General features: G+C 73.0%; 106 protein-coding genes, 1 tRNA gene, 9 pseudogenes and 2 riboswitches. Of the genes and pseudogenes, 68 read left to right on the top strand and 48 right to left on the bottom strand.

The features are described from left to right. A pseudogene (locus tag SLP03_RS08850) lies at nucleotides 1–697 on the top strand (PQQ-binding-like beta-propeller repeat protein); the annotation flags it as partial. 29 nt (nucleotides 698–726) lie between these two features. Here the strand turns inward: SLP03_RS08850 and hisC are convergent. The 4 genes from hisC to hppD are packed head-to-tail and all read right to left on the bottom strand — an operon-like array spanning nucleotide 727 to nucleotide 4,733. Further along, entirely contained in the window at nucleotides 727–1,830 is a 1,104-nt protein-coding gene (hisC, locus tag SLP03_RS08845; protein ID WP_319460032.1) for a histidinol-phosphate transaminase, read from the bottom strand. Further along, on the bottom strand, nucleotides 1,827–2,768 hold the full coding sequence (locus tag SLP03_RS08840; protein ID WP_319460031.1) for an RDD family protein: 942 nt from the start codon (nucleotides 2,766–2,768) through the stop codon (nucleotides 1,827–1,829). The genes hisC and SLP03_RS08840 overlap by 4 nt, the downstream gene beginning before the upstream one ends. After that, nucleotides 2,765–3,508 carry an RDD family protein gene (locus tag SLP03_RS08835; RefSeq protein WP_319460030.1) on the bottom strand — a complete coding sequence of 248 codons (744 nt, stop codon included), beginning with the start codon at nucleotides 3,506–3,508 and terminating at the stop codon, nucleotides 2,765–2,767. Before SLP03_RS08835 ends, SLP03_RS08840 begins: the two co-directional genes overlap by 4 nt. 10 nt (nucleotides 3,509–3,518) lie before the next feature. Then, nucleotides 3,519–4,733, bottom strand: a complete 1,215-nt coding sequence (gene hppD / locus SLP03_RS08830) for a 4-hydroxyphenylpyruvate dioxygenase (protein WP_319460029.1) — start codon at nucleotides 4,731–4,733, stop codon at nucleotides 3,519–3,521. Between the two features lie 139 nt (nucleotides 4,734–4,872). Here hppD and SLP03_RS08825 point away from each other — a divergent pair, with 139 nt between their 5' ends. The 5 genes from SLP03_RS08825 (at nucleotide 4,873) to SLP03_RS08805 (ending at nucleotide 13,317) form a co-directional block, all read left to right on the top strand. Further along, nucleotides 4,873–5,358 carry an Lrp/AsnC family transcriptional regulator gene (locus tag SLP03_RS08825; protein ID WP_319460028.1) on the top strand — a complete coding sequence of 162 codons (486 nt, stop codon included), beginning with the start codon at nucleotides 4,873–4,875 and terminating at the stop codon, nucleotides 5,356–5,358. A 99-nt stretch (nucleotides 5,359–5,457) separates the two neighbouring features. Continuing rightward, entirely contained in the window at nucleotides 5,458–6,876 is a 1,419-nt protein-coding gene (locus tag SLP03_RS08820; RefSeq protein ID WP_413644489.1) for a hypothetical protein, read from the top strand. An 85-nt stretch (nucleotides 6,877–6,961) separates the two neighbouring features. Further along, nucleotides 6,962–8,629: a fumarate hydratase gene (locus SLP03_RS08815; protein ID WP_319460027.1), complete on the top strand. Its 1,668-nt coding sequence runs from the start codon at nucleotides 6,962–6,964 to the stop codon at nucleotides 8,627–8,629. A 261-nt stretch (nucleotides 8,630–8,890) separates the two neighbouring features. Beyond that, nucleotides 8,891–11,872: an AfsR/SARP family transcriptional regulator gene (locus tag SLP03_RS08810; protein ID WP_319460026.1), complete on the top strand. Its 2,982-nt coding sequence runs from the start codon at nucleotides 8,891–8,893 to the stop codon at nucleotides 11,870–11,872. Nucleotides 11,873–11,907: 35 nt separating this feature from the next. Beyond that, nucleotides 11,908–13,317 carry a class II fumarate hydratase gene (locus SLP03_RS08805; RefSeq protein ID WP_319460025.1) on the top strand — a complete coding sequence of 470 codons (1,410 nt, stop codon included), beginning with the start codon at nucleotides 11,908–11,910 and terminating at the stop codon, nucleotides 13,315–13,317. 149 nt (nucleotides 13,318–13,466) lie between these two features. On the opposite strand, the gene SLP03_RS08800 is transcribed toward SLP03_RS08805, so the two are convergent. Beyond that, nucleotides 13,467–13,772, bottom strand: a complete 306-nt coding sequence (locus SLP03_RS08800) for a hypothetical protein (RefSeq protein ID WP_319460024.1) — start codon at nucleotides 13,770–13,772, stop codon at nucleotides 13,467–13,469. Between the two features lie 262 nt (nucleotides 13,773–14,034). Between SLP03_RS08800 and SLP03_RS08795 the strand changes: the two genes are divergently transcribed. The 3 genes from SLP03_RS08795 to SLP03_RS08785 are packed head-to-tail and all read left to right on the top strand — an operon-like array spanning nucleotide 14,035 to nucleotide 15,417. Beyond that, a complete protein-coding gene (locus SLP03_RS08795) occupies nucleotides 14,035–14,847 on the top strand; it encodes a helix-turn-helix transcriptional regulator (RefSeq protein ID WP_319460023.1) in 813 nt (270 codons plus the stop codon). Continuing rightward, nucleotides 14,838–15,020 carry a DUF397 domain-containing protein gene (locus SLP03_RS08790; RefSeq protein WP_319460022.1) on the top strand — a complete coding sequence of 61 codons (183 nt, stop codon included), beginning with the start codon at nucleotides 14,838–14,840 and terminating at the stop codon, nucleotides 15,018–15,020. The genes SLP03_RS08795 and SLP03_RS08790 overlap by 10 nt, the downstream gene beginning before the upstream one ends. A 1-nt stretch (nucleotide 15,021) precedes the next feature. Next, complete coding sequence (locus SLP03_RS08785; protein WP_319460021.1) at nucleotides 15,022–15,417, top strand: pyridoxamine 5'-phosphate oxidase family protein; 396 nt, start codon at nucleotides 15,022–15,024, stop codon at nucleotides 15,415–15,417. 32 nt (nucleotides 15,418–15,449) lie between these two features. Here SLP03_RS08785 and SLP03_RS08780 read toward each other — a convergent pair whose 3' ends face one another. After that, nucleotides 15,450–15,995 (bottom strand): CGNR zinc finger domain-containing protein, encoded by a 546-nt coding sequence (locus SLP03_RS08780; RefSeq protein ID WP_319460020.1) that lies wholly within the window; start codon nucleotides 15,993–15,995, stop codon nucleotides 15,450–15,452. An 86-nt stretch (nucleotides 15,996–16,081) separates the two neighbouring features. Between SLP03_RS08780 and SLP03_RS08775 the strand changes: the two genes are divergently transcribed. Continuing rightward, the gene (locus tag SLP03_RS08775) at nucleotides 16,082–17,047 is read left to right on the top strand and encodes an EamA family transporter (RefSeq protein ID WP_319460019.1); all 966 of its coding nucleotides are present in this window, start codon (nucleotides 16,082–16,084) and stop codon (nucleotides 17,045–17,047) included. A 59-nt stretch (nucleotides 17,048–17,106) separates the two neighbouring features. Then, nucleotides 17,107–17,783, top strand: a pseudogene (locus tag SLP03_RS08770) (HAD family hydrolase). A gap of 52 nt (nucleotides 17,784–17,835) precedes the next feature. Here the strand turns inward: SLP03_RS08770 and SLP03_RS08765 are convergent. Beyond that, complete coding sequence (locus SLP03_RS08765) at nucleotides 17,836–18,483, bottom strand: IclR family transcriptional regulator (protein WP_319460018.1); 648 nt, start codon at nucleotides 18,481–18,483, stop codon at nucleotides 17,836–17,838. Nucleotides 18,484–18,546: 63 nt separating this feature from the next. Here SLP03_RS08765 and cysS point away from each other — a divergent pair, with 63 nt between their 5' ends. Together cysS and rlmB are read left to right on the top strand one after the other, a co-directional pair. Then, nucleotides 18,547–19,962 carry a cysteine--tRNA ligase gene (gene cysS, locus SLP03_RS08760; RefSeq protein WP_319460017.1) on the top strand — a complete coding sequence of 472 codons (1,416 nt, stop codon included), beginning with the start codon at nucleotides 18,547–18,549 and terminating at the stop codon, nucleotides 19,960–19,962. Beyond that, entirely contained in the window at nucleotides 19,962–21,089 is a 1,128-nt protein-coding gene (rlmB, locus tag SLP03_RS08755) for a 23S rRNA (guanosine(2251)-2'-O)-methyltransferase RlmB (protein WP_319460016.1), read from the top strand. Before cysS ends, rlmB begins: the two co-directional genes overlap by 1 nt. A gap of 63 nt (nucleotides 21,090–21,152) precedes the next feature. Here the strand turns inward: rlmB and SLP03_RS08750 are convergent, their stop codons facing one another. Then, nucleotides 21,153–22,244 carry a sn-glycerol-3-phosphate ABC transporter ATP-binding protein UgpC gene (locus tag SLP03_RS08750; RefSeq protein WP_319460015.1) on the bottom strand — a complete coding sequence of 364 codons (1,092 nt, stop codon included), beginning with the start codon at nucleotides 22,242–22,244 and terminating at the stop codon, nucleotides 21,153–21,155. Nucleotides 22,245–22,609: 365 nt separating this feature from the next. On the opposite strand from SLP03_RS08750, the gene SLP03_RS08745 reads away from it, so the two are divergent. Further along, nucleotides 22,610–22,686, top strand: a tRNA-Thr gene (locus SLP03_RS08745). Nucleotides 22,687–22,747: 61 nt separating this feature from the next. On the opposite strand, the gene SLP03_RS08740 is transcribed toward SLP03_RS08745, so the two are convergent. Continuing rightward, the gene (locus SLP03_RS08740) at nucleotides 22,748–23,017 is read right to left on the bottom strand and encodes a hypothetical protein (RefSeq protein WP_319460014.1); all 270 of its coding nucleotides are present in this window, start codon (nucleotides 23,015–23,017) and stop codon (nucleotides 22,748–22,750) included. A 172-nt stretch (nucleotides 23,018–23,189) separates the two neighbouring features. Between SLP03_RS08740 and SLP03_RS08735 the strand changes: the two genes are divergently transcribed. After that, a complete protein-coding gene (locus SLP03_RS08735; RefSeq protein WP_319460013.1) occupies nucleotides 23,190–23,465 on the top strand; it encodes a PadR family transcriptional regulator in 276 nt (91 codons plus the stop codon). Continuing rightward, nucleotides 23,465–24,595 carry a hypothetical protein gene (locus SLP03_RS08730; protein ID WP_319460012.1) on the top strand — a complete coding sequence of 377 codons (1,131 nt, stop codon included), beginning with the start codon at nucleotides 23,465–23,467 and terminating at the stop codon, nucleotides 24,593–24,595. Before SLP03_RS08735 ends, SLP03_RS08730 begins: the two co-directional genes overlap by 1 nt. Nucleotides 24,596–24,967: 372 nt before the next feature. On the opposite strand, the gene SLP03_RS08725 is transcribed toward SLP03_RS08730, so the two are convergent. Together SLP03_RS08725 and SLP03_RS08720 are read right to left on the bottom strand one after the other, a co-directional pair. After that, nucleotides 24,968–25,765, bottom strand: a complete 798-nt coding sequence (locus SLP03_RS08725; RefSeq protein WP_319460011.1) for a DUF4259 domain-containing protein — start codon at nucleotides 25,763–25,765, stop codon at nucleotides 24,968–24,970. Nucleotides 25,766–26,625: 860 nt separating this feature from the next. After that, the gene (locus SLP03_RS08720) at nucleotides 26,626–27,549 is read right to left on the bottom strand and encodes a transposase family protein (protein ID WP_319460010.1); all 924 of its coding nucleotides are present in this window, start codon (nucleotides 27,547–27,549) and stop codon (nucleotides 26,626–26,628) included. 165 nt (nucleotides 27,550–27,714) lie between these two features. Between SLP03_RS08720 and SLP03_RS08715 the strand changes: the two genes are divergently transcribed. Then, nucleotides 27,715–27,885, top strand: coding sequence for a hypothetical protein (locus SLP03_RS08715; protein WP_319460009.1), 171 nt, complete (start codon nucleotides 27,715–27,717; stop codon nucleotides 27,883–27,885). 14 nt (nucleotides 27,886–27,899) lie between these two features. Further along, the gene (locus tag SLP03_RS08710; protein WP_250794102.1) at nucleotides 27,900–27,995 is read left to right on the top strand and encodes a DUF3418 domain-containing protein; all 96 of its coding nucleotides are present in this window, start codon (nucleotides 27,900–27,902) and stop codon (nucleotides 27,993–27,995) included. A 6-nt stretch (nucleotides 27,996–28,001) separates the two neighbouring features. Here the strand turns inward: SLP03_RS08710 and SLP03_RS08705 are convergent, their stop codons facing one another. Further along, complete coding sequence (locus SLP03_RS08705; protein ID WP_319460008.1) at nucleotides 28,002–28,721, bottom strand: DinB family protein; 720 nt, start codon at nucleotides 28,719–28,721, stop codon at nucleotides 28,002–28,004. A 55-nt stretch (nucleotides 28,722–28,776) separates the two neighbouring features. Between SLP03_RS08705 and SLP03_RS31565 the strand changes: the two are divergent. Further along, nucleotides 28,777–28,963, top strand: a pseudogene (locus tag SLP03_RS31565) (ATP-binding protein); the annotation flags it as partial. Between the two features lie 786 nt (nucleotides 28,964–29,749). Here the strand turns inward: SLP03_RS31565 and SLP03_RS08700 are convergent. Next, entirely contained in the window at nucleotides 29,750–30,019 is a 270-nt protein-coding gene (locus tag SLP03_RS08700; protein WP_319460007.1) for a DinB family protein, read from the bottom strand. 64 nt (nucleotides 30,020–30,083) lie between these two features. Between SLP03_RS08700 and SLP03_RS08695 the strand changes: the two genes are divergently transcribed. The 4 genes from SLP03_RS08695 (at nucleotide 30,084) to SLP03_RS08680 (ending at nucleotide 32,294) form a co-directional block, all read left to right on the top strand. After that, nucleotides 30,084–30,485, top strand: a complete 402-nt coding sequence (locus SLP03_RS08695; RefSeq protein WP_319460006.1) for an AraC family transcriptional regulator — start codon at nucleotides 30,084–30,086, stop codon at nucleotides 30,483–30,485. Between the two features lie 35 nt (nucleotides 30,486–30,520). Further along, a complete protein-coding gene (locus SLP03_RS08690) occupies nucleotides 30,521–30,940 on the top strand; it encodes a VOC family protein (protein WP_319460005.1) in 420 nt (139 codons plus the stop codon). 13 nt (nucleotides 30,941–30,953) lie between these two features. Then, nucleotides 30,954–31,616: a DUF998 domain-containing protein gene (locus SLP03_RS08685; protein ID WP_319460004.1), complete on the top strand. Its 663-nt coding sequence runs from the start codon at nucleotides 30,954–30,956 to the stop codon at nucleotides 31,614–31,616. A 63-nt stretch (nucleotides 31,617–31,679) separates the two neighbouring features. Further along, nucleotides 31,680–32,294, top strand: a complete 615-nt coding sequence (locus tag SLP03_RS08680; RefSeq protein WP_319460003.1) for a histidine phosphatase family protein — start codon at nucleotides 31,680–31,682, stop codon at nucleotides 32,292–32,294. Nucleotides 32,295–32,398: 104 nt separating this feature from the next. On the opposite strand, the gene SLP03_RS08675 is transcribed toward SLP03_RS08680, so the two are convergent. Then, nucleotides 32,399–32,731 (bottom strand): hypothetical protein, encoded by a 333-nt coding sequence (locus SLP03_RS08675; RefSeq protein WP_319460002.1) that lies wholly within the window; start codon nucleotides 32,729–32,731, stop codon nucleotides 32,399–32,401. A 383-nt stretch (nucleotides 32,732–33,114) separates the two neighbouring features. Here SLP03_RS08675 and SLP03_RS08670 point away from each other — a divergent pair, with 383 nt between their 5' ends. Then, nucleotides 33,115–35,514 carry a M4 family metallopeptidase gene (locus SLP03_RS08670; RefSeq protein ID WP_319460001.1) on the top strand — a complete coding sequence of 800 codons (2,400 nt, stop codon included), beginning with the start codon at nucleotides 33,115–33,117 and terminating at the stop codon, nucleotides 35,512–35,514. Between the two features lie 119 nt (nucleotides 35,515–35,633). Beyond that, on the top strand, nucleotides 35,634–36,401 hold the full coding sequence (locus SLP03_RS08665) for an enoyl-CoA hydratase/isomerase family protein (protein WP_319460000.1): 768 nt from the start codon (nucleotides 35,634–35,636) through the stop codon (nucleotides 36,399–36,401). A 195-nt stretch (nucleotides 36,402–36,596) separates the two neighbouring features. Here the strand turns inward: SLP03_RS08665 and SLP03_RS08660 are convergent, their stop codons facing one another. Further along, nucleotides 36,597–37,040, bottom strand: a complete 444-nt coding sequence (locus SLP03_RS08660; protein ID WP_319459999.1) for an HNH endonuclease — start codon at nucleotides 37,038–37,040, stop codon at nucleotides 36,597–36,599. Between the two features lie 299 nt (nucleotides 37,041–37,339). Further along, nucleotides 37,340–38,869 carry an FAD-dependent oxidoreductase gene (locus SLP03_RS08655; protein ID WP_319459998.1) on the bottom strand — a complete coding sequence of 510 codons (1,530 nt, stop codon included), beginning with the start codon at nucleotides 38,867–38,869 and terminating at the stop codon, nucleotides 37,340–37,342. 152 nt (nucleotides 38,870–39,021) lie between these two features. On the opposite strand from SLP03_RS08655, the gene SLP03_RS08650 reads away from it, so the two are divergent. Continuing rightward, nucleotides 39,022–40,806, top strand: a complete 1,785-nt coding sequence (locus SLP03_RS08650; RefSeq protein WP_413644488.1) for an NAD-binding protein — start codon at nucleotides 39,022–39,024, stop codon at nucleotides 40,804–40,806. Between the two features lie 7 nt (nucleotides 40,807–40,813). Here the strand turns inward: SLP03_RS08650 and SLP03_RS08645 are convergent, their stop codons facing one another. Next, nucleotides 40,814–42,064, bottom strand: coding sequence for an APC family permease (locus SLP03_RS08645; RefSeq protein ID WP_319459997.1), 1,251 nt, complete (start codon nucleotides 42,062–42,064; stop codon nucleotides 40,814–40,816). A gap of 9 nt (nucleotides 42,065–42,073) precedes the next feature. Continuing rightward, nucleotides 42,074–42,811, bottom strand: coding sequence for a phosphatase PAP2 family protein (locus SLP03_RS08640; protein ID WP_319460037.1), 738 nt, complete (start codon nucleotides 42,809–42,811; stop codon nucleotides 42,074–42,076). 141 nt (nucleotides 42,812–42,952) lie between these two features. Here SLP03_RS08640 and SLP03_RS08635 point away from each other — a divergent pair, with 141 nt between their 5' ends. Beyond that, complete coding sequence (locus SLP03_RS08635) at nucleotides 42,953–44,164, top strand: DUF4032 domain-containing protein (protein WP_319459996.1); 1,212 nt, start codon at nucleotides 42,953–42,955, stop codon at nucleotides 44,162–44,164. Nucleotides 44,165–44,192: 28 nt separating this feature from the next. Here SLP03_RS08635 and nagA read toward each other — a convergent pair whose 3' ends face one another. From nagA to SLP03_RS08620, 3 genes are read right to left on the bottom strand one after another with little or no spacing between them, the layout of a single operon-like run. Beyond that, nucleotides 44,193–45,302, bottom strand: coding sequence for an N-acetylglucosamine-6-phosphate deacetylase (gene nagA, locus SLP03_RS08630; protein ID WP_319459995.1), 1,110 nt, complete (start codon nucleotides 45,300–45,302; stop codon nucleotides 44,193–44,195). 32 nt (nucleotides 45,303–45,334) lie between these two features. After that, entirely contained in the window at nucleotides 45,335–46,255 is a 921-nt protein-coding gene (locus tag SLP03_RS08625; protein ID WP_319459994.1) for an ROK family protein, read from the bottom strand. Then, a complete protein-coding gene (locus SLP03_RS08620; protein WP_319459993.1) occupies nucleotides 46,252–47,181 on the bottom strand; it encodes an SIS domain-containing protein in 930 nt (309 codons plus the stop codon). Before SLP03_RS08620 ends, SLP03_RS08625 begins: the two co-directional genes overlap by 4 nt. A gap of 199 nt (nucleotides 47,182–47,380) precedes the next feature. On the opposite strand from SLP03_RS08620, the gene SLP03_RS08615 reads away from it, so the two are divergent. From SLP03_RS08615 to SLP03_RS08540, 16 genes and pseudogenes are all read left to right on the top strand, one after another. After that, a complete protein-coding gene (locus SLP03_RS08615) occupies nucleotides 47,381–48,166 on the top strand; it encodes a DeoR/GlpR family DNA-binding transcription regulator (RefSeq protein ID WP_319459992.1) in 786 nt (261 codons plus the stop codon). Nucleotides 48,167–48,267: 101 nt separating this feature from the next. Then, a complete protein-coding gene (locus tag SLP03_RS08610) occupies nucleotides 48,268–49,275 on the top strand; it encodes an ABC transporter ATP-binding protein (RefSeq protein WP_319459991.1) in 1,008 nt (335 codons plus the stop codon). Further along, a complete protein-coding gene (locus tag SLP03_RS08605; RefSeq protein WP_319459990.1) occupies nucleotides 49,272–50,285 on the top strand; it encodes an ABC transporter permease subunit in 1,014 nt (337 codons plus the stop codon). Before SLP03_RS08610 ends, SLP03_RS08605 begins: the two co-directional genes overlap by 4 nt. Before the next feature lie 110 nt (nucleotides 50,286–50,395). Continuing rightward, complete coding sequence (locus tag SLP03_RS08600; RefSeq protein ID WP_319459989.1) at nucleotides 50,396–50,869, top strand: DUF3263 domain-containing protein; 474 nt, start codon at nucleotides 50,396–50,398, stop codon at nucleotides 50,867–50,869. A 99-nt stretch (nucleotides 50,870–50,968) separates the two neighbouring features. After that, the gene (locus SLP03_RS08595) at nucleotides 50,969–51,871 is read left to right on the top strand and encodes a hypothetical protein (RefSeq protein ID WP_319459988.1); all 903 of its coding nucleotides are present in this window, start codon (nucleotides 50,969–50,971) and stop codon (nucleotides 51,869–51,871) included. 150 nt (nucleotides 51,872–52,021) lie between these two features. Continuing rightward, nucleotides 52,022–52,534: a GNAT family N-acetyltransferase gene (locus SLP03_RS08590; protein WP_319459987.1), complete on the top strand. Its 513-nt coding sequence runs from the start codon at nucleotides 52,022–52,024 to the stop codon at nucleotides 52,532–52,534. Nucleotides 52,535–52,823: 289 nt separating this feature from the next. Beyond that, on the top strand, nucleotides 52,824–53,288 hold the full coding sequence (locus SLP03_RS08585; RefSeq protein WP_319459986.1) for a hypothetical protein: 465 nt from the start codon (nucleotides 52,824–52,826) through the stop codon (nucleotides 53,286–53,288). A gap of 2 nt (nucleotides 53,289–53,290) precedes the next feature. Then, complete coding sequence (locus SLP03_RS08580; protein WP_319459985.1) at nucleotides 53,291–54,502, top strand: SRPBCC family protein; 1,212 nt, start codon at nucleotides 53,291–53,293, stop codon at nucleotides 54,500–54,502. A 38-nt stretch (nucleotides 54,503–54,540) separates the two neighbouring features. Further along, nucleotides 54,541–54,735: pseudogene (gene gvpJ, locus SLP03_RS31560) on the top strand (gas vesicle protein GvpJ); the annotation flags it as partial. A 208-nt stretch (nucleotides 54,736–54,943) separates the two neighbouring features. Then, on the top strand, nucleotides 54,944–55,720 hold the full coding sequence (locus SLP03_RS08570; protein WP_319459983.1) for a GvpL/GvpF family gas vesicle protein: 777 nt from the start codon (nucleotides 54,944–54,946) through the stop codon (nucleotides 55,718–55,720). A gap of 4 nt (nucleotides 55,721–55,724) precedes the next feature. Next, the gene (locus SLP03_RS08565; protein ID WP_319459982.1) at nucleotides 55,725–56,072 is read left to right on the top strand and encodes a gas vesicle protein GvpG; all 348 of its coding nucleotides are present in this window, start codon (nucleotides 55,725–55,727) and stop codon (nucleotides 56,070–56,072) included. 1 nt (nucleotide 56,073) lies between these two features. Then, nucleotides 56,074–56,430, top strand: coding sequence for a gas vesicle protein (locus SLP03_RS08560; RefSeq protein ID WP_319459981.1), 357 nt, complete (start codon nucleotides 56,074–56,076; stop codon nucleotides 56,428–56,430). A gap of 49 nt (nucleotides 56,431–56,479) precedes the next feature. Further along, nucleotides 56,480–56,632 (top strand): annotated as a pseudogene (gvpJ, locus tag SLP03_RS31555) (gas vesicle protein GvpJ); the annotation flags it as partial. Between the two features lie 160 nt (nucleotides 56,633–56,792). Next, nucleotides 56,793–57,632 (top strand): GvpL/GvpF family gas vesicle protein, encoded by an 840-nt coding sequence (locus SLP03_RS08550; protein WP_319459980.1) that lies wholly within the window; start codon nucleotides 56,793–56,795, stop codon nucleotides 57,630–57,632. Between the two features lie 31 nt (nucleotides 57,633–57,663). Next, entirely contained in the window at nucleotides 57,664–57,912 is a 249-nt protein-coding gene (locus SLP03_RS08545; protein WP_319459979.1) for a gas vesicle protein, read from the top strand. Continuing rightward, nucleotides 57,909–58,274: a gas vesicle protein K gene (locus SLP03_RS08540; RefSeq protein WP_319459978.1), complete on the top strand. Its 366-nt coding sequence runs from the start codon at nucleotides 57,909–57,911 to the stop codon at nucleotides 58,272–58,274. Before SLP03_RS08545 ends, SLP03_RS08540 begins: the two co-directional genes overlap by 4 nt. Before the next feature lie 88 nt (nucleotides 58,275–58,362). Here SLP03_RS08540 and SLP03_RS08535 read toward each other — a convergent pair whose 3' ends face one another. From SLP03_RS08535 to SLP03_RS08510, 6 genes and pseudogenes are all read right to left on the bottom strand, one after another. Continuing rightward, nucleotides 58,363–58,836 (bottom strand): hypothetical protein, encoded by a 474-nt coding sequence (locus SLP03_RS08535; protein ID WP_319459977.1) that lies wholly within the window; start codon nucleotides 58,834–58,836, stop codon nucleotides 58,363–58,365. A 44-nt stretch (nucleotides 58,837–58,880) separates the two neighbouring features. After that, a pseudogene (locus SLP03_RS08530) lies at nucleotides 58,881–59,560 on the bottom strand (GTP-binding protein). Next, the gene (locus SLP03_RS08525) at nucleotides 59,538–59,828 is read right to left on the bottom strand and encodes a hypothetical protein (protein ID WP_319459976.1); all 291 of its coding nucleotides are present in this window, start codon (nucleotides 59,826–59,828) and stop codon (nucleotides 59,538–59,540) included. Before SLP03_RS08525 ends, SLP03_RS08530 begins: the two are co-directional and overlap by 23 nt. Beyond that, complete coding sequence (locus tag SLP03_RS08520) at nucleotides 59,825–60,289, bottom strand: roadblock/LC7 domain-containing protein (protein ID WP_319459975.1); 465 nt, start codon at nucleotides 60,287–60,289, stop codon at nucleotides 59,825–59,827. Before SLP03_RS08520 ends, SLP03_RS08525 begins: the two co-directional genes overlap by 4 nt. Then, entirely contained in the window at nucleotides 60,286–60,603 is a 318-nt protein-coding gene (locus SLP03_RS08515; RefSeq protein WP_319459974.1) for a hypothetical protein, read from the bottom strand. The genes SLP03_RS08520 and SLP03_RS08515 overlap by 4 nt, the downstream gene beginning before the upstream one ends. Beyond that, nucleotides 60,587–60,751: a hypothetical protein gene (locus tag SLP03_RS08510; protein ID WP_319459973.1), complete on the bottom strand. Its 165-nt coding sequence runs from the start codon at nucleotides 60,749–60,751 to the stop codon at nucleotides 60,587–60,589. The genes SLP03_RS08515 and SLP03_RS08510 overlap by 17 nt, the downstream gene beginning before the upstream one ends. A gap of 463 nt (nucleotides 60,752–61,214) precedes the next feature. On the opposite strand from SLP03_RS08510, the gene SLP03_RS08505 reads away from it, so the two are divergent. Next, nucleotides 61,215–64,082 (top strand): alpha/beta fold hydrolase, encoded by a 2,868-nt coding sequence (locus SLP03_RS08505; protein ID WP_319459972.1) that lies wholly within the window; start codon nucleotides 61,215–61,217, stop codon nucleotides 64,080–64,082. Continuing rightward, nucleotides 64,082–64,999, top strand: coding sequence for an ABC transporter permease (locus tag SLP03_RS08500; RefSeq protein ID WP_319459971.1), 918 nt, complete (start codon nucleotides 64,082–64,084; stop codon nucleotides 64,997–64,999). The genes SLP03_RS08505 and SLP03_RS08500 overlap by 1 nt, the downstream gene beginning before the upstream one ends. 48 nt (nucleotides 65,000–65,047) lie before the next feature. Here SLP03_RS08500 and SLP03_RS08495 read toward each other — a convergent pair whose 3' ends face one another. Beyond that, a complete protein-coding gene (locus SLP03_RS08495; RefSeq protein WP_319459970.1) occupies nucleotides 65,048–65,353 on the bottom strand; it encodes a metalloregulator ArsR/SmtB family transcription factor in 306 nt (101 codons plus the stop codon). Nucleotides 65,354–65,443: 90 nt separating this feature from the next. Here SLP03_RS08495 and SLP03_RS08490 point away from each other — a divergent pair, with 90 nt between their 5' ends. From SLP03_RS08490 to paaN, 4 genes and pseudogenes are all read left to right on the top strand, one after another. Then, entirely contained in the window at nucleotides 65,444–66,418 is a 975-nt protein-coding gene (locus SLP03_RS08490) for a DMT family transporter (protein WP_319459969.1), read from the top strand. A 167-nt stretch (nucleotides 66,419–66,585) separates the two neighbouring features. After that, nucleotides 66,586–66,719, top strand: a riboswitch (SAM riboswitch). Between the two features lie 12 nt (nucleotides 66,720–66,731). Then, the gene (gene thrC, locus SLP03_RS08485; protein WP_319459968.1) at nucleotides 66,732–68,021 is read left to right on the top strand and encodes a threonine synthase; all 1,290 of its coding nucleotides are present in this window, start codon (nucleotides 66,732–66,734) and stop codon (nucleotides 68,019–68,021) included. Nucleotides 68,022–68,341: 320 nt separating this feature from the next. Then, nucleotides 68,342–68,969: pseudogene (locus tag SLP03_RS08480) on the top strand (N-acetyltransferase family protein). 51 nt (nucleotides 68,970–69,020) lie between these two features. Continuing rightward, nucleotides 69,021–70,694: a phenylacetic acid degradation protein PaaN gene (paaN, locus tag SLP03_RS08475; RefSeq protein WP_319459967.1), complete on the top strand. Its 1,674-nt coding sequence runs from the start codon at nucleotides 69,021–69,023 to the stop codon at nucleotides 70,692–70,694. A 43-nt stretch (nucleotides 70,695–70,737) separates the two neighbouring features. Here the strand turns inward: paaN and SLP03_RS08470 are convergent, their stop codons facing one another. Beyond that, nucleotides 70,738–71,268: a GNAT family N-acetyltransferase gene (locus SLP03_RS08470; RefSeq protein ID WP_319459966.1), complete on the bottom strand. Its 531-nt coding sequence runs from the start codon at nucleotides 71,266–71,268 to the stop codon at nucleotides 70,738–70,740. A gap of 220 nt (nucleotides 71,269–71,488) precedes the next feature. Here SLP03_RS08470 and SLP03_RS08465 point away from each other — a divergent pair, with 220 nt between their 5' ends. The 3 genes from SLP03_RS08465 (at nucleotide 71,489) to groL (ending at nucleotide 74,883) form a co-directional block, all read left to right on the top strand. Then, nucleotides 71,489–71,692: a cold-shock protein gene (locus SLP03_RS08465; RefSeq protein WP_319459965.1), complete on the top strand. Its 204-nt coding sequence runs from the start codon at nucleotides 71,489–71,491 to the stop codon at nucleotides 71,690–71,692. 143 nt (nucleotides 71,693–71,835) lie between these two features. Further along, nucleotides 71,836–72,984 (top strand): hypothetical protein, encoded by a 1,149-nt coding sequence (locus tag SLP03_RS08460; protein WP_319459964.1) that lies wholly within the window; start codon nucleotides 71,836–71,838, stop codon nucleotides 72,982–72,984. 276 nt (nucleotides 72,985–73,260) lie between these two features. Then, nucleotides 73,261–74,883, top strand: a complete 1,623-nt coding sequence (gene groL, locus SLP03_RS08455; protein WP_319459963.1) for a chaperonin GroEL — start codon at nucleotides 73,261–73,263, stop codon at nucleotides 74,881–74,883. A 64-nt stretch (nucleotides 74,884–74,947) separates the two neighbouring features. On the opposite strand, the gene SLP03_RS08450 is transcribed toward groL, so the two are convergent. The 3 genes from SLP03_RS08450 to SLP03_RS08440 all read right to left on the bottom strand — a co-directional run bounded on the left by SLP03_RS08450 (nucleotide 74,948) and on the right by SLP03_RS08440 (nucleotide 78,748). Beyond that, on the bottom strand, nucleotides 74,948–75,190 hold the full coding sequence (locus tag SLP03_RS08450) for a hypothetical protein (RefSeq protein WP_319459962.1): 243 nt from the start codon (nucleotides 75,188–75,190) through the stop codon (nucleotides 74,948–74,950). 93 nt (nucleotides 75,191–75,283) lie between these two features. Next, nucleotides 75,284–76,219: a GNAT family N-acetyltransferase gene (locus SLP03_RS08445; RefSeq protein WP_319459961.1), complete on the bottom strand. Its 936-nt coding sequence runs from the start codon at nucleotides 76,217–76,219 to the stop codon at nucleotides 75,284–75,286. Nucleotides 76,220–76,291: 72 nt separating this feature from the next. Then, nucleotides 76,292–78,748, bottom strand: a complete 2,457-nt coding sequence (locus SLP03_RS08440) for a S8 family serine peptidase (protein ID WP_319459960.1) — start codon at nucleotides 78,746–78,748, stop codon at nucleotides 76,292–76,294. A gap of 78 nt (nucleotides 78,749–78,826) precedes the next feature. Here SLP03_RS08440 and SLP03_RS08435 point away from each other — a divergent pair, with 78 nt between their 5' ends. Continuing rightward, the gene (locus SLP03_RS08435; protein WP_319460035.1) at nucleotides 78,827–80,644 is read left to right on the top strand and encodes a glycerol-3-phosphate dehydrogenase/oxidase; all 1,818 of its coding nucleotides are present in this window, start codon (nucleotides 78,827–78,829) and stop codon (nucleotides 80,642–80,644) included. A gap of 86 nt (nucleotides 80,645–80,730) precedes the next feature. Next, nucleotides 80,731–81,255, top strand: coding sequence for a hypothetical protein (locus SLP03_RS08430; RefSeq protein ID WP_319459959.1), 525 nt, complete (start codon nucleotides 80,731–80,733; stop codon nucleotides 81,253–81,255). 21 nt (nucleotides 81,256–81,276) lie between these two features. Here SLP03_RS08430 and SLP03_RS08425 read toward each other — a convergent pair whose 3' ends face one another. Next, nucleotides 81,277–82,677, bottom strand: a complete 1,401-nt coding sequence (locus SLP03_RS08425; RefSeq protein ID WP_319459958.1) for an FAD-binding oxidoreductase — start codon at nucleotides 82,675–82,677, stop codon at nucleotides 81,277–81,279. Between the two features lie 66 nt (nucleotides 82,678–82,743). On the opposite strand from SLP03_RS08425, the gene SLP03_RS08420 reads away from it, so the two are divergent. After that, nucleotides 82,744–83,061 (top strand): DUF4031 domain-containing protein, encoded by a 318-nt coding sequence (locus tag SLP03_RS08420; RefSeq protein ID WP_319459957.1) that lies wholly within the window; start codon nucleotides 82,744–82,746, stop codon nucleotides 83,059–83,061. 48 nt (nucleotides 83,062–83,109) lie between these two features. Here the strand turns inward: SLP03_RS08420 and SLP03_RS08415 are convergent, their stop codons facing one another. Next, nucleotides 83,110–83,748, bottom strand: coding sequence for a metal-dependent phosphohydrolase (locus tag SLP03_RS08415; RefSeq protein WP_319459956.1), 639 nt, complete (start codon nucleotides 83,746–83,748; stop codon nucleotides 83,110–83,112). A 128-nt stretch (nucleotides 83,749–83,876) separates the two neighbouring features. Between SLP03_RS08415 and SLP03_RS08410 the strand changes: the two genes are divergently transcribed. Beyond that, entirely contained in the window at nucleotides 83,877–85,085 is a 1,209-nt protein-coding gene (locus tag SLP03_RS08410) for an FUSC family protein (RefSeq protein ID WP_319459955.1), read from the top strand. Nucleotides 85,086–85,094: 9 nt separating this feature from the next. Here SLP03_RS08410 and SLP03_RS08405 read toward each other — a convergent pair whose 3' ends face one another. After that, a complete protein-coding gene (locus tag SLP03_RS08405; RefSeq protein ID WP_319459954.1) occupies nucleotides 85,095–86,411 on the bottom strand; it encodes an aminotransferase class V-fold PLP-dependent enzyme in 1,317 nt (438 codons plus the stop codon). Between the two features lie 51 nt (nucleotides 86,412–86,462). Beyond that, nucleotides 86,463–86,583, bottom strand: a riboswitch (SAM riboswitch). Between the two features lie 23 nt (nucleotides 86,584–86,606). On the opposite strand from SLP03_RS08405, the gene SLP03_RS08400 reads away from it, so the two are divergent. After that, a complete protein-coding gene (locus SLP03_RS08400) occupies nucleotides 86,607–88,094 on the top strand; it encodes a PrsW family intramembrane metalloprotease (protein WP_319459953.1) in 1,488 nt (495 codons plus the stop codon). A 32-nt stretch (nucleotides 88,095–88,126) separates the two neighbouring features. Here SLP03_RS08400 and SLP03_RS08395 read toward each other — a convergent pair whose 3' ends face one another. Both SLP03_RS08395 and SLP03_RS08390 read right to left on the bottom strand, forming a co-directional pair. Continuing rightward, nucleotides 88,127–88,294, bottom strand: coding sequence for a hypothetical protein (locus SLP03_RS08395; RefSeq protein ID WP_319459952.1), 168 nt, complete (start codon nucleotides 88,292–88,294; stop codon nucleotides 88,127–88,129). A 77-nt stretch (nucleotides 88,295–88,371) separates the two neighbouring features. After that, a complete protein-coding gene (locus SLP03_RS08390) occupies nucleotides 88,372–88,719 on the bottom strand; it encodes a co-chaperone GroES (RefSeq protein ID WP_319459951.1) in 348 nt (115 codons plus the stop codon). Between the two features lie 138 nt (nucleotides 88,720–88,857). Here SLP03_RS08390 and SLP03_RS08385 point away from each other — a divergent pair, with 138 nt between their 5' ends. Then, nucleotides 88,858–90,189, top strand: a complete 1,332-nt coding sequence (locus tag SLP03_RS08385; RefSeq protein ID WP_319459950.1) for an AI-2E family transporter — start codon at nucleotides 88,858–88,860, stop codon at nucleotides 90,187–90,189. A gap of 30 nt (nucleotides 90,190–90,219) precedes the next feature. Here the strand turns inward: SLP03_RS08385 and SLP03_RS31550 are convergent. Both SLP03_RS31550 and SLP03_RS31545 read right to left on the bottom strand, forming a co-directional pair. Next, nucleotides 90,220–90,906, bottom strand: a pseudogene (locus tag SLP03_RS31550) (ATP-dependent DNA helicase); the annotation flags it as partial. Between the two features lie 111 nt (nucleotides 90,907–91,017). Then, a pseudogene (locus SLP03_RS31545) lies at nucleotides 91,018–92,364 on the bottom strand (ATP-dependent DNA helicase); the annotation flags it as partial. A 138-nt stretch (nucleotides 92,365–92,502) separates the two neighbouring features. Between SLP03_RS31545 and SLP03_RS08375 the strand changes: the two are divergent. Further along, on the top strand, nucleotides 92,503–93,009 hold the full coding sequence (locus tag SLP03_RS08375) for a DUF402 domain-containing protein (protein ID WP_319459948.1): 507 nt from the start codon (nucleotides 92,503–92,505) through the stop codon (nucleotides 93,007–93,009). A gap of 7 nt (nucleotides 93,010–93,016) precedes the next feature. Here SLP03_RS08375 and sigJ read toward each other — a convergent pair whose 3' ends face one another. Then, nucleotides 93,017–93,973 (bottom strand): RNA polymerase sigma factor SigJ, encoded by a 957-nt coding sequence (gene sigJ / locus SLP03_RS08370; RefSeq protein WP_319460034.1) that lies wholly within the window; start codon nucleotides 93,971–93,973, stop codon nucleotides 93,017–93,019. Nucleotides 93,974–94,098: 125 nt separating this feature from the next. On the opposite strand from sigJ, the gene SLP03_RS08365 reads away from it, so the two are divergent. The 3 genes from SLP03_RS08365 (at nucleotide 94,099) to SLP03_RS08355 (ending at nucleotide 96,855) form a co-directional block, all read left to right on the top strand. Then, entirely contained in the window at nucleotides 94,099–95,088 is a 990-nt protein-coding gene (locus SLP03_RS08365; RefSeq protein ID WP_319459947.1) for a PPK2 family polyphosphate kinase, read from the top strand. 131 nt (nucleotides 95,089–95,219) lie between these two features. Beyond that, nucleotides 95,220–95,846, top strand: coding sequence for a DUF47 domain-containing protein (locus tag SLP03_RS08360; protein WP_319459946.1), 627 nt, complete (start codon nucleotides 95,220–95,222; stop codon nucleotides 95,844–95,846). A gap of 4 nt (nucleotides 95,847–95,850) precedes the next feature. Beyond that, nucleotides 95,851–96,855 (top strand): inorganic phosphate transporter, encoded by a 1,005-nt coding sequence (locus tag SLP03_RS08355; protein WP_319459945.1) that lies wholly within the window; start codon nucleotides 95,851–95,853, stop codon nucleotides 96,853–96,855. 65 nt (nucleotides 96,856–96,920) lie between these two features. On the opposite strand, the gene SLP03_RS08350 is transcribed toward SLP03_RS08355, so the two are convergent. Continuing rightward, the gene (locus tag SLP03_RS08350; RefSeq protein WP_319459944.1) at nucleotides 96,921–97,889 is read right to left on the bottom strand and encodes a Gfo/Idh/MocA family oxidoreductase; all 969 of its coding nucleotides are present in this window, start codon (nucleotides 97,887–97,889) and stop codon (nucleotides 96,921–96,923) included. 70 nt (nucleotides 97,890–97,959) lie between these two features. On the opposite strand from SLP03_RS08350, the gene SLP03_RS08345 reads away from it, so the two are divergent. Then, nucleotides 97,960–98,787, top strand: coding sequence for an NUDIX domain-containing protein (locus SLP03_RS08345; RefSeq protein WP_319459943.1), 828 nt, complete (start codon nucleotides 97,960–97,962; stop codon nucleotides 98,785–98,787). A gap of 89 nt (nucleotides 98,788–98,876) precedes the next feature. On the opposite strand, the gene pstB is transcribed toward SLP03_RS08345, so the two are convergent. From pstB to SLP03_RS08310, 7 genes are all read right to left on the bottom strand, one after another. Further along, nucleotides 98,877–99,653 carry a phosphate ABC transporter ATP-binding protein PstB gene (pstB, locus tag SLP03_RS08340; RefSeq protein ID WP_319459942.1) on the bottom strand — a complete coding sequence of 259 codons (777 nt, stop codon included), beginning with the start codon at nucleotides 99,651–99,653 and terminating at the stop codon, nucleotides 98,877–98,879. Between the two features lie 20 nt (nucleotides 99,654–99,673). Beyond that, complete coding sequence (gene pstA / locus SLP03_RS08335; RefSeq protein WP_319459941.1) at nucleotides 99,674–100,759, bottom strand: phosphate ABC transporter permease PstA; 1,086 nt, start codon at nucleotides 100,757–100,759, stop codon at nucleotides 99,674–99,676. After that, on the bottom strand, nucleotides 100,756–101,844 hold the full coding sequence (gene pstC, locus SLP03_RS08330) for a phosphate ABC transporter permease subunit PstC (RefSeq protein ID WP_319459940.1): 1,089 nt from the start codon (nucleotides 101,842–101,844) through the stop codon (nucleotides 100,756–100,758). Before pstC ends, pstA begins: the two co-directional genes overlap by 4 nt. 45 nt (nucleotides 101,845–101,889) lie before the next feature. Next, a complete protein-coding gene (gene pstS / locus SLP03_RS08325) occupies nucleotides 101,890–102,993 on the bottom strand; it encodes a phosphate ABC transporter substrate-binding protein PstS (RefSeq protein WP_319459939.1) in 1,104 nt (367 codons plus the stop codon). Nucleotides 102,994–103,304: 311 nt separating this feature from the next. Beyond that, the gene (gene mshD, locus SLP03_RS08320) at nucleotides 103,305–104,231 is read right to left on the bottom strand and encodes a mycothiol synthase (protein ID WP_319459938.1); all 927 of its coding nucleotides are present in this window, start codon (nucleotides 104,229–104,231) and stop codon (nucleotides 103,305–103,307) included. A 67-nt stretch (nucleotides 104,232–104,298) separates the two neighbouring features. After that, entirely contained in the window at nucleotides 104,299–105,144 is an 846-nt protein-coding gene (locus SLP03_RS08315; RefSeq protein ID WP_319459937.1) for a polysaccharide deacetylase family protein, read from the bottom strand. Between the two features lie 175 nt (nucleotides 105,145–105,319). Next, nucleotides 105,320–106,033, bottom strand: coding sequence for a response regulator transcription factor (locus tag SLP03_RS08310; RefSeq protein ID WP_319459936.1), 714 nt, complete (start codon nucleotides 106,031–106,033; stop codon nucleotides 105,320–105,322). A gap of 252 nt (nucleotides 106,034–106,285) precedes the next feature. On the opposite strand from SLP03_RS08310, the gene SLP03_RS08305 reads away from it, so the two are divergent. The 5 genes from SLP03_RS08305 to SLP03_RS08285 all read left to right on the top strand — a co-directional run. Next, nucleotides 106,286–107,341 (top strand): hypothetical protein, encoded by a 1,056-nt coding sequence (locus tag SLP03_RS08305; RefSeq protein WP_319459935.1) that lies wholly within the window; start codon nucleotides 106,286–106,288, stop codon nucleotides 107,339–107,341. Between the two features lie 81 nt (nucleotides 107,342–107,422). After that, on the top strand, nucleotides 107,423–108,208 hold the full coding sequence (locus SLP03_RS08300) for a DUF2993 domain-containing protein (protein ID WP_319459934.1): 786 nt from the start codon (nucleotides 107,423–107,425) through the stop codon (nucleotides 108,206–108,208). 133 nt (nucleotides 108,209–108,341) lie between these two features. Continuing rightward, nucleotides 108,342–108,419 carry an Ms5788A family Cys-rich leader peptide gene (locus SLP03_RS08295; RefSeq protein ID WP_311202345.1) on the top strand — a complete coding sequence of 26 codons (78 nt, stop codon included), beginning with the start codon at nucleotides 108,342–108,344 and terminating at the stop codon, nucleotides 108,417–108,419. A gap of 204 nt (nucleotides 108,420–108,623) precedes the next feature. Continuing rightward, nucleotides 108,624–109,472 (top strand): sulfurtransferase, encoded by an 849-nt coding sequence (locus tag SLP03_RS08290; RefSeq protein WP_319459933.1) that lies wholly within the window; start codon nucleotides 108,624–108,626, stop codon nucleotides 109,470–109,472. 3 nt (nucleotides 109,473–109,475) lie between these two features. After that, on the top strand, nucleotides 109,476–109,750 hold a 275-nt coding region (locus SLP03_RS08285), incomplete at its 3' end, for a DUF1416 domain-containing protein (RefSeq protein ID WP_319459932.1).

Here is a 109,750-nt window from a genome sequence, read left to right as displayed (position 1 = left end):
GGCCGACGGCCGGCAGCTCTGGCGGGTCGACGTGCCGGGCGGCTGCCGTACCGACGTGGGAACCACGGCGACCGGCGAGCTGGTCGCGGTCGACGGCTGCGCCAGCCCGACGACGGTCGAGTTCCGGGACGCGGCGACCGGGGCGGTACGCACCCGCTGGCACCCCCCGGGCGGCGGTAGGGGACTGGTGGTGACCCCGGTGGGCTGCGGCGGCGGGCACTCGGAGTGCCGGGGGATGCGCACCACGGGGTCGGGTGACGACGCCGGCCGGGGTTGGCTGATCGGGGCCGGCGAGCCGGTCGCCGCGCCCGCCCTGGACGGGCCGGACGCCGAACTCGCCGGCGAACGGGCGGTCGGCAGCACCGGTGGGGTGCTGACCGGCCGGTCGGCGCGGACCGGCGCGGAGCTGTGGCGGCGGGCCGACCTCGGGCCGGTGCGGATCATCGCCGTGCAGCCCGGGCGGGTGCACCTGCTGACCGAGCGGAACGACCTGGTCACCCTCGATCCAAGTACCGGCGCCGAGCGGTCCCGCTTCGCGATGGACATCGGCCACGACGGCGTCGACTGGGTGCCCGGGCGGGCCTACGCGGCGGACGGCTACCTCGCCGTGGAACGGCTCCGGGAGAACGCCACCGCGGACTCCGACGACCAGGCGTACTTCCTGATGTCGGAGGCGGTGCTGCTCGCCGCGACCTGACCGGGGTCGGGTCGCGGCGAGCGGCCCGGTCAGGCCAGCGCCGACTCGGCGGCGGCGAGGAAGGCGTCGTTCTCCGCGGGGGTGCCGATGGTGACCCGGACCCCGTTGCCGGCGAACGGCCGGACGATCACGCCGCGGGCCTCGCACGCCTTGCCGAACTCCACCGCCCGCTCGCCGAGCGGCAGCCAGACGAAGTTGGCCTGGCTGGACGGCACGTCGGGGACGAACTTGCGCAGCGCCTCGGTGGCCCGGTCCCGTTCGGCGACGACCAGCGCGCACCGGCGCTCCACCTCGTCGGCCTGGGCCAGCGCGGCCAGCGCGCCCGCCTGGGCGGCCGTGCTGGTGGAGAAGGGCGTGACCACCTTGCGGACGGCGGCGGCCACCTCCGGGGCGGCGACGAGGAAACCGATCCGCAGCCCCGCCAGGCCCCACGCCTTGGAGAGGGTGCGCAGCACGACGACGTTCGGCCGGTCCAGGTAGGTCAGGCCGTCCGGCACCTCGGGGTCGGTGACGAACTCCCGGTACGCCTCGTCGATCACCACCAGCACGTCGTCCGGCACCGCGTCGAGGAAGCGGTCCAGCTCCGCCTTGCGGACGGCCGTGCCGGTCGGGTTGTTGGGGTTGCAGACCAGGATCATCCGGGTCCGGTCGGTCACCGCCGCGGCCATCGAGGCCAGGTCGTGGCCGTGCCCGGCGTCGTTGGGCACCCGCACGCTGGTCGCGCCGCTGGTCGCCGCGATGATCGGGTACGCCTCGAACGACCGCCACGAGTAGACGAGCTCGTCGCCGGGGAGGCAGGTGGCCCGGACCAGGTGCTCGGCCAGCGCCACCGAGCCGCAGCCGGTGGCGATCCGGTCGGCGTCCACGCCGTACCGCTCGGCCAGGGCCTGGCGCAGCGCGACCACCCCCATGTCCGGGTAGCGGTGCGAGCTGGCGACCGCCTCGGCGACCGCCTCCACCACGCCGGGCAGCGGGCCGTACGGGACCTCGTTGCTGGCCAGCTTGATCGCCTCGGGCAGGCCAAGCTCGCGGGCCAGGTCGACCGGGCTCCGGCCGGGCACGTAGTTGGGGAGCGCGTCGAGGTCGGCGCGGGTCAGCCGCAGCGGCGGCTGGTGACGTCCGGTGTCGGTCATGGGGTGTCTCCCGGGGGGTTGGCGCGGTCGCGCGGGGCGGTACGGGTGTCGGGCGTGGCGGCGCGGGGCACCTGGACCACCACGGTCCGCGCGCGCTTGTCGTGCAGCGCCTGGCGCAGCGGATGGTCGAAGAGCGGGGAGACCGCGTCGACGAACTGGAGCAGCAGGCCGAAACCGGCGCAGTACCAGAGCAGGGTGGGCAGGCCGAGGGTGCTCCACCGCCGAGTCGCCCGGCCGAAGCCGAGCGGCGCGTCGGCCTCGATCGGCAGCGCCCGGACCCGCATCACCCGCTTGCCGAAGGTCTGCCCGCGGGCCGCCATCGACGGCACCTCGTAGGCGAACCACAGCGCGGCGGCGATCAGCAGGATGACGAACCACAGCGCGTCGGTCTGCGCGCCGGCGGGCGCTGGCGGCGCGGTGGTGGTGTCACCCGTCTCGGCCCGCCGCCAGAGCTCCTGCCAGAAGGGAGCGACCTCAGCGATGAGGCGCCAGACGAACCAGCCGTTCACTGCGACGTTGAGCAGGAACAGGATGCCGAAGTCGATCAGGCGGGCGACCAGGCGGACGCCGAAGGAGGCGAGCGGCAGCCCGTGCGGTCGCGGCTCCGGCGGCCGTCCCGGCCAGGTCGGGTACGGCCAGCCGGGCGGCGGCCCCTGCGGGTGCCCCGGTCCGGGGGCGTACCCCGGTCCCGGCCAGCGCCCCGGGCCGGGCTGCGCCGCGCCCGGGTGACCGGGCTGCGGGCCGGGGCCGGGGCCGGCGGAGACGGGGGCCGGGGACGGCGGGGCGGCCGGGGGTGCCGGGGTCGGTTCGGCCGGCGGCGGGCCCTCGGGTGGGGTGGCGTCGACCGGGATCGGCGCGCCGATCCACCCCTCGCCGTCCCAGTACCGTCTGGTCTCGGGCTCGGCGGGGTCGACGTACCAACCAGGTTGCACTGTCACGGAGCAACCTTAACTACGACGGTGCCGGCAAACTTGTCGTGCAGGCATTGCTGCCAGGGCTTGTCCCAGAGCTGCCAGAACCCGTCGACGTAGTTGATGAAGGGAACCAGCGAACCGGCCACGAACTCGATCAGGTACCGCCGGCCGGCCATGCCGCGGGTCAGGGTGCGGGTCGGGTCGAGCGGGACGACCCGGATCTTCATCGCCTTCTTGCCGAGCGTCTGCCCGGTCCGGTGGGCGTACTCGACGTGGTAGAGCCAGTAGAAGACGAAGAGCACCAGGATCAGTCCGGCCTCGGCGAGCAGCAGCGGGACGACGAAGTCGCTCATCATCCGCGCCGGGTCGGGCTCGGTCATCGTCCCGTCCGGGTTGACCTTCAGCATCTCGGTGAACATGCGGTACCAGATCCAGCCGAAGAACGGCAAGAAGAGCACCATGGCCAGCAGGCTCGCCACGGCGGTGTCGATCAGCCAGGCGAGCAGCCGGTCGGTGAAACTGGCCAGCGGCTGGCCGTTCGGGGCCAGCGGCGGGGGCGGGTAGCCCGGGTGCTGGTAGCCCGGGTGCGGCGCCCAGCCGGGCCCGGGGCCGGGGTAGGCCGGCAGTCCGGCGTACGTGGGCGGGGTGTGCTGCCCGGGCACGGCGTACCGCAGGGGGGCGGCGCCGGTGGGCGGCGCGAAGCCGCCGCCCACCGGCGGGGGCCCGGCGGGCGGCGGCGTGCTGTTCGGGGGAGGCTGCGTCACGGCGACAGTGTTACAGGTTGCCGCGCTTCTCCTGCTCCCGCTCGATGGCCTCGAACAGGGCCTTGAAGTTGCCCTTGCCGAAGCCGAGCGAGCCGTGCCGCTCGATCAGCTCGAAGAAGACGGTCGGCCGGTCCTGCACCGGCTTGGTGAAGATCTGCAGCAGGTAGCCGTCCTCGTCCCGGTCGACCAGGATCTTGCGGGCCTTCAGCTCCTCGATCGGCACCCGAACCTGGCCGATCCGGGCCCGGAGCTCCGGGTCCTCGTAGTACGAGTCCGGGGTGTCCAGGAAGTCGACGCCGGCGGCGCGCATGGCGTCGACGCTGGCCAGGATGTCGTTGGTCGCCACCGCGATGTGCTGGGCGCCCGGGCCCTGGTAGAACTCCAGGTACTCGTCGATCTGCGACTTCTTGCGGGCCACGGCCGGCTCGTTCAGCGGGAACTTCACCTTGCGGGTGCCGCTGGCGACGACCTTGCTCATCAGCGCCGAGTAGTCGGTGGCGATGTCGTCGCCGATGAACTCCGCCATGTTGCTGAAGCCCATCACGCGCTTGTAGAACTCGACCCACTCGTCCATCCGGCCGAGCTCGACGTTGCCGACCACGTGGTCGACCGCCTGGAAGAAGCGCTTCGGCTGGATGCCGGCGTCGATCATCGGCTGCCGGTCCACGATCGGGCGGCGGGCCACGAAGCCGGGCAGGAACGGGCCGGTGTAGCGGGACCGGTCGACCAGGGTGTGCCGGGTGTCGCCGTACGCGGCGATGGCCGCCATCCGGACGGTGCCGTGCTCGTCGCTCACCTCGTGCGGCTCGACCAGGCCGGTCGCGCCATGAGCCGTGGCGTGCGCGTACGCGGCGTCCACGTCGGGGACCTCCAGCGCGATGTCGGAGACCCCGTCGCTGTGCTTGGCGACGTGCTCGGCGCCCTCGGCGTCGGGGCGGACCGCCCCGGTCAGCACGAAGCGGGCCGAGCCGCTGGTCAGCACGTACTGGGCGTGGTCCCGGTAACCCTGCTCCGGCCCCCGGTACGCCACGCAGGTCATGCCGAACGCGGTGGAGTAGTAGTGCGCGGCCTGCTTGGCGTTGCCGACCAGGAAGTGCACGTGGTCGAGGCCCTTGACCGGGAACGGGTCGCGGCTGATGTCGTGGTCGACGGCGCCGACGAGTTCGTCGACATCGACCTCGTCGACATCGACCTCGTCGGTCGGTCGGTCGATCGCCTGGGTCATGGTGGCCTCCCTTGCGTACCGGCCGGCCTCGTGGGCCGCCGTTGGTTGCTTGTGTGGTGAGGATCGCTGCGCCCCAGCCGGTTGGGCAACAGTACGCCGAAATGCTGGTCAGGTTGCGCATTCGGTAGGGTGTTACCCCATGAACGCTGGTCAGGATGTACAGCTGGATGAGCTGGACGTGCGGTTGATCGATCTGCTCGCGGCGGAGCAGCGGATCGGGGTGCTGGAGTGCTCCCGGCGGCTCGGGGTGGCCCGGGGCACCGTGCAGGCCCGGCTGGACAAGCTGGTCGACCGGGGGGTGATCGGCGGCTTCGGGCCGGACATCTCCCCGGCCGCGATCGGCTTCGGGGTGACCAGCTTCGTCACCCTGGAGATCAGCCAGCGGCACGGGCACGACCCGGTCACCGCGCACCTGGCGGCCATCCCCGAGGTGTTGGAGGCGCACACCATCACCGGCTCCAGCGACCTGCTCTGCCGCATCGTGGCCCGCTCGAACACGGACCTCCAGCGGGTGATCGACCAGATCGTCTCCTCCGCGGGCATCACCCGCGCCTCCACGATCATCGCCCTTGCCGAGCAGATCCCCTACCGCACCCTCCCTCTGGTCCGCTCGGCCGTGCGCTGAGGTCCGTTCGGCGCATAACGCCCAGATCGGCGAAGAAAGCGCGGCGACACGGCCACTCGGGGGCTCGGAGAGACGGTGATCGTCGCTACCGTGTCCGATGTGGCGAAGGGGAACGGCCCATGCGTGAGGTGCTATCTGTTCCTCGCGCTGATCGCGGTCGTCCTTCTCGCCGCGACCGGGGTGTGGAACCCGTTCCCGACCGTGTGGGACTGGGTCGACCGGAGCCAGCCGATCTCCGAGCCGGACGTGGTCTGGCAGCAGCGGGTCGGCGGCACCCCGAAGAGCGTCACCATCGCCGGCGACACCGTCATCGTCGAGCAGCGCACCCGGGTGGAGGCGCGCAGCCTGGCCACCGGCACCCAGCTCTGGGAGCGCAAGGCGGACTGGTCGGCGGTGGCCGGCGGCGACCGGGACCCGGTCGTCGCCGTGGGCAAGCTGCTGGTCAAGGGGTACGAGCTGCTCGACCCCACCACCGGCGCGGTACGTCGACGCGACACCGACGCCGTGGCGGTCTGGACGTACCGCAACGCGCTCCTCGACGTGCACTGCGCCGCGGCCACGGACTGCACGCTGAGCGCCTGGGACCCGCGCGGCACGAGACCACTGTGGACCGCCTTCCTGCCCGGCGTGCACAGCGGCCTGCTCGCCGACAACCCGGACCTGCTCGGCACCCGCCGGCTCGCCGCGCCGCGCATCGACGGCGGGGTGGCCGGACCGGAGTCCGTCCCGCCGCTGCTCGGCTTCCCGGTCGACGGGCGGGTGCACGTGGTGGACACCGCCACCGGCCGGGTGCTGCAGAACGTCCAGCCCGGCCGGGAGGAGCGGCTGGCGGTGATCGGCGGCCGGCTGCTCCGGATCACCGCCACCTCCCGCGACGGCACCTGCTACTTCGCCGTGTCCGCCCGGGACCCGGCCAACGGGCAGGAGGTGTGGCGGCGCACCGGGCTGAACCTGCGAACCGCCGACTACGCCGGGTGCGTGCAGCGGGAGGACCCGCAGGGCGCCCGCAACGTGCTGATCGGGGTCGGCCCGGACGGCCGCGAGGCGGTGGTCGACGGGTACGACGGCCGGCTGCTCCAGGTCGGCGCGGACGGGGAGAAGCTGCTCGCCGTCGACGACCGGTACGCGCTGGTGCGCGGCGCCGACAAGCGGTCCATCCTCGGCCGGGAGCTGTCGGTCGACCGGACCCGTTGGACCCGGGCCGTCGGTGGGAAGAGCGGCGCCGCGCTCACCCCGTACGCGGCGGTGATCGCCGAGGACAAGCCGTCCCGGCTGATCGCGGTGGACCCGCGTACCGGCGGCGAGCTGGCGGTCCTGCGGACGTCGGCGAACGTCCTGGCGGTCGGCCGCAAGGGCATGATCATCGGGGAGGGGCGGGAGATCGGGTACGTCCGCTGGGGCGCCGGCACCTCCGGGCCGCCCCCGCCGGAGGAGGGCGGCGGCCCGAACCCCGGCAGCACCTGGCAACCCCCCTCCGACGAGGGCAGTTGCGGCCCGAAGCGGGAGCTCTGCAACTGAGACGACGGCACCGGGTGAGAGCGGCGTCCCAGGACCCACCCGGCGGGTGTCACCGATCGACCGGCCTGCCCTAGGCTTTTCGTCCATGAGCAGTGCCGCCGCGTTCTCGTACGCCCCCTTGCTGCCGACCGGTCCCGACCAGACGGAGTACCGCCTGGTCACCGACGAGGGCGTCGATGTCGTCAACGGCCCGGGTGGCCGTCGCTTCCTCACCGTGGAGCCGTCCGCGCTGACCGCGCTGACCGCCGAGGCGATGCACGACATCGCCCACTTCCTCCGCCCGGCGCACCTGGCCCAGCTCCGGTCGATCATCGACGACCCGGCGGCCTCGCCGAACGACCGGTTCGTCGCGCTGGACCTGCTGCGCAACGCCAACATCGCCGCCGGCGGGGTGCTGCCGATGTGCCAGGACACCGGCACCGCGATCGTGATGGGCAAGCGGGGCCGGCACGTGCTGACCGACGGCGCCGACGCGGAGGCCATCTCCCGCGGCGTCTACCAGGCGTACACGAAGCTGAATCTGCGCTACTCCCAGCTCGCCCCGCTGACCATGTGGGACGAGCGGAACACCGGCAGCAACCTGCCCGCCCAGGTGGATCTCTATGCGGAGGACCCGGACGGGCACCCGGACGCGTACAAGTTCCTCTTCATGGCCAAGGGCGGCGGCTCGGCCAACAAGTCGTACCTCTACCAGGAGACCAAGGCGCTGTTGAATCCGACGCGGATGATGCAGTTCCTGGAGGAGAAGCTGCGGCTGATCGGCACCGCGGCCTGCCCGCCGTACCACCTGGCCGTCGTCATCGGCGGCACCTCCGCCGAGTACGCGCTGAAGACCGCCAAGTACGCCTCCGCGAAGTACCTCGACGCGCTGCCCACCGCCGGCTCGATGAGCGCGCACGGCTTCCGGGACCTGGAGCTGGAGGCGGAGGTGCTGGAGTTGACCCGCAACTTCGGTATCGGCGCGCAGTTCGGTGGGCGTTACTTCTGCCATGACGTGCGGGTGGTCCGGCTGCCCCGGCACGGCGCCTCCTGCCCGGTGGCGATCGCCGTCTCCTGCTCGGCGGACCGGCAGGCGGTCGCCAAGATCACCCCGTCGGGTGTCTGGCTGGAACGGCTCGAAACCGACCCGGCGCGCTTCCTGCCCGACGTCACCGACGAGACGCTGGACGCCGAGGAGGTCGTCCGGGTCGACCTGAACCGGCCGATGGACGAGATCCGCGCCGAGCTGTCGAAGTACCCGGTGAAGACCCGGCTCTCGCTGACCGGCCCCCTGGTGGTGGCCCGGGACATCGCGCACGCCAAGATCGCCGAGCGGCTGGACGCGGGCGAGCCGATGCCGCAGTACCTGCGCGACCACGCGGTCTACTACGCCGGCCCGGCCAAGACCCCTGAGGGGTACGCCTCCGGCTCGTTCGGCCCGACCACCGCCGGTCGGATGGACGCGTACGTGGAGAAGTTCCAGGCCGCCGGCGGCTCCCAGGTGATGCTGGCCAAGGGCAACCGGTCCGCCCAGGTGACCCGCGCCTGCCAGCAGCACGGCGGCTTCTACCTCGGGTCGATCGGCGGCCCGGCCGCCCGGCTGGCGCAGGACTGCATCAAGCACGTCGAGGTCCTGGAGTACCCGGAGCTGGGCATGGAGGCGGTCTGGAAGATCGAGGTGGAGGACTTCCCCGCGTTCATCGTCGTCGACGACAAGGGCAACGACTTCTTCGCCGAGGTGACCAAGCCGGTGCTGACGGTCGGCCGCCGCTGATCGTCGGACAGCTGAAAGGGGCGCCGGGCAGCAGGCCCGGCGCCCCTTCGTCGTCTGGTGCCCATTCGACATCGGTGCGCCCTACCGGGTGATGGCGGCCGGGCGCACCGCCCCCGTCGGATGTCGTCACCGACAACCCGGCATGAGTGTGGACCCCACCGCTGTCGATCCGCTATCACCTCGCTATCGCCTGGATGGGCGCGACTGGTTACCGGCGGGTTACTCTGCTGGAGTTTCCACCAACGGGGTTCGGGGGCGCAGATGCGGTTCGGGATCCTGGGACCCTTGCGGGTCGGCGGTGGTGAAGCCACCGTCACCGCAGGTCGGGACCGGGTCGTGCTCGCCATGCTGCTGCTGCGCGCAGGTCGGGTGGTCTCCTCCGAGGAGCTGGTCGACGCGGTCTGGGAGGAGCGCCCCCCGGCCACCGCCCGGGCCCAGCTCCAGATCTGCGTGTCGCGACTGCGGCAGCGCCTCGCCGCACTCGGACTGCCACCGGAGACCATCGTCACCGACCCGGTCGGGTACGGCATCCGGATCGAGCCGGCCGACCTGGACGCCGAGGTCTTCGCCCGGGGCGTCGAGGGCGCACGAGCCGCCGCCGCCGCCGGCCGACCCACCGAGGCCCGCCGGCACTACCGGTCCGCGTTGGCGCTGTGGAGCGGCCCGGCGTTGGGCGGGATCGCCAGCCGCAGCGTGCGCCGCCGGGCGCAGGCCCTCGACGAGCAGCGCCTCGCGGCGTTGGAGGAGTGCGTCGACGTCGAGCTGCGGCTGCGGCAGGCCGGCGACCTGATCGACGAGCTGACGGAGAGCGTCGAGGCGAACCCGTTGCGGGAACGGCTGCGTGGCCAACTGATGCTCGCCCTCTCCGCGGTCGGTCGGCAGGCCGACGCGCTCGCCGTCTACCGGGAAGGCCGCCGGCTCTACGTCGAGGAGCTGGGCATCGAACCCGGTGCGGCGTTGCAGGAGCTGCACCAGCGGGTGCTCGCCGGCGACCTGGCGCTGACCGACGCGGAGAGTCCACCGGTCGCCCCGGTACGCGCCCTGCCACGGGCGATCAGCGACTTCACCGGTCGGCAGCAGACGACGGCCCGGCTGGTCAAGGAGATCGAGGAGGACAACGCCCGGATCCAGCTGATCGACGGGATGGCCGGCAGCGGCAAAACCACCCTCGCGGTGCACGTCGCCACCGCCCTGGCGGACCGCTACCCCGACGCCCACCTCTTCATCGACCTGCACGGGCACAGCGAACGCACCCCGTTGACGCCTGCGGCGGCGGTGGCCACGCTGCTGCGCCAGCTCGGTGTGCCGCCCGAGCGGGTCCCGCTGGACCTGGACGACCGGGTCGCCCTCTGGCGCAGCGAGCTGGCCGCCCGTCGGGCCCTGGTGGTGCTGGACAACGCTGCCAGCGCCGACCAGGTGGCGCCGTTGATGCCCACCGGCCCGGACTGCCTGACCATCATCACCAGTCGCCGTCGGCTCGTCGGGCTGGATGAGGGCCGACCCTCCTCGTTGTCGGTCCTCGACGAGGACGAGGCGGTCGAGCTACTGGGCCGGGTGGCCGGCGTGGACCGGGTGGTTGCCGAGCCTGAGGCAGCCGAGGAAGTGGTCCGCCGCTGCGGCTATCTGCCGCTGGCGATCCGGCTGGCCGGTGCCCGGCTGGCGCACCGGCAGCACTGGCGGATCGCCGACCTGGCCGAGCGGCTGGCCGTCGGGCGGGATTTGTTGGCTGAGTTCGCGGCCGGGGAACGCTCAGTGGGGCAGGCGTTCGGCCTGTCGTACGCCCAGGTGACGGCGCCCGCGCAGCGGCTGTTCCGGCTCCTCGGCCTGCACCCGGGCGTACGGTTCGACAACCGAGTGGCCGCCGCCCTCGCGGAGCTGCCGCTGCCCGAAACGCAGGACGTGCTGGACGAGCTGGTCGACGCGCACCTGGCGGAGGAGGTGGAGCCGGGCGGGTACCGGCTGCACGACCTGATCCGGGGGTACGCCCGGATGCTGGTCGCCGAGCCGGATCGAGCGGACGAGCGGCGGGCCGGCCTGGAGCGCCTCCTCGACTACCACCTGGGCGTGGCCGGGGCGATCGCCTGGACGATCGAGTCGGCGGGTAGCCGCAGGTCGCTCCGGGTCGGCGAGCCGGAGCGGACCGACCTGGTCGCCGCCACCGTGGCACAGGGTCGTACCTGGTTCGACGACAACCTCGCCACGCTCACCGCCCTGGTCCGGCTGGCCGAGACCGAGGATTTCCCGCGCCACTGTTGGCAGTTGGCCCGGGCCTGCTGGCGGGCCAACTTCGACGGCGGCCATCTGGACGAGCTGGTCGAGACGCACACGATCGGGCTTCGCGTTGGGGAGGCGTCCAGCGACGACGTGGCGAGAGCCGTCATGCTGAACTACCTCTCCTCGGCGTACTACCGGCTGGCCCGCTTCCCCGAGGCGATCCGGCTAATGGAGGTGGCGCTCGACCTGCGCCGCAGGCTTGGCCTGCGTTCCGAGGTCCGCAGCACGCTCTGGAATCTCGGTTCCTCGTACGCCGCCAACGGCGACTACCGGCAGGGCATGGAGTCCTTCGACGCCGCGCTGGCCATGACCCGGGGTTCGGGGGAGCTGGGCGAGCTGGCGAACCTGCTCAACAACATGTCCTTTGCATTGCTGGGCTGGGGCCGGTACCAGGAGGCACTGCGCCTCAGCCGGCACCACCTGCTGGTGGCCCGCCAGGTCGACGACGTCCCGCAGACGGCGAAGGCCATCGGTCATCTGGGAATGATCCGGCATCGGATGGGAGACGTGGCGCCCGCCCGCCGACTGCTGCGAGCGGCGCTCGATCTGAAGCGGAAGCTCGCCAGCAGGTACGGCGAGGGTGAGGCGCTCAACGAGCTGGGCATGATCGAACGTGAGGCCGGCCGCCCCGAACAGGCCGCTGCCCTGCACCGGGAGGCGCTGGTCGCGATCAGCGTGGCCGGGGACCGGATCGGGCAGTGCGCGTCGCGCAACCTGCTGGCCCGGGCGATCCTGGACCAGGGTGACGCGGCGAGTGCACTGGACCTGCACCGCCGGGTGCTTCAGGACGCTACCCGGCTGGGTGCCCGCTACGAGCAGGCCCGGGCGTTGGACGGCATCGCCCGGTGCCTGCGGGACACCGACCCGGCGGCGGCCCGGTCGCACTGGACCCGGGCCCTGGCCCTGTTCCGGCAGGTCGAGTCGCCGGACCGGCACGAGGTGGAGCGGCTGCTCGCCGAGCTGGACTGAGCGATCATCTGCGGGTCGGCGACGGGCGCGGCAGGATGGTACGCGTGACGACTCCAGAGGCAGCGGGCTACCGGATCGAACGCGACTCGATGGGCGAGGTGGAGGTGCCCGCCGAGGCGCTGTGGCGGGCGCAGACCCAGCGCGCGGTGCAGAACTTCCCGATCTCCGGGCGGGGCCTCGAACCGGCCCAGATCAAGGCGCTGGCCCAGATCAAGGGCGCCGCCGCCCAGGTGAACGGCGAGCTGGGCGTGATCGGCGCGGACGTGGCCGAGGCGATCGCCACCGCCGCCGCGCACGTGGCCGACGGCGGGTACGACGACCAGTTCCCGGTGGACGTCTTCCAGACCGGCTCCGGCACCTCGTCCAACATGAACACCAATGAGGTGATCGCCACCCTGGCCGGTCGGGAGCTGGGCCGCGACGTGCACCCGAACGACGACGTGAACGCCTCGCAGTCCAGCAACGACGTCTTCCCGTCCTCGATCCACCTGGCCGCCACCCAGTTCGTGGTGGAGGACCTGCTCCCGTCGCTGAAGCACCTGGCCGGGGCGTTGGAGGGCAAGGCGGCCGAGTTCGAGACCGTGGTGAAGGCCGGCCGTACCCACCTGATGGACGCCACGCCGGTCACCCTGGGCCAGGAGTTCGGCGGCTACGCCGCCCAGGTGCGGTACGGCGTCGAGCGGCTGGAGTCGGCGCTGCCCCGGCTGGCCGAGCTGCCGCTCGGCGGCACCGCCGTGGGCACCGGCATCAACACCCCGCTCGGCTTCGCGGCGAGGGTGATCGAGAAGCTGCGTGACTCGACCGGCCTGCCGTTGACCGAGGCGCGCAACCACTTCGAGGCGCAGGGCGCCCGGGACGCGCTGGTGGAGACCTCCGGCCAACTGCGCACCGTCGCGGTCGGGCTGTACAAGATGGCCAACGACATCCGCTGGATGGGCTCCGGCCCACGCGCCGGCCTGCGCGAGCTACGCATCCCCGACCTCCAGCCCGGCTCGTCGATCATGCCCGGCAAGGTGAACCCGGTGGTCGCCGAGGCGATGCGCCAGGTCTGCGCGCAGGTGATCGGCAACGACGCCACGGTGGCGTTCGCCGGCTCGCAGGGCGACTTCGAGCTGAACGTGATGCTTCCGGTGATGGGTCGCAACCTGTTGGAGTCCATTAAACTGCTGGCCGCGTCGAGCCGGCTCTTCGCGGACCGCCTGGTGGTCGGCCTGGTCGCGGACGCTGAGGTCTGTCTCGCGTACGCGGAGGGCTCGCCGTCGATCGTCACCCCGCTCAACCGCCACCTCGGGTACGACGAGGCCGCCTCGATCGCCAAGGAGGCGCTGGCCAAGCAGATCTCCATCCGCGAGGTGGTCATCGCCCGCGGCCACGTCGACTCCGGCACGCTCTCCGAGACCCAGCTCGACGAGGCCCTCGACCTGCTCCGGATGACCCACCCCTGACGCCTGCTTGATCAGGGCCGGTTGCGTGGTGCCCAGGCGAGGAAGCGGGCGAAGAGCGCCTTCGGGTCCGGTCCGTCGTGCGGGTGCAGCCGGCACAGGTCGGCGGCGGCGTCGCGGCAGGTGCGCCGAGGCTGGCCGCGTCGGGCCGGTCACCACCGGCCGCCGTTGGCCCGCCAGGACTGCGCGAGGGTGAGCCGGCCGGCCCGGCCGACCTGCGGGTTGGCCATGGTGACGTCGGCCCACGGCGGGCGGTTCGGCGTCGGCGGCGGCGCGACGGGCTCGGTGGGCACCCCCGCGTGCCGGTCGGGGCAGCCGCGCCAGCGCAGCCCGCACGAGCACCAGCGGCCCAGGTTGCGCCAGACCCGCCGGTGGCGGGGCGCGAGGGGTACGGGACGTCGGTTGCCGAGCGATCGGGGTGACCGGATGAACCAGGTGTTCCACGCGGACCGGGGCATGGTGATTCCTCCCTACGAAGCTGAGTCGTCTGCGTCATCACCCCGGCGGGTGGGACCGTCCGGCCGGGGGAGCGGGCGGTCCCACCGCGGTGCCGCCGACGCTCGGGGGATGAGCCGGTCAGCTCCGCTCTTCACAGTCTGCTGAGGACGCGACTACGGTCGGAAGGGTTTGCGTCCGTTGTGGGAGACCGCCTGCGTTCCCGGTCTCTCCGGCTGGCGCGGCGCTGGAGTCGATCATCGGGGCGCTGGAGGGCGGCTGAGGATGGCGGACGGGCGGATGACCGCGGCGGCGTTCCTGGTCGCCGAGCTGCGCCGGGCACGGACGCGTCGCGGATGGAGCCAGGACGAGCTGGCCAAGACGGTGAACTACTCGGCGTCGATGGTCAGCGCGGTCGAGCTGGGGCAGCAGCCACCCACCGCCAAGTACCTGGAGCTGGTCGACCGAGCCCTCGACACCGGCGGCCTCTTCGGCCGGATGCTCACCGAACTGGTCAGCCTCGACAAGGCGCAGGTCTGGCTCCGTGGCTGGCGGACGATCCTGTCCGAGGCGCGGGCGATCCGATGGTACGAGTGCCGCTACGTTCCCGGGCTGTTCCAGACCGAGGCTTACGCGCGGGCCGTCTTCGAAGCCGGAGACCTGCTCGACCAGGATGAGGTGGAGCGTCGGCTCGCCGAACGCATGGACACCCAGGTATGCCTCCATGGCGACCGGGTGCTCAAGGTTGTCGTGGTGTTGGACGAGGTGGTGCTCCGCCGCTGCGTGGGAAGCCGGAAGACCATGTCTGAGCAGGCACTTCACCTGGCTCGGATCGCTACCGAGCATCCTCACGTCCGGCTTCACCTGGTGCCCGCCTCGGCCGGGGAGTATCCCGGCCTTGGCGGGCCGTTCATTCTGGTCTCGGAGCCGGAGGAGACGGAGTTGGCCGTGGTGAGCGGGCAGGGGCGCGGGGAACAGTTGCAACAGCCGGCCGAGCTGCGCCGACTCCAGCAGGTGTGGGAGGTCAGCCTGGCGGCGGCTCTGCCGTCACAGGAATCGATCGAGCTGTTGAGGGAGATTGCCGAGTCATGGAATTGAACGGAGCCCAGTGGCGGAAGAGCAGCCGTAGCGACCAGGTGAACCAGTGCGTCGAGGTGGCGACGAACCTGTCCGGCGTGGTCGGGGTGCGGGACAGCAAGGAACCGGCCGGTCCGGTGCTCACCTTCGACCCGTACGCCTGGCGGGTCTTCGTCGCGTCGCCGCCGCACTGACGTGACCGCCCTGCCCGGCGCGGACGTCCTCGACCGGCTCGACCGGGAGCGGGCCGTCTGGATCTGCACGCTGCGGCGGGACGGGTCGCCGCACCTGACCCCGGTCTGGTTCCTCGTCGTCGACGGCGAATGGTGGATCTGCACCGCCGAGCGGAACATCAAGGTACGCAACGTCCTCGCCGATTCCCGGGTCTCGCTGGCGCTGCCGGACCCTGACGCGCCGGTGGTCGCAGAGGGCGTGGCGACCGTGGTCCGCCCGCCCTTCCGGTCGGACATCGTTGCCGGGTTCCGGGACAGGTACGCCGGCTGGGACATCACGAAGGACTGGCCGGACGGGTCTTACGTCCTGCTGAGGGTGAGCGTCACACATTGGCTGCTGACCGGTCGGATGCGGTGAACGGATAGGTCCCTCGCCAGGCGTCCGGACGGTCAGGAGCGGGTTGCGGCCTTGCGGGCCCGGTAGGCGCTGACGGCGGCGCGGTTGCCGCAGCCGGCGTCGCAGAACCGGCGGGACCGGTTCTTCGACAGGTCGACCAGGACGTTGTCGCAGTCCGGGTGGTCGCAGTTGCGCAGCCGGCTCAGCTCGCCGGCGCGGACCAGGTCGGCCAGCGCCATCGCCGCCTCGACCGCCATCCGGGTAGCCAGCGGCGCGTCGCGCGGCACGGCGTGCAGGTGGTACGGCTGGTCGTCGTGCCGGATGAGCTGCGGCCGGGCGTTCGACTCGCGGAGCAGCCCGTTCACGATCGCCACCACCTCATCGGTGTCGGCGTGCCAGATCCGGCGCAGCCGGGGGCGGAGGTCGCGGACCGAGCGCAGCTCCGCCTCGGTGTGTTCGTGCCGCCCGGTCCAGGAGTGCGCGGTGAAGAACCCGTCCAGGGCGGCCACGTCGGGCAGCTCCTCCCGGTCGGGGCCGGCGGTGTTGACCAGCGCAGCCACGGCGGTCAGGCCACACTCGGTGTCATGGGCGAAAAGCAACTTGACTCCTGTCAGGGTGCCGGCCTAGCGTCATGAGCGTAACCCAATATGACCCATGACCGGCCAGTGGGCCAAGGAGCGTACCGATGCGTGAACGGCCCGGATTCGGCCTCGGCCTGGCCCTGCTCTCCGCTCTCACCTTCGCCACCTCGGGCACCTTCGCCCGCCCACTGATCACCGGCGACTGGTCGGCCGAGGCGGTGGTGTTGGCCCGGGTCGGCATCGCCGCGCTGGTACTCGCCGTGCCGGCCCTCCTCGCCCTGCGCGGCCGGTGGGACGTGCTGCGCCGCAACGCCGGCACCGTCGTCGTGTTCGGACTGCTCGGCGTGGCCCTCGCCCAGGCGTGCTTCTTCAACGCGGTCCGCTACCTGCCGGTCGGCGTCGCGCTGCTGCTGGAATACCTGGGCATCATCCTGGTGGTCGGCTGGATGTGGCTGATCCACGGCCAGCGACCCCGGGCGCTGACCGTGGCGGGATCGGTGACCGCCCTGTGCGGGCTGGTGTTCGTGCTGGACCTGACCGGTGCCAGCCGGCTCGACCCGGTCGGCGTGCTCTGGGGGCTGGGCGCCGGGGTGGGGCTGGCCGGGTACTACGTGATCGCCGGCCGGGTCGACGACCGCCTGCCGTCGGTGGTGATGGCGAGTGGCGGCATGTTCGTCGGCGCCCTGGTTCTGCTCCTGCTCGGCGCGGTCCGGGTGCTGCCGCTGCGGGCCGGCCTCGCCGACGTCAGCTTCGCCGGGCACCGGATGAGCTGGCTGGTGCCGATCGCCGGCCTGTCGTTGATCGCCGCGGTGGTCGCGTACCTCACCGGGATCGCCGGGGCCCGGCTGCTCGGGGCGCGGCTGTCGTCGTTCGTCGGGCTGACCGAGGTGATGTTCGCGGTGCTCATCGCCTGGCTGGTGCTGAATGAACTGCCGACCGTCGTCCAACTCGTCGGTGGCGCGCTGATCGTCGCCGGCGTCGCCCTGGTCCGCGTCGACGAGCTGCGCGCGACGCCCGAGCCGGAGCGGCCCGGGCACCCGGCCGAGCCGGCCCTGGCCGCCGAGCGGTGAGCACGCCCGCACCCCGTCCGGCGGAAGCCGGCGAGCGGCTCGTCGGCCCGCCGACCGCCGTGGTCTTCGACGCCGACGAGACCCTGCTCGACCTGCGCCCGGCGGTCACCGGCGCGCTGGTGGCCGTACTGGCGGAGATGCGGCGCCGGACCCCGGCGGCGGCTGCGGTCCGTCTCGCGGACCTGGAGGCGGACTGGGGTGCGGTGTTCGGCGCGCTCAGCGCCGCGCCGGTGCAGCAGATCCGGCGGGCCGCGCTGGCCCGGTCGTTGGACCGAGCCGAACTCGCCGACCAGCTGGACGAGTTCGCGGCGCTCTTCTTCGCCCGGCGCTTCGCGCTGACCAGGCCCTTCCCCGACGCGCTGCCGGCGCTCGCCGTGCTGCGGAGACGCCACCTGCTCGGCTTCGCCACCAACGGCAACAGCCGCGCCGAACGCTGCGGGCTCGCCGGCGAGTTCGCCTTCGAGCTGTACGCGCACGAGAACGGCCTGCCGAAGAAGCCCGCGCCCGAGTTCTACGCCGCCGTGGTGGCCGCGGCCGGGCTGCCCGCCGACCGGATCGTGTACGTGGGGGACTCGCCCGAACACGACGTGGTCGCGCCGCGGCGGGCCGGGCTGCGAGCCATCTGGCTCAACCGGCTCGGTGCGCCCGTCCCGCCGGCCTCGCGCCGGACGCCGAGGTGTCCACGCTGGCCGCGCTGCCCGACGTGCTGGGCCGGTTGACGTGGACGAAAGTCTGATAATCGTCTATTCCGGACCGCCAGCTGGCGTAACCGCGCTGGCTCTCGACGCCTAGGACAGGGCCGTGGCGATGGCGGTGGCGGTGGCGGCTACCTGGGCGCCCACCACGTCGACCTCGATCGGCACCAGCGACACCACCCCGACGCTCGCCTCCAGCCCGGGCACGCCGAGCACCGGCGCGGCCACCCCGAACGCCCCGGACTGCAGCTCCCCGCTGGTGCTCACCGGGCCGGCGGCGCCCGTCCGCCCGGCCAGGATGGCCCGCCCCGCCGCCCCGCGTTCCAGCGGATGGCGGGACCCCGCCCGGTACGCCACGTGGAACGACGTCCAGCTCGGCTCCACCACCGCCAGGGCGACCCCCTCGCCGCCCTCGACCACGGTGAGGTGGGCGGTCGCGCCGGCCTGCTCGGCCAGCCGACGCAACGCCGGCAACGCCCCCTCGGCGAGCAGCGGCTGCGCCCGCCGGGCCAGGTGCAGCACGCCCAGGCCGAGGCGCAGCCGGCCGTCGCCGCCCCGGCGGATCATGCCGTGCGCGGTCAACGCGCCGACCAGCCGGTAGACGGCCGCCCGGCCGATGCCCAACCGGTTCGCCGCCTCGGTGACGGTCAGGCCGCCGGCCGCCTCGGCGACCAGATGCAGCAGTCGCAGGCCCCGGTCCAGGGTCTGCGCGGTCTCTCCCGCCCGTGCCGCCGTGTCCACAGCACGCAGCGTACGACCAGGCTCCGGCCGACCCCGAAAAGCATGGACGGCTACCCTTGTACGGTGACGCTACGCCTGTATGACACCGCCACCCGATCGGTGCGGGACTTCGTCCCGCGGGAAGCCGGCAAGGTGGGGGTCTACCTGTGTGGTCTCACCCTCCAGGCCCCGCCGCACATCGGTCACCTTCGCTCCGGCGTCAACTACGACGTGCTGCGGCGCTGGCTGCTGACCGCCGGCTTCGAGGTCACCTTCATCCGCAACGTGACCGACATCGACGACAAGATCCTGGTCAAGGCGATCGAGCAGGGCCGCCCGTTCTGGTCGATCGCGTACGCCAACGAGCTGATCCTCGCCGAGTCGTACCGGGCGCTCAACGTGCTGCCGCCGACCTACGAGCCGCGCGCCACCGGGCACATCCCCGAGATGCACGAGCTGATCACCCGGCTGATCGACACCGGGCACGCCTACCCGGCCACCGACGGCTCCGGCGACGTCTACTTCGACGTGGCCTCCTGGCCGGCGTACGGGTCGCTCTCCGGGCAGTCGCCGGACGACATGCAGTCCGCCGGGGACGCCCCCGAGCGGGGCAAGCGCGACCCGCGCGACTTCGCCCTCTGGAAGGGCGCCAAGCCGGACGAGCCGGCCGATGCCTACTGGCCGTCGCCGTGGGGCCGGGGCCGCCCCGGCTGGCACATCGAGTGCTCGGCGATGTGCTGGCGTTACCTGGGCCCGGAGTTCGACATCCACGGCGGCGGGCTGGACCTGACCTTCCCGCACCACGAGAACGAGATCGCCCAGTCGCAGGCGGCCGACCTGCCCTTCGCCCGGTACTGGGTGCACCACGGGCTGCTCAGCATCGGCGGCGCCAAGATGGGCAAGTCGGCAGGAAACGCCCTCGACCTGACGTACGTCGCGTCGCTCGGGGTGCGCCCGGTCGAGCTGCGCTACTACTACGCCGCCGCGCACTACCGGTCCCGCATCGACTACTCCGAGGACGCGCTGCGCGAGGCCGCCGTGGCGTACCGGCGGATCGAGGGTTTCGTGCAGCGGGCCACCGAGCGGGTGGGCGGCGGCCAGCTCGGCGAGCTGCCGGCCGCGTTCGTCGCGGCGATGGACGACGATCTCAACACCTCGGCCGCCCTGGCCGTGCTCCAGGGGACACTGCGGGACGGCAACAGCGCGCTGACCATCGGCGACGATGTGACCGTCCGCACGACCCTGGCCGCCATCCGGGCGATGCTGGATATCCTCGGTGTTGACCCCCTGGACCCGGCCTGGGCCGGCGGCAGCCGTACCGACGACCTGCGCGGTGTGGTGGACTCCCTGATCGCGCTCGCCCTTGAGCAGCGCGCCCAGGCCCGCAGCCGCAAGGACTGGGCCGCCGCGGACGCCGTACGTGACCAGCTCAAGCAGGCCGGCGTGGTGGTCGAGGACACCCCACAGGGCCCCCGTTGGACTATTGGAGAGCAGGACTGATGGCCGGCAACTCGCAGCGCCGTGGCCGGCGACTGACCCCGAAGGCGGGCGCCCCGAAGGGCACCGGCGGCAAGAACAAGGACTCCCTCACCGGACGGGGCAGGACCCTGCCCGCCGACGAGCGGCCCTGGCACAAGGGGTACTCGGGCACCGAGAAGCTGCCCCAGCGCACCGCCTGGAAGCAGGACAAGGAGCGCCGCGCGGCGGCCGAGGAGGGGCGCGCCCCCAAGATCGGCCAGCCGGGCAGCAAGGACACCACCTGGGGCAAGGGTGGCGGTCGGGGCGTCCCGCCGGCGCGGGGCGCCGGCGGCCGGGGCGGCAAGCCCACCGGCCGCTCCGGCCCGCGGGTCGCGCCGGGTCGCAAGTCCAACCCCGCCAAGGACACCCCGGAACTGCTGGTAGGCCGCAACCCGGTGCTGGAGGCGCTGCGCGCCCACGTGCCGGCGACCGCCCTCTACACCGCTCTGGGCATCGACAGCGACGACCGGATCAACGAGATCGTCCGGACCGCCGCCGACCGCGGCATCGCGCTCCTGGAGATCAGCCGCGCCGAGCTGGACCGGATGACCGGGGGCGTGCTGCACCAGGGCGTCGGCCTGCAGGTGCCGCCGTTCGCGTACGAGCCGTTCGAGGACATGTTGGCGGCCGCGCTGGAGCAGCCCGCCCCGCTGCTCGTCGCGCTGGACGGGGTCACCGACCCGCGCAACCTGGGCGCGGTGATCCGGTCCGCCGCCGCGTTCGGCGCGCAGGGTGTCTTCGTACCCGAGCGGCGGGCCGCCGGGATCACCGCGACCGCCTGGCGGACCAGCGCCGGCGCGGCCGCGCGGGTGCCGGTCGGCCAGGTCACCAACCTGACCCGGACGCTCAAGGCCTGCAAGGAGGCCGGCTTCATGGTGGTCGGCCTGGACGCCGACGGCGACACCGACCTCTACAACCTCGAGGCCGCCGTGGGGCCGCTGGTGGTCGTGGTCGGCTCCGAGGGGCGCGGGTTGTCCCGGCTGGTCGGGGAGACCTGCGACCTGACCGTCGGCATCCCGATGGTCTCCGAGGTCGAGTCGCTCAACGCCAGTGTCGCCGCCGCGGTCGCCCTCGCCGAGGTCGCCCGCCGCCGCGCCGTCGAGGCGTAGCCACCCAGACACGCGAAAAGGGGCGGTCCGCCGTGGCGGACCGCCCCCTTTTTGTCGCGTACGTCAGATCCGGGCGCCGGTGGCGGCGTGGAAGACGTGGCTCTGGCCGGTACGCGGCTTGACGAAGATGGTGTCACCCATGTTCGGCATGCTGCGACGGTCGGTGCGAACGACGAAGCGCTCGTTGTGGCCCTCGAGCGCGGCGTGGCCGTAGACGTTGGCGTCGGAGCCGAGGTCCTCGACCAGCTCCACCACGACCGGCATGCCGCCCTCGGTCGGGCTGACCATGTCGCAGTCCTCCGGACGGAAGCCGACGGTCACCTTGCCGTCGCCGCCCTCGGCCCGCGCCGCGGCGATCTGCTCCCGGGTCAGCGGGATGTTCATCTCGGCGAAGGCGCCGCCCTGCTCGGTCAGCGGCACGGTCTTGATGTTCATCGCGGGGGAGCCGATGAAGCCGGCGACGAAGACGTTGGCCGGGGTGTCGTAGAGCGCCCGCGGGGTGTCCACCTGCTGCAGCACGCCGTCGAGCATGACCGCGACCCGGTGACCCATGGTCATGGCCTCGACCTGGTCGTGGGTGACGTAGACCGTGGTGATGCCGAGATTGGCCTGCAGCGAGGCGATCTGGGTACGGGTCTGGACGCGGAGCTTGGCGTCGAGGTTCGACAGCGGCTCGTCCATGAGGAAGACCTGCGGCTCGCGGACGATCGCGCGACCCATGGCGACCCGCTGACGCTGACCACCGGAGAGCGCCTTCGGCTTGCGGTTGAGGTACTCCTCCAGCTGGAGCAGCCCGGCCGCCTCCTTGACCCGCCGGTCGATCTCCGACTTCGACGTCTTGCGCAGCTTGAGCGCGAACGCCATGTTCTCGTACACCGTCATGTGCGGGTAGAGGGCGTAGTTCTGGAAGACCATCGCGATGTCGCGGGCCTTCGGCGGCAGGTGGGTGACGTCGCGGTCGTCGATGTAGATGGCGCCGTCGTCGACGTCCTCCAGGCCGGCGAGCATCCGCAGGCTGGTGGACTTGCCGCAACCCGACGGGCCGACCAGGACGAGGAACTCCCCGTCGCCGATCTGGAGGTCGAGCTGGTTGACGGCGGGGCGTTCGGTGCCCGGGTAGATCCGGGACGCCTTCGAGTAAGTGACCGTAGCCATGGTGAAGCGCTTCCTTTCACCGGCAGGAACGTGCCGGACGATCCGAGTGAAGGAGCGACCGGCGCCGTGCGGTGCCGGCCAGCGGGCGCCGCCCGGGTAGCCGAGGCCAGCCGGAGTGTCGTCCGTGCCACTGCACGGTAAACGGGTTTTCCGACCCTGCCAAGACGAGGGACACCGGGTGGGACGGACGGCATGCGACATCTCGGTCACACGGCCACTCCCGGGCATCAATCTCCCCGGCCCTGGGCGGCGTTCGGTGTCGATCCGTCGGCGTCGGGGTCGGGAAATTGACGTTTCCCGTGCTCGGGAGGCCTGCCGGGCGGGAAATTCGGACGCCAGTCGCTATGCTGACGACGGCACCGCTCGCCCCTGTAGCTCAGCTGGCCAGAGCACTCGCCTTGTAAGCGAGATGTCGCCGGTTCGATCCCGGCCGGGGGCTCCAAATCCACCAGGCACTTCTCGTCGGTCGCTGCCGCGCGTTGACCGGTCGACAGCAACCGGGCTCACGGCAGGGACACGACGGTGTGCCGTAGGTCGTGCAGGCGGACACCGGGCAGACCGGCGGTCTGCCGGAGCCGGGCGAACGATCGGCTGAGGTTGGTGGGCTCTATCGGGGTGCCCCGCTCCGAGGGAAAGACAAGGTCATGGTCTTCCCACACGTCGGCGAGGGCTGTCCGCTCGACTTGCTGCCGCTCCTGATGTTCGAGGAGGGTGAGCCAGGTGACCTCGGGCAGCGGCAACACCGCCTCTGAGTCCTCGGTCTTGGCGTCCAAGAGGTGAAGCTGCCGGAGGACGCCGCGAGCTCTGTCTCGCTCGGCATCGGCTTCCCGGTGGGCATCTCCCCACTCAGGATCTTGCTCTTGACGCCAACCGCTACTTAGGTAGAGTTATAGTGTGCAACGTAACCGACCCTTGTCTGCCCAGGCGGTCCGTGTCCTGCGGGCATTGGCCGCCGACCCGTCGCGGTGGCGTTACGGCTACGACCTGGCCAGCGAGGTCCATCTGAAATCGGGCTCGTTGTACCCGATCCTGGTCCGCCTCGCCGACCGCGGGCTGCTGGAGGCGACCTGGGAGGTCGGCCCGGAGGGCCGGCCGCCTCGTCACATGTACCGCCTGAGCGGACCCGGGCGCGAGTACGTGGCGGCACTGCCCCCGGTTGCGGCTGTCCGGATCAAGCCACGCCCGAACCTACGTCTGAGTGAGGCGTCATGTTTCCACTGATGGGCATTTTCGTGGTGGGCGTCGCGGTGGCCCTGCTCCGGCGCCGGCTCCTGGCCATTCCGCAAGACCAGGCGCGACGTGGAGACGCGCCGGCCCGGCTGCTGGGCTGGGCGGTCGGCCTGCTGGCCGCACAGCGGCACGCGTGGGGCCAGGCAATGATCGGTGAACTGGACCGCCTCGACGGCCGGGCCCGGCGATGGCGTTTCGCCCTCGGCTGTGTCGGCGCTGCAGTGGTCCTGCCGCCGTGGGGACGGGCCGTCACCGCTCTCGGGGCGTTGCTGGCGATGGCTGCCTGCGCGGGCGGATTGGCCGTCTACACCCACGTGCACTACCGGCTGGGAACCGACGGCTGGACCTGGGTGTTGGCGACGGTGCTGGTGCTGTTCCTGGTCGGCTACCTCCTGGCCGGCAGCGTGCTGCTGCGCCGCCCCGGGGTGGCCGGTCCCGGGCTGATCGGCGGCCTGTTCGTCGCGGCGGCCTGGCTGGTAGCCGGAGGGTTCACCTTCAATCGCTGGCTCAACTCGCACGGGCTTGGGTCCCATCAGTGGTTGCTGCTCCTGGCGCCGATCGTGGTCGGGGTGGGCGCCACGCTGTGGGGCGGCAGTGCCGCTGTCGGCCGGCGCGCCGTACGGCTAGCCACCGCGACCGCCGCCCTGGGTGTCTACTTGTACGGCGTCCTCGCAGTCGCGGTCACCGGCGCTGCCGGACATGATCCGAGCGATGGTTGGACGACCGCCCAGGTGGTCGACGACAACCTCGGCAACCAGGCCGCGTTCTACCTGGTGGCATTGCCCCTGATGACCGCGACCATCGGATGGGCCGCCGCGGCGGCCACCGCCCGCCTCCGCTACGCCCAGCCAGCAATCGCACCGGCGACCCCACTCCTCGTCCCACCAGGCGGTGACTCGGCGTTGACTGGGGCGTCCCGCACCACCAAGCCGGAATCGCACCCCATGCGAGAAGATCACCCGGCACACACTCGTACGCATCTCGATGACGGCACGCCCAGCCTGAGCGTCGCCACGGCACCCCGCCGGCGTCGAATGTGGTACGTCCTGCTGCTGTGCGCCGCGCTGGCAGCATCGGCGTTCCTAGTGTTCCTAACTTTCCTGGGCCCACACTCACGATGAGAAGGGGCTCGTTGGCCGCCAGCGCACGCCCGATCCTCAGCGCTGGACGGGCGGCTGAAGTGCTGGGCCGGCGGCTGACCGGATTCGTGTCGCCGCACCCTGTTGCAGGATCGTAGGGCTGCGAGTCGATGATTTGGGTCGATCCGTGGAGGCGATGTGAGGCGGAGTGTCATGCATCAAGTGAAGCCACGACGTAACGCATCAAGCGGAGTACGACAGCCAGCTGTTAGCTGCCAGCTGCCAGCTGCCAGCTGCCAGCTGCCGGCTGCCGGCAATGCCTGGTCTCGCATGATGGTTGACGAAACGGCGTCGCAGGACGCTTGACGCCAGGTCGTGATCGAATAGGTCCAGTGGTTGGATCGATGGTAGGCGTTATGGCTGGGGCGTGGCGGGCGCGTCCGTGAGGTTGCGCTCCAGTTCGCGTGGCAGTAGCTGCCAGGAGGTGTAGGTCCTGGTGTGGAACGCCGGGTCGCCTGGGCGTGCGATGGTGTGTCCAGCGCGCTGGAATCCGGCAGTGTCATAGTCGGTCCGCTTGAAAGCGGCGACGCGCCAGCTGGCGCTGGCCCAGGGCGGCAGGGGACTTCCGTCCAGCCGGAATGGCGTTTCGGGTTTGTCGCCGAGGCTGTCGAGTTCCGGTTGGGGCGGCGTGCGGGTGCCGGTGAAGTCGAGGGCGATGAGGATGGGCGCGACCGAGTGCCGTTCGTCGTCGATCCGGGCTACCCGCAACAGAGCCAGGTTGCCGTTGGCGGCACGGTAGCTGAGAACGTCGCCTGGTTGCAGGTCAGTGACGTGGCGCCTGGGCCGGCGCACCTTCTTCCGCTGAGGCTGTGGGCCGGCCAGTTGTGCACGGGCCTTGTCCAGGGCGTCGCGGCGCTTGGCGGCAAGGCGAGGGTTGTCCGACCACCTCGCGAGGTCGGCTCCGCTGTCGATGGCGGCGATGGCGTGGTCGCGAACCCTAGGGTCGAGGCGGCCGAGCTTGGATTGGGTGACGGCTAGGGCCAGCCAGACTGATGTCGCCTCGTCCGGGTCGTCGAGGGCCTCGGCGTAGGAGGTGAGCATGCGTTGTGTGGCCTCGTCGTCGGTCAGGCCATCTTCGAGCTTTTCGCGGTACTCGTCGCGCACGTCGCATGCCGTGTCGTCGGAGAAGAGGCCAGGCCCCCAGGCGCCCATGTCACCTTTCCTGCGTTCATGTTTCCGAGCCTGGTCAACCTGCCACAGATTTTGCTGGCCGTCACGTGGGACTGCGAGACCCGATGCCCGAAACCGCGCCCGTGGTGATCTGGTGCTTCGCCTTCGTGCGGTTCAGGTCAGTCTTGCTCCGGCGAGGGACGGCTTTGATCGGGCTGTCGGGTCGGTGACAGCGACCGCCGACCGCCGCCGGGTCAGCGAGCCGAAGAGCGAGGCCGGCTGGTGCTGGACCCCTGTCCTCGGCTCGTGGTGATGCCTGCTCTGTAGAGAGCCCTGCAAGGGTCGGCCGAGCAGCCAACGGAGCAGCCAAGCCAGCGAGCATGAGCGGACTATCACGGATACAGACGGTCAGCCGGCCAGCAAGAGCACCTAGCGGAGCAGGTCTCCGGTACCGACTCGTAATGCCCAGGTCGTTGGGTCAGTGTGGGGCACACAGGGGGCACAAGACACTGTCAAACGTCGTCAACCAGCCATCAACGATGGCAGCGCGAGACGCCGTGCGAGCAGGTGTCGCGGACCGTTCACGCTGGTGGCGGGACGGCGGCTCCATGTTCCGCTTCAGCTCAACCACGCCACGTGAGCTAGAGAGAGGCGGCGAGGGTGGCGGTCGACGCCGGACACGTCCGTACGGATGTCGCGGTTGGCCCGCGCACGGCGGCCGTCAGCGGACAGTACGAGCCTTGCCGGAAGCGCCTTACAAACGAGTGCTCACTGAGGTGATCTCAGCAAGATCGGCTTGATGTAAGCGGTTCTGCCTGTGTCTGTGGGGATGGCTGGGTTTTACGAGTTGGTGCACGATTAGGGCCTGACCGTGCTCGTCTGGGTGTTTGATGGTGTTGTATTTACCGCTCGGCGCAGCGGTCGGATACCAGGCCCGCGATGGCGAGCATGGTGTCTTCGAAGTGTTCGCGGCGTCCGATGTAGCGTTGCATCGGCCGCCACTGCTTGGGTTCGGCGATGGCATGCTCGACGCAGATGCGTTGCGATGACTGGGTATGACGTGCAGTGTTGTATTCCGCGCGCTGGGCCTCGGTGGCGTCTTTCGGTGGTTTCTTCGGGGGTGCGCTGACCTGATCGGGGAAGTCGCGGGCCAGGCCCTGGTAGCCAGAGTCGACCCTGGCTTTCACGTTCGGGTACCGGCGTAGCAGGTCCTCGATGCCCTCGGTTCGCAGCACCGTGACATCGTGCATGCGCCCTGGCCGGGTAGCCCCGCACCACAGCAGCCGGCCTTTGCCGTCGCTGATCACCGTGGGTTTGATCGTGTTCTGTTTCTTCTTGCCCGATACGAACGCCCGCCTACCTGGCCGGTTGGCCTTCGGCCGGCGGACCTGGACCTCGGTGCCGTCGATACGCAGTTCGACACCCTGGCTGTTGGCGTAGGCGAACACGTCGGCGAGGGTGCGCAGCCGCAGCCCCGGTTTGCCGGGTATGGCGAAGCCTCGGGCAGCCAGCAGCGGCCGGATCTCACCCACCGCGCGGGTGACGGTGGCGCGGTCCACCTTGTACAGCAGGGCTACCGCAGCGTGGGGAAGTTGCAGACGCAGGCAGACCAGGGTGGCGAGGACCCGGTCGGTGAAGGTCAGCTCATGATCTGGTCCGGCTCCGACGGCGCGTAACCGGTCGCCACCGCGACGTTCGCGCAGCCTGGACTCCTGCTGCGCGGACCACGGATCGGCCAGTTCGGCGATGAGCTTGGCCAGCCGGCGGCGAGGGATGCCGGTGAAGATACGATGAGACAAGGCCGTGCGGGCCAGTCTTGACGTCACAATCATGATCGTCCCGCACGGCCGCTTCCATGATCGAGGCGGGTCGGTCAGCTATCGCGCACCAACTCGTTAGCGGCTTGATTTGGCCCCACCTGACGGTTTGATTCGGCCCCATCGGTCGGGGTGCCGAATGTTGTGTCGGTTTGATTGGCCCCACCTGGAGGCTTGACAGGAGCGCTACCCGGTCTACCTCAGGGCGTCGTCGAGCGGCGCCGCGAGCTGGACACGACCATCGCCGCCGATCGCGCACTGATGGACCGCATCGCCGACCTCCAGGCGGCGCACCTCCACCAGCTCGCCGCGCTCCCGACGGCCGCCCGCCCGGCCAGCATCTAGGTCAGGCACGCCGGATGCTCGAGAAGTACCGCGTCCAGCTCTGGGCCCAGCAGCTCGGCACCGCGCAGACGGTCAGCGATGCCCGCATCCGCAAGATGCTGAGTCCGTAGCCGGCCCTACTCAGCGTCCTGTGCCTCGATCAGGTCGAGGTCGCGGACGCAGAAGCGGTGGTGCTCGAAGGTCTCGTTGAGCACCGTGCCGAGGCACTGCCGCACCAAGCGGCCCCGGGCGTACGGCGGCCAGACATCGTCGTCGGGCACCGGCGCTCGCGCTGCGAGCTGCACAGCGGTGACCTCGTCGAGCCAGGCCTCGAGCTCGGCGGCCTGTGCGTCACGCACGCTCACGATCTCGTCGAGGGCCGGATCGAGCGAGAGGTCAAGCCCGTGCGCTCCACGGTAGGGCTCGACGGTCGTCCCGATGCCCATCGGCGTGAACAGCTCCGTCGAGCCCAGGCAGCAGCGGCGGAACCACGAGTCGTGGACGAAGACCAGGTGGCGCATCGTCTGCACCGCCGACCACTCGTCGTTCACGCTGCGGCGCTCGATGCCGGGCGTACGGCGGATTCGCTCGATCGTGGCGGCCCAGCCGGCATGGAGCTGACGCGATGCCTCGCGCAGATCGGCAGGGTCCTCGGAGCGGATCAGCACCCGCACCGGATGACGCCGGTCGAGCTCTGCCTCGACGTACTCGGTGACCTCGACACCGTTCACCACGAGATTGGTGATGAGCCCGTCGATCACGGCATCCTGCATGACGACGCCGATCAGGCGTGCCCCGGTCAGATCGCACTCGCGGAACTCCGCACCGTGCAGATCCTCGTCGACATACCGCGTCATGCTCCGCATACTAGGTCCGAGCACCGACAAGCCAGCCTCCCCGGCTTGATTTGGCCTCTTCCAGGTCCTGACCGAGCGCGAAGAACGCAACAGCGTCGCGATCGCCTCCAACGAATCCTTCTCCGGATGGACCAAGACCTTCACCGACCCGCGCTTGTGCGCGGGCCATCGTCGACCGGCTCACCTACGGCGGCAACATCATCGAGATCGGCACACACTCCTACCGCCTCGCCCAGACCCGCTCCCGCCACGAGGCCCAGCAAGCCCAGGGTGGGGCCAAATCAGACCGTCACGGAAACCAGAAATCGGTCGACAGTGGGGCCAAATCAAGCCGTCAAGCCGAGGCCAAATGAGATCGTCATAGCCAGGATGGCCGTGGGGTGGGCCTGAAGGTGGGCGTGGAGTCCTCGTCGGTCGCTGCCGCGCGTTGACCGGTCGACAGCAACCGGGCTCACGACAGCCGCCCGTCGAGCTTGCGAAGCGCCTGACGCATCGCGTCGAGGTTGGCGTGAGCGTAGACCTTGAGCGTGATCTTGACGTCGGCGTGCCGGGCGATGGCCTGGACGACGTGCGGCGGGACACCGGCTCCATCAGCAGGGAGACGACGGTGTGCCGCAGGTCGTGCAGGCGGACATCGGGTAGGCCGGCGGTCTCCCAAAGCCGGGCGGACGAGCGGCTGAGGTGCAGGATCACCGTGCCCAGCACGGCGGACAGTGCGCTGACCACCACGTGCCGACCGTGGGGTCGCCACCAACCCGAAGATTGCCTCGGCGGGGACAATGGAACCCACGAGGGAGGTCGGCGATGGGTGAGGATCGAGGGCACACCGAGCGGTCAACGGACGAGGAGTCCGAAGTCCTGCGGCACGTCAGGTTCGGCAAGCTGCCTGCCCGAGTCGCGCCGGCGGACCTGGTCGAGACGACAGAAACAGATCCTCCGCACGAGGAGCCGCAGCAGCCTCCGGTGCGCCGGGAGTGGGGGTAGGAGCTGCGGCCGGGAATCCGGCTACCCGAACGGGTCGAGGACGTTCATTCCTCTCCAGCGTCTCGCTCGCCGTCGATGCCCAGCTCCGTCGTGCCCGCGGTGGGATAGTCCGTGGGCGGCAGGCCGAGCCGGTGATACGGCATCGGCTCGCCGAGGACCATGCGACCCACCGACGTGTCGACGGCGAAGACGAGATGGCGCAGCGTCTCGACGACGGACCACTCGTCGTCGACCCGTTCGTGGCGCGCAGCCTCGGGTAGCCGCTCCGCGCGCGCGACAATGCCCGACCAGAGTCGTTCGACGGTGTCCCACATCGACGGGCCGACGTCGTTGCGCCCGATACCCTGGGGCGGGAGCGGGCGGCCGAGGAGAGGTCCATTGAGTCGCGCAGTGGAGGAGTCCAACCGGGCGATGCTGCGCGCCCGCGACGCCATGGACCGGGCGTACGCCGAGCCGCTCGACATCCCCGCGCTGGCCCGGATCGCGCACGTCTCCGAGGCGCACTTCATCCGGACCTTCCGCGCCACCTTCGGTGAGACACCGCACCGCTACCTGCAACGTCGCCGGGTCGAGCGGGCCATGTACCTGCTGCTCCAGACCGGGCAGAACGTCACCGAGACCTGCTTCTCGGTCGGCTTCAGCAGTCTCGGCACCTTCAGCCGGACGTTCCGCGAGATCGTCGGCGAGTCACCCTCGGACTACCGGCGGCGCAAGGCACCCGCCGCAGCCGTGCCGAGCTGCTTCACGAAAGCCTGGACGCGACCCAGCAGTTTTGGATAAGCGGCAGGTCAGGAGCGCCGTCTAGCGTCATTCCCATGACGATGAACGCGATTTCCCGTTCCCAGATCTACGTCCTCGACCAGGACGAGGCCCTCGACTTCTACGTCGGCAAGCTCGGCCTGGAGGTGCACACCGACAGCGACCTCGGCTTCATGCGCTGGCTGACCGTCAACGTCCCCGGCGACCCGGGCCACGAGATCCTGCTGGAGAAGCCCGGCCCGCCGGCGCTGGACCCGGCGACCGCCGAGCAGGTCCGGGAACTGCTCACCAAGGGCGCGATGGGTGGCTGGCTCTGCCTGACCACCGACGACGCCCGAAAGACGTACGAGACGTTGGTGGCCAAGGGTGTGGACATCACCGACGAGCCGACCGAGCGCCCGTACGGCATCGACTTCGGGATTCGCGACCCGTTCGGCAACCGCATCCGCATCGGCCAGATGCACCCGCAGGGCTGAGAGGAGCGGACCGGTGACCGAGGCGATCACGATCCACGATGTACGACCGACGACTGTCGGCCGGGACCGGGCCCTGCTGGCCGGCGGTGTCCTCGCCGGTCCGCTCTTCATCGGGTCCGCGCTGGTGCAGGGGCTGACCCGGGACGGCTTCGACTTCCGACGGCACCCGGTCAGCGTCCTCAGCACCGGGGACCTGGGCTGGGTCCAGATCGCCACCTTCCTGGCCACCGGTCTGCTTGTCGTCGGCGCCGCCGTCGCGCTGCGCCGGGCGGGGACCGGCTCGGCCTGGCTGCCGCGGCTGCTCACCCTCTACGGGCTCGGGCTGGTGGGCGCCGGATTCTTCAGCGCCGACCCGGCTGACGGCTTTCCGGCCGGCACGCCGCGCGGACCCGGGCAGATCAGCTGGCACGGCGGGCTGCACTTCCTCGTGGCGGCGGTCGCCTTCGTCTCGCTGATCGTGGCCACGGTCATCGTCGGCCGCCGGGCCGTACGCCGGGGTGAGCGCGGTTGGGGCGCGATCAGCCTGATGGTCGGGGCGTTCTTCGCGGTGGCCTGGATCGCGATGATCGCCGGGCCGGGGCCGGTGACCATGGTGGGATTCGGACTCGCCGTGACGGCCGGCTGGGTCTGGATCTCGGCGCTCCTCACCAGGCGGGCGAGCGGTCGGGTCGACTGAGGGAGAGCGGGGTCGGGAGGCGCGGGCTACGATCGCGCCTCCCGATCCTGTATGAGGTGACAGATGGCGAGCCGCCTGCTCTACCTGGTCCGGCACGGCGAGCAGGACCGACCGGAGGTCGAGTCGCCGGAGATCGGGCTCTCCGAACGTGGCCACCGGCAGGCGGCGCTGCTCGGCGAGCGGCTGCGCGGCGTACCGTTCGCCGCCGTCCACCACGGCCCGCTGCGTCGTGCCACCGAGACCGCCGAGCTGGTCGCCGCGGCACTGCCCGGCGTTCCGGTGTACGCCTCCGAGTTGGCCGGCGACTACCTGCCGGACGACACCGACCCGGCCGGCCTGCCACCCGCGTACGGGCGGTTCCTGGAGGGGTTCTCGGAGCGTGAGCGGGTCGACGGGCCGCGACTGGCGGCGGCGGCCGTCGAGCGGTTCGCCACTGCGCCGGCCGAGGGTGACGTCCGCGAGCTGGTCATCACGCACAACTTCCTGATCGCCTGGTTCGTCCGGCACGCGCTGGACGCGCCGAAGCGGCGCTGGCTGGGCCTGAACCATCACAATGCCGGCCTGACCGTGATCCGTTACGGCACCGGCGGCCCACCCAACCTGATCGCCTTCAACGACGTGGCCCATCTGCCGTCGGAGCTGCGCGGCGCCGGCCTCCCGCCCAACTACCGGGTGTGACCGCTGCGCGGCGTCGACACGTGTCCGACGCGCCGGGAACCTGTGGCGTCGTCGGCGAGCAGAGGGGCTGCCACCGCTTCCCGCCCGGCGGCGGGCGGAGCACCTCAGCGGGCGGTGACCCGGTTCAGCAGCTCGACCACGGATGCCGTCACCGGCGGGCGGGCCCCGTCGCTCGGGCAGTCGACGTAGCCGGTCACGGTCCGGCCGACGGTGAGCTGGTAGGTGAAGGCGTCCCGGCAGTCGGTCGGGGACGGCGTGCGGGTGGCCTCGGCGGCGAGCCGAGGGTCGGCGGCGAGCTGCCGCAACCGGTCGAGATCCGTCCCGGCGAGCCGGCCGGTACGCGTCGCCCCACCGCGCTCGGCGACCGTCCACCGGCCGTCGGGCTCGACGGTCACCGTGCCGGCCAGCCCGGCGAGGCCGCCCGACCGGGCCAGCACGATCCGGACGGCCTGGGCCGACGGCGAGCTGCCACCCGCCGTCGCCGGGACGCTCGGCGGGGTAGATGTGGGGGCCGTCGAGGCGGCGCCCGAAGCGGTCGTGGCGGCCGATGCGGAGGCCTCAGGCGCAGGTCGTGACGGGTCGGTCGCTGAGCACCCGCTCAGGACGGTGAGCAGTGCGGCGATCTTGACGATTGTCACGGTTGATCTCATGTCGGTCGGACGCGCGCGGGTGCCGCCCGGTTCCCATCACCTGGGCCGCCTCATCCGAACGGCCAGTGTCGCCGGCTGGAAGCGTTTCCCCCCTTCTCTTTTCCCCGGTGTATCAGTATATCTACATGCGTGACTACCCCCTGTCACACACTCCCCCGTCAGGAGGGCCCGTGAGAAGAACCCTCGCCGCCGTCAGCGCAGCGCTGCTCACCAGCGGCGTACTGACCTGCGTCGTCACCGCGGCGCACGCGGCAACCCCCAGCGCCCCCGCCCCGGAATCCTCCGCCGCAGCTCGTGCCGACAGCCTGCTCCGCAGCAACCCCGGCGCCGTCCAGGGCGCCAGCGGTGAGTCCTACCAGGCCTACAGCACGAAGGTGGATTCCAACGGTGCGTCGCACACCCGCTACACGCGGACCTACCACGGCCTGCGCGTCTACGGCGGTGACTTCGTCGTCCACACCGCCCCCAACGGCAGCTACGCCGGCACGTCGGTCGGCCTGGCCGCACCGCTCACCCTGGGCACCACCGCCAAGGTCGGCGCGGCCACCGCCAAGGCGAGCGCCCGCAAGGCCTTCTCCGGCTCGCTCACCTCCGTCGGCGCGCCGGAGCTCTTCGTCGACGCCAGCTCCGGCCGCGGCCGGCTGGCCTGGGAGACCGTCGCCTCCGGCATGAAGGCCGACAAGCAGACCCCGTCGAAGCTGCACGTCATCATCGACGCCACCACCGGCAAGGTGGTCGGGTCGTACGACGAGATCGAGAACGTCGCGGGCACCGGCAACAGCATCTACGCCGGCACGGTCAGCATCGACACCACGCTCTCCGGCAGCACGTACCAGATGATCGACCCGTCGCACGGCAACGGCAGCACCTGCGACATGAACAACGGCACGTCGACCTGCACCACCTTCACCGACGCGGACAACACCTGGGGTACGGGCGCGAACTCCAACCGGCAGTCGGCCGCGGTGGACGCCCACTTCGGTGCCGCCAAGACGTTCGACTACTACAAGAACGTGCACGCCCGGAACGGCATCTTCGGCAACGGCACCGGCGTGCCCAGCCGGGTGCACTACGGCAGCAACTACGTCAACGCCTTCTGGGACGGCTCCCAGATGACCTACGGCGACGGCTCCGGCAACGCCAAGCCGCTGGTGTCGCTCGACGTGGCCGGCCACGAGATGAGTCACGGCGTCACCGAGAACGTGGTCCCCGGCGGCCTGACCTACTCCGGTGAGTCCGGCGGCCTCAACGAGGCCAACAGCGACATCTTCGGCACCATGGTCGAGTTCTACGCCGCCGCCCCGAACGACCCGGGCGACTACCAGATCGGCGAGAAGATCGACATCAACGGCAACGGCACGCCGCTGCGCTACATGTACAACCCGTCGCTGGACGGCTCGTCCGACAGCTGCTGGACCACCAGCACCAAGAACAAGGACGTGCACTACTCGTCCGGCCCGGCCAACCACTTCTACTTCAACCTGGCCGAGGGCACCGGCGCCACCGCGTACGGCACCTCGCCGGTCTGCGGCTCGGCCCCGGCGGTGACCGGCATCGGCCGCGCCAAGGCGGAGAAGATCTGGTTCCGGGCGCTCGACGTCTACTTCACGTCGAACACGTCGTACGTCAACACCACCACCCCGTCGAACACCGCCCGGGCGTACAGCCTCCGCGCGGCGACCGACCTGTACGGCAGCTGCTCGACCGAGTACAAGGCCGTCCAGGCCGCGTGGACCGCGGTGGCCGTCTCCGGCAGCGACGCGCCCTGCTCGACCGGTAACGACTTCTCGGTCTCGCTCTCGCCGACCTCCGGCTCGGTCAACCCGGGCAGCGCCGTCTCCACCACCGTGTCCACCGCGACCACCAGCGGGACCGCGCAGACCGTGACGTTCTCCGCGTCCGGCCTGCCGAGCGGCGCGACCGCGTCGTTCAGCCCGTCCTCGGTGACCTCGGGCGGCTCGTCCACCCTCACCATCAGCACCACGTCCAGCGCCGCAGCCGGGACCTACTCGGTCACGGTCACCGGCACCGGCACCTCGGTGAACCACACGGCGACCTACACGCTGACCGTCAACGGCACCGGCGGCTGCACCGGCGCGGGCCAGAAGCTGGGCAATCCCGGCTTCGAGTCCGGCAACACCGTCTGGGCCTCCACCGCCGGCGTCATCGGCCAGTACGGCTCCAGCGGCCAGCCGACCCACGGCGGGACCTGGAACGCCTGGCTGGACGGGTACGGCATCAGCCACACCGACACGCTCTCCCAGGCGGTGAGCCTGCCGGCCGGCTGCGGGTCGTACAACTTCAGCTTCTGGCTGCACATCGACACGTCCGAGACCACCACCAGCATCGCGTACGACACGCTCCGGGTGCAGGTACTCAACTCGTCCGGGACGGTGCTGGCGACCCTGGCCACGTACTCGAACCTGAACAAGGCCGCCGGGTACAGCCAGAAGTCCTTCTCACTGGCCTCGTACGCCGGCCAGACCGTCACCCTGAAGTTCACCGGCGTGGAGGACATCTCGCTGCAGACCTCCTTCGTGGTGGACGACACCGCGGTCAACGTCTCCTGACGTAGCCGTCCCCCCGGCGGGCCCGGCGGCCACCCCACGCGGGTGGTCGTCGGGCCCGCGCCGTTATGGTCGGCCGGACGGTCGGCCGGGTCCCGGTCGCCGGGCCGGAGGGGGAGGACATGTCGGACGCGGAGCTGACCGTCGAGGTGACCGGCCCGGTGGCGACGGTGGTGATCCGGAACCCGGCCCGCCGCAACGCGATGACCGCGGCGATGTGGCGGCAGCTCCCGGTGCTGCTCGACGGGCTGGAGGCCGACCCGGCGGTGCACGCGCTGGTCCTCACCGGCGCCGACGGCACGTTCTGCGCCGGGGCCGACCTCGGCGACCTGGACGAGCTGCTGGACGCCGGGGACGCCAGCATCGCGGTCACCGCCGAGGAGCGGCTGGCCACCTTCGCCAAGCCGACGGTGGCCGAGATCCAGGGCGCCTGCGTCGGCGGTGGCTGCCAGCTCGCCGTCGCCTGTGACCTGCGGATCGCCGCCGCGGACGCCCGCTTCGGCGTGCCGCCGGCGCGGTTGGGGCTGGTCTATCCCGCGCCGACCACCCGGCGGCTGGCCCGGCTGGTCGGGCCGTCCGCCGCCAAGCACCTGCTCTTCACCGGCGAGCTGATCGACGCCGACCGGGCCCTGCGGGTCGGCCTGGTCGACGAGGTGCTGCCGCCCGACGGGCTGGCCGCCCGGGTCGTGGCGCTCACCGCCGCCATCGCGCAGCGCTCCCGGCTGACCGTCGCGGCGGCCAAGGAGATCGTCGACGACCGGGCCGACGAGGAGCGGATCGCCTGGTGGCACGGGCAGGTCCGGGCCAGCGGCGAGGCCCGGGAGGGGGTGGCGGCGGCGAACGAGCGCCGGCCGCCGCGCTTCGGCTGGGCGCCGCCCGGCCGTCCCTGACCGTCGTGTGACCGGCTGCCGTCGACGGGTACGTCAAGGCCCGTTCTGGGGCGGTGACCCGCCGGGGTGGGCGCCGCGCCGGCGGTCAGCCGTCAGCCGTCAGGTCGTCGCCCTGCGCGGCCCGCGGCGGGACCGGCGGGCGCCGCGGCGGAGGCGTACCCCCGACACGGCCCCCTGTGCCCGCCGGCCGGTCCGTCACCGCCCGGCGAGCGCCGCCCAGCTCGGCGTCGCCGGCTCCCGCCGCAGCGGCATGCCCGCCTCGGCCGGGGTCCGGTCGCCCTTGCGCTGGTTGCACCCGTAGCAGGCGGCGGTGGTGTTCCGCCAGGTGTTCCGGCCACCGCGCGAGCGGGGCAGGATGTGGTCGATGGTGCCGGCCGGGGCGTCGCAGTAGGCGCAGCGCCGGCCGTCGCGGCGCAGCACGCCGGCCCGGGACCAGGCCGGTCCGGCGCTGAACCGCCAGCGGGTGACCACGTACCGGACCAGGCGGACCACCCGGGGGACCGGGAAGACCCCGATCAGCTGGTCCGGCTCGGCCTCGTGGATCTCGGCGACCCGTCGGCAGAGCATCCGGATCGCGTGCTGGACGGTGACCCGGTGCAGCGGGCCGAGGTCGGCGTTGATGACGAGGACGGCGTCCACCGGGGCTCCCTTCGACAGACGGTGGCGGATTCCGGCCCGGACAGCGAAAAGCCGCCCGGTCCGGTGCGCGGACGGGCGGCTGGACACGTGCGGGCACGCGTCAGTCGGGCCATCCGGCGAACGGACCTTCCGCTCGGCAACCGTCGCTGCGCAGCCACGACGGCACGGTGGTGACGTGCGGCATCGACATCGACGGCTCCCGGAGCGGTGGTTGACCTTGCGGGGTCACGGTAGTTCCGTGCCGGAAAGGCGGGCAACGTATTTCGATCCGCCGCCGGACGGGCGGCGGCGGATCGTGATCATCGTCGGCCGGCGAGCAGGCCACGCGGTCGGATCGACCGGAGCGGTTCGGCCGCCCCGCCCTCGGTGCGCAGGATGTGGTTCGCGGCGATGATGCCGGTCGCCGCCGACCGCTCCATCAGCGCGCTCGGGAAGTCCGTGCGGATGCCGTCCCCTGCCAGGTAGAGGCCGTCGGCGTCGGTGCGTACCCCCGGCCGCCAGGTGTCGCTGCCCGGGCTGAACGCCGGCGCCCGCGCCTCCACCCGGGCCCGCAGCTCACGGACCCGCAGGGAGGCCGCCTCCGGCCAGAGCCCGGTCAGCTCGACCCGCATCCGCTCGGCCAGCTCCTCGGCCGGCACGTCCGACTCGCAGGCGTACGCGTGCAACTCCACCACCGAGCCGCCGGTGCGCTCCGCCCAGCGGCGCGGCTCGTTCTCCAGCCGGTGGTACAGGGTGACCGAATCCAGCGTGGGCTGCCGGGACACCCCGCTGAACACCGCCCGGTCGGCGCGCACGTCCGCGTCCATCCAGTACCGCGCCACCGCGTACGGCGGACCGGGCCTGCCGAACGCGGGCATCCGCTCCACCAGCCGGGGCGCCGCCGCAGCCAGGCCGGGGGAGGCCGCGACGAGCGCGGCGAGCGCGGGCGGGTCGACGGCGAGCACGACGTGCCCGGCCCGGTACGACGAGCCGTCCGCGGCGGTCACCCGCCAGCCCGCCGGCTCCCGGTCCAGCCGCGCGGCGGCGACGCCGGTGACCACCCGCCCGCCGTGCTTCTCGACATGCCGGGTCAGCGGCTCCCAGATCGCCGTGGCGTAGTCCTCGTCCGGGCAGTCGAAGGCCAGCCCCTCCGGGTTGCCGAGCAGGTAGAAGTGGAACTGGGCGATCATCTCGGCGGCCGACATCTCCGCCTCGTGATTGAAGAACGAGTGCGAGAAGACCTCGAAGAGCATCGCCCGGGCCCGGTCCGGCAGCCGCAGCGAGCTGAGCAGCTCGTCCGCCGTCATCCGGTCGAACTCGGCGCAGGTGCGCACCGGGTCGTAGGTGAGCAGCGACAGCGCCGCGTCCCGGTCCATCCCGCGCAGGTCGGCCAGGCGCAGGCTCGGGCTGCGCAGCAGCAGCGCGAGCAGGTTCGCCGGCGGCGCGGGCGGGAGCTTTCCGAACTCCTCGGTGGGCCACTCGGCGCTCAGAATCGGGTAGCCGGGGATCGGCCGGAGGAAGCCCAGGCCCGGGTCGGCCCGGCGGAGGATCGACCGCCAGTTGTAGTACTGCCGGAAGAACGCGTGGAAGCCGTGCTCGTTGCGCTGCGTTCCGTCCGCCAGGTTCTCCGGCCAGGCGCCCAGCCGGCCGCCCAGGGTGGGCGCGGCTTCCAGCACCGTCACGTCCACCCCACGCTCGGCGAGCACCACCGCCGCCGACATGCCGGCGATCCCGCCGCCGACCACCACCGCCGCGGCCGGGCGCGGCACGCGGGACGCGCCGCCGCCGCCCGGATCCACCACGTGCTCGCGTACGCCGATGAGCCGACCAACCACTTGCGACAGTGCCATGCCGCACCTCTCCCCGGCGATGGAGCCTCCAGTCTCCCGGTTCAGCCGTCGGACGGCAGCAGGCAGCGCCGCTCGCGGTCCGAGGCGGGCCACGCCATGCGTTCATGATCGCGGGGCTGCGCGCGCTGCGAGCGGCTGACTACGATCCGGGCATGGCCGAGCCACTGCGCGACCGCGCCCGCCGCGCGACCGGCTGGCGGCTCCGGATGAACGGTGACACCCGCCCGCACTACGTGGTCTGCGGCTCCGACCCGCTCGCCTACTGGGTGGTCAGGTGGCTGCTCGCCACCGAGTCGCCCGCCGGCCGGGTCCGGGTCACCCTGGTCGTGCCCGGGCGCCGCCGCTCCGACGGGCCGGACGGCCGGGACATCGAGGGCGTCCAGGTGATCCGGGCCGACCGGCTGGACGAGACGGCCTTCCGCCGGGCCGGCCTGGCCGGCGCGGACGGGCTGGCCCTGCTGCATCAGGACGACGTCGGCAACATGCACGCCGCGCTCTGCGCCCAGGAGGTCGAGCCGCGGCTGCGCCTGGTGGTACGGATGTTCAACACCAGCCTCGCCAACGGCGTACGGCAGCTCTTCCCCGACTCGGCGGTGCTCTCCGACGCCTCCATGGCCGCCCCGGCCTTCGTGGCCGCCGCGCTCGGCGAACTCGCCCCCACCCACTTCCGGCACGCCGGACGCACCCTCTACGTGGCCCGACGCGCCGACGTACGCCCCGGGGACGTGGTCTGCGGACTGGCCGTCACCACCGACCCCGACCTGGTCCGGGTGCTCCCGGCGGACGAGCCCGCCGCCGACGTGGTGCTCGCCGAGGCGACCGGCCAGCCGCCCGGCACGGAACTCGCCGCCCGCCGGCTGGTCCGGGCCCGGCGCCGGCGGCAGCCGGTCGCGGTGCTGCTCCGCGCGGTCCGCAGCTTCGCCACCCGCAAGATCGGCATTGCGGTGATGCTGCTGCTGGCGGTGATCGCCCTGCTCGGCTGGCTCAACGGTCGCGCGGTGGATCTGAGCTGGACCGAGGCGATCTACCTGACGCTGGTCACCACCCTCAGCGGGCAGGACCCGGACGTCACCAAGCCGGCCGCCGCGCAGGTCATGCAGGTGGTGCTCAACCTTGCCGGGCTGGCGCTGATCCCGTTGATCACCGCGGCGGTGGTGGACGGCATCGTCAACGCCCGGCTGGCCCTGCACGCGGGCCGGATCCAGCCGGACCGCTCCGGGCACGTGGTCGTGGTCGGGCTCGGCAACATCGGCACCCGGGTGATGGCCCAGCTGCACGACTTCGGGGTCGAGGTGGTGGCCATCGACAAGGTCCCGGACGCACGCGGCGCGGCCCTCGCGCACCGGCTCGGCGTGTCGATGATCGTCGGCGACGCCGGGCTGGAGGAGACGCTCCGGGCCGCCTCGGTCGACACCTGCCAGGCGCTGGTGGTGGTCTCCACCGACGACGGCACCAACCTGCGCGCCGCGCTGAACGCCCGGGCGCTCAACGCCGAGCTGCGCGTGGTGCTCCGGCTCTTCGACGGCGACTTCGCCGAACGGATCCAGCGGGCGTTCGGCATCGGCATCTCGCGCAGCGTGTCGTACCTGGCCGCGCCCTCGTTCGGGGTGGCCCTGCTGGACCGGGCGGTGATCGCCACCATCCCCATCGGCCGGCACGCGCTGCTGGTCACCGAGGTGCCGGTGGTCGCCGGGTCCCCGTTGGACGGCCGCCCGCTCGCCGCGGTGGCCCGCCCCGGCGAGGTACGCCTGCTCGCGCACACCCGGTCCGGGCAGAGGACCGACTGGACCGCCGATCCCCGGATGGTGATCTCGGCGGGGGACCGGTTGACCGTGGTGGCCCGGCGGGCCGGGCTGGGCGCCCTGCTCCGCGAGACCACCCCGCCGCCGGAGCCGGCCCCCGCCGGCGCCCCGGTCCCGCGCCAGCCGGAGGAGTGAGCCTGGTTCAGGTGCGGCTGGTGCGGGTGCGGCGGAGGGCGTACCAGGCGGCGCCGAGGGCGAGGACGCCGAAGCCGGCGAGCACGCTGGTCAGCGGGAGGCTGACCGCCAGCACCAGGCAGCCGAGCAGCCCCAGGGCGGCGAGGAGCTGCACCGGGAGCTTCCGCGCCGGATCCCGACCCAGGGTGAGCGCCGAGGCGTTGGCGATCGCGTAGTAGACGAGCGCCGTGCAGCTGGAGAAGCCGATCGCGCCCCGCACGTCGCCGAGCGCGACCACCACGACCACCACGGCGGCGACGGCCAGTTCGGCCCGGTGCGGCACCCGGTACCGGGGGTGCACGGCGGCCAGCGCGCCGGGCAGGTCGCGGCGGCGGGCCATCGCCAGCGTCGTCCGGCCCACCCCGGCGAGCAGGGAGAGCAGCACCCCGGTCACTGCCACGGTGGCGCCGCCCCGGACCAGCCAGGCCAGGCCGGGCAGCCCCGCGGCGCTCACCACGTCGACCAGCGGCGCGGCGGACGCGGCCAGCCGCCCCTCGCCCAGCACGCCGAGCGCGACCACGGCCAGCACCAGGTAGATCGCCAGCACGATGCCGAGCGCCACGGGCACCGCGCGCGGGATGGTCCGCTCCGGGTCGCGTACCTCCTCGCCGAGGGTGGCGATCCGGGCGTACCCGGCGAAGGCGAAGAAGAGCAGGCCGGCGGCGGTCAGCACGCCCCGGATCCCGACGCCGGCCAGGCCGTCCAGCCGGCCGGCGGAGAGGTCCCCGGAGGTCAGGCCGGCCACGGCCACGGTGGCCAGCACGGCCAGGGTCACCGCGACCAGCGCCCGGGTCGCCGCCGCGGTCTTGCCGATGCCGCGAACGTTCACCGCGGTCACCGCCACCACCGCGGCGACCGCGACGAGCCGCGCCCGCCCCGGCCACAGGTACGCCCCGATCGTCAGTGCCATCGCCGCGCAGCTCGCCGTCTTGCCGACCACGAACCCCCAGCCGGCGACGAAGCCGGCGAACGGACTGATCCGTTCCCGGCCGTAGACGTACGTCCCACCGGACTCCGGGTAGCGGGCGGCCAGCCGGGCCGCGCTGGTCGCGTTGCAGAAGGCGATGAAGCCGGCCAGCGCCAGCGCGGCCAGCAGCCCGGCGCCGCCGGCCGCCGCGGCGGCCGGGGCGAAGACCACGAAGACGCCCGCGCCGAGCATCGACCCCAGACCGATGACCACCGCATCGGGTACGCCCAGTCGCCGCGTCAGTTGATCCACCAGCGCAGGTTAGGGGACCGAGGTGAACGGGCGGTCCCAGTTCCGCAACCGGCCGGGCAGCGGCACGTCGTCCCAGGGCACCCGGCGCAGCAGCCGGTCCAGCAGCAGCCCGAGCAGCAGCCCGGCGACCGAGTCGGTCAGCCAGTGCCAGCCCAGGTAGGTCGTGGTGGAGAGCACGATCAGCGGTGGCAGCACCCGGACCACGGTGACCAGCCGCCCCGGAACGGCACGGCCGAAGCTGCCCAGCAGCGGAACGAGAAGCAACGCGAGCACGCCGTACCAGACGATGGCGTTGGCGACGTGTCCCGACGGGTACGACTGCGCGTAACCCACCGGCAGGTCGTGCTGGAAGAGCGGCAGCGTCCGCTCCGGCGGGAGGAACGGCTCCTTGATGCTGGCGCTGGGGGCGGGACGCGCCGTCCAGACCTTCAGCGGGCCGATGGTCAGGTAGGTGAGCACGAACGCGGTCACCGGCGGCAGCACCGGGCGGACCGAGCGGAGCCGGACCGCCACCAGCACGCCGAGCCCGGCGGCGAGCAGCGTCAGCGGGGTGCCCTGGCCCAGGTAGTTGAGGATCATCGCGGTCCACCGGGCGCCGGTGGGCCGGTGGGCCGCCGCCCAGTCGGCGACCGCGGGGTCGACGCCGAAGAGATGGCCGGTGCTCAGCGCGACGGTCAGCGCGACCAGAGCGGCGAGCAGCAGGGCGTCACACCACCAGCCGGCCGGTCGGACCGGTCGGAGCCGCACCCGGCCGCGTACCCCCATGGTCTCCCGCACGCGACCACGCTACCGGCCGCGGCCGGCGCCGGGCCGGCGCGGGCATCGGTGGCTGTGTGCCCAACCACGAAGGGAAGCGCTCCGGCGGGGTGAGCCGGCACACTTGTCCCCGTGCGGATCACCTCGGCCCTCGTCGACCCGGCGCTGCTCGACCTCCCTTGGTCGACCCCGCTGGAGGAGTGGCCTGCCCAGCACCTGGTCGCGCTGCCGCAGGGCATCTCGCGGCACATCGTGCGCTTCGTCCGACTCGGCGAGTACGTCTACGCGGTGAAGGAGACCGGCGAGCGGGTCGCCGAGCGGGAGTACGACCTGCTCCGGGCTCTGGAGCGGATCGACTTCCCGTCGGTCGAGGCGATCGCGATCGTGGCCGACCGGCAGGCCGACGACGGCGAGCCGCTGGACCCGGTGCTGATCACCCGGCACCTGCAGTTCTCGCTGCCCTACCGGGCGCTCTTCTCCCGCACGCTCCGGCCGGAGACGATGAACCGGCTGCTCGACGCGCTGGCGGTGCTGCTGGTCCGGATGCACCTGACCGGCTTCTTCTGGGGCGACTGCTCGCTGTCGAACACGCTGTTCCGCCGGGACGCCGGCGCGTTCGCCGCCTACCTGGTGGACGCCGAGACCGGCGCCCTGCACCGCTCCCTCTCCAACGGCCAGCGCGGCGAGGACCTGGAGATCGCCCGGGTGAACATCTTCGGCGAGGCGCTGGACCTCCAGGCCGCCGGGCTGCTGCACGAGTCCATCGACCCCGAGGTGGTCTGCGAGCAGGTCGTCCAGCGTTACGAGCGGCTCTGGCACGAGGTCACCTACGAGCAGCAGGTCGAGCGGGGGGCCCGGCACGACATCGAGGGGCGGATCCGCCGCCTCAACGAGCTGGGCTTCGACGTCGCCGAGGTGGCCCTGTCGACCGTCGGCAACGGGCGCTATCTGGTCCGTCCCAAGGTGGTCGACGCCGGGTACCACACCCGGCGGCTGATTCGCCTGACCGGTCTGGACGCCGAGGAGAACCAGGCCCGCAAGCTCCTCAACGACCTGGACGCGTACCGGGTGGAGAGCGACCTGACCGACGAGCAGCAGGCCGCGCACCGCTGGCTGACCGAGGTCTTCGAGCCGGTGGTCCGGGCGGTGCCGGCGCACCTGCGTCGCAAGCTGGAGCCGCAGGAGCTCTTCGCGCAGATCATCGAGCACAAGTGGCTGCTCTCCGAGCGCGCCGGCCGGGACGTCGGCATGGGCCCGGCGATGCAGTCCTTCCTGGCCGACGTGCTGGTGCACCGCCCCGACGAGCAGGCCGTCCTCGGCGTCGAGGTCCCCGCCGCCGGCTGACCCGGGGCCCGGCTCCGGCCGCCTGCGGTCACTCCACCCAGGAACCCGCCCGCATCACCCGCACGACGTTGAGGTCGTCGTCGAGGACCACCAGATCGGCGCGGAGGCCGGTCTGGAGCGCGCCGACCGTGTCGCCGAGGCCGATGGCCCGGGCCGGGGTGGTGGCCACCATCCGGCAGGCGTCCGGCAGGGCGATGCCGGCCGCCACGGCGTGCCGCAGGGCGGCGTCCATGGTGAGCGTGCTGCCCGCGATCGCGCCGCCCCCGGTCAGCCGGGCCACCCCGTCGGCCACGGTGACCGCCTGACCGCCCAGCTCGTACTCGCCGTCGGGCATGCCGGCGGCGGCCATCGCGTCGGTGATCAGGGCGGCCCGCTCCGGGCCGGCGACCGAGGCGGCGAAGCCGAGCATGCCGTCGTGCAGGTGGACGCCGTCGGCGACCAGCTCGCAGACCACGTTCGGGGCGTCGAGCAGGGCCACCACCGGTCCGGGCTCCCGGTGGTGCACCGGGCGCATGCCGTTGAACAGGTGGGTGCCGACGCTCGCGCCGGCCGCCACGGCGGCCCGGGTCTGCTCCCAGGTGGCGTCCGTGTGTCCGACGGCGGCGACCACGCCCTGCGCGGCGAGCAGCTTGATCGCGTCCAGCGCGCCGTCCCGCTCCGGGGCCAGGGTGACCATCCGGACCGCGCCCGCGCCGACCTCGATCAGCTCGGCCAGCTCGTCGGTGGACGGGTCGCGGAGGAACTCCGGGTTCTGCGCGCCGCAGCGGTCCGCCGACAGGTACGGGCCCTCGAAGTGGATGCCGGCCAGCACGCCGGCGTCGACCAGCGGTCGGTAGGCGGCGGTGGCGTCCCGCATCAGCGCGAAGGGGGCGCTGACCAGGCTGGCCAGCAGCGTCGTGGTGCCGTGCCGCAGGTGGAACGTGGCAGCCTCGCGAGCCTGCTCGGCGTCTCCGGTGGTGAAGGTGTGCCCGCCGCCGCCGTGGGTGTGCATGTCCACGAAGCCCGGCACGATCCAGTGCCCGTCGCGGAAGGACGGGTACTCGGCGACCGCCCGGATCCGGTCACCGGTGATCTCCACGCAGCCCTGCCGGATCACGCCGGTCGGGGTCACCACCTTCCCGGTCACCCGCACGGTCATCAGGTCTCCTCCACAGCTCTGGGATGGGCAGGTCAGGGTAGGGCGTCGAGCGCCAGCAGGGCGGCGCCGAGGCAGCCGGCCTCGTCGCCGAGGGCCGCCGCGACCAGGCGCGGCTCCCGGTGGAAGGTCAGCCGCTCGCGCAGCGCCGTGCGCAGCGGATCGAGCAGCCGGGGACCGGCCTGGGCCAGCCCGCCGCCGATCACGATGGTCGCCACGTCGTAGAGGGCCTGGCCGGTGGCGAGCCCGTCGGCGAGCGCCTGGACGGCCTCCCGCCAGACCCGGCCGGCCAGCGGCTCACCGGCCGCCGCCCGGTCCGCCACCTCGGCGGCGGTCGCCGGGGTGCCGGCCAGCTCCGCGTACCGGCGGCCGATCGCGGCGGCCGACGCCACCGCTTCCAGACAGCCGGGGCGGCCGCAGCCGCAGCGCGGGCCGTCGGGGCGTACCAGGATGTGGCCGATCTCCCCGGCGGCGCCGTGCGCGCCGACGGCGGCGGAACCGTCGACCACGTGGGCGGCGGCGATGCCGGTGCCGATGGCGACGAAGAGCACGTGGCCGGCGCCGCGCCCGGCGCCGAGCCGGGCCTCCGCCAGGCCGCCGACGCGCACGTCGGGGCCGAGCGCCGTCGGCAGGCCGAGCCGAGCCTCCGCCAGCTCCCGCAGCGGTACGTCCCGGAAGCCCACGTTCGCCGACCAGACCGCCACCCCGCGGGCCTCGTCCACCACCCCCGGTACGGCGATCCCGCAGGCCACCGGCGTCAGCCCGTCGGCGCGGGCCTTGCCGGCCAGCCCCTCGGCGACCTCCAGGATCGTGTCGACCACGGCGTCCGGGCCGCGCCCGGCGTCGGTGAGGTGCCGTTCGGCGTGCACCACCACGCCGTCGGGGCGGACCAGGGCGCACTTCATCCCGGTGCCGCCCACGTCCAGCGCGACGACGACCGGGGTGGCTCCGGTCACGCGAGGACCACGGAGCGGGTCAGGTGGCGGGGCGCGTCGGGGTCGAGGCCGCGGCTGGTGGCGAGCGCGACGGCGAACCGCTGGGCGAGGATCAGGTCGGCCATCGGGTCGACCGGGGTACGTCCGGCCGCCCAGCTGGTCAGCACGGTGTGGCAGCCGTGGGTGCGGCTGTGCACGAACGCGGCGCCGGTGGCGGCGACGTCCTCGGGGAGCCCGTCGGGGATCCCGCCGAATGCCCAGACCAGCCGGCCCGGGGCGGCCACCGAGATCGGGCCGTGGCGGTAGTCCATCGCCGGGTACGCCTCGGCCCAGAACGTGGCCGCCTCGCGGCACTTCAGCGCGGCCTCCTGGGCCAGCCCGACAGTCCAGCCGCGGCCGAGGAAGGTGACCTGCTCGATCCGGGCCGGGTCGATCGGCAGCGGGGCCCGGACGGTCACCTCGGCGTCGGCGGCCAGCGCGCCCACGTTGTCGCCGAGGTGGGCGCGGAGCAGGGCCAGGGCGGTGGTGGCGAAACGGGTCTGCACCACGGACCGCTCGTCGGCGAAGGGCATGGTCACCGCCGCGTCGGCCAGCTCGACCGCCGGGGAGCCGGGGTCGCCGACCAGGACGGTGGTGGGCACCCGCCCGCGCAGCGCGGCGAGCAGCTCCAGCACCTCGGTGGTGGTGCCGGAGCGGGTGATCGCGATGAGCCGGTCGTAGCGGCGGCCGGTGGGGAACTCGGAGGCCTGGAAGGCGTCCGTCTCGCCCTGGCCGGCGTGCTCGCGCAGCCCGGCGTACGCCATCGCCATGAACCACGACGTGCCGCAGCCGACCACGGCGACCCGCTCGCCGCGGCGCGGCAGGTGGTCGGCGACGGTCGGGGCGAGCCGCGCCGCCTCCCGCCAGCAGTCGGGCTGGCTCGCGATCTCCGCGTGCACGTACGCCATGACAACTCCTCGCAGGGGAGACCGTTGCGCAATACGGCTCATTATGGCCGTCTTTCGCGCGTCATTCTGCGCGAGTCCGGGTGGCCGTGGCAACCAGCTCCCAGATCGCGCAGACCAAGGTTTTGCGCACTGGCAGTTTCGCGCACTACTGTGCACGCAATCAATCACCGTCCGTGCAGATTCTCTGGAGGCCCCCGCGGTGGACCGCTACGCCCGATGGAACGCGCTGCTCGAGATGCTGACCGACAGCGGTCGGGTCAGCGTCGAAGAGGCAGCCGCCCGCCTGGAGGTCTCCCAGGCGACCATCCGGCGTGACTTCGACCAGCTCGGCCAGCAGCAGATGATCACGCGGACCCGGGGCGGCGCGGTGGCCAACGGCGTCTCGTACGACCTGCCGTTGCGCTACAAGACCGCCAAGCACTCGGCCGAGAAGCAGCGGATCGGGGCGGCCGCCGCGGCGCTGGTGACTCCCGGCACCGTGGTCGGCCTCAACGGCGGCACCACCAGCACCGAGGTGGCCCGGGCCCTCGCCGTCCGGCCGGACCTCAACACCAGCGCCGAGGGCGCCCAGCTCACCGTGGTCACCAACGCCCTGAACATCGCCAACGAGCTGCTGGTCCGCTCGCGGATGAAGGTGGTGGTGGCCGGCGGCGTGGTGCGGCCCAAGTCGTTCGAACTGGTCGGCCCGCTGGGCGGGGCGCTGCTGCGCGAGGTGACCCTGGACGTCGCCCTGCTCGGCGTGGACGCGATCGACCCGCAGCTCGGCGCGGCCGCCCACCACGAGGGCGAGGCGGCGATGAACAACCTGATGGTGGCCCGGGCCAAGCGGGTGGTGATCATCGCGGACTCGTCCAAACTGGGCGGTCACGCGTTCGCGCGGATCTGCTCGGTGGACCGGGTGGAGACCCTGGTCACCGACTCCGGCGCCGACCCCGCCGTGGTGCAGGCGTTCCGCGACGCGGGTGTGCACGTCATCTGCGCCTGAGGCGAAATCCGGGAAACCCCGATGCATACCGGATATTGTCTTCCACTGCATACCGCGTATGGTGTCCGCTGTCACCAATTGCCTCATCGGGGGAGGTCAGCTTGTCGGCTGTCCTGGAGATCGAAGGTCTCCGCAAGACGTACCGGAGTCGTCGACGCGGGGTACGGCACGCGCTCGACGGCTTCGACATGCGGGTCGAGGCGGGCCAGGTGCACGGCTTCCTCGGCCCCAACGGCTCGGGCAAGACCACGACCCTACGGACCCTGCTCGGCCTGATCCGGCCGAACGGCGGCCGGATGGCGATCCTCGGCCACGAGGTGCCGCAGGCGCTGCCGGTGGTCGCCGCACAGGTCGGGGCGATCGTGGAGAGCCCCCAGTTCTTCCCGCACTTCTCCGCGCGGGACACCCTCGACCTGCTCGCCGGTGCGGGGCAGCTGCCCCGGCAGCGGGTGGACGAGGTGCTGGAGCTGGTCGGGCTCCGCGACCGGGCCGGCGAGCGGGTGAAGACCTACTCGCTCGGCATGAAGCAGCGGCTGGCGGTCGCCTCCGCGCTGCTCAAGAACCCGAAGCTGCTGATCCTCGACGAGCCCGCCAACGGCCTCGACCCGGGCGGCATCCGGGAGATGCGCACGCTGATGCGGGACCTCGCCGCCGCCGACATGACCGTGGTGCTCTCCAGCCACATCCTCGGCGAGATCCAGCTCATCTGCGACTCGGTCACCATCATCTCGCTGGGCCGCCGGGTCGCCTTCGGCCCGGTCGAGCAGGTGCTCGCGGCGCACTCGCAGGGTGCGGTCCGGGTCTGCCTGGAGGCGGTCACCGACCTCCCGCAGGCAGCCGACGTGCTCACCCGGGCCGGGATTCGGGTCGCCGCCGAGCCGGACCACCTGATGCTCGCCGGCGTCGACAAGCCGGCCACGGTCAGCCGCCTCCTCGCCGAGCAGGGCCTGTACGTCAGCGAGCTGGCCCCGGTCGCCGTCGACCTGGAGAGCGTCTTCCTCGAACTGACCGCCACCGCGCCGGTACCCGGCCAGCACCGGCAGGTCGATCAGTCCACGAAGGTCGGTGAGCCGGGCATCGGCGGCACCGGGGGAGGTTGGGGCGCATGAGCCTGTACGTCACCGAGCTGCGTCGGCTGGCCAAGCGCCGAATCACCCGGCTGCTGCTGGTGCTGCTCGTCCTCGGGCTGGCCGGCATCGCCACCGCCTTCGCCTTCTCCAGCCACACGCTCTCCCCGGCGGTGGTCGCCGAGGCACAGGCGAAGTCGGACGCCGACTACCAGCGGGAGCTCAAGAACTGGGAGCGGTCGGTCGCCGAGTGCGACACCGCGACCGCGCGCGGCGAGAAGACCGAGGACCGGTACGGCCCCGACTGCGGCCGGCAGTGGCAGCCGCAGCCCGAGATGTTCGACCCGAAGTGGAACCTGCCGTACCAGTTCGACTTCCGCGGTGAGTTCGGCAACTTCATGGCCGTGTTCGCGGGCGCGGTCGCGCTCTTCGCGTTCCTCGTCGGGGCGTCGTTCGTCGGGGCCGAGTGGAGTACCGGCGGGATGATGAACCTGCTGCTCTGGCGTCCGAAACGACTGGCCGTGCTCGGCACCAAGCTGGCCGCCGTGCTCACCGCGCTGCTCGGGGTGAGCGTCGTGCTCGGGGCGCTCTGGACGCTGGCCTTCTGGCTGATCGGCACGTACCGGGGCAGCACCGCGAAGGTGACCTCGGGGGTCTGGCAGTCCACGGCGATCAGCGGCGTCCGGGCGTTGGCCCTGGTGCTGGCGGTGGGGGCGGTGGCGTTCGCGCTCGCCTCGCTCGGCCGGCACACCGCGATGGCGCTCGGCGCCGCGGTCGGGGTCGGTGTCATCAGCGAGATCGGCATCCGGATGGCGGTCCAGATGGCGGGCGTCCGGTTCGGTGAGCGCTGGATGCTCTCCACCTACGCGCTGGCCTGGTTCCAGAAGCAGTGGAAGCTGTTGGACTACAAGTCCTGCGAGGTCAGCCAGGGGCAGTGCAGTCCGAAGGAGATGCTGATCACCTGGCAGGACTCCGCGCTGGTGCTCGGGTTGGGCAGCGCGCTCGTGCTGGTCGCCGCCTTCTGGACGATGCGGCGCCGGGACATCTCCTGACGGTGACCGCCGCGGACTCCGGGTCCGATGCGACCGGGGCGGACCCTGGTTAGGCTGGGGTCCCCCCGGTCGGTGCCACCGCGCCGGCCCCCGCCCTCCCGAGGAGCGCCATGTCCGCCGACGCCTCCGCGGCCGCCACCGACCGGCCCGAGCCGTCCGGACGCGTCGACGTCGAGCGTCGGCAGGGCGGTGTGGCGGTCCCGCCACCGCGTTCCGCCCCGGCCGTCGAGGCGGATCCGGCGCCGGCCGCCGCGATCGGGAACGAAGCGCCCCCGCAGCCCGACGAGCGGGTCGAGGCGGCCGAGGGTGGGCCGCCCGACGTCGAGGGCGGGCCGGCGGCCCTCGACCCGGCGGACGGGCTGACCGAACGGGACCGGCGGATCCTCGCGTTCGAGCAGCAGTGGTGGAAGCACGCCGGGGCCAAGGAGCAGGCGATCCGGGACACCTTCGGGCTATCCGCGACCCGCTACTACCAACTGCTCAACGTGTTGCTCGACCACCCGGCCGCGCTGGCCGCCGAGCCGCTGCTGATCGGCCGGCTGCGCCGGCTGCGTTCCTCGCGGGCGCGCAACCGGCGGCGCTGACCAGGGCGTACCGGTGAGTTGGCGGAGACCGGTGACGGTCCCCGCCCGCATGTCGCCGCCCGGTCCGGGTAGGCGGGCGGCGACGGAGGGAGCGAACGGATGGGGGCACCAGACCGCCGGTACCCGACCGGGAGTCGGCCGGCACGGCCGGTCGGGGCGGCGCCGATGATGCGGGTCCGCTCCGCCTCCGCCGCCGCGCCGGGCCGGCCGGAGAACGAGGATGTGGTCTTCCGCCTCGGCCCGCTGGTCGGGGTGCTCGACGGGGCGACCGTGCCGGAGGGCTTCGACACCGGGTGCGTGCACGGCCCCGCGTGGTACGTCCGGCACCTGGCCGCCCGGATCGGCCTGGCGCAGGCGGCCCGCCCGGCGGCGACCCTGATGAGCAGCCTCGCGGCGGCCATCCTGGCGGTCCGCGCCGACCACGGCGGCGACTGCGACCTCGACCACACCGGGACGCCGTCCTCCACCGTCTGCCTGCTCCGCGAGGGCGGGGACCAGGTGGACTACCTGGTGCTCTGCGACAGCCCGCTGGTGCTGGACGCCGGCGGCCGGGTGAGCGTGGTCTCCGACGAGCGGCTGGACACCGCGACGGCGGAGCTGCGCCGTACCGCCGCGGACCTGCCGGGCGGCGAGGTCGATCCGGTGACCCGGTTCCGCCACGCGGTCATGGTGCAGCGGGAGCGGATGAATCGGACGCACGGCTACTGGGCGGCCGCCGCCGACCCGGACGCCGCGTACCACGCGGTGACCGGGACGCTGCCGCTGCGCGGACCGGGGGCGCTGCGCCGGGCGGCGCTGCTCAGCGACGGCGCGTCCTGCGCGGTCGAGCAGTTCGGCCTCTTCGACTGGGCGGGGTTGCTGGACGTGACCGCCGTCGAGGGACCGGAGGGGTTGATCGCGCGGGTCCGGGCCGCCGAGCGCGACCACGCGGACCGGCTGCGCCGGCACAAGCGGACCGACGACGCCTCGGTGGTGTTCTGCGAGTTCGACCCGGCGGACTGAGCCGGGCGTCCGCCGTCGGGAGACCGGTCCGACAGCGGAGCGTGAGGCGAAACACAGCGGGAGGTCCGACCGGCCGGTACGTTCCGCCGGACCGGCAGTCCCCGCCCGAAGGGCTGGACGCCGGCCGGTAGGGGCGGCAGACTGCGGCACGTGGCGGGTGCGGTACGGCTTGAGCCGGTGGACGAGCGGAACCTGGAGCCGTTGCTCTCCGTAGCGGCCGCCGAGGCGGAGCCCGACGACGTGATGCCCCCGGTGGTGGACGCCCCGGCCGGCTGGTCGCTGGCCCGCCGGGAGGCCTTCCGCGACTTCCATCGGGCCAGCTTCGCCGGCCTGGGCGGCCCCACCCACACCCGGATGTACGCCATCCTGGCTGGCGGTGAGGTGGTCGGCATGGTCCGGATGACCCGCTGTGACCAGCCCGGCATCGTGGAGACGGGGATGTGGCTGGGGCGCTCGGCCCGGGGGCAGGGTCTCGGCGCGGCGGCGCTGCGGGAGCTGCTGAACGCGGCGGCCGCGGCCGGTATGCGCACCGTCGTGGCCGAGACGACGCCGGACAACGTCGGCGCGATTTCGGTATTGCGGAAATGCGGCGCGCGATTGCGGGAGGACGGCGGCAAGGTGCGCGCGGAGATGTGTCTGGATTCGGCCCTGCCGGCCCTTTGAGTCCTTTGCTTTCCATGCGTGCACTAGCGGCTTCTACCTGCTAAAAACAATTCTTCTGGCCGGTTTGCGAGGCTTCCTCACCGCCGTGGCGGCCTATCCGAATGCCCTGTGACGAACCCCGCGGGAACTGCGGGTAAATGTTTCGTGGGTGGGCCCCCGGGTACTGCCGGCCGGGTCCGCTAATACGGGATACCCGGTCGCAGGCCTATTTCGCGCTACTCCCCGGAGCTGGTTTCCGGCCTGCCCGACGAAGCGGTGTCCGCGTCCCCCGGGGAGCGAAGGAGAACTGATGAAGAGCGGAGCAAAGGTCGCGTTGGCGGTGGGCTTCGGCTACGTCCTCGGCCGCCGTAAGAAGTTGCGTACCGCCCTCACGTTGGCCGCCGCGGTGGCCGCCGGCCGGGCCAGCCAGAATCCAGGCGGCCTGCTGAAGTACGGCACCAACCTGCTGAACGCCTCCCCCCAGCTGGGCAACCTCTCCAGGCTCGGCAGCCCCCTGGCCACGGCCGGCAAGGCGGCGGCGAGCGCCGCCGCCGGCAGCGGCATCGACGCCCTCAGCGGAAAGCTGCGCGGCAGCGCCGACTCGCTCCGCCGGAGGTCCGGCGGCGGCCAGCCGGAAGAGGAGGCCGCCGGCGAGCGCTCGGCGCCCGACGAGGAGCAGGAGCTCGACGACCAGCCCGAGGCCCGGGACGACGACCGCGACGACTACGACCGCGACGAGCGGCCCGTCCCGGCGCGCCGGCAGCGGGGGCGGTGATCATGGCGACCAACCCGAACCTCGCGGACCGGGCACGCGAGCAGCTCGGCGGCGAGCTGCGCAACCTGGCGACCGCGGTCGGTGAGCGGGCGGTCCAGGTGGTGACCGAGCGGCTCACCGGCGCCAGCGGCCGGCTCAGCGACTACGCGAAGTCCGGCGGCGGCCCCGGCCTGATCGCCGCCGCCACCGGCGCGCAGAAGCTCGCCGAGGGTCACTCCCCGATGAAGGCCATGTTCCATGCCGGCCTGGCCGGCGGTAAGGAGAAGTTGATGTCGGCGTTCGGTGGTGGCGGCGGCAAGGGCGGCAAGGGCAAGAAGAAGCTCAAGGTCACCAACATCGTCGAGACCATCGAGGTCGGCGTGCCGGTCCGGGTCGCGTTCAACCAGTGGACGACGTTCGGCGACTTCCCGAGCTTCATGAAGAAGGTCGAGCAGGCCGACAAGGAGTCCGACGAGAAGATGACCTGGAAGGCGCAGGTCTTCTGGTCGCACCGGAGCTGGGAGTCGACCATCGTCCGGCAGCTCCCGGACCGCCTCATCCACTGGCGCTCGAAGGGCAAGAAGGGCTCGGTGGACGGCACGGTCAGCTTCCACGAGGTCGGCCCGAACCTGACCCGCATCCTGGTCGTGCTGGAGTACCACCCGCAGGGCCTCTTCGAGCACACCGGCAACATGTGGCGGGCCCAGGGCCGACGGGTGCGGCTGGAGCTGAAGCACTTCGTCCGGCAGGTGATGACCCAGACCGTCCTGGACCCGGACTCGGTCGAGGGCTGGCGCGGTGAGATCGAGGACTCCCAGGTGGTCAAGGACCACGAGACCGCGCTGCGCGAGGAGCAGGAGCAGCGCGAGCAGGAGGAGCAGGGCCGGGCGGAGGAGCCCGAGGAGGAGCCGGAGGAGGAGCGCGCGGAGCGCCGACCGGCCGAGCGCGCCCGCCAGCGTCCGCCGCAGCGCCGTCGTCCGCCGGAGGAGCAGGAAGAGGAGTACGAGGCCTACGAGGAGGGCGAGGACTTCGACGAGGGGTACGAGGAGGAGGAGCCCGAGGAGGAGCAGGCGCCGCCGCGTCGCCGGCAGCCCGAGCGGGCCCGCCGCCAGCAGCCGCGGGAGGAGCGGGAGCCGCGCCAGGAGCCGGAGCGCCCCCGCCCGGCGGCCCGTCGGGCCCCGGAGGCACCACGACGGCCGGTGGTCCGCCGCCGGCGTGAGGAGCGTGACCAGTGAGCATCGCGACTACGAGCGGCGGCCAGGGCGGTAGCGCCCTGGAACGCGGCGGAGCCGGCGGCGGTGGTGGTGGCGGCGGCACCCTCGCCGACGTGGTGGAGACGGTGTTGGACAAGGGCGTGGTGATCGACGCCCAGGTGTCGATCGCTGTGGTCGGCATCCAGCTGCTGGAGATCAACGCTCGGATCGTGATCGCCAGCGTCGACACGTACCTGCGGTTCGCCGAGGCGGTCGACCGGCTGAGCATCGTGCCCAAGGGCACGAAGGGGCTGCCCGACCTGGTGGGGGACGCGGCCGGGGCGGCGACCAAGGGCAAGGCGATCTCCGGCCTCGGCAAGGCCGCCCAGGAGATCAGCGGCGCGGTGGCGGACTCGCTGAGCGACCGCGGCTCCGACCGGGAGCGGGAGCGGCCACGCCGACGCCGGGACGAGGAGCGTTGAGATGACCGACGAGCAGGCGCAGCCGGCCGGCGAGGCCGGGTTGTTCATCTACGGCATCGTGCCGTCCGACGTGGAGCCGACCCCGGACGCGGAAGGGGTCGGCGACCCGCCGGGCGCGGTGACCGTGGTCCGGCACGGGGACCTGGCGGCGCTGGTCAGCGAGGTTGGGTTGACGGAGCCGATGGGCCGCCCGGCCGACCTGACCGCGTACCAGACGCTGCTGGACGGGACGGCGGCGGTCGCACCGGTGCTGCCGGTCCGGTTCGGCACGGTGGTGACCGGGCCGGACGCGGTCGAGGACCTGCTGGAGGCGCACCACGACCGGTTCGCCGCCGCTCTCGACGAGTTTGAGGACCGGGTGCAATACACCGTGCACGGCCGCTTCGACGAGGAGGAGATGATCAGCGACTTCCTCGCCGCGAACAGCTCCGCCGCCGCGCTCGCCGACCAGGTGCGCGGCCGCCCCGAGGTGCAGAGCCGGGAACAGCGGATCCGGCTCGGCGAGATGATCAGCCAGGGGGTGGAGCTGCGCCGGGAGGCGGAGAACCGGGCGCTGATCGACGCGCTCACCCCGTACGCGGTGGCGCACGCGCCGCGCCCGCCGAGCAGCGAACTCGACGCGATGAACGTCGCCTTCCTGGTCGCCACCGACTACGAGGAGGACTTCGTCCGGGCGGTCGAGGACTTCGCCGAGCAGCGGCGGGACCTGATCCGGATGCGGCTGCTCGGTCCGCTCGCCCCGTACGACTTCGTCAGCGCGCACCAGCTGGCGGGGTGAGCAGATGGACATCCTCTGGGGGCTGCTGACCCTGCCGTACGCCCCGGTGCGGGGCCTGACCTCGATCGTCAAGGTGATCGCCCGGGAGGCGGAGTCGCGGCAGCACAACCCGGTCAACATCCGGCGCGAGCTGGAGGAGCTGGACCGGGCGGCGGCGGCCGGCGACATCACGCCGGAGGAGCGGGACCGGGGACAACAGCAGGTCCTGGACCGGCTGACGACACCGGCCGGCGGCGCGGGACTTACCCGTCCCGGCGCCGCCGGTCGCCGGCCGCCGCCGGCCGGGCGGGAAACCGGGCGGCGGCGGACCGCCGGTCGACGGGGTGACCAGGACCGCGGGCGAGGGGACTGAGATGACGGCAGCAAGGATCCGCGGCGACGGCGACCGGGAGCACTGGCGCGACCGGGGCGCCCGCGACGACGACCGGCCCGCCGACGAGGAGGAGTACGAGGAGATCTCGGCCGCCGAGGCGGCCCGGGAGGGGCTGCGCCAGATCGTCGGGCTGACCGGCAAGGACCCGCTCGGCATCACCTCGATCCAGCCCACCGACAACGGCTGGCTGGTCGGGGTGGAGGTGGTCGAGGACCACCGGATCCCCGCCTCCACCGACCTGCTCGGCCTCTACGAGGTGGAGCTGGACATGACGGGCAGCCTGCTCGGCTACCGGCGGGCCCGCCGGTACCAGCGGGGCAAGGGCGACGGGGGCTGAGATGACGATGGCGGGGCCACCCTCGGTGGTGCAGAACTCCGGCCAGGTCATGCCGGCCGGGAACGAGCCGGCGAACCTCGGCGACATCCTCGAACGGGTGCTCGACCGGGGCATCGTGATCGCCGGCGACATCCGGGTCAGCCTGCTCGACATCGAGCTGCTGACCCTCAAGCTGCGGCTGGTCATCGCCTCGGTGGACACCGCGCGGCAGATCGGCATCGACTGGTGGGAACACGACCCGTGGCTCAGCTCGCGGGCCCGCCCGCCGGTCGAGCCGGGGCCGCGTGCCCCGGAGGAGGTGGAGGCGTCCCGGCGGCCCCGGGTGGCCGCGCGGGCCGAGCGGGAGGAGCGGGAGGAGCGGAATGAGTACGACCGCTGAGACCACGCCGGCGGACGGCGCCCCGGAGACCGGGACGGGCGTCTGGCTGCACGGCGTGACCGTCGATGTCGACCCGGCCACGCTCGCCGGGGTCGCCGGGATGGACGGCGCCCCGGTCCGTGCGGTCCGGGCCGCCGGCCTGACCGCGGTGGTCAGCGCCGCCCCGCTGGCCGAGTACGGCGAGGCGGCGCTGCGCCGCAACCTGGAGGACCTGGCCTGGTTGGAGCGGGCCGCGCGGACCCACCACACGGTGGTGGACGCCCTGTCGCGGGCCGGCGCGGTGGTGCCGGCCCGGCTCGCCACCGTGCACCGCGACGACGACCGGGTGGCCGGGGTGCTCGCCGAGCGCCGCGACGAGCTGGCCGCCACGCTGGCCCGGCTCACCGGCCGCGAGGAGTGGGGCGTCAAGGGGTACGTCGCCCCCGGCGCGCTGCCCGGGACGGCGGAGCCCGCGGGCGGCGGCGGGGCCGGCGCGGCGTACCTGCGGCGGCGACGGGCGCAGCTCACCGCCCGGGAGGAGGGGCAGCGGATCGCCGCGGACGCCGCCGCCACCGTCCACGCCGCACTCGCCGGGTACGCGGTCGCCGCCCGTCGGCACGCCCCGCAGGACCGGCGCCTCTCCGGCGCGGCCACCGCGATGGTGCTCAACGGCGCGTACCTGATCGACCGGAGCCGCCTGGCGGGCTTCTCGGAGCTGGTCGGGGCGCTGGCCGACGGGCACCCGGAGCTGCGGCTGGAGCTGACCGGCCCGTGGCCGCCGTACTCCTTCGTGGCCGAGCCGTCGGCCGAGCCGGCACATCCGGTGCGCCGGGAGCCGGCGTGACCGCCGCGGTGGCCGCCGCGCGGGGGCCCGCATGGCGTTGACCTCGCTCTCCCCGAGCAGCGCCGACGACCCGTCGGCCTACCGGCCGGTGGCGCTGGTCGACCTGCTCGACCGGGTGCTGGCCACCGGTGTGGTGATCAGCGGCGACATCACCATCGCCATCGCCGACATCGACCTGGTCCGGATCTCGCTCCGCGCCCTGATCGCCTCGGTCGGCGCGCTCGCCCCGCCCGAGCTGCCCGCCGCCGACGCCGGCACATCCGTGTTGGAGATGCGATGACCGGGCCGGATCGGGGCCGGGACGAGGCGGCGGACCTGGCGGCGGAGCTGGGGGAGCAGCGGTGGGAGGCGCCCCGGGTCCGGCCACTGGACCGCCGGCTCGCCGTGGATTCCGACTCGGTCGAGCGCGGCCTGGCCAGCCTGGTGCTCACCGTCATCGAGCTGCTGCGGCAGCTCATGGAACGGCAGGCGCTGCGCCGGGTCGACCTCGGCGACCTCACCGAGGAGGAGGTCGAGCGGGTGGGGGCCACGTTGATGGCCCTCGAGGAGCAGATGACCCAGCTCCGCGAGTACTTCGGGCTGTCGCCCGAGGACCTCAACCTCGACCTCGGCCCGCTGGGCCCGCTGCTGCCGACGGACTGACGGCGGGGCAGCCGGAGCGGGTTCCGGGCCGGTGGATCTCCGTTCGGGCCGGTCGCGGCACGTGCGCGTGCACGTGCGGCGGTGGGTGTCAGAGCGGCCCGGTGTCCTCCAGCAGCGACGGTTCGCGCCGGATCATCTCGGCCAGCCGGGCCGCCGGGTCCGCGCTCAGCCCGTCCTGGCCGGGGGCCGGCACGGTCTTCACCGACATCGGCCAGGCCGGCGGCGGCGCGACCGCCGCCTCCGCGCCGACCGTCACGTCCGGCCCGGCCGAGGAGACCCGCAGCGGGTACGCCTGCCCGTCGTGCTCCACGCGCAGGGTGACGACCAGCCCGGGGTGCTCGGCGACCACCCGGCGTACCGCCTCGGCCACCTCCTCCACCGGGTCCCGGTCGACCGGGCGGCTTCCGCCCCGCAACCGGTACGCGCCGTGCCCGTCCCGGGGTGACTCGGCCGGTACGGGCTCCTCCTCGGCGACCTCCTCGCCCGGACCGCCCGCGCGACGCCGCAGCGCCTCCTCCCGGCGGGCCAGCCGGGCCAGGGTCTCGTCCAGATCACCTCTCATCACGTCCACCCCTTTCCATGAAACGGGTCGAACCGACGGTCGGTTCAGGCACCATTCTCCCGGGTCGCCCGGTCCAAGGCGCGATCCAGGACGACCAGCAGGGCGTCCCGTACCGAGAGCCGGTCCCGGGCGTCGAACTGCACCAGCGGAACGTGGTCGCCGATCGCCAGCGCCCACCGGATCGAGGCCAGGTCGTGCGCGAGCCGCCCGTCGAAGGCGTTCACCCCGACCACGAAGGGCAGCCCGGAGCGCTCGAAGAAGTCGACCGCGGGGTAGCAGTCGTCCATCCGGGCGCTGTCGACCACCACCAGCGCACCGAGCGCGCCCCGGGCCAGGTCGTCCCACATGAAGCCGAACCGCGCCTGCCCCGGCGTGCCGAAGAGGTAGAGCTTGAGGCTGCGGTCGATGGTCACCCGGCCGAAGTCCATCGCCACCGTGGTGGTGGTCTTGGTGAAGCGTACGCCGGGGTCGTCGACGCCGATCCCGGCGCTGGTCATCCCCGCCTCGGTGGTGAGCGGGGCGATCTCGGAGATCGCACCCACCGTGGTGGTCTTGCCGACACCGAACCCACCGGCGATCAGGATCTTCACCGGGATCGGGCGGCGCGGTCCGGCCGGCGGCCGCCCCGGGCCCGGGGCGGCACGCCGTACCAGGTGGCGGCGCTGTTGGCGGCGAGCCCGCCGGTCGCGGCGGCGGGCCATTCAGGAGATCGCACGGAGTCCATCAATCACTCGCAGGATGACGTCGGGGTCAAGCCGGGCGGTCACCTGGGTCTCCAGCCCGATCGCCGGGTCGGCCCCGTCCACCCGCCCGGCGGTCAGCACGAACGGACGCGGGCCCCCCGGCTGTCCGGCGTCTCCCTCGGCCTCGTCGGCGGGGTACGGCGGGGCCGAGGGCGCCGGCTCGCCGGCCGGGGACGGCGACCGCAGGTAGGGACGGATCCGGACGTCGGGTTCCGGGTCGGGTTCCTCGCCGGCCACCTCCTGGGTCATTGCTGTACGGCGTTCTTCAGCTCGGCGATGAGTCGCGGGCTCAGGGCGCCGCCGGCCCGGCCGGCGAAGAGGGTCATCTCGTACGCCACCGTGCCGAGGTTGGCCGACCGGTCGGCGACCACGCCGAGGACCGAGCCGCTGCTGATCGCGGTGATCAGCAGGTAACCCTCTGCCATGTCCACGATCACCCGGTTCAAGCCGCCGAGCGCGTACCAGCTGGCCGCGCCGCCGGCGAGGCTGGTCATCCCGGAGACCACCGCGGCGAGCCGCTCGGCGTTGGACCGGTCCTTGATCGCGGACATCGCCATCAGCAGCCCGTCCGAGGAGACCGCGATCGCCTCCATCACCCCGGCTGTGCTGGAGGTGAACGAATCGAGCAGCCAGTTGAAGGTGCGGGCCTCCGGGCTGAGTTCCCCGGTGTGCTGGTGGTCGACGTTGTCGTGCAGGAAGGGGTTGGTCACCGTGATGATTCCTCTTCGTGGCGATGGTGGTCTGGACCGACTTCGCGCAATGCGCGGGCGACGCCCGCCTCGAACTCGGTGATGAGGTGGCGGACCTCGGCCGGGTCTCCGGGGTGCTGGCTGGCGACCGGCGCGTGGGGCGGGGCGACGGCCAGGTTCGCCCCGGGCACCCGCTGGCTCAGCCGGGGCCGGTCGGGGGTCGGCTCGACCGGGGTGGCGCTCCGCTCGGCGCGGCGTAACCCGGCCTGGAACTCCTCGACGAGGGCGCGGACGGCGGACGGGTCGGCGGGGGTGGCGTCAACGGGACCGACCACCGGGGCGGTCCGCGGCGGCCTGGGCGTCCACCAGCGCTTCGGTGACCGGGCCGAGGGCGCGCAGGTACTGCACGCCGAGCCGTTCCCGGGTCGCCAGGTCACGGTCGTCCCCGGTCAGCCGGTGCGTCTGGGCGAAGAGCAGCCCCACCGGGGCCAGCAGGGCCGCGACGAGCAGCAGGGCAGGACACGGCCCGGTAGGGAGGGCCGTCGACGGACCCGCGGCGCGGGGACTGTCATGGTCTGTCTCCTCCGGCGACGGCGGGGGACTCCTCCGGTGGCGGGGGTCGCCGATGCAGTCCCATACACCGGACCGGAAAACTAGTCGACCCGCGCGGGGGTGTGACCGCCGTCGCTGAGTCAGCTTCACGTCACTTCGAGCGATGTCACGTCTCGTTGACCTCGTCGACACACAGCGTCTCGCGAGCCATGCGTCATGGATGCATCGGAACCGGTTTATAGGGCTACATGTGAATTCACGTGATCCGAATCAACTCGCTGGGATGTTCTGGACGTTGCGCGGTCGATCGGACCCGCCCGCCGATCGGAGCAACCGGATGGACGTACGGCGGATCTCAGGGAACGCTCAGGGTCCGCGCCGTACCGTGTGCCGCATGAGATCACCGCTGTCGGCCGCGCGGATCCGGCGTGCCCTGGCCACCCGCCGACGCCGCGTCGTCGCCGCGTCGGTGGTGGTCGTCCTGGCGGCCGCCGTCGTCTGGGTGGCCCGGCCGGAGCGGGCCGCCTTCCGGACCGAGTCGGCGACGGTGACCGTCCGATCCGGAGCGACCGGCGACCAGCCGGTCGACCTGGACACCACGCTCTACCTGCCGCAGGACGCCTCCGCCGACCGGAAGGTCCCGGCGGTGCTGCTCGCGCACGGCTTCGGCGGCACCAAGGAGTCCGTCCGCTCCGACGCCGAGGACCTGGTCGGGCGCGGCTACGCGGTGCTCGCCTGGACCGCGCGGGGCTTCGGCCGCAGCGGCGGCGAAATCCACCTGGACAGCCCCGACTACGAGGTGCGGGACGCCCAGCGCCTGCTCGACCGGCTCGCCGCCCGCCCCGACATCCGGACCGACGCCGCCGGGGATCCCCGGGTCGGCGTGGTCGGCGGGTCGTACGGCGGCGGCCTGGCGCTGCTGCTGGCCGCCCAGGACCCCCGGGTCGACGCGATCGTCCCGATGATCACCTGGAACGACCTCTCCCGCGCCTTCCTGCCGGAGAACACCGGGAAGGCGCCCACCGAGGGCGTGTTCAAGAAGGGCTGGGCCGGCATCTTCTTCGGTGGCGGCGGCTCCACGGGCTCGGGGCCGGCCGGCATCTCCGGCACCACCGCCGCCCAGCCGGAAGGAGCGCCGGCGTCGGCCGGCGCGCCCAGCCCGCAGCCCGGCGGGGGCCCCGGCACCGGTTCCGGTCGCGCCCCGGCCGGCGCCGCCGACCCGTCCTGCGGCCGGTTCGCCGCCGACGTCTGCGCCGCGTACCTGCGGATCGCCACCACCGGCCGGGCCGACGCCGAAGCGGTGGACCTGCTGCGCCGCTCCTCCCCGGCCGGCGTGCTCGACCGGATCAAGGCGCCCACCCTGCTGGTGCAGGGGGAGGCGGACACCCTCTTCCCGTTGACCGAGGCGGACGCGAACGCCCGGGGGATCGCCGCCGCCGGCACCCCCGTGCGGGTCGCCTGGTTCACCGGCGGCCACGACGGCGGCGCGGGGCCGACCAGCGACTCCGACCGGGTGAAGTTCCTGACCGCGCAGTGGCTCGACCACTACGTCAAGGGGGAGGGCGCGGCGCCGGGCGACGGCTTCACCTTCTCCCGGATCGCCGGCTTCGACGCGCTCGACCGGGGTCTGGTGGCCACCGGCTACCGCACCGCCGACTATCCGGGCGTCACCGGCGATGCCCGCCGCGAGGTCCAGGTCGCCGGCCCGGCCCAGCAGATCGCCAACCCGCCCAACGGCAACCCGGCGGCCATCTCCGCGGTGCCGTTCGCCGGGGCGCTGGGCTCGCTGCTGGACGGGGTGGCCGGCGACATACCCGGCCAGCACGCCCGGTTCGAGTCCGCGCCGCTCGACGCGGCGGTGGACGTGGTCGGCGCGCCGACCTTCGCCGTCCGGGCGGCGTCGCCGACCGGCGAGGCGGTGCTCTTCGTCAAGCTCTACGACGTCGACCCGAACGGCGCTGCCACGCTGCCCGACGGCCTGGTCGCCCCGGTCCGCCTCACCGGCCTGCCGAAGACGATCGACGCGGCGCAGCCCGTCCCGGTCACGCTGCCGGCGATCGTCCGCCGGATCGAGGCCGGGCACCGGCTGCGGGTCGTCGTGGCGACCTCCGACCAGGCGTACGCCACGCCACCCGAGCCGACCGTCTACACGGTCGCCCCCGGTGGCGGCGCGCTGACCCTGCCGACCGTCGACGGCGAGCCGATCCCCACCACGGCCACGATCTGGCGCTGGGTGCTGGCCGGCCTGCTCGCCGCCGTCGCGGTCGGGCTCGTCGTGGTCGTTCTGGTCGCCCGCCGCCGGCACCGCCGCCAGGACAGCTCCGTCCACCCGGAGTACGCGGGCATCCCGCTCGCCGTCCGCCAGCTCCGCAAGGAGTACGCGGACGGCTTCGTCGCCGTCTCCCACGTGGACTTCGAGGTGCATCCCGGCCAGGTGGTCGGCCTGCTCGGCCCGAACGGCGCCGGCAAGACCACCACCCTGCGGGTGCTGATGGGGCTCACCCAGCCGACGGCCGGGGAGATCTACGTCTTCGGGCACCGGCTGGTGCCCGGCTCGCCGGTGCTCTCCCGGATCGGCGCGCTGGTGGAGGGGCCGGGCTTCCTGCCGCACCTGTCCGGCCTGGACAACCTGAAGGCGTACTGGCGGGCGACCGGGCGGCCGTGGGAGGACGCGCACTTCGACCAGGCGTTGGAGATCGCCGGCCTGGGCTCCTCGGTGCACCGGCGGACCAAGAACTACAGCCACGGCATGCGGCAGCGGCTGGCCATCGCCCAGGCCATGCTCGGCCTGCCGGAGCTGCTGGTGCTCGACGAGCCGACCGACGGCCTCGATCCGCCACAGATCGCCGAGATGCGCCGGGTGCTCCAGCGGTACGCCACCGACGGCCGGGCGGTGCTGGTCTCCAGCCACCTGCTCGCCGAGGTGGAGCAGACCTGCACCCACGCCGTGGTGGTGAACAAGGGCCGGATCGTGGCGTCCGGCCCGGTCGAGGAGATCGTCGGCGACTCGCCGAGCGTGCTCTTCGACGTGACCGACCCGGACGCCGCGCGGACGGTGCTGGGCCGGCTGCACGGGGTCCGGGTGCTGCCCGACGGCGACGGCGGCCTGGTGGTGGACACCAACGGCACCGCGCGCAGCGAGGTGGTGGCCGAGCTGGTCCGGGCCGGCATCGGGGTGGACCGGGTGGTGCCCCGGCGCCGCCTGGAGGACGCGTTCCTCGCCCTGGTGGGCGAGAACTCTCGGGGAAGCGGGGACCGGTGATGGCTCAGTCGTCTTCCGTCGGCGCCGGTGGCGGCGGCCGGTCGGATCTGGCGGGCGCGGTCGGCCCGGGCGGGGCGGCGGGTTACCGGCCGTCGGCCACCCTGCCGTTCGGGGCGGAGTTCCGCCGGCAGGCGTCGCGCCGGCGTACCCAGCTGGCGCTCGGGTTCATGGTGCTGCTGCCGCTGATCATCCTGGTCGCGTTCCAGTTCAACTCCGGCGGCAACGAGGACAACGGGCGTAACGAGTTCGGCAGCCTGGTCGACCTGGCCACCTCGGGCGGCCTCAACTTCACCCTCTTCTCGATCTTCGTGTCGGCGTCGTTCCTGCTGGTCGTGGTGGTGGCGCTGTTCTGCGGGGACACGGTGGCCAGCGAGGCGAGCTGGGGCAGCCTGCGCTACCTGCTGGCCATCCCGGTGCCCCGGGCCCGGCTGCTCGCGGTGAAGCTGCTGGTCGCGCTCGCGTACTCGGCGCTGGCCCTGCTGCTGCTCGCGGGCACGGCGCTGCTCGCCGGCACCCTCCGGTACGGCTGGTCGCCGCTGCGCAGCCAGGTCTCCGCCGAGCTGGCGCCCGGCGAGGGGCTGCTGCGGTTGCTGGCGGTCCTCGGGTACCTGGCGGTCGTCCTGCTGGTGGTGGCGGGGCTGGCGTTCCTGCTCTCGGTGACCACGGACGCGGCGCTCGGCGCGGTCGGCGGCGCGGTGCTGCTCTGGATCCTCTCCAGCATCCTGGACCAGATCACCGCGCTCGGCGGCCTGCGCGCCTTCCTGCCGACCCACTACAGCAGCGCCTGGCTGGGGCTGCTGTCCACGCCGGTGCAGACCGACGACGTGGTCCGGGGCGCCATCTCGGCGATCAGCTACGCGACGCTCTTCTGGGGGCTGGCCTTCTGGCGCTTCACCCGCAAGGACATCACCAGCTGACGCCGGTCACCGTTTGATCGACCTGCCGCCTCCCGCGTGCCGCGCGAGTCAGGAGCGGGTGGGGACGGTGAGGACCGCGTCGAGCAGGCCGGGGTAGAGGCGGTCCAGTTCGTCGCGGCGCAGCCGGACGTACCGGCTGGTGCCGGCGACCCGGGTCCGGGTCAGGCCGGCCTCGCGCAGCACCTTCAGGTGGTGGCTGCGGGTCGCCTTCGACACGCCGAACTCGAAGGTGCCGCAGGCGTACTCGCCGCCCTCGGCGAGGGCGCGCACGATCTGCAGCCGTACGTCGTCGGCCAGCGCCGCGAGTAAGGCGGTGACCGGTACGTCGCGCAGTTCGGGTTCGTGCAGCTCCATGTGACCAGCGTAACCGTTGTTCGACTTTCGTCGAACCAGCTCCTACAGTCGGTGCCGTTGGTTCGACGATACTCGAACATTGGAGCTGTGATGCGCTCTCGTCACGCCGTCTTCCCGCTCTTCGCGGTGCTCAGCTGGGGAGTCATGTTCCCGGTCCTGGCAAGCGCCCTCACCCGGGTCGACGCGCTGAACCTCACCACCGCCCGGTACGCCCTCGCCACCGCCGTCCTGCTCGCCCTGCTGCTGGCCCGGGAGGGCCTGACCGCGCTGCGCGCCGACGGTCGGGCGGTCGAGCTGGTGGCGCTCGGCGTGCTCGGCTTCGCCGGGTTCAACGTGCTGACCAACCTGGCGCTCGGGCACGCCGCCCCGCAGCAGATCGCCCTCTTCGCCGCCACCACCCCGCTGGTCACCCAGCTCGTCCGCTGGGTCCGGGACGGCGTGCGCCCCCGCCCGGTGCTGCTCGGGTTCTCGCTGCTCGCCCTCGTCGGCGTCGGCCTGGTGATCACCCAGGGTCGGCTCGACGGGCTGGGCCAGTTCGGCGTCGGCGGGCTGCTGATGGTCGGCGCGGTGCTGGGCTGGGCGGTCTACACCCACGGCGCGAGCCGGTTCACCGGCTGGTCCCCGCTGCGCTACACCACGCTGACCGCGGTCGCCGGCACGGCGGCGATGCTCGCCGTCAGCCTCACCGCCGATCTCGCCGGCTGGCAGCACGTGCCGGCCACCGCCGACCTCGTCGCGGTCGCCCCGCAGCTGGCGTACGCCGTGCTCGTGGCCGCCGTCCTCGCGGTGCTCGCCTGGAACACCGGGGTGCAGCGGCTGGGCGCGGCCGACGCCGCCCTCTTCATGAACCTGGTCCCGGTGACCACCTTCGTGGTGCAGACCGCCCGGGGCTACCGGCCGGGCGGTGTGGAGCTGGTCGGCGCGGCCCTGACCATCGCCGCCCTGATCGCCGCCAACCTGGCCACCCGCGCCCGCGCCGCCACCGCCCCCGCCGCCGGGCCCGTCCCCGTGGCGGTCACCGACCGGCCGGCCGTCGTCGACCCGATCGCCGTGGTGGCGCGCTGAGGCGAGCAGGGCTGCAACTTCCGGGAAGTGGGGGCATCCGCCGGCGGAGGAGGCCCCCACTGCCCGTCGTGCGGATCTTGGCGCTGGTGAGCGGGGGTGGCTCACACCGTGGGAAGCCGGCTCGGCAGGCGCGGCGCAAGTGCATAGACTCGGCGGCACAACTGCATACCTCATCCAGAGGGGCTGAGGGATACGGCCCGACGACGCCCCGGCAACCACCCGCACGCTCGACGACGAGCGAGGAGCGGGCAGGTGCCAATTCCGTCCCCGCCGCAGGGTGCGATGCGGGGAAAGATGAGAGGAATTCCTCGACATGACGTCGACGCTTCCCGCCGCCCCCGGCATCGACACCACCCTCAGCCCGGCCCGCGCCCTGGTCTGTCGCGCCTGCTCGGCGCGTTACCCGCTGGCCGCCCAGCACGCCTGCTACGAGTGTTTCGGCCCGCTCGAGGTCGACTACGACGCCGCCGCGCTCGCCACCGTCACCCGGGAGCAGATCGAGGCCGGCCCGAAGAACCTTTGGCGGTACGCGGCCCTGCTCCCCGCCGGCCAGGACCCGGCCACCCGGGTGACCGTGGACCCGGGGCTCACCCCGCTGGTCGCCGCGCCGCACCTCGCCGCCGAGCTGGGCATCAGCGCCCCGCTCTGGGTGAAGGACGACAGCGCGAACCCCACCCACTCGTTCAAGGACCGGGTGGTGTCGGTGGCGCTGACCGCCGCCCGCGCGCTCGGCTTCACCCGGTACGCCTGCGCCTCCACCGGCAACCTGGCCAACTCGGTGGCCGCGCACGCCGCCCGCGCCGGGGCGCCCTCGGTGGTCTTCATCCCCAGTGACCTGGAGCAGGGCAAGGTGGTCACCACCGCGGTGTACGGCGGCGAGCTGGTCGCCGTCGACGGCTCGTACGACGACGTGAACCGGCTCTGCGGGGAGCTGGTGGAGACCGACGAGTTCGAGGACACCGCCTTCGTCAACGTCAACGTCCGGCCGTACTACGCGGAGGGGTCGAAGACCCTCGGGTACGAGGTGGCCGAGCAGCTCGGCTGGCGGATCCCGGCGCAGGTGGTGATCCCGATGGCCAGCGGGGAGCTGCTCACCAAGATCGACAAGGCGTTCTCCGAGCTGGTCGAGATCGGCCTGGTCGAGGCGCCCGCCGGCGGCTGGAAGGTGTTCGGTGCCCAGTCGGCCGGCTGCAACCCGATCGCCACCGCGCTGCACGCCGACACTGACACCATCACCCCGGTCAAGCCGACCGGCATCGCCAAGTCGCTGAACATCGGCGACCCGGCCGCGGGCCTCTACGCCCTGGAGGCCGTCCGCCGGACCGGCGGCTGGATGGAGTACGCCGACGACGACGAGATCCGCGCCGGCATCCGGCTGCTCGCCCGGACCACCGGCGTCTTCGCCGAGACCGCCGGCGGGGTGACCGTGGCGGTGCTGCGCAAGCTCGTGGAGTCCGGCCGGCTCGACCCTGTGGCGGAGACGGTCGTCTTCAACACCGGCGAGGGCCTGAAGACCATCGACGCGGTCGCCGCCGAGGTCGGCCCCACCCACCGCATCAAGCCCTCGCTGCGCGCCGCCCGCGACGCCGGCCTCCTCTCCTGAGCTCCGCCCGTCCGTGCCGCCCGCCGTCCCGCGGGCGGGCCGGGTGGGGGACGGGGGATCGCCCGGACGGGGGATCGGGCGGATCCGCCGGGTAACTGGCTTTTCGCTGTGAGTGTGGAAAACCCGCCGCTAAGGACTTGACGGCAGGATTCGGACGGCGCAAGATGCTCCGTGCGGGAGGGCGTTTCGCCGGAGACTTTTCAAGTTCTTACGACCCAACGCCGGAGGCGTTGTGCGATCGTCCCTCCCGACCAACGTCGCGATCGGGGCCAGCGTAAATCGCTGGCCCCGATCGCCGTTCGAGGCGCACCCTCGCTGACATGAGCATCACGATCGCGCCGTTCGACGCCGCCGACCGGGCCGCGATCGACGAGGCGTACCGGATCGGCGCGGCGGCCAACGAGGCCGACCTGCCGGACTTCCCGCCCCTCTGCCGGCGGCGCTTCGACGCCGTCGTCCGCCACCCGATGCCGGGGAACGCGCCGCGCTGGGCGCTGGCCCGGCTCGACGGGACGCCGGCCGGCTACCTGGGGCTGCGCCTCCCGCAGCTGGACAACACCGACAACTCGACCGTCGACCTGGTCGTGCATCCGGCGTACCGGCGGCGGGGCATCGGCCGGGCCCTGCACGAGCACTGCCTGCGGCTGCTGGGTGACCGCGGTGCATGAGCCGAGCGGCCAGGTGGTCGCCTGGACCCTGATCGACCTGGGTCCGAGCGCCGACTGGCACGCGTTCCAGCAGATCACCATCGTCGACCCGGCGCACCGGGGGCACCGGCTGGGCCTGCTCACCAAGGTCGAGAACCTGCGCTGGGTGCTCCACCACGAGCCGGCGCTGCGGGTGATCGACACCTGGAACGCCGCCGAGAACCGGCACATGATCACGATCAACGAGCAGCTCGGCTTCCGTCCGGTCGACGCCTGGACGGACTGGCAGCTGACGATCTGACTTGTGACACGGCCCTACTGATCGCGGGGCTTTCTGTTGCATGATGGCGGCATGACGGAGACCCCGCACCCCCTGTACGACAGGCACGCCGACACCCTCAACCGCGCGCTGACCGCCATCACGGAGCGCGGGTACTGGTCCGCCTACCCCGAGTCGCCGAGCCCCCGGGTGTACGGCGAGACCGCCGCCGCCGACGGCCACGCCGCCTTCGAGGCGTACCTGAACGGTGACTTCCCCCTCGCCCAGCCGGGCGACGGCGGGACCGTCGCCACCGAGGCCAGCCCGTTCGGGCTGGAGCTGAACGTGCGCTACCCGCACGCCGCCGCCGACCAGCTGGTGGGTGCCGCGACGGTCGCGCTGCCGGCCTGGCGGGACGCCGGCCCGCAGGCCCGGGCGGGCGTCTGCCTGGAGATCCTGGACCGGCTGCACAAGCACATCTTCGAGCTGGCCAACGCGGTGCAGTTCACCACCGGCCAGGCCTTCGTGATGGCCTTCCAGGCCGGTGGCGCGCACGCGCTGGACCGGGCGCTGGAGGCGGTCGCCTACGCCTACGCGGAGATGACCCGGCACCCGGGAACGGCCGGCTGGGAGAAGGCCGCCGGGAAGGGCGACCCGCTGCGGATGACCAAGACGTTCCACGTGGTGCCGCGCGGCGTCGCCCTGGTGATCGGCTGCAACACCTTCCCGACCTGGAACTCGTACCCGGGGCTCTTCGCCTCGCTGGTCACCGGCAACCCGGTGATCGTGAAGCCGCACCCGCGCGCGGTGCTGCCGCTCGCCGTCACCGTGAAGTACGCCCGCGAGGTGCTCGCCGAGGCCGGCTTCGACCCGAACCTGGTGCTGCTGGCCCCCGAAGGACCGGGCGAGAAGCTCGCGTCCACCCTCGCTCTGCACCCGGCCGTGAAGATCGTCGACTTCACCGGCTCCACCGAGTACGGCGACTGGCTGGAGGCCAACGCCCGGCAGGCCGCGGTCTACACCGAGAAGGCCGGCCTGAACACGGTGGTGATCGACTCCACCGACGACTTCGCCGGGCTGTGCCGCAACCTGGGTTTCACGCTGACCCTCTACAGCGGCCAGATGTGCACCACCTCGCAGAACCTGCTGATCCCCCGGGACGGCATCGCCACCGACCAGGGGCACAAGAGCTTCGACGAGGTGGCGGCGGGTATCGCCGCGGTGGTCGGCAAGCTCACCGCCGACCCGGCCCGCGGGGTCGAGCTGACCGGCGCGATCGTCAACGACGGGGTGCTGGAGCGCCTCGACGAGGTCACCAAGGTCGGTGAGTCGGTGCTGGAGTCGCGTACGGTCGAGCACCCGGCCCACCCGGACGCGGTGGTCCGTACGCCGACCATCGTCAAGCTGGCGGCGGACGACACCGCGACCTACGGCCGGGAGTGGTTCGGGCCGATCTCGTTCGCCATCGCGACCGACTCGACCGCGCACAGCCTGGAGATCCTGCGGTCCACCGTCGGCGAGAAGGGCGCGCTGACCGCGGCCGTCTACTCGACCGACGAGGCGGTGCTGGACGCAACTGAGGCGGCGGCGGTCGAGGTCGGGGTGCACCTGTCCTGCAACCTGACCGGCGGGGTCTTCGTCAACCAGTCGGCGGCCTTCTCCGACTTCCACGGCAGCGGCGCCAACCCGGCCGCCAACGCGGCGCTGACCGACGGCGCGTACGTGGCGAACCGGTTCCGCATCGTGCAGAGCCGCCGGCACGCCTGACCGCGCGGCACGGGCTCCTTCCGGCCGGGAGGGGCCCGTCCGCTCAGGCGGGGCGGCGCATCTGGAGTTCGCGCAGCGTCGGGATCTTCGGGTGCGGGACGCGTACGCCGGTGTCGACGAAGCCCAGCCGCTGGTACGCGCGGTAGGCGCGGTCGTTGCCGACCACCACCTCCAGCATCAGCTCCGGCCGGCCGCACGCGCGGGACCAGGCGGCCACCTCGTCGACCAGTTCGGCGAGCAGTCCGCTGCCCCGCCGGGCCGGGGTGAGATAGATGGCGTAGATCACGGTGAGGCCGGGCTCGTCCGGGGTGACGGTGCCGCCGGCGTGGCCGACGAACCGGCCGCCGGGGTCGGCGACGAACTGGGCGGTCGCGGCGCCGTGCGACACGGCGGCGATCCTGGTGGCGTAGTCGGCGTGCGGGCGGGCGGCGGCCTCCGCCACGGTCTCCAGGAAGGCGAGCGGCGCGTCGGCGAGCATCTCGAGCCGGAGCGCCCGCATCCGGGCGGCATCCTCCGGGCGGACCCGGCGCACGGTGGCCGTCCGGGTGGCTGTCGTGGTCGGCGCGCTCGTCATGCCGCATGCATACCGGAGTGACGGACGTCCATGTCGTACCGGGTCCGATCCTGCCCCGAATATGCCCGATTTGTGGTCGTGCGCCGCCGTCACGCCTCGTGTAGCGTGCGATTTCGGTCACCGATTCAGCGGCCGTCGCCGATCGCCGAAACGGTGGTCCGGGCGCGGGCTCGGCCGGCGTCCGGGGGTTGAGGAACGCCGCAGAGTGAGGAAGTGCACCGTGGCACAGGGCAGCGTGAAATGGTTCAACGCCGAGAAGGGCTACGGCTTCATCGCCGTCGACGGCGGGCAGGACGTTTTCGTCCACTTCTCCGCGATCGAGATGGACGGCTACAAGGCGTTGGACGACGGCCAGCGGGTCGAGTTCGACATCGCCCAGGGGCAGAAGGGCCCGCAGGCCGAGCGCGTCCGCGTCATCGCCTGATCCCGCCGCCGCCCGGCTGGTACGCCCCGACCGGCCGCGCCGTCGCACCAGCGGCCGTCGCCGCCGGTGATCAGGGGCTGCGGTGCGGGCGCGCACCGTGGAAGATCATGAGCCGTTCCAGCCATCGCTGCTGAGGAGGGTTCATGTCCGACCAGCCCCCGTGGGGTCCCGTCGAGCCGCTTTCCCCGACGTCACCCGGTGACCCGGGGTTCGCCGCGCCGGGCGGCCCCGGGCAGCCCGGGCCCGCGGTGCCGGACCCGGCCGGGCAGCCGCAGGGGTGGGCCTGGCCGACCCCGGGCGGCCCCGCGCCCGCCGGCCCGTACTACCCGGGCTCGTACGTCCCCGGCCCGTACCCGGGCTCGTACGTCCCCGGCCCGTACCCGGGCTCGTACGTCCCCGGCCCGTACCCGGGCGGCCAGCCGTCCGGCTGGTATCCGGTGGACCCGGGCTGGGATCCGAACGATCCGCTGGTCACCCCGCCGCACGCGGGCATCGGCGGCTGGTTCGCCCGCTGCGCCGGCGCGGTGCGTCGCGGCTGGCGCCTGCTGGTGCCGATCATGCTGCTCACCCAGGCGGTGCCGGCCGCGGTGACCTCGGTGCTCTCCCTCGCCCTCGCTCCCTCGGGTGAGATGGCCACCGCGGCCGACGGCGCCCCGGTGCTGCCCGACGGCTACGGCCAGGACATGCTGATCTTCTACGGCGCGGTGCTCGCCGCCAGCCTGATCCTCGGCCCGTTGCAGAGCCTGGGTTGGGCGGCGGGGACCTGGGTGGTCACCCGGCAGGCGGCCGGCGAGCCGGTCGGCCTCGGCCCGGCGTTCCGCTACGGGCTGCGCCGGATGCTCGGCCTCTGGGGCTGGACGCTGCTGGCCTCGCTGCTCATCGGGGTCGGCGCCTGCTTCTGTCTGCTGCCGGGGCTCTATGTGGCCTTCGCGCTCGCCCTGATCGGCCCGGTCTACCTCTTCGAGCGGCACAACCCGATCGGTCGGTCCTTCCGGATCTTCCACCAGCGGTTCGGCATGGTGCTGGGCCGCGTCGCGCTGGTCGCCGTGGCGCTGCTCGTCGGCGGCCTGGTCGGCGTCGTGCTGGAGACGGTCGGCCACTTGCCGTTCGGCGCGCACCCGATGGACTCTCCGGGCACGGCGGCGGGCGCGGTGGCGGTGGCCGTGCTGGCCGCCGTGCTGCTCGTCCCGGTTTACCTGGCGCAGCTCGTCGGGCTGCTCGCCACGTACGCGGAGCAGCGAGCCCACGAGGGCCCGGTGAATGCCGCCCGACTGGCGGCGGAACTCGGCTGAGCGGCGGCATCGTGCTTGCACTCGGCAGGTGAGAGTGCTAAACAGGTTATTGGCACTCGCATACCGTGAGTGCCAGTGGTCGGGGCGGTAGGGCCAGGGCCGCGTCGGCGTCTCGATGGCGCCGGGGTGGCACATGGCCGGTCGTCGCGGGCTGTCCGGCCCGACCGAGGAGACGTCGTCGTCGCCAGGTGGCGACGTCCCCAGGTGCGTACACCAGGCGGCCCGTCCGGGGCACACACCCGGGTGGCCCGTGAGTGTCCAGGAGGACAACGCCGTATGGCCAAGATGATCGCGTTCGACGAAGAGGCGCGCCGCGGCCTCGAGCGGGGCATGAACCAGCTCGCCGACGCCGTGAAGGTGACGCTCGGCCCCAGGGGCCGCAACGTCGTGCTCGAGAAGAAGTGGGGTGCCCCCACCATCACCAACGATGGTGTGAGCATCGCCAAGGAGATCGAGCTCGAGGACCCGTACGAGAAGATCGGCGCTGAGCTGGTCAAGGAGGTCGCCAAGAAGACCGACGACGTGGCCGGCGACGGCACGACGACGGCGACCGTCCTGGCCCAGGCCCTGGTCCGTGAGGGCCTGCGCAACGTGGCCGCCGGCGCCAACCCGATGGCCCTGAAGCGGGGCATCGAGGCCGCCGTGGCCAGCGTCTCGGAGGAGCTGTCCAAGCTCGCCAAGGACGTCGAGACCAAGGAGCAGATCGCCTCCACCGCCTCCATCTCCGCCGGTGACAGCACCGTCGGCGAGATCATCGCCGAGGCGATGGACAAGGTCGGCAAGGAAGGCGTCATCACCGTCGAGGAGAGCAACACCTTCGGCCTGGAGCTTGAGCTCACCGAGGGTATGCGCTTCGACAAGGGCTACATCTCCGCGTATTTCATGACCGACCCGGAGCGTATGGAGGCCGTCTTCGACGACCCGTACCTCCTGATCGTCAACGGCAAGATCTCGTCGGTCAAGGACCTGCTCCCGATCCTGGAGAAGGTCATGCAGTCGGGCAAGTCGCTGCTGATCATCGCCGAGGACATCGAGGGCGAGGCCCTGGCCACCCTGGTCGTCAACAAGGTCCGGGGCACCTTCAAGTCCGTCGCCGTCAAGGCGCCGGGCTTCGGTGACCGCCGCAAGGCCATGCTGGCCGACATCGCCATCCTCACCGGTGGCCAGGTCATCAGCGAGGAGGTCGGCCTCAAGCTGGACGCGGTCGGCGTCGACATGCTGGGCCGCGCCCGCAAGGTCGTGGTGACCAAGGACGAGACCACCATCGTCGACGGTGCCGGCGACGCGGAGCAGATCCAGGGTCGGGTCAACCAGATCCGCGCCGAGATCGAGAAGAGCGACTCCGACTACGACCGCGAGAAGCTGCAGGAGCGCCTGGCCAAGCTGGCCGGCGGTGTTGCGGTGATCAAGGTCGGCGCGGCCACCGAGGTCGAGCTCAAGGAGCGCAAGCACCGCATCGAGGACGCCGTCCGCAACGCGAAGGCCGCCGTCGAGGAGGGCATCGTCCCGGGTGGTGGCGTCGCGCTGGTGCAGGCCGGCAAGACCGCCTTCGACAAGCTGGACCTGACCGGCGACGAGGCGACCGGCGCGCAGATCGTCAAGATCGCGCTGGACGCCCCGCTGCGGCAGATCGCCGTCAACGCCGGCCTCGAGGGTGGCGTGGTCGTCGAGCGCGTCCGCAACCTGGACGCCGGTCACGGCCTCAACGCCGCCACCGGCGAGTACGTCGACCTGCTGGCCGCGGGCATCATCGACCCGGCCAAGGTCACCCGCTCGGCGCTGCAGAACGCCGCGTCGATCGCGGCGCTCTTCCTCACCACCGAGGCCGTCGTGGCGGACAAGCCGGAGCGGAACCCGGCCGCCCCGGCTGGTCCGGGTGGCGGGGAGATGGACTTCTGAGTCCAGTTCCACCGAACGCCGAAAGGGGGCGGGCCGCGTCAGCGGTCCGCCCCCTTTCCGTCCGTCACGTCGGCAGTGGTCGCTGGTTGCGTCGTTTGTGCGTCCGGTCGTACGGCGGCGGGATCGTTATCGGCTCGTCGACCGGTTGCCGGGCCTCCTCGGCGGCGGGTGCGTCGGCGCCGGCCATTTCCGCCAGCTGCTCGGCGTCGCCGTAGTCGAGCCGGTCGAACGGCAGTTGCCCGGGGAGTTCGCCGACCGGTGGCCAGCCGACGGGCTGGTCGTCGGTCCGTTCGTCATCCGTGGTCATGGCTGCCTCCTCTACGGGCAACCGTAGGGGGCGGTCGATGACCGACGCGGGCAAACCGGATTATTGACGTCTATATCCTTTTCGCCCCGATAATTACCCGGCCGGGTGCCGGTCGATCGCCTTGCGGTACAGAAAGAAGACCCGCTCGATCCGCGCGCCCGCGCTGCCCGAATAGAACGGCACCGGCCCCACCCAGCCGATCTGCGCCGCGCCGATCCCCGCCGCCGCCTGGTCCCGCAGGCAGCGGCGCAGCAGCACCCCGCCGATGCCGGAGCCCTCCGCCGCCGGGGCCGTCCCCATCGGCCCGAACCAGCTCGGCCGCGACGAGCCGTACGCGGCGAAGCCGAGGATCTCGCCGTCCCGCTCTGCCAGGTGCGCCCCGGCGCCCCACCGCCCCACCGAGCCGGCCAGCTCGCCGTCCCAGGTTCCGCCGAAGGCGGCGCGGGCGAAGGCGACCAGCGCGGCCAGGTCCGCCGGTCCGGCCCGGCGTACCGTGACGCCCCGACCGGCCAGCCGGCGCTCGGCGGCCTCCGTCGAGCGCAGCGCCGGTGAGCCGTCCGACAGGTCCGCGGTCATGTTCCACGCCGTACGGTCCTGGCGGTAGCCGAGCCGCAGCGCGGCGCAGACCGCCGGCGTGTAGCGCACGTCGATGCCCGGCCAGGCGTAGTACGGCGGGTTCCCGGCCAGCAGCAGCTCGCCCGCGCCCAGCCCGGCGAGCCGCCGTTCCGCCTCGGCCAGCAGGGCCCGACCGACCCCCCGGCGGCGCTCCCGGGGCGCCACCGCCACCAGGTCGACGTGCCCGAGCCGCGGGTCCCGCTGCGAGAGGGACCCGACCAGCACCCCGACCAGCTCCGCCCCACGGACCGCGCCGATGATCAGCACCGGGCGGTCGGCCGCGGCCCGGGTGGTCAGGGCGTCCAGGATCGCCGGCGCCTCGGTGGCGTCCTCCGGCAGGTCGAGCGCCCGCCGGCAGAGGTCGACGACGGCGGGCAGGCGGTCCGGGTCCAGCTCGATGATCTCCGCGTCCATGGTCGCCGACCCTAGGTCATCCGGCGGCCCGGCGGCATCGCCGAATCGGCGCGGGCCCGCCCGGCGACCCGCTCACCCGGCGCGGGCCGCCCGGACGGCGGCGTACGCGTCGACCAGGCCGGCGCCGACCAGGTCCGCGTCAGTGCCGCAGCGGCGCGCCTGCGCGTCGTCGGGGCGGACGCCGGCCGGGGTGGCGGTCTCCCGGAGGATCTGCCGGGTCCGCGCCAGGTCGCCGACCAGCGCGGGGTTCGCCGACCACATCAACGCGACCACCCCCGCCACCTGAGGGGTCGCCATCGAGGTTCCGGCCAGGGTGGCGTAACCCCCGCCGGGGTACGCGGACAGCACGTCCGCCCCGGGAGCGACCAGGTCCGGTTTGGCCGCCCCGCCGGGTGCCGGCCCCCGGCTGGAGAAGCGGGTGAGCTGCCGGGCGCGGTCCACCGCGCCCACGGTCAGCACGTCCGGGTACGGCGCCGGCGGGTCGGCCACCGAACCGCAGTGCGGGCCGGTGTTGCCGGCCGCCGCGACCACCAGGATGCCGGCCGCGGCCAGCGCGGCGGTGGCCGGCCGGAGCGCCCCGGCGTCGCAGCCCTCGATCGGCGGGCAGCCCCACGAGTTGGTCAGCACGTCCGGCGCCCGGGCCGGCCGCCCGTCGGTGAACGGGTCCCCGTCGAACGGGAAGGGCGCCAGCATGAACTGCAGGCAGTCCAGGTAACGCGCCGGGCTGCCCAGGTTGCGGTCCAGGTTGACGCAGCCCACCCAGCGGGCGCCGGGGGCCACGCCGATCCCGTCCCGGCCCACCGCGCTGCCCGCCGTGTGGGTGCCGTGCCCGGCCTGGTCGTGCGGGGTGCGGGTGTGGTCCCACGGGTCGTACCAGGAGTCGTCGCCGCCCCGGAAGCCGGCGGCCAGCGCCGGATGCCGGCCGTCCACGCCCGAGTCGGAGGCGCCGACCACCACGCCTGAGCCGGTCACGCCCAGCTCGGACCAGACCCGGTCGGCGCCGATCAGCGAGACGTTCCAGGCCGGTCCGGTCGGCGCCGGCACCGTGCCACGAGCCGGCGGGCCCGCCGCCGGCAGCGGGCGCAGCCGCTGACTGACCAGCACCCGGGCCACCTCGGGCCGACCGGAGAGCCAGGCCCGCACCTCCGGCCCGCCGTCCGTCTCGATGGCGTTGACCAGGTAGAACGGCGTCGGGTGCAGGCGCAGCCGGGTCAGCTCCCGGCGCAGCTCCGGCTGAGTCCGGTCGGCCGTGGCCACCAACCGCCGGTAGACCTCTGCGGCCCGGGCGTCCCGGCCGGCCCGACCGGGCGCCCCGGCCGGAATGCCGCCCAGATCGGCCTGCTCGCGGAGCACCACCAGCAGCCGGTCGCCGTACAGGCCGGGCTGCCCGGGGACCACGTACACCACCGCGACCGCGGCGAGCAGGGCCGCGGCGGCCACCCCGGCCACCCGGCGGCGCGGCGTACCGGCGCGCGGCCGGGCCAGCAGGAGGGCGTACCCGACGGCGAGCAGCACCGCGACGGTGAACGCGACGCCGGTCGCGACCGCGACCCAGAACGGCACGTCGCGGGTGGTCGCGAGGAGCACCGTGAGCTCCTCCGGGTCGGCGAACGCCAGCGGGCCAAGCACGCCGAGCCCGACCAGCCAGCGCACCGGGGCTCGGCCGAGCGGCCGGCCCGCGCGGGCGGCCGCCGCGTGCAGCGCGGCCAGCACGAAGCCGAGCGGGGGCAGCAGGAACAGGGCGGGCAGTTGCGCGCCGGACTGCCCGGCCCCGGCCGCGAGCAGCGCCAGGACGACCCCGGCGACCAGGCCGCCGACCAGCACCAGCCGGGCCGGCCGGGGCGGCGCGCCCACGGTGAAGGACGCCCAGAAGGACGCGTCGAGCAGCACCCCGGCGAGCCCGCCGAGCGCGGCGGCGGCGAGCCCGGCGAGCAGCGTCTCCAGCGGTCCGCCGAGCGCGCCCAGCCACGCCCAGGGCAGCAGCAGCGCCGATCCGGCCGCCACCGCGAGCAGGGTGACCCCGCCCGGGGCCGGGCCCGCGCCGCCCGGGGCCCTTTCGGCGCAAGCCGGCGTCCTACCCCGGCGGCGGCGGTTGTGCAGCCGGCCGAGGACGACCGCCAGCAGGGCGGCGGTGGCGGCCAGGGGGGCCAGGTACGCCTCGTGGTGCACCGGCGGCACGGCCCGCAGCAGGGTCAGCGCGCCCAGCGCCAGCGCCCCGGCCAGCCAGACGCGGCCGACCGTCCGGACCGCCGGGGAGCGGGGGAGCAGGGCCAGCGCCAGCGTGGGCGCGCCCACCAGCAGCACGGTGCCCAGGGCCACCAGCGGCCAGGTCGCCACCGTCCGGTCCAGGCCGGCGACCAGCACCGCCTGGTCGACGGCCCAGCCGATCACCTGCCCGAGGACCGTGACCAGCACGGTCCAGCCGCCGACCAGCACCGCCGCCACCACCGGCCACGGACCCGTCCGGTCCGGCGCGGGGGTCGGTGGCGGGACGGGTGGACCGGCGGGTGGTCGGGGACCGATCTCCATGCCGATCACGGTACGGCCGGACCGCACTCGTCGCCGGAACGCCCGGACGGTTACCGTGGACGGGTGCGCGACCCCAACGTGTCCCGATCCGCGGCCGGTCAGCTCTCCGTCGCCCGCCGCGCCGACGACCTGCGCCGGCTCCGCGCCGAGCGGTTCGACGTGCTGGTCATCGGCGGCGGGGTGACCGGGGCGGGCGCGGCGCTCGACGCCGCGTCCCGCGGCCTCAAGGTGGCCCTGGTGGAGGCGCGGGACTACGCCGCCGGCACCTCCAGCCGGTCCAGCAAGCTCATCCACGGTGGCCTGCGCTACCTGGAGCAGCTGGAGTTCCACCTGGTCCACGAGGCGCTGACCGAGCGCGGGCTGCTCGCCAGCCGACTCGCGCCGCACCTGGTGCGCCCGGTCCCGATCCTGGTCCCGCTCCCCGCCGGGCACGGGCTGCGTGACCTGCCCGGGCGAATCTTCCGCCGCGCCTACTACGGGGCCGGCGTGGCCGCGTACGACGCGTTCGCCGGCGTCTTCGGCGGCGGGCGCGGCATGCCGCTGCACCGGCACCTGACCCGCGAGGGCGCCCGGCGGGTCTTCCCCAGCCTGCGGCCGGACACCCTGGCCGGGGCGATCCGCTACTACGACGGGCAGGTCGACGACGCCCGGCTGGTGGTGACGCTGGCCAGGACCGCGGCCAGCCTTGGCGCGACCGTGGTGACCAGCGCGCGGGCGGTCGGCCTGATCCGGCAGGCCCGCGAGGTCACCGGGGTCCGGGTCCGCGACCTGGAAGCGCCCGCCGGCTCCCCGGACGCCGAGTTCGAGGTACGCGCCCGCACGGTCATCGCCGCCACCGGCGTGTGGAGCGACGACATGTCCCGGATGCTCAACGACGTCGGGCTGCGCCCCGGCGTGCGGGTCCGGGCCTCCAAGGGGGTGCACCTGGTGGTGCCCCGCTCGGCGATCACCGGCGAGACCGGGCTGATCCTGCGCACCGCCACCAGCGTGCTCTTCGTCATCCCGTGGGGCGGCCACTGGATCATCGGCACCACCGACACCGACTGGCGGCTGGACCGGTCCCACCCCTCGGCCACCGCAAAGGACATCGACTACCTGCTGGAACAGGTCAACGCGGTGCTCGACCGGCCGCTGACCACCGCCGACATCGAGGGCGTCTACGCCGGGCTGCGCCCGCTGCTGGCCGGCGAGGCCGACTCCACCTCCAAGCTCTCCCGGGAGCACGCGGTGGTCGAGCCGATGCTGGGGCTGCTGCTGGTCGCCGGCGGCAAGTACACGACGTACCGGGTGATGGCCTCGGACGTGGTCGACCGGGCGGTCCACCGGCTGGGCTGGACCCGCCCGTCGCGAACCGCCGACCTGCCGCTGCTCGGCGCCGACGGGTACGCGGCGACGTGGCGGGACCGGGCCGACCTGGCCCGCCGGCACGGGGTCCCGGTCGGGGTGGTCGAACACCTGCTGGAGCGGTACGGCACCCTCACCCGCGACCTGCTCGCCCTGATCGACGCGGACCCGTTGCAGGGCTCCCCGCTCGCCGGCGCCCCGGAGTACCTGGCCGCCGAGGTGACGTACGCGGCCCGGGCCGAGGGGGCGCTGCACCTGGAGGACGTGCTGACCCGGCGTACCCGGATCTCCTTCGAGACCAGCCACCGCGGCCTGGACTCGGCCGAGCACACCGCGGAACTGATGGGCGCGGTGCTGGGCTGGGACGAGGCGACCCGGTCCCGCGAGGTGGCGCACTACCGGGCCCGGGTGGAGGCCGAGCGCCAGTCGCAGCTGATGTCGGACGACGTTGCGGCGGACGCGGCCCGGCTCGGCGCTCCAGACGTCCGGGGATTCGCGGCGGACCGGGGTGTCGACGGCGATGTCGTCGAACTTCCCTCGTCCCCCCGGTAGCCGATCCCCCCGGGCGCCGGACGGCGATCACCGCACGGCCGCCCGGCCGGTACCGGCGCAACCTACGGTGGGGTAAGTTGCCGTGCGTGGTTCGCCCTGCATGGTCGCGCGTCATCCTCTTTCCGTCCGGTGTCCTGCTGGCGATCGCCCTGACCGGATGCTCGGTGTTCGATCGGGCCGAGGAGCCCACGGCGCAGCAGTCCGGGGGCACACCGTCGAGTGCGGGCGCGTCCGCCCCCACCGGGTCACGCCGGGTCTCCCTGATGCAGAAGCTCGGCGCGGACGGCCCGGTCCGATCCCTCGAGGTGGAGCCGAACGGCAGGTGGGCCTGTGCGGACTGCGCCGGCGACGGGGTGAACTCGACCGGCGAACTCGCCCCGGACCAGGTGCAACGGTTGCAGCAGATGCTCACCGACCCCGGGCTGGCGAAGGAGACCGACCAGGCCCGCCAGTACAAGCTGGCCTGCATCGACGCGTTGACCTCCACCCTGCTCATCCCGCCGAGCCTGACCATCACCTCGCAGGACTGCCCGGGTGAGGAACGGCCGCCGGTCGGCGGCGAGATCCTGCTGTTGCTCACCCAGGCGACGCCGGCCGAGGTCCGCGGCTGACCGCACTCCCGACCGGTCGGGTCAGAGCACCTTGCCGGGGTTGAGGAGGCCCTGCGGGTCCAGCGCGGCCTTGATCGCCCGGTGCACCCGGACCCCGACCGGTCCGATCTCCCGGGCCAGCCAGTCCCGCTTGAGCAGCCCCACGCCGTGCTCCCCGGTGCAGGTGCCGCCCAGCTCCAGGCCCAGCCGCATGATCTCGTCGAAGGCCCGCCGGCCCCGCTCCAGGCTGGCCGGGTCGGCCCGGTCGACCACGATGTTCGGGTGCATGTTGCCGTCGCCCGCGTGCCCGACCACGCCGATCGGCACGGCGCACTCCTCGGCGATCCGGGCCACCCCGTCGAGCAGCGCCGCGAGCGAGCCGCGCGGCACCGCCACATCGTCGATCACCAGCCCGCCGTTGCCGCCGGGGAACGCGTCGGCGGCGAACTTCTCCATCGCCGGGTGGGCCAGCCGGCGCGCCTGCAGCAGGGCCGCCGCCTCCACCGCGTCGGTGGCCGTCCACACCTCGTCGGCGCCGGCCGCCGCGCACACCTCGGCGATCCGGGCCAGGTCCGCGGCAGCCTGGCCGCCGGTGTCCACGGCGGCCAGCAGCAGCGCCTGCGCGTCGGTGCGCAACCCCATCGGCCGGTACGCCTCGATGGCCGCCAGGTGCGTCCGGTCCAGCAGTTCCAGCAGGCTGGGGCTCAGCCCCCGCTCGGCGATCCCGGCCACCGCCGTCCCGGCGGCAGCGGTCGATCCGAAGACCGCGACCAGGGTCAGCGACTCCTGCGGGGCGGGCCGCAGCGAGACGGTGATCTCAGTGATCACCCCGAGGGTGCCCTCGGAGCCGACGAAGAGTCGGGTCAGGTCGTACCCGGCGACCCCCTTGGCGGTACGCCGGCCGGTGCGCAGCACCTCGCCGGAGGCGAGCACCACCGTCAGGCCGAGCACGTACTCGGTGGTCACCCCGTACTTGACGCAGCACATGCCGCCCGCGTTGGTGGCGACGTTGCCGCCGATGGTGGAGGACTCCCAGGAACCCGGGTCGGGCGGGTACCAGAGGCCGCGCTCGCGTACCGCGCCGGCCAGCGCGGCGTTGACCACGCCGGGCTGCAGCACGGCGATCCGGCCGACCGGGTCGATCTCCAGGATCCGGTCCATCGCGACGGTGCTCAGCACCACCGCGCCGTCGACCGCGTTCGCCGCGCCGGCCAGCCCGGTCCGGGCCCCCTGCGGCACCACCGGTACGCCGTGCCGAGCGGCCGCCCGGACGACCGCCACGACCTCCTCCGTGTCGCGCGGGCGGGTGACCACCAGCGGCGTGCCGGCCGCGCAGAGGTCCGCCTCGTCCCGCTCGTGCATCCGGAGCAGGTCCGGGTCGGTCAGGACGGCGGCGTCGCCGAGCGCGGCCCGCAGGTCGTCGAGGAGGGGGGAACCGGCCATGCGGGGAAGGCTAGGTCGTCCTCAGGTGATCATCAACCGGGCGTCCCGCGCGCTACATTGGCCGCCATGCTGTATCTGGACCGGCCGGCCGTGCCCTGGCGGGGACGGCTCTGGTCGCACCTGATCAGCGACGTCTCCTACGCCGAGTTGCACGCCTTCGCCGAGGCGCTGGGCGCGCCCCGCCGCGGCTTCGACCGGGACCACTACGACATCCCGGCCGAGCGCTTCCCGATGGCCGTCTGGCTCGGTGCCCGCGTCGTCCCCAGCCGCGACCTGGTCCGCCTCCTCCGTGACTCCGGCCTCCGCCGCCCCAAACACCTCACCCACCCGCGCCCACCCCACCCCGCCCGCGATCTTGCACTTCGGGCCCCCGGTCTGGGCTGATCAGCCCCTCTCGCCCGGGCACCAACTGCAAGATCGCCGGGGCGGGGGTCAGGGGTGGAGGGTGGCTAGTTCCTGGGTGAGGTTGGCGCGGGCGGGGGTTTCCCAGCGGGCGTGCAGGGCGGGGAGGCGGTAGAGGGCGGGGAGGGCCAGGAGGGACCCCAGCACCCTTGCGCGGCCGGCGCGGAAGTCCGGGTCGGGGACGTGGGCGTACTCCCGGCGGACGGCGGCGGCGTAACGGTCGTACTCCGGGGGTGGGCTGGCCAGGACCGCCAGGTCGGCGTCGCAGAGCAGGGCGCCGTCCGGGTCGCCGGCGGCCACCGCGTGCCCGGCGGTGAGCAGCACCAGCCGGCGTACCTCCGCCACCGCCCCGGTCGGCAGCCCGGCGTCGGCGAGGAGGGCGCCCGCGAGGGCCGCGCTGGCCCGCTCGTTCGCGTCCCCGCCGGCCCGTGGGTCGTAGACCGCGTCGTGGCACCAGGCGGCCAGCCGGACCAGGTCGGGGTGGCCGGCGAGCGCCGCGTGACCGTCGACCACGTCGAGCACCGCGGTCAGGTGGTCCGGTGTGTGGTAGTGCCGGTGCGGCTCCCGCCAGCCGGCCAGCAGCCGCTCCCCGGCCCGGTCCACCCCGGCGGGGTCGGTCGCCCCGGCACCCCGGGCGGCGGCGCGCCACCGCTCCATCAGCTCTTCCACCCGGTGCAGTCTGCCCCACCGCCGCCGAGGGCGAGGATTCACCGGGTGTGACGCGGGTAGTCCCGGCCATGGCCGTGGCCCGGGACCGACGACCTCCACTCCTGCGTCGTGCCGCGTGGAAGGACGGGATGGTGGACGTCGACGCGGCGCGGATTACCGAGGCGGTGGACCAGCTCCGGAACCGGAGCAAGGCCACCGTGCAGGACCGGCTGCACCGGGTCCGGATGGCGATGGGCCTGGCCGTCCAGGCGGGGCTGGCCGCCGCCCTGGCCTGGATCGTCTCCCACCAGCTCCTGGGCAATCCGCAGCCGGTCTTCGCGCCGATCTCGGCGGTCGGCACGCTGGCCGCGTCGGTCGGTCAGCGGCTGCGCCGCACCGTCGAGCTGATCATCGGGGTGGCCGTCGGCGTGGCCCTCGGCGACTTCCTGATCTATCTGCTCGGCGCCGGTGGTTGGCAGTTGGGGCTGGTGGTGACGGCCGCGATCCTGCTGACCACCTTCTTCGGCGCGAGCGTGGCCATCGTGATCCAGGCCGCGGCCACCGCGGTGCTGATCGTGACGCTCAGCCCGTCCACCAAGAACCTGGAGATACCCCGCTTCGTCGACGCGTTCATCGGCGGTGGCATCGCGTTGCTGGTGACCGCGATCCTGCTGCCGCTCAACCCGCTCCGGGTGATCAACCGGGCCGCCCGGCCGGCGCTGGACCTGCTCGCCGCGCAGCTGGACATCACCGCCGAGGCGCTGCGCAAACGGGACCGGCAGACCGCCCAACGCGCGCTGGAACGGCTCCGGGAGAACAAGGACGAGCTGGCCGCGTTCTCCGAGGCGATCGAGGGAGCCAAGGAGACCAGCACGCTCTCCCCGGCCCGCTGGCACCGGCGGAGCGAGCTGACCCACTACGCCGAGGCGGCGGACCCGATCGACCGGGCGATGCGTAACAGCGGCACCCTGATCCGCCGCTCGGTCACCATGATCGAGGACGAGGAACCGGTCCCGGAGTCGATGCCGGACGCGCTCGCCCACCTGGCCGAGTCGGTCCGCCTGCTCCGGCACGAGTTCGCCGGCGGCCAGGAGCCGGAGAAGGCCCGCGAGTGCTCGCTGCGCGCGGTGAGCGAGGCCGGCCGGGCGTACGCGCAGGGGGTGGGCTTCTCCGGCAGCGTGGTGATCGCCCAGGTGCGTACCACCGCCAGCGACCTGATGGTCGCCTCCGGCATCGAGCAGGACGAGGCGAACCGGCTCGTCCGGCAGGCGTTCGGCGGCGAGAAGGAACAGCCGCCGGGCGTCCAGCCCGAGGAGGACACCGCGCCGAAACCGCCGACGGCGCCCCCGCTCGGGTGACCCGCCCGGTCAGCGCAGTGCGGTCAGGGCGGCGAGCAGCCGGTCCACCTCCGCAGCCGTGCTGCCGAGGCCGATGCTGGCCCGCAGCGCGGTGGGCGGCAGGTCCCGCCGGCCGCTGCGCGCCGCCGCCTCGGTGAGCAGTCGTCGGGCCAGCGGGTGGGCGCAGAAGAGCCCGTCCCGGAGGCCGATCTGGTGTGCGCCGGCCAGGTGGGCGGCGACCTCGGCGGAGTCCCGTCCGGCCACCACGAATGAGACGATGCCCACCCGTGGCGCTTCGGGTGCGAACGTCCGCAGCTCCACGACGTGCGGCAGGGCGGCGAGCCCGGCCCGCAGCCGGGCCAGCAGCCGCTGCTCCCGGGCGTGCAGCGCGTCCCGGTCGGCCCCGGCGAGCGCGGCGCACACCGCCGCGAGGGCGACCGCGCCGAGCAGGTTGGGGGTGCCGGCCTCGTGCCGGGCCGGGCCGGTGGTCCACCGCACGTCGTGGGTGGCCGCGCCGACGTGACCGGTGGCGCCGCCCCCGGCCAGGTACGGCGGGGCGGCGTCCAGCCAGTCCGACCGGCCGACGAGCACCCCGGCGCCGAAGGGCGCGTACAGCTTGTGGCCGGAGAGCGCCAGGTAGTCCACGTCCAGCGCGGCCAGGTCGACCGGCGCGTGCGGGGCGAGCTGGGCGGCGTCCACCAGGATCCGGGCGCAGTGCCGGTGGGCGACCCGGGCCAGCTCGGCCACCGGCCAACGCTCGCCGGTCACGTTGCTCGCCCCGGTCACCGCGACCAGCACCGGCGGGCCGGGCCGGGTCGCGGCGGCCACCGCCGGTCCCGACCGCGGCGCCGGCTCGCTCCGCGCGTCCACCCGGCGCAGCTCGCCGAGGGCGGCGTCCAGCGCCCGAACCGCCCCGGCGGGGCTCGCCGGCACCGGCAGCCGGACCGAGCCGCGCGGCCAGGGCAGCAGGTTGGCGTGGTGCTCCCCGGCGAAGGTGACCACGGTGGTGCCGGCGGGCAGCGCCCGGGCCAGCAGGTTGACCGCGTCGGTGGTGTTCCGGGTGAAGATCACGTGGTCCTCGGCGCGGGCGCCGAGGAAGTCGCCGACCGTCTGCCGGGCCCGCTCGTAGGCCAGCGTGCAGCGTCGCGACAGCGCGCCGGCGCCGCGGTGCACGCTCGCGTACCAGGGAAGCAGCTCGGCCACCGCGTCGGCCGCGGCCCGCGCGCACGGCGCGCTGGCCGCGTGGTCGAGGTTGATCTGCCCCGGTACGCCGAGCACGCCGAGCGGGTCGGCGTCGACCGGCCGGGACGGCAGCGCGGGCAGCGAGGGTACGAGGGTGACGGTCATGCCGGAACCTCCGGGGTCCAGGGGACCCCCCGGGTGTGGGCACCGGGACGGGGTCCGCGCTTGCCCAGCACGCCGTTCGGGCTGGGCCCGGTCATCACCCGGGGCACCCCACCGCGAACTCGACGAGGGTTGCCGGCCAGCAAGCCGGGGCTTGACGCTGGCGCTCGTGACCTGCCCGGCAGCATAGCGGTCGGAATGCGGCCGGACCAGAGCGCCGTGGGTGACTACGCTGACCGCATGGCCGACACCCCGCCCGGCGGAGCCCAGCCGCCGCCGACCCCGCCCGCCGCCCCGCCGCCGGGCACGGCGACCCCCCGGATGCCGTTGCGCCGGCTCGGCTGGCGGCGGTTCCTGGTGCTCGCCGGGGTCGTCCTCCTGATCGCCGCCGGCGGGGTGTTCATGCTGTACACACTCGGCTCCAGCCTCGGCCCTACAGCGCTGCTGGTCGGCGTGGTCGCGGCGATCCTGCCGGTGCCGGTGCTGGTCTCCTGCTTCCTCTGGCTGGACCGCTACGAGCCGGAGCCGCTGAAGTACCTGATCTTCTGCTTCGCCTGGGGCGCGTTCGTCGCCACGGCCATCTCCCTGCTGGTCAACGAGGGCTCCGCCCTGCTGTTCAAGAACTGGGGGTTGCCCAAGGCGCTCACCGCCGTGCTGGTCGCCCCGTTCATCGAGGAGCTGACCAAGGCGCTCGGGCCGATCCTGTTGCTGATCTTCCGGCGCCGGGAGTGGTCCGGGATCACCGACGGCCTGGTCTACTGCGGGCTCTCCGCGATCGGCTTCGCCATGGTGGAGAACATCCTCTACCTGGGCGGCTACGGTTACCGCACCGGCGTCGAGGAGTACGGTCCGGCGACCGGCGCCCGCCAGGTGATCGCCATCTTCATCGTGCGGATCCTGCTCTTCGGCTTCGCCCACCCGCTGTTCACCTCGATGACCGGGGTGGGCCTGGGCATCGCCGCGCGGACCGCCGACCGGCGGGTACGCCTGCTCGCCCCGATCGCGGGCCTGCTGCTGGCGATGATGCTGCACGGCACCTGGAACCTGCTGCCCTCGCTGGCCGCGGCCACCGGTCAGCCGCTGATCGCCCTGTACGGCTACATCGGCGTGATGGTGCCGATCTTCTTCGGCATGGTGGGGCTGGCGATCTGGCTGCGCGGCTGGGAGGGGCGACTCACCGAGCGGACCCTGCCGGACTACGTGCGGGCCGGGTGGCTCACGCCGCCCGAGGTGGCGGCGCTGGGCAGCCTGGGCCGCCGGCACGCGGCCCGCACCTGGGCGCGCCGGGTCGCCGGCGACGGCGGGGTGAAGGCGATGCGCGGCTACCAGTTCGCGGCGACCCGGCTGGCGCTGTTGCGGGACGGGATGCGCCGGGGCTTGGACCGCAAGCAGGCCGACCGGGACCGGACGGCCCGGGAGGAGCGGGAGCTGCTGGAGGCGATCGCGGCGTACCGGTCGTTCTTCGTGGGGCGGGACCCGCAGACGCCGGTGGGGGTCTGGGACGGGCAGCGCTACCACCTGCGGTTCCCGGACGGGTCGCAGCGGGCGGTGCCGGCGCCGGACGAGCCGGTGGTGCCGATCCCCGTGGTGCTCGCTCCGCCGCCGCCCCCGGCCCATCCGGCCGGCTACGGCCCGCCCGGCTGGTACGGCCCGCGACCGGCCGCGCCCTGGCCGCCCGGCGCCTGACCGGCCTGTCGGCGGGGCAGGTCCGGCGCGGGTCAGGTCATCATGCCGGTGAGGAAGTCACCGAGGCCCTGGAAGATGGCCATCAGCGCCGCCCCGATCCCCTTGAACATCTGGGCCGCGCCGTCCGGCCGGAAGGCCATGAAGTAGATCAGGAAGGCGACGAAGCCCCACAGCAGCAGCTTCTTCAGGAATTCCGGCATCGTCCCTCCCCAGGGCGCTGGAGGTGCCTGGCTTCCCGTCGAGGAGGAAGGCAAACGACGCCCGGGTCGGGGAGGGCCTACAGGTAGAGGCCGGTCGAGCCGGTCGGCTCGTGCTCCACCCGTTCGGCGGCGACGGCGTGCACGTCGCGCTCGCGGAGCAGGACGTACCCGCGACCGTGCAGCTCGACCTCGGACCGTTCGTCGGGGTCGAAGAGCACCCGGTCGCCGGCGACGATCGAGCGGACGTGCGGGCCGACTCCCACCGTGACGGCCCAGGCCAGGCGCTTGCCCACCGCCGCGGTGGCCGGGATCACGATGCCGGCGGTGGAGCGCCGCTCGCCCTCGTTGCCCTCCAGGCGTACCAGCACGCGGTCGTGCAGCAGGCGGATCGGCAGGCCGGAGTCGAGGTTCTGGTCGGCGGTCACGCGAAGACGCTACCGCGTGCGTCGTGGTCGATCCTGCGGTGGTTGAGCGGAGTCGAGCGGGGGCAATGTGTGGCGGAACCGCCCTAGGTGGGGCCGACGGACGTATCCTGTCCCCCCTGATGTCCTGGCGGACCAGCTTTGCAGGAGGTGCGCTTGAGCCGCTTCGAGCGGGTACGCGGACGGCTCCGTCACGCGTTCGAGTCGGGACGCGAGTCGGTGCGCGCGAGCCGCACCCAGCCGGCGGGCGAGCCCGCCGAGCCCGACGAGCCCGACGAGTCCGGGGTGGCCACGCCCGCCTCGCCGGGTCCGGTGGCGCCGCCCGCGGCGACGGTGGTGGGCGCGGAACCGCCGGCCGCGATGCACTACTCCATCTCCAGCCGGGACGACGCCGAGGTGCCGCACGCGCTGCGGATCGCGGCAGCCTGGTCGTGGCGCCTGATCGTGGTCGGCGTCGTGGCCTGGGCACTGCTGATGATCGTCGGCACGATCCGGATCGTGATCATCCCGCTCGCGGTGGCGCTGCTGCTGTCGGCGCTGCTCGCCCCGGCGGTCGGCTGGCTGCTGAGGGCCCGCTTCCCCCGGTCGCTGGCGACCGGGGTGGTGCTCGTCGGCGGGCTGGCCGCGATGATCGGCACGCTGACCCTGGTGGTGAACGAGTTCATCCAGGGCGTGCCCGAGCTGAGCGACAAGTCGTCGCAGGGCGTACGGCAGATCCAGAACTGGCTCAAGACCGGGCCGCTGCACCTGTCGGACCGACAGCTCAACAGGTACATCGACGAGGCGCAGGGCTGGATCAACGGCAACACCGCGAAGTTCACCAGCGGGGCCCTGTCCACCGCGGCCACGCTGGCCGAGTTGCTCACCGGCACCATCCTGGTGCTCTTCGCGACCTTCTTCTTCCTGCGGGACGGCCGCCGGATCTGGCGGTTCCTGGTCGGGCTGCTGCCGGTCGCCGCCCGCTGGAAGGTCGACGACGCCGGCCGGGCGTCCTGGTCGACGCTGGGCGCCTACGTCCGGGCGACCGTGCTGGTCGCCTTCATCGACGCGGTCGGTATCGGCATCTTCCTCGTCATCTTCCACATCCCGTTCGCCTTCCCGCTGGCCGCGCTGGTCTTCCTGGGGGCGTTCATCCCGATCGTCGGCGCCGCGCTCTCCGGCGTCGTGGCGGTGCTGGTGGCGCTGGTCGACAGCGGGCCGATCAAGGCGCTGATCATCCTCGGCGTGGTGATCGGCGTGCAGCAGATCGAGGGGCACGTGCTCCAGCCGCTGATCATGGGCCGCGCGGTGGCCATCCACCCGCTCGCCGTGATCATCGGGATCGCCGCCGGTGTCGTCCTCGCCGGCATCACCGGGGCGCTGGTCGCGGTGCCGCTGATCGCGGTGCTCAACACGGCGGTCCGCCGGCTCGCCGCCCGGACCGTGCCGGACACCCCACCGGACGCCGTGGTGGTCGCCTCGCAGGCACCCTGACGTCGTCCGGAAGACCGCCCGCCCGTTCCGTCAGCTCTTCCCGAGCCGTTCCAGGGCGCCCCGCGCCACGTCCGGCCGGGTGGTGTACCAGAACGGCGGCAGCGAACGCCGCAGGAACGGGCCGTAGCCGCGGGCGGTCTCCAGTCGGGAGTCGAGCACCGCGACGACGCCCCGGTCCCCGGTGGCCCGGATCAGTCGCCCCACGCCCTGCGCCAGCCGGACCGCCGCGATCGGCACGCTGACCGCGGCGAAGCCGGACCCGCCGCTCGCGTCCACCGCCGCCGCCCGGGCCGCCGCGAGCGGCTCGTCCGGGCGCGGGAAGGGCAGCCGGTCGATCACCACGAGCTGGCAGGCGTCGCCCGGCACGTCCACCCCCTGCCAGAGCGACATCACCCCGAACAGGCAGCTCGACCGCTCCTGCCGGAACCGCCGCACGAGCAGCGGCAGGGCCTCCTCACCCTGCAGCAGCACCGGCAGGTCGGTCCGCGCGCGGACCAGCTCCGCGGCCTGCTGCGCGGCCCGTCGCGAGGAGAAGAGCCCGAGGGTACGCCCACCGAGCGCCCCGACCAGCGTCAGCAGCTCCTCGCCGGCCGCCTCGGGCAGCCCGGAGACGCTGGGGCGGGGCAGGTGCGCGGCGACGTACAGGATGCCCTGCCGCGCGTAGTCGAACGGTGAGCCGACGTCGAGCGAGCTCCAGCCCGGCCCCTCGGTGGCCGGCACGGTGCCGGTGGCGGCGCGGCTGCCGGGTGCGGCGGCGACCGGTGCGGGGACGGTCGCGTCGCCGCGCGCCGTGCTGGCGGCGAGGGCGGCGGCGGCGGGAGTCGGCGGGGCGGGCGGCGGCGCGTCGAGTCCGAGCGCCCGGGCCACCGTGTCGAACCGGCCGCCCAGCGCGAGGGTCGCCGAGGTGGCGACCACCGTGCGCTCGTCGTACAGGTGGGTGGCGAGGGTGCCGGCGACCGAGAGCGGGGCGACCACCAGGGCCCGGCGGCTGCCGTTGTCGGGTTTCTCCACCCAGGCCACGTCGTGGTCCGCCTCCTCCAGCAGCCGCTGGGCGGTGGTGGAGAGCTCGTCCAGCACGGCCTTCGCCTGCTGCTTGCGGACCGGGTCCGGGTCGTCGGACTTGACCTCGCCGATCGCCTCCAGCGCCGCCCGGGTCGCCGCGTCGAGCAGCGTGCACGCCTCGCGCAGTGGCCCCGGCAGCCCGCTGGTGAGCCGTCCGGCGGGAACCTCGGCCAGCCCCACGGCGAGGGCGTCGCCGGCCTCGGTGAGCCGTTCGGCGACCTCCGGGCGTAGCAGCGGCCGGGCCCGGCGGGTGGACCGGTCGATCAGTTCCGGGACCAGTTCGGCCTGGGCGGCCGAGGAGACCCGGTCGGCCAGCTCGTGCGCCTCGTCCACGATGAGCAGCTTGTGCGGCGGCACGATGTGCCGGCCGGCGAGCATGTCGACGGCGAGCAGGCTGTGGTTGGTGACCACGATGTCCGCCTCCCGGGCCCGGGCCCGGGACGCCTCGGCGAAGCACTCCTGACCGAACGGGCAGCGGCTCGCGCCGACGCACTCCCGGGCCGGCATCGACACCAGCCGCCAGGCCTGGTCGTCGACGCCCGGGTCCAGCTCGTCCCGGTCGCCGGTGGCGGTCTCGTCGGCCCAGTCGCGCAACCGCTGGATCTGCTTGCTGAGCCGGCCCGCCTCGCCAAGCCACTTCGTCCCGCCGGGGCGGGCCGCCGGGGTGTCGAAGAGGGTGTCGTCCGGCTCGTCCTCTGTGGAGTTGTCCAGCCGGGCCAGGCAGAGGTAGTGGTGCCGGCCCTTGAGCACGGCAAAGGTGGGCCGGCGGCGGAGCAGCGGCTCCACCGCGTCGGCGAGCCGGGGCAGGTCGTGGTCGACCAGCTGGGACTGCAACGCCAGGGTGGCGGTGGAGACCACCACCGGGCCGTCCACGGTCAGCGCCGGGGTCAGGTACGCCAGCGACTTGCCGGTGCCGGTGCCGGCCTGGACGAGCAGGTGTTCGCCGGAGGTGATGCTCCGCTCGATGGCCTCGGTCATCTGCTGCTGGCCCGGGCGGGCGGCCCCGCCGGGCACCGCGCCGACCGCAGCGGCGAGCAGGTCGGCCCCGCTCGGCCGGGTGCCCCGACCCTTCCGGGACGCGGCGGGACCGGTGGCGGTGCGGGGCGGAGTCACCGTGCGACGGTACCCGCCGCCGCCGACACCGGCCGCGCCGATCCGCCGCGTGGCGTCGTCGTGGTACGGGTTTCCGTGGGTCGCGTCCGGTTATCTGCCGATCGCGTCGCGTGGCGGGAATCGGTTAGGGTGCCAGTCATGCCGAGCGACGTGGTCCGCGTGATCTACCGCAAGTACGACGGCAGCGCCCACCGCGACTACCCGGCCCGCCGCCTCACCGAGGACGACCTCGGCGTCTGGCTTGGCGTGCCGGCCGGCACCGAGTCGGTCTACCACGGTCGGCCCTCGGTCGAGCAGATTCCCTTCGTCCTGCTGGTGCCGCACCACGGCTGGTGGACTGGCATGTTCAACCCGCCGCCGCGGACCAGCGAGGTCTACTGCGACATCGCCACCCCGGCCCGCTGGGAGGGTGACGACACGGTCCAACTGGTCGACCTCGACCTGGATGTGGTGCGTCGCCGGGCGACCGGCCTGGTCGAGCTGCGCGACGAGGACGAGTTCGCGGAGCACCGGGAGCGCTTCGGCTACCCCGATGACGTGGTCGCCGAGGCCGAGTCGGCCGCCCGCTGGCTCGTCGGCGCGCTCGGTGACGGCACCGAACCGTTCGCCACGTCGTACCGGAAGTGGCTGGCCCTGGTGGCCTGAGCCGGGCTCACCAGCGCGGCGGCCACACCTCCTCGGCGCCCAGCGCCGGCAGGTCGGGCACCTTCTCCGGGTTGAGCTGGTTGAAGACGCCGGTGATCCGGCCGGCGCGCACGGCGAACGCGATCACCAGGCGCAGCGACCGGCCGTCCCGGAACACGGTCTCGGCCTGCCAGCCCAGGGCGCCGTCGACCAGCGCCGGCCGGGCCAGCAGCCGACCGCCGTACCGGCCGGCCTGGCCGAAGAGGCCGAGGATGAAGCGGGCCACCGGGTCGGCGCCGAGCACCGGCCGGCGGGCCGCCGGGAAGTGCCCGCCGCTGTCGCCGATCAGCACCACGTCCGGGGCGAGCACCCGGACCAGCCGGTCCAGCTCACCGGACTCCACGGCGGCGGCGAACGCGGTCAGCACCCGCCGCTGCTCCGCCAGGTCGGCGGTGTGCCGGGGGACGTCCGGGGCGCTGACCGTCCGGCGGGCCCGGGAGGCGAGCTGCCGGGCCGCGGCGGGTGTGGTGCCGAGCACCTCGGCGATGGTGGCGAACGGCACGGCGAAGACGTCGTGCAGCACGAACGCGATCCGCTGTTCCGGCGCGAGCCGTTCCAGCACCACCAGCAGCGCGGTGCCGACCTGGTCGGCGCGGACCGCTCGTTCGGCCGGGTCGGGGGCGAAGCCGTCCGTCGTCGGGACCGCGCGCACCATCGGCTCCGGCAGCCACTGGCCCGGGTACGTCTCCCGGCGTACCCGGGCGGAGCGGAGCACGTCCAGGCAGATCCGTGAGCAGGTGGTGGTCAGCCAGGCGCGCAGCTCCCGGATCTGGGCGCGGGCCGCCGGATCCGCGAGCGCGCCGGCGTAGCGCAGCCAGGTTTCCTGAACCGCGTCCTCGGCCTCGCTCCGGCTGCCCAGCATCCGATGGGCGACCGCCGTCAGGTGTCCGCGCTCCGCCTCGAACTCCGCCGCGAGATCCCCCACCACGTGTCCCCCTCCGCCGGCCACATTCTCTCCCTCTCTCCTGGACGCCCGCCCCACCGCCCCGAACGTGACACGGGGGTGGGCGTCGGTGGGCGGGGGAGGCCGGGGTGGGTGAGGATCAGGGGATGAGTGGAGTCGATGAGGCGGGTGTGGTGCGGCCCGCCGGCGGGAGAATGCGGAAGCTGCTGCGGGTGACGCCCGCGGGCGGCGCGGTGGACCTGGGAGCGATCGACCCGCGTTCGACGCCGGGGCTGCCGGCGGCGGCCGGGAGCGGGAAGCGGCGCAAGGCGTGGGCCCGTGAGCAGGTCGGGCTGCTCGGTGCCGACCTGGGCCGACAACAGGAGATGGTGTACGCGTCCGCGCAGAACGCTGCCGGCCCGGAGGCGCCGACGAGCGCCCCGACGGCGGCCGACGCCCAGCTCGACGGCGTTCGGCCGCGCCGGGTGCTGCTGGTGCTCCAGGCGATGGACTGCGGTGGCAAGGACGGCACGATCAAGCGGGTGGCCGGCGCGATGAACCCGCTCGGCCTGCACATCCGCTCGTTCGGGCCGCCGACCGGGGAGGAGCTGCGGCACGACTTCCTGTGGCGGATCCGCCGAGCCCTGCCGCCGCCCGGCTACGTCGGGATCTTCAACCGCTCGCACTACGAGGACGTGCTGATAGCCCGGGTCGAGTCGCTGGTCGACGAGCCCACCTGGCGGGCCCGGTACGACGAGATCAACGCTTTCGAGCGGGAGTTGGCCGAGGGCGCGGTGACCCTGGTCAAGGTGATGCTGCACATCTCGTCCGCGGCGCAGGGCGAGCGGCTGATGGAGCGGCTGATGGATCCGCGCAAGTACTGGAAGTACAACCCGAGCGATCTCGACTCGCGGGCCCGCTGGGACGACTACCAGGCCGCGTACGCCGAGGCCCTGACCCGGTGCGACGCGGACGCCGCGCCGTGGTTCGTGGTGCCGGCGGACCGCAAGTGGTACCGGGACTGGGCGGTCGCCCACCTGCTCCGGGAGACGTTCGCCGGCCTTGATCTGGGGTATCCGGCTGCCGGTTTCGACGTGGAGCGGGAGCGCCAGCGGTTGCGGAGCGGGGACAAGAGGCCGAAGGTGAACGGCGGGTGAACGGACGGTGAATCGGGCCTGACCAGGGGTGGGCCGGCGAATACCCGGTTCCGCCGTGTACCTAGCATGCCCAGAGCAGGCGCCCCTCGGGGCGGCGGCCACCCTTCCACCGACACGACGAGGTCCGTGCTGTGAAGTTTTCCTTCCGTCCCACCGAGGGCGCCTTCTACGAGCTCTTCACCAGGGCCGCGCAGAACCTGGTGCGGGGTACCGAACTGCTGAACGAGCTGGGCCTGCCAGACGTCGACATCCAGTCGGTCAGCGAGCGGCTCACCGAGGTCGAGCACGACAGCGACCAGATCACCCACGAGCTGTTCAAGAAGATCAACTCTACCTTCATCACTCCGTTCGACCGGGAGGACATCTACCGTCTGGGCTCGCTGCTCGACGACGTGATGGACCACCTGGAGGCGGTCGGCAACCTGCTCTACCTGTACGGCCTGACCAAGCTCCCCGCGCTGCCGCGCGAGCTGCACGAGCTGGTGAACGTCCTCGACCAGCAGGCCAAGCTGACCGCCGAGGCGATGCCCCGGCTGAAGTCGATGAAGAACCTCGAGGAGTACTGGATCGAGTGCAACCGCCTGGAGAACGACGGCGACCAGGCGTACCGGATGCTGCTGGTCCGCCTCTTCTCCGGTGAGTACGACGCGCTCACCGTGCTGAAGATGAAGGAGGTCGCCGACGAGCTGGAGGCCGCCTGCGACGCCTTCGAGCACGTGGCGAACACCGTCGAGACCATCACGGTCAAGGAGTCCTGATCCTGTGAGTCCCGAACTCATCGCCGTACTGGCGGTGATCGTGGCCGCCATGGCGTTCGACTACACGAACGGCTTCCATGACGCAGCCAACGCGATCGCCACCAGCGTCTCCACCCGGGCGCTGACACCCCGGGTCGCCCTCGCGCTGGCGGCCGTCGGCAACTTCATCGGCGCGCACTTCGGCGCCGGGGTGGCCAAGACCGTCGGTGACGGCCTGGTCACCCTGCCCACCGGGGTGGCGAGCCTGGGGGTGGTCTTCGCCGGAGTGGTCGGCGCGATCGCCTGGAACCTGATCACCTGGTACTTCGGGCTGCCCTCGTCGTCCTCGCACGCCCTCTTCGGCGGGCTGGTCGGGTCGACCCTCTTCGCCGCCGACGGCGTGGTGCAGTGGGGCAACATCCTCGAGAAGGTCATCATCCCGATGGTGCTCTCGCCGATGGTCGGCCTGCTCCTGGGCTTCCTGCTGATGCTCGCGATCCTGTGGCTGTTCCGGAAGGGGCAGCCGGGCAAGCTCAACCGGGGCTTCCGCTGGGCGCAGACCGTCTCGGCGGCGGCCATGTCGGTCGGCCACGGCATGCAGGACGCGGCGAAGACGATGGGCATCATCGTGCTCGCGCTGTACACCGGCGGCTACCAGAGCGACAAGACGCACATCCCCGGCTGGGTCTTCTGGACCTCGGCGACCATGCTGGCGCTCGGCACCTACTCCGGTGGCTGGCGGATCATCCGGACGCTCGGGCGCAAGATCATCGACCTGGGCCCGCCGGAGGGCTTCGCCGCCGAGACAGTGGCCAGCGCGGTGCTCTTCTTCAACGCCCTGGTACTCAAGGCCCCGATCTCCACCACCCACACCATCACCTCGGCGATCATGGGTGTCGGCGCGACCAAGCGGCTCTCCGCGGTGCGCTGGAACGTCGCCGGCAACATCGTGATCGCCTGGATCATCACGTTCCCGGCCGCCGCGCTGATCGCCTGCCTCACCTACCTGGTGATCCGACCGCTGTTCTGACCCGATTGCCGGTCGGTCCGACATCGACGCCCGTCGAGGGGTCCCCTGCCACGGCAGGGGACCCCTCACGCGTAGTCGACCCCGATCCGCCCCCGGATCCCGTCCAGCAACGCCATCACCTCCAGCGTCGCGGCGTGCGGGACCAGCGGGCTCTCGATCAGCCCGGCGGCCAGGCAGCGCTGCACCTCGGCGGCCTCGTGCTGGTAGCCACCGCCGGTCAGGTCGGCGGGGATGGTCTCCGGATCGGCCCTGAGCCGGTGCAGCACCGCCGAGCCGGGCCGGTAGAACGGCTCGGGCAGGTCGATCCGCCCGGTGGTGCCGGTGATCGAGGCGGTGATCGCCGTCGCGCCGACCATGCCGCAGCTCAACGTCGCCACCGCCCCGGAGTCCCAGCCGAGCACGATCCCGGTGTTCGCGTCCACGCCCTCCGGGGTGAGCTTCGCCCACGCCTGCACGTGCTGCGGGACGCCCAGCAGCAGGTGGGCCAGGCTCAGCGGGTACACGCCGAGGTCGAGCAGCGCGCCGCCGCCCAGCGTCCGGGCCCGCATCCGGTGCTCGGGCGAGAAGGGCCCGGCCGCCCCGAAGTCCGCCCGCACGCTGGTCACCTCGCCGATCGCCCCCTCCGCGATCAGCTCGGCCACCCGGAGGATGAGGGGGTTGGTCCGCATCCACATGGCCTCCATCAGGAAGACCCCGCGGGCCCGGGCGGCCTCGATCAGCTCGGCGCTGGTGGCCAGGTCGAGCGTGCATGGCTTCTCCACCAGCACGGCCCGGCCGGCGGCGAGGCAGGTCATTGCCGCCTCGTGGTGGGCGGCGTGCGGCGTGGCCACGTAGATCACGTCGAGGTCCGGGTCCGCGGCCAGCTCCGCCCACGAGCCGTACGCCCGGACAGCGCCGTGCCGGGCGGCGAACAGTTCGGCGCTCTGCGGCGTACGCGAGCCGACCGCGACCAGTTCGGCACCCGGCACCAGCCGCAGGTCCTCGGCGAAGCGGCCGGCGATGTGTCCGGTGGACAGGATGCCCCAACGCGTCATGCCGGCACGCTATCCCGTCCCGCCGAGCCGCCGAGCGGATGATCCACCGGCCGGGAACTAGGCTCGCGGAATGACGATCGACGGCTTCGCCGCACCCCCCGCCCTGGTGGAGCACGCCCGCCGGTTCCGCGCCGAGGGCGGCACCCCGGCGCCGCCCCGGGTCGCCGCCACCGTGCTGCTGCTCCGCCCCGCCGGCGACGACTTCGAGGTGTACGTCATCCGCCGGGTCGCCGCGATGACGTTCGGCGGCATGTACGCCTTCCCCGGCGGCGGCGTGGACCGCTCCGACTCCCAGGCCCACCTGGACTGGGCCGGCCCGGGGCCGGCCGAGTGGGCGATCCGCCTCGGGCAGGCGCCGGACGCGGCCCAGGCGGTGGTGTGCGCCGCCGCCCGGGAGGTCTTCGAGGAGGCCGGCGTGCTGCTGGCCGGTCCGGACGCCGCGACGGTGGTGGGCGACGTCAGCGGCGACGACTGGGAGGCCGCCCGGCAGGACCTGGAGGGTCGGCGGGTCGGCTTCGCCGACCTGCTTGCCGGGCGGCGGCTCACCCTCCGGTCCGACCTGCTGCTGCCGTGGAGTCGGTGGATCACCCCGGAGTTCGAACCGCGCCGCTTCGACACGTACTTCTTCGTGGCCCTGCTGCCGGAGGGGCAGCGGACCCGGGACGTCTCCGGAGAGGCCGACCACACCATGTGGATCCGGCCCGCGGACGCCCTGGCCCGGGCGGGGGCCGGCGAGCTGACCATGCTTCCGCCGACCCTGGTCACCCTCGCCCAGGTGGCCGCCGCCGGTGACCTGGCCGGCGTGGCGCGGGCGGCGGCGGACCGGGACGCCGCCACCCCGGTCACCCCCCGCCTCGACCTTCCCGAGGGGGGCGAACCCCGCTTCGTCCTCGGCTGACCGGCGGCGCCGAGGCGGGGCTTCCTCCGACACGCCGAGGGGCGCCGGTCAGGTCGACCGACGCCCCTCGCGGACCGGGAACCAGCGGCTCAGCCGAAGCGGCCGGTGATGTAGTCCTCGGTCTTCTTCACGCTCGGGTTGCTGAAGATCTTCTGGGTGTTGTCGTACTCGATCAGCCGGCCCGGGTCGCCGGTCTTCTCGATGGAGAAGAAGGCGGTCCGGTCCGACACCCGGGCGGCCTGCTGCATGTTGTGGGTGACGATGATGATGGTGAACTTGTCCTTGAGCTGGAACATCAGGTCCTCGATGGCCAGCGTCGAGATCGGGTCCAGCGCCGAGCAGGGCTCGTCCATCAGCACCACCTGCGGCTCGACCGCGATGGTGCGGGCGATGCAGAGCCGCTGCTGCTGACCGCCCGAGAGGCCGGCGCCCGGCTTGCCGAGCCGGTCCTTGACCTCGTCCCAGAGGTTCGCCGAGCGGAGCGCCTTCTCGGCCGCCTCCTCCAGGATCGGCTTCCGGCGGACGCCGTTGAGGCGCAGGCCGGCCACCACGTTCTCGAAGATGCTCATGGTGGGGAACGGGTTCGGCCGCTGGAAGACCATGCCGATCATCCGCCGGACCGCGGTGACGTCCACGTCCCGGTCGTAGACGTCCTGGTTGTCGATGGTCAGGCTGCCCTCGACCCGGGCGCCGGGGAGCACCTCGTGCATCCGGTTGATGGACCGCAGGAAGGTGGACTTGCCGCAGCCGGAGGGGCCGATCAGGGCGGTGACCGTCTTCGGCTCGACGGTCAGGTTGATGTTCTCGATCGCCTTGAAGGCGCCGTAGTAGGCGCTGACGTTGGTGGCTTCGATGCGCTTCGCCATGGTGGCGGTACCTCCGGGGTTCATCGGCCGAGCCGGTTGCGACGGGCCAGCAACTTCGCCGCGATGGTCAGGACGAGTACGAGGGCGACCAGGGTCAGTGCCGCGGTCCACGCCCGCGCCGGCGAGTACTTCGAGGCCTCGCCGGCCTGCTGGTAGACGAAGAGAGCCAGTGACGACTGGTTGTTCTCGAACGGGTTGACGTTGATCGCCGCGCCGCCGCCGGCGACGAGCAGCACCGGGGCGGTCTCACCGGCGGCCCGTGCGATGGCGAGCATGATGCCGGTGACGATGCCCGGCAGCGCGGTCGGCAAAACCACCCGCAGGATGGTCTTCCACTTCGGCACGCCGAGGGCGTACGCGCCCTCCCGCAGCGGAGCCGGGACGAGCCGCAGCATCTCCTCGGTGGAGCGCACCACGGTCGGCAGCATCAGCACGCTCAGCGCCAGCGCGGCGGCGAAACCGGAGAAGCCCGGCCGGCCGTTGTTGAAGGTGGGCGACACGATGAGCACCCAGAACGCCAGCACGAAGAGGCCGGTGACGATCGACGGGATGCCGGTCATCACGTCGACGAAGAACCGGATGGCGAAGGCGAACCGGCCCCGGCCGTACTCGACGATGTAGATCGCGCAGAGCACCCCGAGCGGGACGGTGATCAGGGTCGCGATGCCGACCTGCTCCAGGGTGCCGACGATGGCGTGGTAGGCGCCGCCGTTGGCGTCGCGCGCCCCGATGTTGTTCATCGAGGTGCCGAAGAAGTTCCCGTCGAGCCGTTCAACGCCCTTGCTGACCAGGGTCCAGACCACCGAGGCCAGCGGCAGCACCGCCAGCACGAAGGCCGAGTGGATCAGCGCGCTCCAGGTGCGGTTGCGGGCCGCCCGGCGCCCCTCGACCGCGTTCGCGGCGGTGAAGAGCCCGGCCAGGTGGAACAGCGCGCCGAGGACCACCACCAGGACGGGGCCGCCGATGCCGAGGCCGTAGACGACCCCGGCGGCGACCAGCAGGGCCGCGACGGCGATGGCGGGCGCGGCGTACGTCGGCAGCCGCTTGGCGCGCAGCGTGGCCGGTTGCGCCGGCGGTCGGGTGCGGTGCGTGGTGACGGTGCTCATGCGGCCGACTCCGTGAACTCGCGGCGGCGGTAGATGATCGCCCGGGCGGTGATGTTGACGATCAGCGTGATCGCGAAGAGCACCAGGCCGGAGGCGATCAGCGCGCCCCGGCCGGTGTCGTTCGCCTCGGCGAACCGGTTCGCGATGTTCGCCGCGATGGTGTTACCGCCGCTCTGCAGGACGTTGAACGTGATGGCGTAGGTGGAGCCGAGGGTCAGCGCCAGCGCGATGGTCTCGCCGAGCGCGCGGCCCAGGCCGAGCATCACCGCGGCGATGATGCCGGGCCGCCCGTACGGCAACACGGCGGTGCGCAGCATCTCCCAGCGGGTGGCGCCCAGCGCGAGGGCGGCCTCCTCGTTGGCGGTCGGGGTCTGCAGGAACACCTCGCGGGAGAGCGAAGTGATGATCGGCAGCACCATGATCGCCAGCACCAGGGAGCCGAGCAGGATCGAGTTCCCGTACGGGCCGTCGCCGAAGATCGGGATCCAGCCGAAGTAGGTGTGCAGCCAGGTCGACAGGTCCGTGATCGGCCCGACGAGGTAGTCCCGGCCCCAGAGGCCGAAGACCACGCTGGGCACGGCGGCCAGCAGGTCGATCACGAAGCCGAGGCCGGTGCCGAGGCGGCGCGGGGCGTAGTGCGTGAGGTAGAGGGCGATGCCCAGCGCCACCGGCACCGCGATGAGCAACGCCAGCAGCGCGGTGAGCACGGTGCCGAAGGCGAGCGCGCCGATGCCGAACTTGGCCGGGTTGTCGTTCGGGAACCAGCCCTCGAAGGTCCAGAAGTCCTCGGAGTTCGCCTGCAGGGCCGGAACGGCCTTGGCGATCAGGAAGACCGCGATCGCCGCGATGATGACCAGCACGGCGGTGCCGGCGGCCAGGGTCAGGCCGCGGAAGGCCCGCTCCGCGCCGAAGGCCCGGGCCCGGGGGAGGCCGCCGCCGCCGCCCAGCCCGTTCCCGACCGGGGTACGAGGGTTGCCTGAAGTCTCGGCCACACGCGCCGAGGCACCGGCGGGCCACTCGTGACCGGAGATCACGTGGGTCCCGCCGGTGCCGGCGTGCGCCGAGCCGTGAGGGGTTTCACCCATCTGCTCGCTCGCTTCGAATTGAGGGGGTGATGTTGCTCGGAACGGTCAGGAGAGCTTCTTGACCGCGGCCTCGACCTTGGTGCGGACCGAGTCCGGCAGCGGGGCGTAGCCCAGCTCGACCAGGTCGGCCTGGCCCTCAGCGCTGGCGGCGTGCGTCAGCAGGCCCTTGACCAGCGGCAGCTTGTCGGCCGCGAGGCCCTTGCTGCAGACGATCTCGTAGGTCGCCAGGACGATCGGGTATGCCCCTGCCTCCTTGGTGTTGTAGTCGATCGACATCTTCAGGTCGTCGCCCTGGCCCTCGATCTTGGCCCCGGCGATGGTCTTGCCGGCCGACTCGGCGGTGAGCTCGGCCCACTCGCCGGCGCCGTTCTGAACCTTGGACTTCTTCAGGCCGCCGTTCTCGGCGTACGACCACTCGACATAGCCGATGGTGCCGTCGGTGCCCTTGACCTTGCTGGCCACACCGTCGGACTTGGCCGCGCCCACGCCGCCCGGGGCCTTCCACGCCTTGGCGTTGCCGAAGGTCCAGTCCGCCTCGGCGGTCTTGGAGAGGTACTTGGTGAAGTTGTCCGTGGTGCCCGACTCGTCCGAGCGGTGCACCGCCTGGATGGCGGTGGCCGGCAGCTTGGCGGCTGGGTTGTCGGCCTTGATGGCCGGGTCGTCCCACTTGGTCACCTTGCCGGCGAAGATCTTCGCCAGGGTGGCCGGCTTGAGCTGCAGGTTGTCCACGCCGCTGACGTTGTAGGCGACGGCGACCGGGCCGATCACCATCGGCAGGTTGAGGGCCTGGCCGCCCGCGCACTTGGCGTCGGCCTGCGGCTGCTCCTCCGGCTTGAGGGCCGAGTCGGAGCCGGCGAAGTCGGCCGTGCCGGCGATGAAGGCCTGGATGCCCGCGCCGGAGCCGGTGGGCTCGTAGTTGATCGTGGTGCCCGCGCACTTCTGCTGGTACGTCTTGATCCACTCGGCCATCGCGTTCTTCTGCGCGGAGGAGCCCTGCGCGTTCAGCGTGCCCTTGCCGCAGTCGACCGCGGCGGCGGAGCCGGAGGCGGAGGTGCCGGTCGGCTCGTTGTTGTCCGAGCCGCAAGCGCTGAGACCGAGAACGGCGGTAAGAGCGAGGCAGGCAATGGCGCCGTGCCGCTGGAGCTTCACCTGAGGGGTTTCCCTTCACGTCTTTGGTCAGATCGCCCGGACGGAGCCGGGTGCCGGCGCTGACCGGCTGACTTGAAAGTTAGAAGTGCCAGGTGGACGGTTCGTCGGTCGGAAGTGAACGGAGGATGAACAGGTACGGCCGACGGGGTGGCCGTGAGCTGAGTGGGGGGTGTCCGTTTCGTGAACTCGCGGCCCACTATCGCCAATAAGGCGATTTATCCAGGCAGTCGTTACCTCCGCGAATCCATCCCGTGACACCGCCGTGACCGATCTTCGGGACGCGACGATCGGCCCGACGATCCGGGTGGGAGTCAGCCGAGCTGGTAGTTGACGTGGCCGGACCACCGGGCGAAGCCGAGCCGCTCGTAGAGCGCCATCGCCCCCGCGTTCGACTCGTCCACGTAGAGCATCACCCGGTCCAGGCCCCGCCGGTCCCGCAGGTACGCCAGCCCGGCGGTGGTCAGCGCCTTGCCGAGGCCGCCGCCGTGCACGGCCGGGTCGACCCCGAGCACGTAGACCTCGCCGATCCGGGCCGACCCGGGCCGCTCGTGCACCTTGGTCCAGTGGAAGCCGAGCAGCCGGCCGGTGGCGGACTGCACGGCGACCAGGAAGCCGGCCGGGTCGAACCACGGCTCGGCGAGGCGTACCCGCAGGTCGGCCGGGGCCCATCGACCCTGCTCCGGGTGCGCGGCGAAGGCCCGGTTGTTGACGGCCAGCCAGGCCTCGTCGTCCGCACCCGGACGGAAGGCGCGCAGCTCCACCCCGTCCGGGAGGCGCACCTCGGGCAGCGCGGCGGTGAGCGGTCGGCGCAGCTGCCAGAGCACCCGGGCGCGGGTGAAGCCCAGGTCGACCGCGAGCGCGGCGGCGGACGGGTGGTCGCCGTGCGCCCAGGCGCGCAGCGGCCCGGCCGCCGCGGCCAGCACGCCCCGGGCCAGCGCTCGGCCGGTGCCGCGCCGCCGGTACGTCGGATGCACCACCAGCTCCACCCCGATGCCGCCGGTGGCGTCGGTGATGTCCAGATGGGCGTAGCCGGTGAGCGTCCCGTCGGCGGCCCGGGCGGTCAGGTGCACCGCGGGCGCCTCCGGGTCCCGCAGCCGCAGCAGCACGTGCTCGTCGAGCGGGTCCGCGCCGTCGGCGTCCCCGGACGTACGGGCCAGCGCCATCACCTCGGCCACCTCCACGGGCGCGAGCCGGTCGGCGCGGGCGACACGGTCGGCGGTCGGCTCGGTGCTGCTCATCTCGCCACCGTAGCGGCCCGCGCGCGGGCGCTCACGCCGGACGCGGGGACGGGCGCCGGGACACCCGTCACGTGGTCCCGATGGGCAACGCCTCCAGCTGGAACCGGTCCATCAGCTCCGGAAGGAGGCTGTGCAGCGCCTGTACGGTGCCGGTGCGGTTCCCGCCGGCGTCGTGCATCAGCACGATCGCGCCGGGCCCGGTCTCGGTCATCACCGCGGCGGTGATCTTCCCGGCGCCGGGGGTCGTCCAGTCCGACGGGTCGACCGTCCAGTGCAGCGGGGCCATCCCCAGCTCCTCACAGACCGACACCACGGGGCGCGTCCAGGCGCCGCCGGGCTGCCGGAAGTACGCGATCCGGGCGTCCGGCACCGCCGCCCGGATCGCCTCGTTGGTGCGGAGCAGGTCGGCCCGGATCACGTCCGGGGACCGCTTGCCGAGGGTGAGGTCGTGGTTCCAGGAGTGGTTGCAGAGGGTGTGGCCCGCGGCCACGATCTCCTGGATCAGGTCCGGGTTGCGCTCCGCGTTCTCGCCCACCACGCAGAAGGTGGCCTTGACGCCGTACTCCCGCAGGAGCGCGAGCACCTGGGGGGTGTACTGCGGGTCCGGTCCGTCGTCGAAGGTGAGCGCGACCCGTGGTGAGCCGGTGGAGACCAGGCTGCCGAAGGGGCCGTCGCCCGTGTCGGACGGGTGCTGCCCGCCGTCCGGGGTGGGGCTCGGCCCGACCGAGGCCGAGGAGTCGGGCGTGGCCGGCGGCTGGTCGGCGTAGTGCGGGCTGTTGACGCTCGCCGCGACTCCGGTGCGGGGCCGCGGCTGGTCGGGGACGAGGCTGCGGCCGAGCGCGTACGCCGAGCCGAGCAGCGCGGCCGCTATCAGGGTCACGATGCCGGTGGCGCGGAGCGTGGACCGCGGCATCAGAAGCCCCGACCGTTCGGATCGCGGCCCGGACCTGTCGTCGCCCCCGTGGTCACCGCACGCACCGTCGCCCCCTTTTGTCGTAAACCCGGCAGTCAGAATAGAACTCACCAGGTACGCAAAAAGGGCGGACGGGAAATAGGCCCCTAAAGGAGCGTGACGGTGGGGCGGCCGGTCAGACCGGCAGCGGGGCGCGCTCCGACTCGGGCAGCGAACGGGACGGCGGGACGACGAACTTGTAGCCGACCTGGCGCACCGTGCCGATCATCGACTCGTACTCCGAGCCGAGCTTGGCCCGCAGCCGCCGGACGTGCACGTCGACCGTGCGGGTGCCGCCGAAGTAGTCGTAGCCCCAGACCTCGCGGAGCAGCTGGTCCCGGGTGAACACCCGGCCCGGGTGCTGGGCCAGGAACTTCAGCAGCTCGAACTCCTTGTACGTGAGGTCGAGCGGGCGGCCCTTGAGCTTTGCCGCGTAGGTGTCCGGGTCGATGGTCAGCTCGCCGGCCCGGATCGAGCCGCCGGCCCCGGCCGTCGCGTTGCTGAGCCGGCCCACCGCGAGCCGCAGTCGGGCCTCCACCTCGGCCGGGCCCGCCCCGGCCAGGATGACGTCGTCCACGCCCCAGTCGGCGTTGAGCGCGATCAGGCCGGCCTCGGTGACCACCGCGACGAGCGGCACGCCGAGCCCGGTGGCGTGCAGCATCCGGCAGGTGGCCCGGGCCTCGCTCAGCTCGGAGCGGGCGTCCACCAGGACGGCGTCCGGGCTAGGGCCGCTGACCAGGGTGCGGACGTCGCGTGGCGCGGTGCGGACCGAGTGCGGCAGCAGGTCGAGTGCCGGCAGCACTGCCGATGGTTCACCTGCGCGCGCGGTCACCAGCAGCAGGATCTCCACACGATCACCTCCGTCCCGGCGGTCCTTCGACCGCGCGCGACCAGCGGCACGCCCAACCGGGGTGGCGCTGAGAACTTGCGTGGGTCCCGGCGTCGCTGACGGGCGGGTAACGGCTTGAGCGTAACGGATCGTCCGGGCGGCACCTCCGTGCGCTTTCCCCTTTGTCTGATCTGCCCCTTATCGCGCCGCAGGTTTTAACGTTGCCGAAACCGTGACCTCCGCCGGGGCGGCCTGGTCTGGCACGATCGGGGCGTGTTTCCTTCCACCTCGCCCGAGACGGGCCGTGACCCCTGGACCGGCGGTGCCCGTCCGGGGCCGGCCGGCCCCTCCCGTGGCTACCCGCCGGGCCCGCGTACCGGCCCGGCCACCGACGACGGCGGGGATCGGCGCGACCGGGGTGGACCCCGCCGGCTCCGCAAGAGCGGCCCGGCCCGGCGCCCCGACGACGAGCCCGCCGACGACGCCCCCGAGGAGGAGGTGGAGCCGGTCGCGGTACGCCGACCGCTGGCGCTCACCGTCGCCGGGTTCGCCGCGCTGCTCGGCGTGGGCCTGGTGCTCGGCGCGCAGACCGCCGGGCCCGGGCACCGGCTGCCGTTCGCGTTCATCATCTTCGGCGTCCAGCTGCTCTTCGTGCTCGCCTGGACGATGGCCATGCGGCCGCCCGCGCTGCTGCTGGTCGCCCTGGTCAGCGCCGGTGTCGCCGTGGCCGCCGACGCCGCCGCCGTGCAGTCCGAGATCGCCGGCCTGGCCCCCCTCGGGTACGCGGCGCTCGGCGGCTTCGTCGTCGGCGTGCTCGGTCAGCTCGTCCGCCGGGTCGACCGGGTCCGGGTGACCGACTCCCTCGGCAGCACGCTGTTCATCGTCGTCGGCGTGGTCGCGTTCGGGACCCTGATCGTGCTGAGCCGGATCCCGGCCGGCACCCAGGCCATCACCATCTGCCTGACCGCCACCGGGGCCGCGCTCACCGTGGCCCGGCTGACCGACGCGGTGGCGCCGTGGCCGCGGCTCGCTCCCCAGGTGCCCCGGGGCGCCGCCGGCGTGGTCGTCGGCGCGATGATCGGCACCCTGGTCAGCGCGGTGCTCGGCAGCTACCTGGTCGGCTTCACCCCGACCAGCGCCGCCCTGATCGGCCTGGTCACCGCGGCCACCGCCGTGCTGGCCGACCTGGCCGTCGGGTACGCGGAAGCGGGCCGGCTGATGGCCGGCGAGCCACCGACCATGTGGGTGGCCCGGCACATGCAGGGACCGCTCGGCGGCTTCGCGCTGGCCGCGCCGGCCGCGTACGCCATGTGCGTGCTCTTCCTCTGAGCCGGCGGTTGAGGAATCCAGCCATCGGGTAGTACCGGTGCGCCGCAGTGCGGCAACCGGCAGCGAGGACAAGGAGACGGCGTGGCAGAGGCCCAGGCGGCGTACGAGGAACGGCCCCGGCGACGCGGCCGCAAGGTGTTGATCGGGCTCGTCGTCCTGCTGCTGGTCCTGGCCGGGCTGCTGGTCGTCGCCGACCGGGTGGCCGCCGGCGTTGCCGAGCGGGCCATCGCCGACCAGGTGAAGCAGCAGGTCGCCAAGCAGAACGCGCAGTCCGCGGCGCCGAAGGTCCAGGTCGGCGGCTTCCCCTTCCTGACCCAGGTGCTGGCCGGGAAGTACGAGCACATCTCGATCGTGCTGACGGACGTGCAGGGTCCGGTGCAGGGCGACACGGTCAGCGTGCCGCGACTCGACGTCGACGCCCACAACGTGAAGGCGTCGCTGGACACCCTCCGCTCGGGACAGGGCGAGGTGGTCGCCGAGCGCGTCGACGGTCGCGGCACCATCACCTACGACAGCCTGGCCAAGCTGCTCGACCGGCCGGGGCTCACCCTCGGTGAGCAGGGCGGCAAGCTGGCCGTCACCGCCCCGGTGGACATCCTCGGCGTCAAGCTCACCGTCGTCGGCACCGCCGATGTGGCGGTCAACGACGGCAAGGTGGCGCTGCGCTTCAACGACCTCAACGCCGCGGGCCTGCCGAACGTCCCGCTGGCCCGGACGCTGCTGGCCAACTACGCCAAGGGCATCTCGATCGACGTACCCCTGCCGAAGCTGCCGTTCCAGCTCAACGTCCGCAAGGTCGAGCCGCGCCCCGAGGGGCTGACGGTGACCGCCGACGCGCGGAACGTACCGATCAGCTCGGCCGGCTGACCGACCCCCCCGCACTCCCCGCCGACGCCCCGACCTCCGGTCGGGGCGTCGGCGTTCTCGGGGTCGGGAGCGGCGTCCCGGATGCTGGTCGACCCGGTGGCGTCTTGAGTGTCGGCTGGTAGGCTCCCTGCTCATGGGGACGCTCCTCACCAAACGGCGCGCGGTCGACCTTTGCCGCGTGGCCACCTGCCTGTGTCGCCCCGTCATCTGACGGCGGGGCTGTCCTCGGCCGCCTAGCGGCCACCGGCACGCAGGGTCCGCGTACCCTCCGGTGCTCCCTTGATCGCCCGGCAGTGGCGCCGTCGCACGAACCCATGATCCGTTCCTAGCTCTGGGTCCCGCGCGTGGTGCGACAATCACCGACTTCGATCTCCGCGCGCTGGCTCACCATCCATCCTCAACAGGGAGTGATCTGATGAGTCGCGACACCGCACTCGTCTCGGCCGAGTGGGCCGAGAAGAACATCGACGCCCCGGGCGTCGTCTTCGTCGAGGTCGACGAGGACACCTCGGCCTACGACACCGGCCACCTCGCCGGCGCCATCAAGCTCGACTGGCGCACCGACCTCCAGGACCAGATCCGCAGGGACTTCGTCAACAAGACCCAGTTCGAGGCGCTGCTCTCCGAGCGCGGCATCGCCAACGACGACGCGGTCATCCTGTACGGCGGCAACAACAACTGGTTCGCCGCGTACGCGTACTGGTACTTCAAGCTCTACGGCCACCGCGACGTCAAGCTGCTCGACGGCGGCCGCAAGAAGTGGGAGCTGGATGCCCGTCCGCTGGTCACCGACGCGGTGAACCGCCCGGCGACGCAGTACGTCGCGCAGGAGCCGGACACCTCGATCCGCGCCTTCCGCGACGAGGTGGTCGACGCCATCGGCACCAAGAACCTGGTCGACGTGCGCTCCCCCGACGAGTTCGCCGGTCGGCTGCTCGCCCCCGCCCACCTGCCGCAGGAGCAGGCGCAGCGGGCCGGGCACATCCCCACCGCGATCAGCGTGCCGTGGTCCAAGGCGGCCAACGAGGACGGCACCTTCAAGTCCGACGACGAGCTGCGCAAGATCTACGCCGCCGCCGGCCTGGACGACAGCAAGGAGACCATCGCGTACTGCCGGATCGGCGAGCGCTCCTCGCACAGCTGGTTCGTGCTCCAGGAGCTGCTCGGCCACGCCAACGTGAGGAACTACGACGGCTCCTGGACCGAGTACGGCTCGCTGGTCGGTGTGCCGGTCGCGCTCGGCGACGAGCCCGGGGAGGCCTGAGCCATGACTGCTCCCACCGCCGCGGGTTGCGCCGCTCCGGACCAGTCCGCGCCGCTGCCGGCCAGCCTGGACCTGGAGAAGGAAACCGTCATCACCGGCCTGGTGAAGGCCGAGTCCGGCGAGCTCGTGCCGGGCGCGTACGTCCGGCTGCTCGACTCCACCGGTGAGTTCACGGCCGAGGTGGTCACCTCCCCGGCCGGCCGGTTCCGGTTCTTCGCGGCACCGGGCAGCTGGACCCTGCGGGCGCTCTCCCGGCACGGCAACGGCGACACCGCCGT

Origin of the sequence: Micromonospora sp. RTP1Z1, from assembly GCF_033804685.1 — a bacterium.
Classification (GTDB): domain Bacteria; phylum Actinomycetota; class Actinomycetes; order Mycobacteriales; family Micromonosporaceae; genus Micromonospora.
This window is presented reverse-complemented; position numbering and strand designations above follow the sequence as displayed.

Excerpts from the sequence above, each read along its gene's own strand:
- hisC (WP_319460032.1), bottom strand. The coding sequence starts at position 1,830 with ATGACCGACACCGGACGTCACCAGCCGCCGCTGCGGCTGACCCGCGCC.
- hppD (WP_319460029.1), bottom strand. The coding sequence starts at position 4,733 with ATGACCCAGGCGATCGACCGACCGACCGACGAGGTCGATGTCGACGAG.
- SLP03_RS08825 (WP_319460028.1), top strand. The coding sequence starts at position 4,873 with ATGAACGCTGGTCAGGATGTACAGCTGGATGAGCTGGACGTGCGGTTG.
- SLP03_RS08815 (WP_319460027.1), top strand. The coding sequence starts at position 6,962 with ATGAGCAGTGCCGCCGCGTTCTCGTACGCCCCCTTGCTGCCGACCGGT.
- SLP03_RS08810 (WP_319460026.1), top strand. The coding sequence starts at position 8,891 with ATGCGGTTCGGGATCCTGGGACCCTTGCGGGTCGGCGGTGGTGAAGCC.
- SLP03_RS08805 (WP_319460025.1), top strand. The coding sequence starts at position 11,908 with ATGGTACGCGTGACGACTCCAGAGGCAGCGGGCTACCGGATCGAACGC.
- SLP03_RS08800 (WP_319460024.1), bottom strand. The coding sequence starts at position 13,772 with ATGCCCCGGTCCGCGTGGAACACCTGGTTCATCCGGTCACCCCGATCG.
- SLP03_RS08795 (WP_319460023.1), top strand. The coding sequence starts at position 14,035 with ATGGCGGACGGGCGGATGACCGCGGCGGCGTTCCTGGTCGCCGAGCTG.
- SLP03_RS08790 (WP_319460022.1), top strand. The coding sequence starts at position 14,838 with ATGGAATTGAACGGAGCCCAGTGGCGGAAGAGCAGCCGTAGCGACCAG.
- SLP03_RS08775 (WP_319460019.1), top strand. The coding sequence starts at position 16,082 with ATGCGTGAACGGCCCGGATTCGGCCTCGGCCTGGCCCTGCTCTCCGCT.
- rlmB (WP_319460016.1), top strand. The coding sequence starts at position 19,962 with ATGGCCGGCAACTCGCAGCGCCGTGGCCGGCGACTGACCCCGAAGGCG.
- SLP03_RS08750 (WP_319460015.1), bottom strand. The coding sequence starts at position 22,244 with ATGGCTACGGTCACTTACTCGAAGGCGTCCCGGATCTACCCGGGCACC.
- SLP03_RS08730 (WP_319460012.1), top strand. The coding sequence starts at position 23,465 with ATGGGCATTTTCGTGGTGGGCGTCGCGGTGGCCCTGCTCCGGCGCCGG.
- SLP03_RS08725 (WP_319460011.1), bottom strand. The coding sequence starts at position 25,765 with ATGGGCGCCTGGGGGCCTGGCCTCTTCTCCGACGACACGGCATGCGAC.
- SLP03_RS08710 (WP_250794102.1), top strand. The coding sequence starts at position 27,900 with ATGCTCGAGAAGTACCGCGTCCAGCTCTGGGCCCAGCAGCTCGGCACC.
- SLP03_RS08705 (WP_319460008.1), bottom strand. The coding sequence starts at position 28,721 with ATGACGCGGTATGTCGACGAGGATCTGCACGGTGCGGAGTTCCGCGAG.
- SLP03_RS08700 (WP_319460007.1), bottom strand. The coding sequence starts at position 30,019 with ATGTGGGACACCGTCGAACGACTCTGGTCGGGCATTGTCGCGCGCGCG.
- SLP03_RS08690 (WP_319460005.1), top strand. The coding sequence starts at position 30,521 with ATGACGATGAACGCGATTTCCCGTTCCCAGATCTACGTCCTCGACCAG.
- SLP03_RS08680 (WP_319460003.1), top strand. The coding sequence starts at position 31,680 with ATGGCGAGCCGCCTGCTCTACCTGGTCCGGCACGGCGAGCAGGACCGA.
- SLP03_RS08665 (WP_319460000.1), top strand. The coding sequence starts at position 35,634 with ATGTCGGACGCGGAGCTGACCGTCGAGGTGACCGGCCCGGTGGCGACG.
- SLP03_RS08655 (WP_319459998.1), bottom strand. The coding sequence starts at position 38,869 with ATGGCACTGTCGCAAGTGGTTGGTCGGCTCATCGGCGTACGCGAGCAC.
- SLP03_RS08650 (WP_413644488.1), top strand. The coding sequence starts at position 39,022 with ATGGCCGAGCCACTGCGCGACCGCGCCCGCCGCGCGACCGGCTGGCGG.
- nagA (WP_319459995.1), bottom strand. The coding sequence starts at position 45,302 with ATGACCGTGCGGGTGACCGGGAAGGTGGTGACCCCGACCGGCGTGATC.
- SLP03_RS08620 (WP_319459993.1), bottom strand. The coding sequence starts at position 47,181 with ATGGCGTACGTGCACGCGGAGATCGCGAGCCAGCCCGACTGCTGGCGG.
- SLP03_RS08605 (WP_319459990.1), top strand. The coding sequence starts at position 49,272 with ATGAGCCTGTACGTCACCGAGCTGCGTCGGCTGGCCAAGCGCCGAATC.
- SLP03_RS08600 (WP_319459989.1), top strand. The coding sequence starts at position 50,396 with ATGTCCGCCGACGCCTCCGCGGCCGCCACCGACCGGCCCGAGCCGTCC.
- SLP03_RS08595 (WP_319459988.1), top strand. The coding sequence starts at position 50,969 with ATGGGGGCACCAGACCGCCGGTACCCGACCGGGAGTCGGCCGGCACGG.
- SLP03_RS08585 (WP_319459986.1), top strand. The coding sequence starts at position 52,824 with ATGAAGAGCGGAGCAAAGGTCGCGTTGGCGGTGGGCTTCGGCTACGTC.
- SLP03_RS08580 (WP_319459985.1), top strand. The coding sequence starts at position 53,291 with ATGGCGACCAACCCGAACCTCGCGGACCGGGCACGCGAGCAGCTCGGC.
- SLP03_RS08570 (WP_319459983.1), top strand. The coding sequence starts at position 54,944 with ATGACCGACGAGCAGGCGCAGCCGGCCGGCGAGGCCGGGTTGTTCATC.
- SLP03_RS08565 (WP_319459982.1), top strand. The coding sequence starts at position 55,725 with ATGGACATCCTCTGGGGGCTGCTGACCCTGCCGTACGCCCCGGTGCGG.
- SLP03_RS08560 (WP_319459981.1), top strand. The coding sequence starts at position 56,074 with ATGACGGCAGCAAGGATCCGCGGCGACGGCGACCGGGAGCACTGGCGC.
- SLP03_RS08550 (WP_319459980.1), top strand. The coding sequence starts at position 56,793 with ATGAGTACGACCGCTGAGACCACGCCGGCGGACGGCGCCCCGGAGACC.
- SLP03_RS08545 (WP_319459979.1), top strand. The coding sequence starts at position 57,664 with ATGGCGTTGACCTCGCTCTCCCCGAGCAGCGCCGACGACCCGTCGGCC.
- SLP03_RS08540 (WP_319459978.1), top strand. The coding sequence starts at position 57,909 with ATGACCGGGCCGGATCGGGGCCGGGACGAGGCGGCGGACCTGGCGGCG.
- SLP03_RS08535 (WP_319459977.1), bottom strand. The coding sequence starts at position 58,836 with ATGAGAGGTGATCTGGACGAGACCCTGGCCCGGCTGGCCCGCCGGGAG.
- SLP03_RS08525 (WP_319459976.1), bottom strand. The coding sequence starts at position 59,828 with ATGACCCAGGAGGTGGCCGGCGAGGAACCCGACCCGGAACCCGACGTC.
- SLP03_RS08505 (WP_319459972.1), top strand. The coding sequence starts at position 61,215 with ATGAGATCACCGCTGTCGGCCGCGCGGATCCGGCGTGCCCTGGCCACC.
- SLP03_RS08500 (WP_319459971.1), top strand. The coding sequence starts at position 64,082 with ATGGCTCAGTCGTCTTCCGTCGGCGCCGGTGGCGGCGGCCGGTCGGAT.
- SLP03_RS08495 (WP_319459970.1), bottom strand. The coding sequence starts at position 65,353 with ATGGAGCTGCACGAACCCGAACTGCGCGACGTACCGGTCACCGCCTTA.
- SLP03_RS08490 (WP_319459969.1), top strand. The coding sequence starts at position 65,444 with ATGCGCTCTCGTCACGCCGTCTTCCCGCTCTTCGCGGTGCTCAGCTGG.
- thrC (WP_319459968.1), top strand. The coding sequence starts at position 66,732 with ATGACGTCGACGCTTCCCGCCGCCCCCGGCATCGACACCACCCTCAGC.
- paaN (WP_319459967.1), top strand. The coding sequence starts at position 69,021 with ATGACGGAGACCCCGCACCCCCTGTACGACAGGCACGCCGACACCCTC.
- SLP03_RS08470 (WP_319459966.1), bottom strand. The coding sequence starts at position 71,268 with ATGACGAGCGCGCCGACCACGACAGCCACCCGGACGGCCACCGTGCGC.
- SLP03_RS08460 (WP_319459964.1), top strand. The coding sequence starts at position 71,836 with ATGTCCGACCAGCCCCCGTGGGGTCCCGTCGAGCCGCTTTCCCCGACG.
- groL (WP_319459963.1), top strand. The coding sequence starts at position 73,261 with ATGGCCAAGATGATCGCGTTCGACGAAGAGGCGCGCCGCGGCCTCGAG.
- SLP03_RS08450 (WP_319459962.1), bottom strand. The coding sequence starts at position 75,190 with ATGACCACGGATGACGAACGGACCGACGACCAGCCCGTCGGCTGGCCA.
- SLP03_RS08445 (WP_319459961.1), bottom strand. The coding sequence starts at position 76,219 with ATGGACGCGGAGATCATCGAGCTGGACCCGGACCGCCTGCCCGCCGTC.
- SLP03_RS08440 (WP_319459960.1), bottom strand. The coding sequence starts at position 78,748 with ATGGAGATCGGTCCCCGACCACCCGCCGGTCCACCCGTCCCGCCACCG.
- SLP03_RS08425 (WP_319459958.1), bottom strand. The coding sequence starts at position 82,677 with ATGGCCGGTTCCCCCCTCCTCGACGACCTGCGGGCCGCGCTCGGCGAC.
- SLP03_RS08420 (WP_319459957.1), top strand. The coding sequence starts at position 82,744 with ATGCTGTATCTGGACCGGCCGGCCGTGCCCTGGCGGGGACGGCTCTGG.
- SLP03_RS08410 (WP_319459955.1), top strand. The coding sequence starts at position 83,877 with ATGGTGGACGTCGACGCGGCGCGGATTACCGAGGCGGTGGACCAGCTC.
- SLP03_RS08405 (WP_319459954.1), bottom strand. The coding sequence starts at position 86,411 with ATGACCGTCACCCTCGTACCCTCGCTGCCCGCGCTGCCGTCCCGGCCG.
- SLP03_RS08400 (WP_319459953.1), top strand. The coding sequence starts at position 86,607 with ATGCGGCCGGACCAGAGCGCCGTGGGTGACTACGCTGACCGCATGGCC.
- SLP03_RS08395 (WP_319459952.1), bottom strand. The coding sequence starts at position 88,294 with ATGCCGGAATTCCTGAAGAAGCTGCTGCTGTGGGGCTTCGTCGCCTTC.
- SLP03_RS08375 (WP_319459948.1), top strand. The coding sequence starts at position 92,503 with ATGCCGAGCGACGTGGTCCGCGTGATCTACCGCAAGTACGACGGCAGC.
- SLP03_RS08365 (WP_319459947.1), top strand. The coding sequence starts at position 94,099 with ATGAGTGGAGTCGATGAGGCGGGTGTGGTGCGGCCCGCCGGCGGGAGA.
- SLP03_RS08350 (WP_319459944.1), bottom strand. The coding sequence starts at position 97,889 with ATGACGCGTTGGGGCATCCTGTCCACCGGACACATCGCCGGCCGCTTC.
- SLP03_RS08345 (WP_319459943.1), top strand. The coding sequence starts at position 97,960 with ATGACGATCGACGGCTTCGCCGCACCCCCCGCCCTGGTGGAGCACGCC.
- pstB (WP_319459942.1), bottom strand. The coding sequence starts at position 99,653 with ATGGCGAAGCGCATCGAAGCCACCAACGTCAGCGCCTACTACGGCGCC.
- pstA (WP_319459941.1), bottom strand. The coding sequence starts at position 100,759 with ATGAGCACCGTCACCACGCACCGCACCCGACCGCCGGCGCAACCGGCC.
- pstC (WP_319459940.1), bottom strand. The coding sequence starts at position 101,844 with ATGGGTGAAACCCCTCACGGCTCGGCGCACGCCGGCACCGGCGGGACC.
- mshD (WP_319459938.1), bottom strand. The coding sequence starts at position 104,231 with ATGAGCAGCACCGAGCCGACCGCCGACCGTGTCGCCCGCGCCGACCGG.
- SLP03_RS08315 (WP_319459937.1), bottom strand. The coding sequence starts at position 105,144 with ATGCCGCGGTCCACGCTCCGCGCCACCGGCATCGTGACCCTGATAGCG.
- SLP03_RS08295 (WP_311202345.1), top strand. The coding sequence starts at position 108,342 with ATGGGGACGCTCCTCACCAAACGGCGCGCGGTCGACCTTTGCCGCGTG.
- SLP03_RS08290 (WP_319459933.1), top strand. The coding sequence starts at position 108,624 with ATGAGTCGCGACACCGCACTCGTCTCGGCCGAGTGGGCCGAGAAGAAC.